This is a genomic window from Streptomyces sp. NPDC002490 (assembly GCF_040296045.1).
Taxonomy (GTDB): Bacteria; Actinomycetota; Actinomycetes; order Streptomycetales; family Streptomycetaceae; genus Streptomyces.
This window is the reverse complement of record NZ_JBEOWM010000032.1, coordinates 1-84,907: the sequence shown is the minus strand read 5'-3', so window position 1 is coordinate 84,907 and position 84,907 is coordinate 1. Positions and strand designations below refer to the sequence as shown.

79 protein-coding genes and 1 riboswitch are annotated in these 84,907 nt (G+C 74.3%); of the genes, 38 read left to right on the top strand and 41 right to left on the bottom strand.

The genetic code is table 11. From position 1 onward, the window contains the following. Nucleotides 1-120: 120 nt before the first annotated feature. The gene (locus ABT092_RS20875) at nt 121-1,101 is read right to left on the bottom strand and encodes a hydroxyacid dehydrogenase (protein ID WP_351245972.1); all 981 of its coding nucleotides are present in this window, start codon (nt 1,099-1,101) and stop codon (nt 121-123) included. Nucleotides 1,102-1,456: 355 nt separating this feature from the next. Between ABT092_RS20875 and ABT092_RS20870 the strand changes: the two genes are divergently transcribed. Together ABT092_RS20870 and ABT092_RS20865 are read left to right on the top strand one after the other, a co-directional pair. Next, nucleotides 1,457-2,272, top strand: a complete 816-nt coding sequence (locus ABT092_RS20870) for a class I SAM-dependent methyltransferase (RefSeq protein WP_351245970.1) — start codon at nt 1,457-1,459, stop codon at nt 2,270-2,272. 263 nt (nt 2,273-2,535) lie between these two features. Further along, nucleotides 2,536-2,976 carry an SPW repeat protein gene (locus ABT092_RS20865; RefSeq protein ID WP_351245955.1) on the top strand — a complete coding sequence of 147 codons (441 nt, stop codon included), beginning with the start codon at nt 2,536-2,538 and terminating at the stop codon, nt 2,974-2,976. Nucleotides 2,977-3,122: 146 nt separating this feature from the next. Here ABT092_RS20865 and ABT092_RS20860 read toward each other — a convergent pair whose 3' ends face one another. Continuing rightward, on the bottom strand, nt 3,123-3,887 hold the full coding sequence (locus tag ABT092_RS20860) for a response regulator (RefSeq protein ID WP_351245953.1): 765 nt from the start codon (nt 3,885-3,887) through the stop codon (nt 3,123-3,125). Then, nucleotides 3,884-4,849: a HAMP domain-containing sensor histidine kinase gene (locus ABT092_RS20855; RefSeq protein WP_351245951.1), complete on the bottom strand. Its 966-nt coding sequence runs from the start codon at nt 4,847-4,849 to the stop codon at nt 3,884-3,886. The genes ABT092_RS20860 and ABT092_RS20855 overlap by 4 nt, the downstream gene beginning before the upstream one ends. Before the next feature lie 291 nt (nt 4,850-5,140). On the opposite strand from ABT092_RS20855, the gene ABT092_RS20850 reads away from it, so the two are divergent. Both ABT092_RS20850 and ABT092_RS20845 read left to right on the top strand, forming a co-directional pair. Further along, nucleotides 5,141-5,626, top strand: coding sequence for a cation:proton antiporter regulatory subunit (locus ABT092_RS20850; protein ID WP_351245949.1), 486 nt, complete (start codon nt 5,141-5,143; stop codon nt 5,624-5,626). A 4-nt stretch (nt 5,627-5,630) separates the two neighbouring features. Beyond that, nucleotides 5,631-6,905 carry a cation:proton antiporter gene (locus ABT092_RS20845; RefSeq protein WP_351245947.1) on the top strand — a complete coding sequence of 425 codons (1,275 nt, stop codon included), beginning with the start codon at nt 5,631-5,633 and terminating at the stop codon, nt 6,903-6,905. A 46-nt stretch (nt 6,906-6,951) separates the two neighbouring features. On the opposite strand, the gene ABT092_RS20840 is transcribed toward ABT092_RS20845, so the two are convergent. After that, on the bottom strand, nt 6,952-7,317 hold the full coding sequence (locus ABT092_RS20840; RefSeq protein WP_351245946.1) for a hypothetical protein: 366 nt from the start codon (nt 7,315-7,317) through the stop codon (nt 6,952-6,954). Between the two features lie 183 nt (nt 7,318-7,500). Here ABT092_RS20840 and ABT092_RS20835 point away from each other — a divergent pair, with 183 nt between their 5' ends. Beyond that, complete coding sequence (locus tag ABT092_RS20835; RefSeq protein ID WP_351245944.1) at nt 7,501-8,739, top strand: DUF4032 domain-containing protein; 1,239 nt, start codon at nt 7,501-7,503, stop codon at nt 8,737-8,739. 19 nt (nt 8,740-8,758) lie between these two features. On the opposite strand, the gene ABT092_RS20830 is transcribed toward ABT092_RS20835, so the two are convergent. Beyond that, on the bottom strand, nt 8,759-9,283 hold the full coding sequence (locus ABT092_RS20830; RefSeq protein WP_351245942.1) for a DinB family protein: 525 nt from the start codon (nt 9,281-9,283) through the stop codon (nt 8,759-8,761). 61 nt (nt 9,284-9,344) lie between these two features. Continuing rightward, a complete protein-coding gene (locus ABT092_RS20825; protein WP_351245940.1) occupies nt 9,345-9,836 on the bottom strand; it encodes a DUF5709 domain-containing protein in 492 nt (163 codons plus the stop codon). Nucleotides 9,837-9,937: 101 nt separating this feature from the next. Between ABT092_RS20825 and ABT092_RS20820 the strand changes: the two genes are divergently transcribed. Continuing rightward, a complete protein-coding gene (locus tag ABT092_RS20820) occupies nt 9,938-10,756 on the top strand; it encodes a slipin family protein (protein ID WP_351245938.1) in 819 nt (272 codons plus the stop codon). On the opposite strand, the gene ABT092_RS20815 is transcribed toward ABT092_RS20820, so the two are convergent. Next, entirely contained in the window at nt 10,746-12,026 is a 1,281-nt protein-coding gene (locus tag ABT092_RS20815; RefSeq protein WP_351245936.1) for a cytochrome P450, read from the bottom strand. The two genes, ABT092_RS20820 and ABT092_RS20815, sit on opposite strands and share 11 nt — an antisense overlap. Nucleotides 12,027-12,504: 478 nt before the next feature. Between ABT092_RS20815 and ABT092_RS20810 the strand changes: the two genes are divergently transcribed. After that, nucleotides 12,505-13,926: a PP2C family protein-serine/threonine phosphatase gene (locus ABT092_RS20810; protein ID WP_351245934.1), complete on the top strand. Its 1,422-nt coding sequence runs from the start codon at nt 12,505-12,507 to the stop codon at nt 13,924-13,926. A 35-nt stretch (nt 13,927-13,961) separates the two neighbouring features. Here ABT092_RS20810 and ABT092_RS20805 read toward each other — a convergent pair whose 3' ends face one another. Continuing rightward, nucleotides 13,962-15,449 carry a DNA-binding protein NsdB gene (locus tag ABT092_RS20805; protein ID WP_351245932.1) on the bottom strand — a complete coding sequence of 496 codons (1,488 nt, stop codon included), beginning with the start codon at nt 15,447-15,449 and terminating at the stop codon, nt 13,962-13,964. 246 nt (nt 15,450-15,695) lie between these two features. On the opposite strand from ABT092_RS20805, the gene ABT092_RS20800 reads away from it, so the two are divergent. Then, nucleotides 15,696-16,880: an aminoglycoside phosphotransferase family protein gene (locus ABT092_RS20800; protein ID WP_351245930.1), complete on the top strand. Its 1,185-nt coding sequence runs from the start codon at nt 15,696-15,698 to the stop codon at nt 16,878-16,880. Between the two features lie 143 nt (nt 16,881-17,023). Here the strand turns inward: ABT092_RS20800 and ABT092_RS20795 are convergent, their stop codons facing one another. Both ABT092_RS20795 and ABT092_RS20790 read right to left on the bottom strand, forming a co-directional pair. Beyond that, entirely contained in the window at nt 17,024-17,524 is a 501-nt protein-coding gene (locus ABT092_RS20795; RefSeq protein WP_351245928.1) for a hypothetical protein, read from the bottom strand. Nucleotides 17,525-17,589: 65 nt separating this feature from the next. Further along, nucleotides 17,590-18,219, bottom strand: a complete 630-nt coding sequence (locus tag ABT092_RS20790; protein ID WP_351245926.1) for a CGNR zinc finger domain-containing protein — start codon at nt 18,217-18,219, stop codon at nt 17,590-17,592. A gap of 137 nt (nt 18,220-18,356) precedes the next feature. Here ABT092_RS20790 and ABT092_RS20785 point away from each other — a divergent pair, with 137 nt between their 5' ends. Then, nucleotides 18,357-19,001 (top strand): pyridoxine/pyridoxamine 5'-phosphate oxidase, encoded by a 645-nt coding sequence (locus ABT092_RS20785; RefSeq protein WP_351245924.1) that lies wholly within the window; start codon nt 18,357-18,359, stop codon nt 18,999-19,001. After that, entirely contained in the window at nt 18,998-19,744 is a 747-nt protein-coding gene (locus ABT092_RS20780) for a leucine-rich repeat domain-containing protein (protein ID WP_502968473.1), read from the top strand. Before ABT092_RS20785 ends, ABT092_RS20780 begins: the two co-directional genes overlap by 4 nt. Nucleotides 19,745-19,802: 58 nt before the next feature. On the opposite strand, the gene ABT092_RS20775 is transcribed toward ABT092_RS20780, so the two are convergent. After that, nucleotides 19,803-20,708: a universal stress protein gene (locus ABT092_RS20775; protein WP_351245922.1), complete on the bottom strand. Its 906-nt coding sequence runs from the start codon at nt 20,706-20,708 to the stop codon at nt 19,803-19,805. 356 nt (nt 20,709-21,064) lie between these two features. Here ABT092_RS20775 and ABT092_RS20770 point away from each other — a divergent pair, with 356 nt between their 5' ends. Next, nucleotides 21,065-22,894 (top strand): serine hydrolase domain-containing protein, encoded by a 1,830-nt coding sequence (locus ABT092_RS20770; RefSeq protein WP_351245920.1) that lies wholly within the window; start codon nt 21,065-21,067, stop codon nt 22,892-22,894. A 10-nt stretch (nt 22,895-22,904) separates the two neighbouring features. Here ABT092_RS20770 and ABT092_RS20765 read toward each other — a convergent pair whose 3' ends face one another. The 6 genes from ABT092_RS20765 to ABT092_RS20740 form a co-directional block, all read right to left on the bottom strand. Then, nucleotides 22,905-24,482 (bottom strand): phytoene desaturase family protein, encoded by a 1,578-nt coding sequence (locus ABT092_RS20765; protein WP_351245918.1) that lies wholly within the window; start codon nt 24,480-24,482, stop codon nt 22,905-22,907. A 65-nt stretch (nt 24,483-24,547) separates the two neighbouring features. After that, nucleotides 24,548-26,785 (bottom strand): serine/threonine-protein kinase, encoded by a 2,238-nt coding sequence (locus tag ABT092_RS20760; RefSeq protein WP_351245916.1) that lies wholly within the window; start codon nt 26,783-26,785, stop codon nt 24,548-24,550. 133 nt (nt 26,786-26,918) lie between these two features. After that, a complete protein-coding gene (locus tag ABT092_RS20755; RefSeq protein WP_351245914.1) occupies nt 26,919-27,686 on the bottom strand; it encodes a glucose 1-dehydrogenase in 768 nt (255 codons plus the stop codon). 82 nt (nt 27,687-27,768) lie between these two features. After that, a complete protein-coding gene (locus ABT092_RS20750; RefSeq protein ID WP_351245912.1) occupies nt 27,769-28,617 on the bottom strand; it encodes a helix-turn-helix transcriptional regulator in 849 nt (282 codons plus the stop codon). Nucleotides 28,618-28,696: 79 nt separating this feature from the next. Continuing rightward, nucleotides 28,697-29,422 (bottom strand): response regulator transcription factor, encoded by a 726-nt coding sequence (locus ABT092_RS20745; protein ID WP_351245910.1) that lies wholly within the window; start codon nt 29,420-29,422, stop codon nt 28,697-28,699. Nucleotides 29,423-29,666: 244 nt separating this feature from the next. After that, the gene (locus ABT092_RS20740; RefSeq protein ID WP_351245908.1) at nt 29,667-30,260 is read right to left on the bottom strand and encodes a rhodanese-like domain-containing protein; all 594 of its coding nucleotides are present in this window, start codon (nt 30,258-30,260) and stop codon (nt 29,667-29,669) included. A gap of 107 nt (nt 30,261-30,367) precedes the next feature. Here ABT092_RS20740 and ABT092_RS20735 point away from each other — a divergent pair, with 107 nt between their 5' ends. After that, nucleotides 30,368-30,649 (top strand): metal-sensitive transcriptional regulator, encoded by a 282-nt coding sequence (locus ABT092_RS20735; protein ID WP_351245907.1) that lies wholly within the window; start codon nt 30,368-30,370, stop codon nt 30,647-30,649. A 54-nt stretch (nt 30,650-30,703) separates the two neighbouring features. On the opposite strand, the gene ABT092_RS20730 is transcribed toward ABT092_RS20735, so the two are convergent. The 3 genes from ABT092_RS20730 to ABT092_RS20720 all read right to left on the bottom strand — a co-directional run bounded on the left by ABT092_RS20730 (nt 30,704) and on the right by ABT092_RS20720 (nt 34,220). After that, entirely contained in the window at nt 30,704-31,447 is a 744-nt protein-coding gene (locus ABT092_RS20730) for a sulfite exporter TauE/SafE family protein (protein ID WP_351245905.1), read from the bottom strand. Nucleotides 31,448-31,571: 124 nt separating this feature from the next. Continuing rightward, on the bottom strand, nt 31,572-32,942 hold the full coding sequence (locus tag ABT092_RS20725; RefSeq protein WP_351245903.1) for a rhodanese-like domain-containing protein: 1,371 nt from the start codon (nt 32,940-32,942) through the stop codon (nt 31,572-31,574). Between the two features lie 264 nt (nt 32,943-33,206). Next, nucleotides 33,207-34,220, bottom strand: a complete 1,014-nt coding sequence (locus tag ABT092_RS20720) for a ferric reductase-like transmembrane domain-containing protein (protein ID WP_502968472.1) — start codon at nt 34,218-34,220, stop codon at nt 33,207-33,209. A gap of 205 nt (nt 34,221-34,425) precedes the next feature. Here ABT092_RS20720 and ABT092_RS20715 point away from each other — a divergent pair, with 205 nt between their 5' ends. The 7 genes from ABT092_RS20715 to ABT092_RS20685 all read left to right on the top strand — a co-directional run bounded on the left by ABT092_RS20715 (nt 34,426) and on the right by ABT092_RS20685 (nt 40,207). Beyond that, nucleotides 34,426-35,091 carry a hypothetical protein gene (locus ABT092_RS20715; protein WP_351245901.1) on the top strand — a complete coding sequence of 222 codons (666 nt, stop codon included), beginning with the start codon at nt 34,426-34,428 and terminating at the stop codon, nt 35,089-35,091. Nucleotides 35,092-35,174: 83 nt separating this feature from the next. Next, complete coding sequence (locus ABT092_RS20710; protein WP_351245899.1) at nt 35,175-35,813, top strand: sigma-70 family RNA polymerase sigma factor; 639 nt, start codon at nt 35,175-35,177, stop codon at nt 35,811-35,813. Nucleotides 35,814-35,929: 116 nt separating this feature from the next. Next, nucleotides 35,930-36,106, top strand: a riboswitch (cobalamin riboswitch). Between the two features lie 44 nt (nt 36,107-36,150). Further along, on the top strand, nt 36,151-36,537 hold the full coding sequence (locus ABT092_RS20705) for a (2Fe-2S) ferredoxin domain-containing protein (protein ID WP_351245897.1): 387 nt from the start codon (nt 36,151-36,153) through the stop codon (nt 36,535-36,537). A 64-nt stretch (nt 36,538-36,601) separates the two neighbouring features. Beyond that, nucleotides 36,602-37,585 carry an ABC transporter substrate-binding protein gene (locus ABT092_RS20700; protein ID WP_351245895.1) on the top strand — a complete coding sequence of 328 codons (984 nt, stop codon included), beginning with the start codon at nt 36,602-36,604 and terminating at the stop codon, nt 37,583-37,585. A 98-nt stretch (nt 37,586-37,683) separates the two neighbouring features. Continuing rightward, on the top strand, nt 37,684-38,682 hold the full coding sequence (locus tag ABT092_RS20695; RefSeq protein ID WP_502968471.1) for a FecCD family ABC transporter permease: 999 nt from the start codon (nt 37,684-37,686) through the stop codon (nt 38,680-38,682). After that, nucleotides 38,679-39,506, top strand: coding sequence for an ABC transporter ATP-binding protein (locus ABT092_RS20690; protein ID WP_351245893.1), 828 nt, complete (start codon nt 38,679-38,681; stop codon nt 39,504-39,506). The genes ABT092_RS20695 and ABT092_RS20690 overlap by 4 nt, the downstream gene beginning before the upstream one ends. Further along, a complete protein-coding gene (locus ABT092_RS20685; protein WP_351245891.1) occupies nt 39,503-40,207 on the top strand; it encodes a (2Fe-2S)-binding protein in 705 nt (234 codons plus the stop codon). The genes ABT092_RS20690 and ABT092_RS20685 overlap by 4 nt, the downstream gene beginning before the upstream one ends. Nucleotides 40,208-40,212: 5 nt before the next feature. On the opposite strand, the gene ABT092_RS20680 is transcribed toward ABT092_RS20685, so the two are convergent. Next, complete coding sequence (locus tag ABT092_RS20680; protein ID WP_351245889.1) at nt 40,213-42,045, bottom strand: ABC transporter ATP-binding protein; 1,833 nt, start codon at nt 42,043-42,045, stop codon at nt 40,213-40,215. Between the two features lie 66 nt (nt 42,046-42,111). Between ABT092_RS20680 and ABT092_RS20675 the strand changes: the two genes are divergently transcribed. From ABT092_RS20675 to ABT092_RS20650, 6 genes are all read left to right on the top strand, one after another. Further along, nucleotides 42,112-42,678, top strand: a complete 567-nt coding sequence (locus tag ABT092_RS20675) for a TetR/AcrR family transcriptional regulator (protein ID WP_351245887.1) — start codon at nt 42,112-42,114, stop codon at nt 42,676-42,678. Between the two features lie 112 nt (nt 42,679-42,790). Beyond that, nucleotides 42,791-43,396, top strand: a complete 606-nt coding sequence (locus ABT092_RS20670; protein ID WP_351245885.1) for an ArsR/SmtB family transcription factor — start codon at nt 42,791-42,793, stop codon at nt 43,394-43,396. Further along, the gene (locus ABT092_RS20665; RefSeq protein ID WP_351245883.1) at nt 43,393-44,712 is read left to right on the top strand and encodes an MFS transporter; all 1,320 of its coding nucleotides are present in this window, start codon (nt 43,393-43,395) and stop codon (nt 44,710-44,712) included. Before ABT092_RS20670 ends, ABT092_RS20665 begins: the two co-directional genes overlap by 4 nt. A gap of 77 nt (nt 44,713-44,789) precedes the next feature. Next, nucleotides 44,790-45,782 carry a dihydroxyacetone kinase subunit DhaK gene (gene dhaK, locus ABT092_RS20660; RefSeq protein ID WP_351245881.1) on the top strand — a complete coding sequence of 331 codons (993 nt, stop codon included), beginning with the start codon at nt 44,790-44,792 and terminating at the stop codon, nt 45,780-45,782. A 38-nt stretch (nt 45,783-45,820) separates the two neighbouring features. After that, nucleotides 45,821-46,447, top strand: a complete 627-nt coding sequence (gene dhaL / locus ABT092_RS20655; RefSeq protein ID WP_351245879.1) for a dihydroxyacetone kinase subunit DhaL — start codon at nt 45,821-45,823, stop codon at nt 46,445-46,447. Continuing rightward, complete coding sequence (locus ABT092_RS20650; protein ID WP_502968470.1) at nt 46,440-46,889, top strand: PTS sugar transporter subunit IIA domain-containing protein; 450 nt, start codon at nt 46,440-46,442, stop codon at nt 46,887-46,889. The genes dhaL and ABT092_RS20650 overlap by 8 nt, the downstream gene beginning before the upstream one ends. 16 nt (nt 46,890-46,905) lie before the next feature. Here ABT092_RS20650 and ABT092_RS20645 read toward each other — a convergent pair whose 3' ends face one another. Next, a complete protein-coding gene (locus ABT092_RS20645) occupies nt 46,906-47,658 on the bottom strand; it encodes a glycoside hydrolase family 75 protein (RefSeq protein WP_351245877.1) in 753 nt (250 codons plus the stop codon). 236 nt (nt 47,659-47,894) lie between these two features. Between ABT092_RS20645 and ABT092_RS20640 the strand changes: the two genes are divergently transcribed. Together ABT092_RS20640 and ABT092_RS20635 are read left to right on the top strand one after the other, a co-directional pair. Then, nucleotides 47,895-48,902, top strand: a complete 1,008-nt coding sequence (locus ABT092_RS20640) for a fibronectin type III domain-containing protein (protein ID WP_351245875.1) — start codon at nt 47,895-47,897, stop codon at nt 48,900-48,902. 190 nt (nt 48,903-49,092) lie between these two features. After that, nucleotides 49,093-49,614 carry a hypothetical protein gene (locus tag ABT092_RS20635; protein WP_351245873.1) on the top strand — a complete coding sequence of 174 codons (522 nt, stop codon included), beginning with the start codon at nt 49,093-49,095 and terminating at the stop codon, nt 49,612-49,614. A gap of 160 nt (nt 49,615-49,774) precedes the next feature. On the opposite strand, the gene ABT092_RS20630 is transcribed toward ABT092_RS20635, so the two are convergent. The 7 genes from ABT092_RS20630 to ABT092_RS20600 all read right to left on the bottom strand — a co-directional run bounded on the left by ABT092_RS20630 (nt 49,775) and on the right by ABT092_RS20600 (nt 57,467). Next, complete coding sequence (locus ABT092_RS20630) at nt 49,775-50,683, bottom strand: glycoside hydrolase family 19 protein (RefSeq protein ID WP_351245871.1); 909 nt, start codon at nt 50,681-50,683, stop codon at nt 49,775-49,777. 315 nt (nt 50,684-50,998) lie between these two features. After that, nucleotides 50,999-52,648, bottom strand: coding sequence for a potassium-transporting ATPase subunit KdpA (gene kdpA / locus ABT092_RS20625; RefSeq protein WP_351245869.1), 1,650 nt, complete (start codon nt 52,646-52,648; stop codon nt 50,999-51,001). A 1-nt stretch (nt 52,649) separates the two neighbouring features. Continuing rightward, nucleotides 52,650-53,546 carry a potassium-transporting ATPase subunit C gene (locus ABT092_RS20620; protein ID WP_351245867.1) on the bottom strand — a complete coding sequence of 299 codons (897 nt, stop codon included), beginning with the start codon at nt 53,544-53,546 and terminating at the stop codon, nt 52,650-52,652. A gap of 272 nt (nt 53,547-53,818) precedes the next feature. Continuing rightward, nucleotides 53,819-54,292, bottom strand: coding sequence for an NUDIX hydrolase (locus ABT092_RS20615; RefSeq protein ID WP_351245865.1), 474 nt, complete (start codon nt 54,290-54,292; stop codon nt 53,819-53,821). A gap of 50 nt (nt 54,293-54,342) precedes the next feature. After that, on the bottom strand, nt 54,343-55,944 hold the full coding sequence (gene lnt, locus ABT092_RS20610) for an apolipoprotein N-acyltransferase (protein WP_502968469.1): 1,602 nt from the start codon (nt 55,942-55,944) through the stop codon (nt 54,343-54,345). 67 nt (nt 55,945-56,011) lie between these two features. After that, the gene (locus tag ABT092_RS20605; RefSeq protein WP_351245863.1) at nt 56,012-56,566 is read right to left on the bottom strand and encodes a hypothetical protein; all 555 of its coding nucleotides are present in this window, start codon (nt 56,564-56,566) and stop codon (nt 56,012-56,014) included. Nucleotides 56,567-56,639: 73 nt separating this feature from the next. Continuing rightward, nucleotides 56,640-57,467: a glutamate racemase gene (locus ABT092_RS20600; protein WP_351245861.1), complete on the bottom strand. Its 828-nt coding sequence runs from the start codon at nt 57,465-57,467 to the stop codon at nt 56,640-56,642. A gap of 67 nt (nt 57,468-57,534) precedes the next feature. Between ABT092_RS20600 and ABT092_RS20595 the strand changes: the two genes are divergently transcribed. From ABT092_RS20595 to ABT092_RS20580, 4 genes are all read left to right on the top strand, one after another. Next, entirely contained in the window at nt 57,535-58,722 is a 1,188-nt protein-coding gene (locus tag ABT092_RS20595) for a glycosyltransferase (RefSeq protein WP_351245958.1), read from the top strand. 347 nt (nt 58,723-59,069) lie between these two features. After that, nucleotides 59,070-59,501 carry a DUF6643 family protein gene (locus ABT092_RS20590; RefSeq protein ID WP_351245859.1) on the top strand — a complete coding sequence of 144 codons (432 nt, stop codon included), beginning with the start codon at nt 59,070-59,072 and terminating at the stop codon, nt 59,499-59,501. Between the two features lie 77 nt (nt 59,502-59,578). Beyond that, nucleotides 59,579-60,403 carry an MOSC domain-containing protein gene (locus ABT092_RS20585; RefSeq protein ID WP_351245857.1) on the top strand — a complete coding sequence of 275 codons (825 nt, stop codon included), beginning with the start codon at nt 59,579-59,581 and terminating at the stop codon, nt 60,401-60,403. A 181-nt stretch (nt 60,404-60,584) separates the two neighbouring features. Beyond that, nucleotides 60,585-63,032 (top strand): right-handed parallel beta-helix repeat-containing protein, encoded by a 2,448-nt coding sequence (locus tag ABT092_RS20580; protein ID WP_351245855.1) that lies wholly within the window; start codon nt 60,585-60,587, stop codon nt 63,030-63,032. Between the two features lie 25 nt (nt 63,033-63,057). Here ABT092_RS20580 and ABT092_RS20575 read toward each other — a convergent pair whose 3' ends face one another. Continuing rightward, a complete protein-coding gene (locus ABT092_RS20575) occupies nt 63,058-65,490 on the bottom strand; it encodes a hypothetical protein (RefSeq protein ID WP_351245853.1) in 2,433 nt (810 codons plus the stop codon). 472 nt (nt 65,491-65,962) lie between these two features. Between ABT092_RS20575 and ABT092_RS20570 the strand changes: the two genes are divergently transcribed. After that, on the top strand, nt 65,963-66,817 hold the full coding sequence (locus tag ABT092_RS20570; RefSeq protein WP_351245851.1) for a DeoR/GlpR family DNA-binding transcription regulator: 855 nt from the start codon (nt 65,963-65,965) through the stop codon (nt 66,815-66,817). A 65-nt stretch (nt 66,818-66,882) separates the two neighbouring features. Here the strand turns inward: ABT092_RS20570 and cds1 are convergent, their stop codons facing one another. Then, nucleotides 66,883-68,061: an L-cysteine desulfhydrase Cds1 gene (gene cds1 / locus ABT092_RS20565; protein ID WP_351245849.1), complete on the bottom strand. Its 1,179-nt coding sequence runs from the start codon at nt 68,059-68,061 to the stop codon at nt 66,883-66,885. A 232-nt stretch (nt 68,062-68,293) separates the two neighbouring features. Here cds1 and ABT092_RS20560 point away from each other — a divergent pair, with 232 nt between their 5' ends. The 3 genes from ABT092_RS20560 (at nt 68,294) to ABT092_RS20550 (ending at nt 70,867) form a co-directional block, all read left to right on the top strand. After that, nucleotides 68,294-68,695, top strand: coding sequence for a hypothetical protein (locus tag ABT092_RS20560; protein WP_351245847.1), 402 nt, complete (start codon nt 68,294-68,296; stop codon nt 68,693-68,695). Nucleotides 68,696-68,969: 274 nt separating this feature from the next. After that, a complete protein-coding gene (locus tag ABT092_RS20555) occupies nt 68,970-69,530 on the top strand; it encodes an ATP-binding protein (protein ID WP_351245845.1) in 561 nt (186 codons plus the stop codon). Nucleotides 69,531-69,712: 182 nt separating this feature from the next. Beyond that, entirely contained in the window at nt 69,713-70,867 is a 1,155-nt protein-coding gene (locus ABT092_RS20550; RefSeq protein ID WP_351245957.1) for an NAD(P)/FAD-dependent oxidoreductase, read from the top strand. A 9-nt stretch (nt 70,868-70,876) separates the two neighbouring features. Here ABT092_RS20550 and ABT092_RS20545 read toward each other — a convergent pair whose 3' ends face one another. The 4 genes from ABT092_RS20545 to ABT092_RS20530 form a co-directional block, all read right to left on the bottom strand. Continuing rightward, the gene (locus tag ABT092_RS20545; protein WP_351245843.1) at nt 70,877-72,112 is read right to left on the bottom strand and encodes an ROK family protein; all 1,236 of its coding nucleotides are present in this window, start codon (nt 72,110-72,112) and stop codon (nt 70,877-70,879) included. 133 nt (nt 72,113-72,245) lie between these two features. Further along, nucleotides 72,246-72,791: a response regulator gene (locus ABT092_RS20540; RefSeq protein ID WP_351245841.1), complete on the bottom strand. Its 546-nt coding sequence runs from the start codon at nt 72,789-72,791 to the stop codon at nt 72,246-72,248. A 115-nt stretch (nt 72,792-72,906) separates the two neighbouring features. Further along, complete coding sequence (locus ABT092_RS20535; RefSeq protein ID WP_351245839.1) at nt 72,907-73,779, bottom strand: class II fructose-bisphosphate aldolase; 873 nt, start codon at nt 73,777-73,779, stop codon at nt 72,907-72,909. 96 nt (nt 73,780-73,875) lie between these two features. Next, nucleotides 73,876-74,763, bottom strand: coding sequence for an SIS domain-containing protein (locus ABT092_RS20530; protein WP_351245837.1), 888 nt, complete (start codon nt 74,761-74,763; stop codon nt 73,876-73,878). Between the two features lie 167 nt (nt 74,764-74,930). Between ABT092_RS20530 and ABT092_RS20525 the strand changes: the two genes are divergently transcribed. Next, nucleotides 74,931-75,710 (top strand): DeoR/GlpR family DNA-binding transcription regulator, encoded by a 780-nt coding sequence (locus ABT092_RS20525; RefSeq protein ID WP_351245835.1) that lies wholly within the window; start codon nt 74,931-74,933, stop codon nt 75,708-75,710. Between the two features lie 133 nt (nt 75,711-75,843). Here ABT092_RS20525 and ABT092_RS20520 read toward each other — a convergent pair whose 3' ends face one another. The 3 genes from ABT092_RS20520 to ABT092_RS20505 form a co-directional block, all read right to left on the bottom strand. Further along, nucleotides 75,844-76,239 (bottom strand): MarR family winged helix-turn-helix transcriptional regulator, encoded by a 396-nt coding sequence (locus ABT092_RS20520; RefSeq protein ID WP_351245833.1) that lies wholly within the window; start codon nt 76,237-76,239, stop codon nt 75,844-75,846. Nucleotides 76,240-76,484: 245 nt separating this feature from the next. Continuing rightward, complete coding sequence (locus ABT092_RS20515; protein ID WP_351245831.1) at nt 76,485-77,150, bottom strand: response regulator; 666 nt, start codon at nt 77,148-77,150, stop codon at nt 76,485-76,487. A gap of 321 nt (nt 77,151-77,471) precedes the next feature. Then, the gene (locus tag ABT092_RS20505) at nt 77,472-78,674 is read right to left on the bottom strand and encodes a geranylgeranyl reductase family protein (RefSeq protein ID WP_351245829.1); all 1,203 of its coding nucleotides are present in this window, start codon (nt 78,672-78,674) and stop codon (nt 77,472-77,474) included. A gap of 199 nt (nt 78,675-78,873) precedes the next feature. Between ABT092_RS20505 and ABT092_RS20500 the strand changes: the two genes are divergently transcribed. Next, the gene (locus tag ABT092_RS20500) at nt 78,874-80,232 is read left to right on the top strand and encodes a dipeptidase (RefSeq protein WP_351245827.1); all 1,359 of its coding nucleotides are present in this window, start codon (nt 78,874-78,876) and stop codon (nt 80,230-80,232) included. A 60-nt stretch (nt 80,233-80,292) separates the two neighbouring features. Here the strand turns inward: ABT092_RS20500 and ABT092_RS20495 are convergent, their stop codons facing one another. Next, the gene (locus tag ABT092_RS20495) at nt 80,293-81,330 is read right to left on the bottom strand and encodes an NUDIX hydrolase (protein ID WP_351245825.1); all 1,038 of its coding nucleotides are present in this window, start codon (nt 81,328-81,330) and stop codon (nt 80,293-80,295) included. 177 nt (nt 81,331-81,507) lie between these two features. Beyond that, complete coding sequence (locus ABT092_RS20490; RefSeq protein ID WP_351245823.1) at nt 81,508-82,491, bottom strand: ROK family protein; 984 nt, start codon at nt 82,489-82,491, stop codon at nt 81,508-81,510. Between the two features lie 78 nt (nt 82,492-82,569). Between ABT092_RS20490 and ABT092_RS20485 the strand changes: the two genes are divergently transcribed. After that, on the top strand, nt 82,570-83,670 hold the full coding sequence (locus tag ABT092_RS20485) for a LacI family DNA-binding transcriptional regulator (protein WP_351245821.1): 1,101 nt from the start codon (nt 82,570-82,572) through the stop codon (nt 83,668-83,670). 92 nt (nt 83,671-83,762) lie between these two features. On the opposite strand, the gene ABT092_RS20480 is transcribed toward ABT092_RS20485, so the two are convergent. Continuing rightward, nucleotides 83,763-84,332 (bottom strand): DinB family protein, encoded by a 570-nt coding sequence (locus tag ABT092_RS20480; protein ID WP_351245819.1) that lies wholly within the window; start codon nt 84,330-84,332, stop codon nt 83,763-83,765. Nucleotides 84,333-84,907 lie beyond the last annotated feature (575 nt).

Here is an 84,907-nt window from a genome sequence, read left to right as displayed (position 1 = left end):
CCTCGCTCGACTCCGCCGCCGGGCTGGCCGCCGACGACCTGGGGCCCGGGCAGGCCCCGGTGCACCGGGGGTCGGTGCCCGCGGCGGCCCGGGAGGCCGCCGCGGCCGCGGGTTGAGCCCTCAGGCCAGGAAGGGGAGCCGGGCGCGCAGGACGGGGTGGGCGAAGCCCTTCCCCGCGGCCCAACGGGTCACCTCGGCGACGGCCAGTTCGGTCAGCCGTCGCCACTCGTTGCCCTGGGAGCCCGCCAGGTGCGGGGTGAGGAGGACGTTGTCGCACTCCCACAGCGGATGGTCGACGGGCAGGACCTCGGGGTCCGTGACGTCCAGGACCGCACGGATCCGATCGGTGAGGAGCAGTTCGGTCAGGGCGCTCTGGTCGACCACCCCGCCACGGGCGGTGTTCACCAGGACCGCGTCCTGCCGCATGGAGGTGAGCAGCGCCCGGTTGACGAGCCCCTCCGTCGCGGGCAGGAGCGGGGTGTGGACGCTCACCACGTCACTGTCGGCGAAGAGTTCCCGGATGCCGACCGGCCGGGCACCGAGCGCACGGGCCTGCGCATCGGTGACGTACGGATCGTGCAGCAGCAGTTCGAGGTCGTGGGGGCGCAGCAGTTCGAGGACCCGCCGCCCGACCGCGGAGGCGGACAGGACGCCCGCGGTGCGCCGGTAGTTGCCGTCGGTGCGCGCGGTCCCGAACCCCTCGTCGCGGGCCCGACGGCCCCGGTAGGCACGGGCCCGTTCCAGGACCCGCTTGCCGGACAGCAGGACCATCGCGACGGTGTACTCGGCGACGGGCAGCGCATGGGCGGCGGCGGCCGAGGAGACCTCGATGCCGCGCTCCCAGCAGGCGTCGGTGATGTGGTGGCGCACGGAGCCGGCGGTGTGCACCACCGCCCGCAGTGCGGGCGCCGCGTCGAGGGCAGCCCGGTCGAGGGGCGGGCAGCCCCAGCCGGTCACCAGGAGGTCGACGTCGGCGAGGGCGGCCAGCGCGTGACGGGGGGCGAAGTCGTCCAGGACCGGCAGGGCCTGGAGGTCGCAGACGGCGGCGAGGGCGGTCAGGGCCTCCGGTTCGAGGAGGGCGTTCGCGGCCCGCCGGGACATGGCGAGGGCGGCGCGGGGACGGGTGGTCGGGGTCACGGTCTCTTCGCCTCTCGTGGGGACCGGAGTGCGCTCTGTCCGGCGAACGGCCGGCCCGTACCCGCCGATCCGGGCACGGGTAGGGGCATCCTGGACGTCCTGCGGGAAGCGGTCAAGCGGTTGCCCCTCCGAACTCACGGACACCACAAGCCCGTTCGCGGCGCTCCGGGCATCCGGCCGCGTCGTGCCCCCGTCGCCACGGCGGGGGCGGGTGCGGTTCCATGGGGGCATGACCGACGACGCGATCGAGAAGAACGGCGGACCGGCGCGGGAACCGGGCGACGGGGGGACGGGCGGGTTCGGCGAGGAAGCGCGGCGCATGATGAGCGCCAACCGGGCGAACTGGGACGCGCGCACCCCCGTCCACCTGGCCAGCCGGTTCTACGGGCTGGACGAGGAACTCGACCCGGCCCGGTGGTTCGCCCCCTTCGAGTGGGCGGACCTCGGACCGGTCCGGGACCGGGACCTGGTCCACCTCCAGTGCCACCTCGGCACCGAGACCCTGGCGTTCGCCGAACGCGGGGCCCGGGCGGTCGGGCTCGACCTCTCGGGGGCCTCGGTGGCCGCCGCACGCGACATCGCCGCGCTGGCCGGCGCCGACGTCCACTACGTGCAGGCGAACGTGTACGACGCCGTGCGGGCCCTCGACGGCCGGCGGTTCGACATCGTGTACACGGGCAAGGGCTCGCTGTGCTACCTGCCGGACCTGGACCGGTGGGCCCGCACGGTGGCCGACCTCCTCCGGCCGGGCGGGGCGTTCTACCTGGTGGAGTTCCATCCCCTGCTCAACGCCCTCGGCCCCGTACCGGGCCAGGACGAGGGCCCCGACCTGCTGCTGAGGCACGACTACCTGGCGGGGCGGGGGGCGATCCACCGGGACGCCCGGTACACGTACACGGACGGGCCCGCGGTGGCGGGCGCCACGGACAGCTTCGAGTGGCGGCACGGGGTGGGCGAGGTGGTGACGGCGGTGCTCGACGCGGGGCTGCGGGTCGAGGTGCTGCGCGAGCACGACGAGTTGCCCTGGCCGCGCTGGCCCGGCATGGTCCGCACCCCGTCCGGCTGGTGGCGCCTCCCGGAGGGGGCGCCGCGCGTTCCGCACCTGTTCGCGCTGCGGGCCTCCGCGCCCGTCTGACCGGCGCCCGCCCGGCGCCCGCCCGGTGCGGGGTCGGCGCGGGGTCGGCGCGGGGTCGGCGCGGGGTCGGCGCGGGGTCGGTGCGGGGTCGGTGCGGGGTCGGTGCGGGGTCGGTGCGGGGTCGGTGCGGGGTCGTCGGAAGATGACCCCGCGGCGCCCTACACATAAAGAAAAAATGAGAGCACTATGGACATATCGACATGAGCGGCACGCGTGGTCGCGACGGCGTGGTCGGGCGTGCGGCAGCGAAGGAGTCGAGTCTCATGGCCGACGTCTCACATCACAGGGCGGACATCACCTCCCACCCTGACGCTTCCGAAATGCGGGCACGGTACGAGCGCGTGCTGGGCGACCGCGACGTGGCGTTCGTGGACGGACCGGTGTTCCTGCTCGGTCTGTACTGCGCCATCTCCCCGTGGACCGTCCACTTCGCGAGCGGCCAGCCCACCCTGGCCACCCACAACCTGATCGTGGGCATCGCGATCGCGGCCCTGGCCCTCGGGTTCACCGCGATGCCGACCAGGATGTACGGCCTGAGCTGGGCCATGTGCGCCATGGGCGCCTGGCTGGTCATCGCCCCCTGGGTGGTGGGCACCAGCCCCGACACCGGCGTCATCCTCAACAACGTCATCGTCGGCGCCCTGACCTTCCTGCTGGGCTTGGCCTGCGTGGGCACGGCCATGCGCAGCGGACGCCAAGGGTGACCGACGAGACCCGCGGCAGGAGGTGACCACCGGTCGCCGCGGGTGAACGAAACGCCCACCCACCGGCCCGGCCACCGCGCCGACCGGTCGGTGGCGCACCCACCCGCACGAGGATCCGAGCCGGCCCCGGGACGCCCGGGGCCGGCTCAGGGGTCGATGAGGCCGGCCCTGATGGCGTACCGGGTGAGTTCCAAGCGGTCCTTGAGACCCAGCTTCTGGAGCAGGTTGGCCCGGTGGCGCTCCACCGTCTTCACGCTGATGACCAGCAGGTCCGCGATCTCCTTGGAGGTGTGGCCCTCCGCGACCAGCTTGAGGATCTCCTCCTCGCGCTCGGTGATGGTGCGGGCGGGCAGGCGCTCCCCCCGCTCGACCCGCTCCAGGTAGCCGCGCACCAGCGCGGGCACCGCCCCCGGATGCACGAAGGGCTCGTCCCGCATGGCGGCGCGACAGGCTTCCACCAGGTCCCGGTCGGCGACCGACTTGAGGACGTACCCGCTGGCCCCGACCTTCAGCGCCTCGAAGAAGTACTGCTCGTTGTCGTACATCGTCAGGAAGAGGATGCGCAGGTGCGGCAGGCGCCGGGTGAGCTCGCGGGCCGCCTGGAGTCCGGTCATCCGGGGCATGCCGATGTCGAGGATGGCCAGGTCCACCGGGGTCGAGCGGGCCGCGACGACCGCCTCGGCCCCGTCCCCTGCCTCGGCGACCACCAGGAGGTCGGGTTCGCCGTCGAGGATGAGCCGCACCCCCCGGCGGACCAGGGCGTGGTCGTCGGCCAGCAGGATGCGGACCGGGCCGGCGCGCCCGGCGGCCGGGCGCCCGGGGCGCGGCGGCTGGACGGGGCCCCGGCCCGGGCTCCGTGGAGCGCGCCCCGGGGGCTTGCCCGCACCGGACGGCGGTTCGGATGGGGTCATGGGTCGGTTTCCTCCACCGGTTCGCGGACGTGCAGCCGTACTTCCGTGCCCGGCGCCCCCGTGCGGGGCCCCACGGTCAGCTCCGCCCCGATCAACAGGGCGCGTTCCCGCATGCCGCGGATGCCCGCCCCCTCGGCGGCGTCGCCGATGCCGCGGCCGTCGTCGGTGACCACCAGTTCGGTGCGGCCCCCGGCGCGGCGCAGTTCCAGGGTGACCTCGCGGGCCCGGGCGTGGCGGGCGGCGTTGGTGAGCGCCTCCTGCGCCACCCGGTAGACCACGAGTTCGGTGTCGTGGTCGAGGGCGGGTGCGGTGCGGGGGGCGCCCGCGACCCGGGTGCGCACGGCCACTCCGTGGTCGGGGAACTCGGCGCCGAGGGCGCGCAGGGCACTGGCGAGGCCGAGTTCGTCCAGCACTCCGGGGCGCAGCCGGCGGGCGATCCGACGGATCTCGTCCAGGGTGCCGCGGGTGGCCTCCTGGGCGAGGGCGACCTCCTCGCGCAGGTCCGCGGGGGCCCGGTCGGCGACGCGCTTGAGTTGCAGGAGCACGACGGTGAGGGTCTGGCCGACCTCGTCGTGGAGTTCCTGCGCGATGCGGTGCCGCTCGTCCTCCTGGGCGGAGAGCACCCGGGCGGTGCTGCTGGCCCGGTCGTGTTCGAGTCGGTCCAGCATGGTGTGGTAGGTGCCGATCAGGGCGGCCATCTCGGCGGGGCCGGTCACCGGCGGCCTGTTCCCGGGGCGCAGCAGGTCGGCGGTGGCCATGGCCCGGCTGAGACGGCCCAGCGGGGCGAGGCCGATCCTCAGGACCGCCGCACTGACGACGAGCATCACCACGAGGCCGATCACCACGGCGAGCGCCTCCCCCGGGCGGACCGGGGTGGAGACCGTCACGGGGCCCAGCAGCAGCACGGCGGCCACCATCAGCACGGCGGCGTTGAGCAGGAAGATCCGCCAGAACAGCGACACGCTCCCCCTATCCTTCCTCGTGCGTGCGCGTGACGGTCCACCCGCCACGGCCCCGGACCCGCGGCGCGGACCTCTCCCCGACCAGTGTCACCCGCTGATCGGGGGGCCGTCCATCCGTGGTGACACCCATGTCGGTGGTGGGGCGCTGATGGCAGCATGGGGCGGCTTCGCCGGGGCCGGTGGAGGGGGGACGGCCGGACGCGTGATCGACTGTCCCCCGCCGATCGGCGATCGGCGGCACCCACGCGGTACACGAGAACAGAGCGACACGACAAGAGGGGGGACCAGGCTGTGCCTGCTCCACGGATGCGGACGACGCCCTTGCCGGGGATCGGCGTCCAGTACGACCTGACCACACGGGAACACCAACACCTGTCGGTGGTGGCCCATCGGGACGGCACCCGCACGGTGAACATGTACCGGTCGGACGATCCGGACGCCTGCGCGCACTCCATGCACCTCACCACCGGTGAGACGGCGTCCCTGATCGACGCGCTCACCCCCGAGCACCACAGCTCCAGCCTGCTGCACACCACCGACCTGGGTCTGGTGGCCGAGCGGATCGAGGTCACCAGCATCTCCCTGTGGAACGGCAAGGTGCTGGGCGACACCCGGATCAGGACCGAGACCGGGGCGTCGGTCGTCGCGGTGCTCCGGCGGTCGGGGGCGATCCCGTCCCCCGCCCCGGACTTCCGTTTGGCGGGCGGCGACACGCTCATCGTCATCGGCACCCGCGAGGGCGTCGAGGCGGCGGCCACGATCATCGGGCAGGAGTGAGCGCGTGCATTCTGCGGTCCTGTTGATCGAATTCGGTGCGATCATCCTCGCTCTGGGGCTGCTCGGACGCATCGCGGGCAGACTCCGGTTCTCGCCGATCCCCCTGTACCTCCTGGCCGGCCTGGCCTTCGGGGAAGGCGGACTGCTACCGCTCGGAGCGAGCGAGGAGTTCGTGGCGATCGGGGCCGAGATCGGTGTGATTCTGCTCCTGTTGATGCTCGGCCTGGAGTACACGGCGAGCGATCTGGTCTCCAACCTCAAGACGCAGTACCCGGCGGGCGCCGTGGACTTCGCGCTCAACGCGTTGCCCGGCGCCGCCGCCGCACTGCTGATGGGCTGGGGCCCGGTGGCGGCCGTGGTGCTCGGCGGCGTGACCTGGATCTCATCGTCCGGGGTGATCGCCAAGGTCCTCGGCGACCTGGGCCGGGTCGGCAACCGCGAGACGCCGGTGGTCCTCAGCGTGCTGGTCCTGGAGGACCTGGCGATGGCGGTCTACCTGCCGATCATCACCGCGCTGCTGGCCGGGGTCTCGCTCGCGGCGGGCAGCGCCACGCTGGCGATCGCGCTGGGCGTGGCGGGTCTGGTGCTGTTCGTGGCGGTGCGCTACGGCCGGGTGATCTCCCGGTTCGTCTCCAGCGACGACCCGGAGAAGCTGCTGCTGGTGGTGCTGGGCCTGACGATCCTGGTCGCCGGCATCGCGCAGGAACTCCAGGTGTCGGCCGCGGTCGGCGCGTTCCTGGTGGGCATCGCGCTCTCCGGTGAGGTGGCCGAGGGTGCCCACACGCTGCTGAGCCCGCTGCGGGACCTGTTCGCGGCCGTGTTCTTCGTGTTCTTCGGGCTGCACACGGACCCGGCCAGCATCGTGCCGGTCCTGGTGCCCGCACTCGCGCTCGCCGTGGTCACGGCCGGCACGAAGATCGCCACCGGCTACTGGGCGGCGAAACGCGCCGGGGTCGGCGTCAAGGGCCGCTGGCGGGCCGGCGGCACGCTGGTGGCGCGCGGCGAGTTCTCCATCGTCATCGCCGGCCTGGCGGTGACCGCCGGGGTGGAACCCTCGCTCGGCCCGCTGGCCACCGCCTACGTGCTGATCCTCGTGGTGATCGGGCCGCTGACCGCCCGCTTCACCGAACCGATCGCGGCACGTGTCACCGCCCACCTGCGGGAACGGCGCGGCCAGCCTCCCCTCGTCGAGGGCGGGATCGTGCTGCCCGAGCAGTCGACCTCCTCGCCCGGGGCGGCGGAGTCCGCGGAGGCGAAGCACTCCTCGACCCGCGAGTGACCGGGTGCCCCGCCCGGGTGCCCGACCCCGGGCGGGGCCGACGTCCTCACGGTGCGGGCGGCGGTATCCGTCGGTAGGCGGTCCGCGCACTGGCCACCCGGGCCACCAGGGTGCCGGTGAGCGCCGCGCCCAGCAGCAGGAACATCCGCTGGAGGTCCACCGGGGCGCTCCAGGTCAGCACCCCGGCGGGCGGGATGCCGAAGGCGTTGAAGAACAGCCAGCACAGACAGGCGATGCCGGGGACGGCGCCCAGTCGGGCTCGGGCGCCGAGCGCCGCGGCCAGGACGGAGAGCGCGGCCAGGTGCACCAGGGGCTCGCCGGGGCCCAGCGCCTGGTTCACCCCGCCGACCAGCAGTCCCGAGCCGAGGAAGGCGCCCGCCCACACCCGCGGGGTGGCCACGGGTTCGGGCACCGCTCTCGCTCCGGCACTCAGCAAACGCCACTGCACGTGTCCGCCCTCCTCGCCGTTCCCGTGGTCCGGTGCGCCGGTCGCACCCACCGGGTGGGGAGCCGCCGCTGCGGCGGGCCGTCGCCGGGCCCGTGACGGCGCGACCGGCCCGCCGTGGTGGGACCCCGGCCGGGTAGCTTACGGTCCATGGTTCTCCAGATCAGCGCCACCAACCCCGAGCACCCGGCCCTCCTGCTCGACCTGCCCTGGGACACTCCCCTGGAACACTGGCCCGAACACCATCTGGTGGCCCTCCCGCGCGGTATCTCCCGCCATGTGGTGCGCTACGCGCGCGCCGGGGACGAGGTGGTCGCCGTCAAGGAGTTGGCCGCCCGGCCGGCGCTGCGCGAGTACGAGCTGCTGCGCGTCCTGGACCGGATGGGAATACCGGGCGTCGACCCGCTCGCCGTGGTCACCGGGCGCACCGACACCGAGGGCGAGCCCCTGGAGCCGGTGTTGATCACCCGCCACCTGAAGGGCTCGCTCCCCTACCGGTCGATGTTCGAGACCACGATGCGGCCCTCCACCATGGGCCGGTTGATGGACGCCCTGGCCGTCCTGCTGGTGCGGCTGCACCTGGCCGGTTTCGCCTGGGGCGACTGCTCCTTGTCGAACACGCTGTTCCGGCGGGACGCGGGGGCCTTCGCCGCCTACCTGGTGGACGCGGAGACCGGGGAACTGCACGAGCGGCTGAGTCACGGGCAGCGCGACTACGACGTGGACCTGGCACGGGTCAACATCGCCGGTGAGCTGATGGACCTGGAGGCGGCGGGGGCGCTGCACCCCTCGGTGGACCCGGTGGAGTTCGGCACCACGATCTGCGGGCGCTACCGGGAGCTGTGGACGGAGCTGACCCGGGAGTCGGTGTATCCGGTGGGCAAGCGCCACTACATCGACCGACGGATACGACGGCTCAACGACCTCGGGTTCGACGTGGCGGAGATGCAGATCAGCCAAGGGGACGAGGGGGACCGGGGGGACACGGTGACCTTCGTGCCGAAGGTGGTGGACGCCGGGCACCACCAGCGTCAACTGCTGCGACTGACCGGGATGGACACCGAGGAGAACCAGGCCCGCCGGCTACTCAACGACCTGGAGGGCTGGATGGCGACCCAGGACGACTACGCGCCGGGCGACCCGCTCGGGGCCCGCCCCGAGGTGTTGGCCCACCGCTGGGTGCGCGAGGTGTTCCGTCCCACGGTGCGCTTGGTTCCGCTGGAGATCCGCAAGCAGGTGGACCCGGCGCAGATCTTCCACGAACTCCTGGAACGGCGACTGGAGTTGTCGGAACGGGCGGAGCACGACGTGACGCTGGAGGCGGCGGCCGAGCAGTACGCGGCCGGATGGCGCCCCCCGCTGTTGGTCCAGGGGGACGCCGTGGAGTGAGCCGGGCGGCGCGGAACGCTCAGGCGGCCGCGCGGACCAACCGGGCCCGACCGATCTCGGCGACGTTCTTCATCAGCTCGGCGTTCGCCCAGGCCAGCAACTGGGCCCGGGGGCACGGGGGGCTGTCGGGGCCCAGGCCCGGTACCTCGGCGTCCAGGTCGGCGTCGGTGAGCGCGTCCAGTGCGGCGTTCCACTCGGTGTGCAGCCCGCGCAGCCATGCCACCGTCGAGGCGCCGTCGCCGGGCCAGGTGATCTCGGTCCGCTCGCGCGGAACCCGGCCCCGGAGCTGGTCGAGCGCGGTCGACCACCACCAGCCGAGGTGCCAGCTGAGCCAGCCGATGGTGGGCACCGGCACCGGGTCCGGTTCGACGTCGGCCCAGTCCGGCACCCAGGTGCCGTCCGGGGCGGGGCGCACCGTCCAGACGTGGGAGGCGGCCGGCTCGGCGAGGAAGTCGGCTTCCTCCAGCCGGTCGAGGTGGTACTCGAAGAGCGACCAGGTGAGGTCGGACTGCCAGCGCAGCAAGGCGATTCGGGTCGAGGTCACCGCCCGACCCAAGCACGGGACGATCGGGGACGCCAATCGTTTTCCGGGCGCCCCCGGGCCGTCACCAGACGTCGCGCGCGGTGCGCTCGTCCTCCGGGTCGACCAGGTGGACGGCCGCCTCCTCCGCCGAGGCCGCCGCACCGTCGATACCGACGTCGGAGGCGATCAGGTCGCCGACCGGGTTCTCGTGGGCGCCCTCGTCGGGGGCCACCAAGCGGCCCGCCCGGACCCGGCCCACCTCCGCGTCCCGCGGTTCCCCGTCCGTGTCGGTCGTGTCGCCGACCCCGTCGCCCTCGGGCACCCGGACGTCCGGCAGTTCCTCGGCCAACCGCTGCTCCAGCGTCTCGCCGCGCAGTTGGTCGGTGAAGGTCAGGTCGTCCCGGTCCACGGCGTGCGGACGGTCCGGCGGGGAGTACCCGCGGTCGAGCGGATCGTCGACCCCGTCCCTGACGAGGGTGTCGGCCGCGTCGAGCAGCCCCTCGTCGTCCTGCACCTCGGAGCCGTCGGGCTGATAGACGTCATCGCCCCGGCCGGTGTCGTGCTGGCGCTCCATGCATTCCATCGTCCACCCGCGTCACCGTTCCGCAAACCCGCGGCGATCGGGGCGGGCATACCCTGGTACGAGGGGACGACGCGGACTCCTTGGGGGTCGTGATGGTCCAGGAACTGGTGGGAGCGGCCGTGGGGCTGGTCGGGGTCGCCGGGGTCTACGCGGCGACCGCGGCCAGGGTCGTCAAGCAGTACGAGCGGGGCGTGGTCCTGCGGCTGGGGCGGCTGTCCGGCGGGGTGCGCGGCCCCGGCTTCACCATGGTCGTCCCGGTGGTGGACCGGCTGCACAAGGTGAACATGCAGATCGTGACCATGCCGGTGCCCGCCCAGGAGGGCATCACCCGGGACAACGTCACCGTGCGGGTGGACGCGGTGGTGTACTTCCGCGTCGTGGACGCCGCCAACGCGATCATCCGGGTGGAGGACTACCGCTTCGCGGTCTCGCAGATGGCGCAGACCTCGCTGCGCTCGATCATCGGCAAGAGCGACCTCGACGACCTGCTGTCGAACCGGGAGAAGCTCAACCAGGGCCTGGAGCTGATGATCGACAGCCCGGCCGTGGGCTGGGGCGTGCAGATCGACCGGGTCGAGATCAAGGACGTGTCGCTGCCCGAGACCATGAAGCGTTCCATGGCGCGCCAGGCGGAGGCCGACCGGGAACGGCGGGCCCGGGTGATCAACGCGGATGCGGAACTCCAGGCGTCCCGCAAGCTCGCCGAGGCGGCGGGGGTCATGTCGCAGCAACCCGCGGCCTTGCAGTTGCGGCTGTTGCAGACGGTGGTCGCGGTCGCCGCCGAGAAGAACTCGACCCTGGTCCTGCCCTTCCCGGTGGAGCTGCTCCGCTTCCTGGAACGGGCCCAGCGCCCCGCCGTCCCGCCGTCGGGTGACGGCGGGACGGACGGGGAGGCTTCCGCTACCAGCTGACGGTCAGGGTGCGCGGCCCCCGGAGGAAGCCCTTGCTCTGGAACGGAACGTCCTCGGGGGCCACCGCCAGCCGCAGGTCCGGATAGCGGGTCAGCAGGGTGGAGAGCATCACCTCGGACTCCATCCGGGCCAGCATCGCGCCCATGCAGTGGTGCGGGCCGTGGCCGAAGGAGAGGTGCGCGGTGCCCAGGCGGTCGAAGTCGATGTCGTCGGGGGCGTCGAAGACCTCGGGGTCGCGGTTGGCGGCGAGGTAGGAGGCGTAGACGGCTTCGCCGGCCCGGATCTGGGCCCCGCCGACCCGGACGTCCTCGGTGGCGATCCGGGGCAGGCCCACTCCGTTGCGGTGCGGGATGTGCCGGATCAGCTCGTCGACGGCCTGCGGCAGGAGCTCCGGACGGGCGCGCAGTCGGGCGGCGAGGGCGGGCTGGGTCAGCAGGACGTAGACCATGTTGGAGGTGTTGTAGCGGACCGCGTGGGCGCCGCTGACCAGGATGGCGGTGGCCATGGAGACCGCTTCGGCCTCGGTGATGTCCCCGGCTTCCATGCCTTCGGCGAGCGCTCCGGCGAGGTCCTCCGCCGGCTGTTCCAGGCGGGAGTGCAGCAGGTCCACGATGAACGCCGTGACCTGTGCCTTGGCCTCGTTGCCGGCCTTCGGGGAGGTCATCGAGAGGATGACGTCCCCCCAGCCGATCAGCCCCTCGCGACCGTCGCGCTCGACGCCCAGCAGGTCGCAGACGACGGTGAGGGGCATCGGCGCGTGCAGATGGGCCACCAGGTCGGCCGGGGAGCCGCCGTCCTCCATCCGGTCGAGCAGGGTGTCGCAGGTCTGCTGGGCGAGGGGGCGCAAGCGTTTGACGGCCCGCCCGGTGAACGCCTTCTGCACGCTCTTGCGCAGCCGGCTGTGGTACGGCGGGTCCGCGTAGTTGAGGCCGGCGGTGGAGGCCACCCGGTGGCCCGACATGCCGGTGACGGTGGTCTCGGCGAGGGCGGCCCGGCTGAACCGGGGGTCGGAGGTGACGAACTTGACGTCCTCGTAGCGGGTGACGAGCCACGCCTCGTGGCGGTCGCCCGCGAAGGGCAGGGTGATCCGGGCGACCCGTTCCCCGTGCAGCACCTCGGTGAGCAGCGGGTCGAAGGTGAGCGCGGGCAGGTCGTCGACGGCCCAGTCGTGCACCGGGTGGTCCGCCGCGTCGATCGGAGGGGCCGGAGGGGCGGCGCTCGCCGACCCGGCGGAGGAGGCGGTCCCTGCGGTGCTGGGCCGGTAGGTCATCGTGCTCGTCTCCCGGTGGGTGGGGGCATCGGACGGGTGCCGGGCGGCCGGTGCGGCCCGGTCGTGTCGATGCCTTCCCGCACGGGAAGGCGGCCGACCACACCGGGGCGGATGCGACGCCTGAACGGAGGACGGCGGGCATTCACACCCGCACATTCCGTGAATGTGATCCTCGCCACACAAGAGGGGAGGATTCATCGCACCCCGCCCAGCCGGGGACAAGGGCCGCGTTCCCCTCGACAGCAGGCGCTCACACGTTCGAACACCGCCTGTCACCAGGGGCGCACGGGGGGTGGGAGGCGGGGGCGACTCCTCGTCCGCCGCGGGAGCGGAGCCCTCCGGATCGCCATCGGCATATGCCAAACGCACCCCCCGCCCGGGTGTCGCCAAAGTCCTTACGGCACCTGCCGCGCTGTGCGACAGTCGTACCCGGTCTTCCGCCCCGCCCCGGCCGTCCCGTTCCCTCACGGAGTACGTCATGCCCCACGTCTTCGCGGATCGCCCCGGTCACGCAACGGACCCGGCGCCGCGCGACCCGGTCGCCTCGCTGATCACCCAGGCCCGCCGACTGCGGGGGGAGGTCGACGCGGCGCGCCGCGGAACCCCCCGCACGGACGGCGACGCACGGGGCCGTTGGCAGCACGCCCTGTACGACCTGGCCCTGCACCACCTGAGCGACCTCGACGAACACCTCGCCCAGCTCAACGAGGAGCCACCGGACCCCGCGGACTTCCCCGAAGCCGCCCCCTTCGCCCCGCCCCCCGCACCGGGCCCGCGGCACGGCAGGACCGGCAGCGCCGAATGGAACCTGCTCACCGACGAGGCGCACTGGTCCGCCGCCTGGTACGAGATCGTGGGGCTCGACCCCTCGACCCCTGCGCTGACCCTGGACGAGCTCCCCTCCCTGGTCCGCCCCGAGGACCATCCGCTGCTCACCACCATGGTCACCGGCTGTCTGATCGACGGCCGCCCCCTCGACGGCGAGTTCCGGATCCGTCGCCCGGACGGAACCGAGCGCACCGTCCACATGACCGGCGAGCCCGTCCTCGACGCCGACGGCAGCACCGCCGCCATGTGGGCGGTGCTGCACGACGTGACCGAACGCCGGCACAGCGAACGGGCGCTCCACGAGAGCCACGCGTCCTTCCGGCACGCCCACCACGTCGAGCGGGCCGCCCACCAGGCGGCCGTCGACCTCCAGGAGGCCGTGCTCCCCCCCTGGGGCGGGCCCCTGCGCCTGCCGCACCGGGGCCCGGGCGCCCTCGACCTGGCCGCGCACTACCTCCCCTCCGCCACCGGCACCCTGGTCGGCGGCGACTGGTACGACGCCCTGGAACTGCCGGACTCCGACGTCCTCCTGAGCATCGGCGACCTCACCGGTCACGGAGTCCCCGTCACCTCGGGCATGGCGCTGCTGCTCGGCGCGCTGCGGGCCACGGCCGTCTCCGGCACCGCGCCCGGGCCCCTGCTGGGCGTGCTCAACCACCTCCTCGACGCCTCGGTCCAACCCGCGCTGGGCAGCACCGCGGTCTGTCGCTACCGTCCCGCGTCCCGGACCCTGACCTGGGCCCAGGCCGGGCATCCCGCGCCCCTGCTGTTCCGGGACGGAACGGGGCGCGTGCTGCCCCCGCCGGACGGCGTGCTCCTCGGGGCCAGCAGCGGAGCCCGCTACGGCCAGAGCGAGGTGCCCCTGCACGCCGGCGACCTGCTGCTGCTGCACACCGACGGGCTGGTGCCCCGGCGCACCGGCCCCGCCGCCCACCGACGCCTGCTCGCCCTCGCCCCGCGGCTCGCGGCGGCCCGCAGCGCCCAGGAGTGCGTCCGCGCGGTGATCGAGGAGTTCGGGGACCGGGAACGCGAGGACGACGCCTGCGTACTGGTCGCACGGGTCGTCGACTGAGCACACCCACCGAACGGACGGGCGGATCCGGGGCCTCAGCGCGCGGCGGACCCGGTCCGCTTCTCCTTCGGGAGCGCCTGCTCGATGTCCTCGCGCAGTTCCCCGATCTGCGTGGAGCCCGTGTACCGGCTGGTCAGCCGGTACATCTCGCGGAGCCGGTCCCAGGTCCGGTGGGAGGAGTTGTCCCCCATGGAGGACAGCGCCAGCCGGGCGTACACGTCGGCCTGCTCCGGGTCCTCCGCGATGAAGCACGCCGAGGCCAGGGAGATGTGGTCGAAGATCTTCGACCGGTCGTGGCCCTCCTTGCGCAGGTGGAGCGCCCGCTGGGCGTGCCGCCGGGCGGTGTGCGCGGCAGCCGGCTCGTGCTCGGCCAGGGTGCGGTAGGCGAGGGCCTGCATCCCGTGCAGGTCCGCCTCGTCGAACATCTGCATCCAGTTCGGCGGGGGGACGTCGCCCCGGTCGGAGACGAACAGGTCCTCCGCGTGCCCCAGGGTGCGGCGCATCGCCTGCCCGCGCCCCATCGACGCCTCCGCCCACGCCTCGATGGTGTAGAGCATGGCCCGGGTGCGGGGCAGGGTCTCGTCGCCGCAGCCCGACTGGGCGAGCTTCATCAGGTCCAGGGCGTCGTCGGGACGGCCCAGGTGGACCATCTGCCGCGCGGCCCGGGACAGGGCCTCGCTCGCCCGGGGGCGGTCGCCGCCCTCGCGGGCCGCGTGCGCGGCGATGACGAAGTACTTCTGGGCCGTGGGCTCCAGGCCCACGTCGTGGGACATCCACCCCGCGAGGACCGCGAGGTTGGCCGCCACGCCCCACAACCGGCTCTGGATGGGCTCGGGGTGACGGTACGACAGCATCCCGCCCACCTCGTTGAGTTGGCCCACCACGGCCTTGCGCTGGAGTCCGCCGCCCCGGGCGGCGTCCCACTTGCGGAACACGTCGACCGAGGTCTCCAGCCCCTCGACCTCCTGGATCCCGATGGGGGTGGCCTCGTAGCGGTCGGCCGCCACCGGGTCGGCGTGCAGCGGATCGAGCAGAACGGGGGCGTCGGCCGCGAGGGCCGTATCGGCGTGCAGCCAGTCGTGCAGGGCACTGCTGAGTGCGGAGCCGGCGGCGAGCGCAGCGCTCGCACCCATCAAGCCGCGTCGGTTGAGCATGAGGTCCATTCCCGTGAATTCGGTGAGGACCGCGGCCGTTCGACCGGGCGCCCACGTCACGCCGTGGAGGTGCGGGGCACCTCCGGAGGCGCGGCGTTTGCCGGAACGCCCGTGCCGCACCAGTCCGAGGTCCTCGATGGTCACGACACGACCGAGTCGCTCGGTGAACAGCGCCGCCAGCACCCTGGGCACCGGATCGCGCGGAATCTCCCCCGTGTCGATCCAACGCCGCACCCGCGAGGTGTCGGTGGCCAGCTGGGGATGCCCCATGGCTGCCGCCTGCCGGTTCACCGACCTCGCGAGCTCCCCCTTGGACCAGCCGGCCAGGCCGAACAGGTCCGCAAGGCGGGTGTTGGGTTGTCCGCTCACGTCAAGCCCCCAGGTTCTCGGCTGGGTTGACAGTATCGTCGGCAATCCGCGCGGCAGTTGCTGAGCGACTATTCGCCAGGGTTCGCCAGGGTCCGCCACATGGTGTGCCACCACGCCCGGGGTGTCAGGTAGGAAGGCGCCACTTCGGCCCGGCGACCGACGAGCACTCCCCAGGGTGCCCGTCCGTCCGTCGCCGGGTCGAGGGCGCAGGCCAACCGTCGGCACACGAAGGGATCTGTTTCGCCCATGTACGCAGCGTCGTCCTCCGTGTCCGCCCTGCCCCGGGTACAGCACACCCCCGTTCCCCGCGCCGTACCCGCCGCGGGCCGGACGCGCGAGGCACCCCCGCAGCCGGGCGGCGGACCCTATCTGGACCCCTCGCGCTCCGCGCTGGGGGGCCGGACACGGCGCGTACCGGGACTCGCGGGGCCGCTGGGCGGGCGGCTCGACCTGTCCGGCCCCCAGGGCACCCAGTTGCGCGCGGCCATCGCGTCGGTGCGCCGGGTCTGCCCCGAGTTCAGCCCGGTGCAGGTGTTGCGCCGCAGTGCGCGCTCCGTCCTCCTCATCGGTACGACCGGCCGGAGCACCGCGGTCGCCAAGTGCCGCCTCGACCGGACGATGGGCGGTGCGGAGCGGAGCAGGCACGAAATAGCTGCGTACCGCTCGTTCGTCCGGCACCGGCCGCCCGTGCGGGTGCCCAGGCTGATCGCAGCGGACCCGGACAACTGCACCCTGGTCATCGAGCGCCTGCCGGGACGGGCCGCCGCCCTGCAACGGCACCCGGTGGAATCACCACCCCGCCCCGACCTCCAGGCGGCCCTGGCCGCCGTGGGCCGACTGAACCGCTGGCAGCCCCCGGAGGGGGTCTTCGGTCGCCCCCTCGACTACGTCCAGCGCATCAACCGGTACCACGAGCTGGGCCTGCTGACGGACCGTGACCTGGGTGACCTCCAGAAGCTGTTGCACGGCATCGCCCAGGCCGCTCCCTCGACGCCGTCGGGCGGACGGTCCGGGATGCTCCAGTTCTGCCACGGGGACGCCCTGCTGTCGAACATGCTGCTCTCGCCGGTCGGCCCGGTCCTGGTGGACTGGGAGCACGCGGGGTGGTACCTGCCCGGCTACGACCTGGCGACCTTGTGGGCGGTGCTCGGTGACGCGCCGGCGGCCCGCCGGCAGATCATCACCCTGGCCCATGCCGAGGGCACCGCGGCCAGGGACGCGTTCCTGGTGAACCTGATGCTCGTGCTGACGCGCGAGATCCGCCGGTACGAGACGGCGGTGCAGCGATCGATGCAGGACGGCCCCCCGCAAGCCCCGGTGCAGCAGGGCGCGTTGGCGCCGGGCGAGGAGCAGCGGCTCTTGCTGCGGCGGCTGCACGACGACTGCCAGTCGGCCCGCCGCGCGGTGCGGGCGGCCGTGGGTACCCGCTGAATCCACGGCCCCGACCACCGGACCGGCCCGAGGTCCGTGGAGCCACCCCGTTCACCGGGAGTGGCTCCACGGGCCCCGGGTCCTCGTGCACTCGGCCGAGTGCCCCGCGGGGCACTCGGCCGCGCGGGGTCGGGGACGGTCGTTCAGCCCTGCTGGAAGAGTTCGGCGGGCAAGGGCTTGAGCAGGGCGTAGAGATCGTCGGTGATGGGGCGGTCCCAGGCCGCGATGGTGACCAGCACGCCGTCGTTCCGGTCGAACTGGACGCAGGAGATGCGGCTCTCGGAGAGCTTGAGACGACGCACGATCAGGAGGTTGTCACCCTGCATCACGGGGACGTCCTCGGTGCCCGTGACGGTGACCTCCTCCTCGTTCTCCAGCGCGATCAGCAGCTGTGCGACCTCGAAGGGCACCTGCCCCGGCGGCACCTCCCGGGCGGCGGAGCCTTCGGGAAGGTTGCCGATGATCATCGCGGGTCCGCGTCCGCCGAACAGGTCGTACCGCAGGAACACGCCCTGACAGCTGCCGTCGGGGGCCGGGAGCAGTCCGGCACCGAGGTTCCCGGGCCAGTCGCCCGGTTCCATGGCCAGAACGTCGAAGTCGGGGCCCGCAGGGGTCGCGGCACTGCGGCGGCGGAGGAAGGACATGAGGACATGGTACGTGTCGCGGGCCGGATTCCGCCGTGGGGTTGGAGAGGTCCACGGACCCGTTCTCACGGCGTCGCACGCTGCCGTTCGTGGTGTCGGGCGACCCTGGCGCGATTGCCGCAGGAGGGTGTGCACCAGCCCTGACGGGGATGCTCCTTGAGGAAGTAGCGCACGCACCGGGGGCCGGGGCAGACGCGCAGGCGCTCCGCGTCCGGGCCCGTCAGGAAGGCGCCGGCGGCACCGGCGAGGGAAGTGATCAGCAGGTCACCCGCGACGGCCCGGGCGGCGGGGGTGGCGTCCAGCGCGGGTGCGGCCCCTTCGGGCCAGGCCAGCACGGGCACCACGGGCACCCGGCGGGCCGCGGCGTTCAGCACCGCGAGGGCCTGGGGAACGGTCGGGAGGCGGTGGGCGTCGGCGCGGCTCGGCGGGGCCGGACGCACCGCCCGGGCGAACAGCGCGCGAACGGCGGACCGCAGCGACCGGACCTCCTGGAGATTGGCTGGATCTGCTGTGTAGCGGACGGCGTCGAGACCGGTCGCGAAGACGGTGGAGCGCTGCCGGACCCATGCGGTGAGGTCCGCGGGAACGGTCAGGTCGTCGGCGACCCCGCCGCGCCCGTCGTGACGCAGGGTGAGCGCCAGGTCCAGGGTGAGCACGGTGTGCCCGCGGGAGGGGGCGGATGCTGCGGCGACCATGGCCCCAGCGTAGCTGCCTAATGGTAGGTTCAGCACCAACCATTAGCAACGGTGAGTGACCGATCAGGGGGCCTGCGGTGGACCGACCAGCACCGGGAACGACCGACCTCCCACCCGTCGGAGGCGGGGCGGAGGGAATGCGCCCGTTCCTGCGGGGACTGGAGGTGTTCGCCGGGGAACTGCCCGACTTCGATCCTTCGACGGCACCGGACACGCCCGCCGAACTGTTCGTGCAGTGGCTGCGGCACGCCGTGCGGGCGGGGGTCCGCGAACCCCACGCCATGACCGTGTCGACGGTGGACGCCCAGGGCGATCCGGCGGCCCGGGTGCTGATCCTCAAGGACGTGGACCAGAACGGGTGGCGGTTCGCCTCGGACGCGCACGGCGAGAAGGGCCGTCACCTCGCGGAGCACCCCTACGCCGCCCTGACCTTCTACTGGTCGGCCCTCGCCCGGCAGGTGCGGGTACGGGGCCCGGTGGTCCGGGAGGACCCGGAGCGGGCCGCCGCCGACTTCCTGGCCCGCAGCCCCGGAGCACGGGCCGAGACGCTCCTGGGCAAGCAGTCCCGGCCCCTGGCCGACCTCGCCGAACGGGACCGCGCCGTGGCGCGGGCCCTGGCCCTGCTCGCACGGGACCCGGAGCGCGTCGCACCCGGCTGGACCCTGCACGCCGTGCGGCCCGAGACCGTGGAGTTCTGGCAGGGCGATGCGACCCGACGGCACACCCGGCTGCGGTACGTGCGCACCCCCGAGGGCTGGCGCACGGAGTTGCTGTGGCCGTGACCGTCGGCGACGGGCCGCGCGAAGACCCCGAGGCCCTCGACTACTGGCGGCAGCAGCGCGGCGGGGTGCCCGAGGAGGTCTGGGCGCACCCGCGGCTGCGGATGCTGGTCCTCGCAGAGAACGCCCTGACCTCCGTGCCCGAGCGGATCGGCACCCTGCGCCACCTCCACACCCTGGACCTGGGGCACAACCGGCTCACCGCGCTCCCCGCCGCCCTCGGCGCCCTGACGGGCCTGGACCGGTGCCTCTACCTGCACGACAACCGGTTGGCCTCGCTCCCCGACGCGCTGGGCCGGCTCCACCGGCTCCGCTACCTGAACGTGGGCGAGAACCGGCTGACCGCGCTGCCCGCCGCCCTCGGGGGCTTGGCCGCGCTGACGGAGTTGCGGGCCCAGCACAACGGGCTCACCGCGCTCCCCGACGCCTTGGGCGCGCTGCGTTCCCTGCGGGAACTGTGGCTCCGGGGGAACCGGCTGGGGGGACTGCCGTCCTCGTTCACCGGTCTGACCCGACTGCGGGAGGTGGAGCTCCGGGAGAACGCCCTGGTCTCCGTGCCGACGGCCCTGCGGGGGCTGCCCGCGCTGCGCCGCCTGGACCTGCGCGGCAACGCGCTGCGGTCGCTGCCCGACTGGTTGGCCGAGCTCCCGGCGCTGGAGAAGCTGGACCTGCGGTGGAACCCGGTCGAGGTGCCGGCGGCCCTGCTGCGCGCCCTGACCGAGCGGGGCTGCGTGGTGCTGCACTGACGGGAGGCGGCCGGTCGGTCCGGGCACTCGGACCGACCGGCCGCCCCGGCTCGGGGCGTCAGCCCTCGGTGCCCTCCTCCGGCGGGACGACCGCGACCGGGCTCGCCGCGTGGAGCAGCACCGCCTGGGTGACCGAGCCGAGCAGCCGGGCCGGCTTCAGCAGCCGTCGCCGGTGGCGGCCCACCACGATCAGCTCCGCGTCCTTGGAGGCACCGACGATGTGGCCGGCCGCGTCACCCGGCGCGGCGATCACGGCCACCCGCACGTCCGGGAACTCCTCCCGATGGGGGGCGACGATGTCGCGGACCAGGGCGACGGTCTCGTCCTGCGCGGCCTGCTGGTCGGACTGCGAGGGGACGAAGCCGCCGGCCGCCGTCCACACGTACTCGGGCCAGGGGAAGGCGGACACCACGTCCAGCCGGGCGCCCATCCGGTCGGCGGCGGCGAAGGCGAAGGCGAGGGTGTGCGCGTCGGGCACCTCGGCGGACGCACCGACGACCACCCGCGGGCCGGGCTCGACCTCGGCGGCGTTCTGTACCTCGCGGCCCTCCACCGGGACGACCACCACCGGGCAGGAGGCGTCACGGGCCGCGGCCATGCCGTTGGAACCCAGCAGCAGACTGGCGAAGCCGCCCCGGCCCCGCGAACCGAGCACGATCAGCTGGGCGGAGTCACCGAGCCCGGGGATGACGGAAGCCGGGGCGCCCTCGTAGTCCACGTACTCGACGGCCGGCGTCCCCGACCGGTCGGCCAGCCGGTTGCGGACCTGGGTGAGAACGGGGTCGACCGCGGGCTCGGGCTCCCCGGAGAGCAGGACCTCGGGCTGGTTGGTGGGTGCGTACTGGCGGACGTGGACGACGCGCAGACTGGTGTCGCGCCGCTCGGCCTCCGCCAACGCCCAGTCAAGGGCGCGCAGGCTGCTGTCCGATCCGTCCACCGCGGCGATGACGGGCAGGGTGCTCATGTGTTCCTCGTCTCCGGCGTCTGCGTCGACACGCGGTCACGGGCCGGGGCCGCGTCACCGTCGTGATCGACTGTTCTGCTGCCACCCTGTCGCACCGGGCGAGTGCAGGACAGGGCCGAAGGTCACGTGTCATGAAGAATCACCGGAACCCCCCGGGGGCCGTCGGGCCCGGTGCGAGGACGACCCGTCAGGTCCCTTCGGATCGACGCGGCAGGCGGTCGGCCCGGTGCCGCTCCCCGGGTGACGGATCCGGTCGCCGCACCGCGGGCGGTGTTGACACCGCGCGGGCCCGAGCACACCCTCGGGCTCGTCCGCCGACGTCCGGACGCACCGCGCCCCGCCCTGGAGGTCCGCCCATGCCCCCCACCGCCCCGGCCGACCCGCCCGAGCCCGTGGCCGCACCCGTCACCGCCCCCGGGGTGAGCCGACGTGCCCTCGGCGCGCGCACCCTGGCCCTGGGCGGGGCCCTGACGCTGGTGCCCCTGGCGGCGGGCGTCTGCGGGGCGGCGCCGGGGCGCGGCAGCCGCGACGGCGCCCCGAGGCTGCGCCGGGGCAGCGCCCGGCGGGCCGGACTGCTCGCCCCGCACCTGGAGCGTCTGGTCACCGACGCGGAGCGGTTCCTGCACCCCTCCCCCACCCGTCCCTGGTACGCGGGCGCCGTCCTCCTGGCCGGGCGCGGCGACACCGTGGCGCTGCACCGGCCGATCGGGACGGCGGTGCGCTACGCGGGGTACGACGAGCGCACCGACCGCGGGGTGGAGTTCCCGCCGGCGCAGCAGATCCCGATGGCCGAGGACACCGTCTTCGACCTGGCGTCGGTGTCCAAGCTGTTCACCTCGCTGCTGGCGGTGCAGCAGTGCGAGCGCGGGGCGTTGGCGTTGGAGGAGACGGTCGCCACCCGGCTGCCGGAGTTCGCGGCGGCCGGGAAGCAGGACATCACGGTGCGCCAGTTGCTCACCCACACCTCCGGGCTGCGGTCCTGGCTGCCGCTGTACGCCGAGCCCACCCGGCAGGCGCGGCTCGACCGGCTGTGGCAGGAGGCGCCGCAGCACCCGCCGGGCACCGGGTACCTCTACTCGGACCTCAATCTGATCGCCCTCCAACTCCTGTTGGAACGGCTCACCGGACGGTCCCTGGACGCACTGCTGCACGAGGAGGTCACCGGGCCGCTGGGGATGCGGGGGACCCGCTTCAACCCGCCCACCTCGTGGCGGCCCCGGATCGCCGCCACCGAGGACGCCCGTCCCCCCTGGTCCGGGCTGGAGCGGGGGCTGGTGTGGGGGGAGGTCCACGACGAGAACGCCCACGCCTTCGGCGGGGTCGCCGGCCACGCGGGGGTGTTCTCGCGCGCCTGGGACCTCGCGGTGCTGGCGCGGACGCTGCTGAACGGCGGCGCCTACGGGCGGACCCGCATCCTGCGGCCGGAGTCCGTGGACCTGATGTTCACCGACGCCAACTCCGCCTTCCCGGGGGACGAGCACGGCCTCGGGTTCGAGCTGTACCAGCACTGGTACATGGGGGCGATGGCCACTCCGCGCACCGCGGGCCACACCGGGTTCACCGGTACCTCCCTGGTCCTCGACCCGAGCACCGACACCTTCCTGGTGCTCCTCGCCAACTCCGTGCACCCGGTGCGCAGCTGGCGATCCGGTTCGGCGCCGCGGGTGGCCGCCGCCGACCACCTGGCCCGGGCCGTTGCGGTGCGCCCGCCGCGGGGGCGGCGCACCGCGTGGTTCGGCGGGACGGCGCACGCGACGACGGCGACCCTGGCGCTGCCCGTCCTGGCCCTCACCGGCGAGCGCCCGAGGCTGCGGTGCGCCCTGTGGTGGGACACCGAGCCCGGCGCCGACGGCCTGTGCCTGGAGGCGTCCACCGAGGGGGACGGCGCGTGGCGGCCGGTGCCGCTGCGCACCGCGCGGCCGGACGCGCCCCCCGTGGAGCACCCGGACGGGACGGTGAGCGGCTGGTCCGGTCGGGTCTGGCACCGGGCGGAGGCCGACCTCTCCCCGTGGCGGGGCGAGGCGGTGCGGCTGCGCTGGCGCTACGGCACGGACCGGAGGTACCTGGGGCGGGGGGTGTACGTGGCGGGGCTGCGGGTGGATGACGGGCGGCGGGTCTTCGACGACCGCCGTCCGGCCGACGGGGCGGCCCTCGTCGCGGTGGGGTGGGTCCGTTCGGCCGACTGAGGCCCGCCGGTCAGCGGCCGGCAGCCGACTCCAGCACGGCCATGGCCGCGTTGTGGCCCGGGACCCCGCTGACCCCGCCGCCGCGCACCGCTCCGGCCCCGCACAGCAGGACGTTCGGGTGGGCGGTGGCCACGCCCCACCGGGCGGCGGCGCTCCCCGGGGGCGTTCCGTCGTCGAGGTGGGGGAAGGCGAGGTCCCCGTGGAAGATGTGGCCGCCGGGCAGGCGCAGTTCCCGGTCCAGGTCGAGGGGGGTGCGGGCCTCGATGCAGGGCCGTCCCTCGGCGTCCTCGGCCAGGCAGTCGGCGAGCGGTTCGGCGAGGTGCTCGTCCACGGCGGCCAGGGTGGCGGCGAGGAGCCGCTCGCGGACCGCGGTCGTGCCGTCGAAGAGCCGGGCGGGCGCGTGCAGGCCGAACAGGGTCAGCGTCTGGTAGCCGCGGCGCACCAGTTCGGGCGCGAGGACGGTGGGATCGGTGAGGGAGTGGCAGTACATCTCGGACGGCGGCGTCGTGGGCGGGGTGCCGGCCGCCGCCTCGGTGTACGCGGTGGCCAGCGCGCGGTAGCCCTCGGCGACGTGGAAGGTGCCGGCGAACGCCTCGCGCGGGTCGACCGACCGGTCGCGCAGCGCCGGCAGCCGCCGCAGCAGCATGTTGACCTTGAGCTGGGAGCCTTCGGCGGCGGGCGGGGCGCCCTCGTCGAGGAGGGCGGCCAGTTCCCGGGGGGCGGCGTTGACCAGGACGTGCCGGGCGTCGACCCGGCCCTCGGCCGCGTCGGTGCGGAACGCGACCTCGGCGGTGCGTCCGTCCGTCGCGATCCGGGTGACCTCGTGACCGGTGGCGATCTCGGCGCCGGCCGCGCGGGCGGTGTGCGCCAGCGCGTCGGTGAGGGTGCCCATGCCGCCCACGGGCACGTTCCAGTCGCCGGTGCCGCCGCCGATGACGTGGTAGAGGAAGCAGCGGTTCTGGCGCAGCGAGGGGTCGTGGGCGTCGGTGAAGGTGCCGATCAGGGCGTCCGTGAGCAGCACTCCGCGCACCAGGTCGTCCCGGAACCGTTCTTCGAGGGCGATGCCGAGGGGTTCCTCGAACAGCGACCGCCAGGCGGTGTCGTCGGCGATCCGTGCCCGCAGTCCGTCCCGGGTGGGCAGCGGCTCGGTGAGGGTGGGGAAGACCCGCCGGGCGACGCGTCCGGTCAGGGCGGCGAACTCCTGCCAGGCGGTGTGCTCGCGGTCGTCGCCGGTCAGCCGGGCGAAGGAGGCCCGGGTGCGGGCCGGGTCCCCGCCGACGAGGAGGCCGGTGGGCCGGCCGCCGCGCACGGTCGGGGTGTACGAGGACACCGGCCTCTTCCGCACCGCGAACCGCAGGCCGAGGTCGGCGGCGATCCGCGGCGGGAACAGGCTCACCAGGTAGGCGTAGCGGGACAGCCGCGCGTCCACGCCGGGGAAGGGACGGGTCGACACGGCCGCTCCCCCGGTGCGGGGCAGCCGTTCCAGCACCAGGACGCGCCGGCCCGCCCGGGCCAGGTAGGCGGCGGCGGTGAGGCCGTTGTGCCCACCGCCGACGATCACGGCGTCGTAGTCGGGTTCCGCGGGCATGGGCCCTTGGTAGCACGGCCGCACCGGCGGGGCCAGTGCGCACCGGGTGGAGCCGCGCGTCGCCGTCAGGGCCCGGCGGCGCCCTGGCGCAGGGCGGCGACCTGCCGGTACAGCTCCACCGCCTCGGTGCCCCGCCCCAGTTGCTCCAGGCAGTGCGCCTCGTCGTTGCGGCTGGCGAGGGTGTCGGGGTGGTCGGCGCCCAGCACCCGGGCCCGGGCTTCGGCCACCGTGTGGTACGCGGCCATGGCCTCCTCCCAGTGCCCCAACCAGCCCAGCCCCACGGCCACCTCCCGGCGGCTGGCCAGGGTGTCGGGGTGGTCGCCGCCGAGGGCGTGCTCCCGGATGGTGCACACCTCGCGGGCCTCGCCGAGGGCCTCCTCCCAACGGCCGAGCCGGCCGAGGTTGACTCCGAGCCCGTGCCGGGCCCGCAAGGTCTCGGGGTGGGTGGCGCCCTGCACCCGGGTCCGGTCGGCGATCAGTTCCTTGTACAGCTCCAGGGCCTCGGCGCTGTGGCCGAGACGGCCCAGGCTGATGCCGACCTCGTAGCGGGCGGCGAGGGTGTCGGGGTGGTCGGCGCCCAGGGAACGGGCCCGGGCCCGGGCCACCTCGCGGTAGGTGTCGAGGGCCTCCGTCCACCGACCCAACTGGCCCAGCGCGTAGGCGACTTCGTAGCGGGTGACCAGGGTGTCCGGGTGGTCGGCCCCCAGCACCCGGGTGCGGGCCTCGGCCACCTGGCCGGCCATCCGGTGGGAGTCCTCCAGGCGTCCGAGTCGGCTGAGGTTGAAGGCGAGGTTGTGTCGGCAGCGCAGGGTGTCGGGATGGTCGGCGCCCATGGTGCGCTCGCGCGCGTCGAGGACGGCCGTGTACACCTGGTGGGCGTCGAAGTGGCGGCCGAGTTGCCCGAGGACGTAGGCCGTCTCCTGGCGGGCGGCGAGGGTGTCGGGGTGGTCGGCGCCCAGGACCCGTTCCCGTCCCCGGGTGACCCGCTCGTACTCGCGCAGGGCGTCCGGGGCGCGGCCGGTGCGGCTGAGGGTGAACGCGACCTCGTACCGGCTGGCCAGGGTGTCCGGGTGGTCGGGGCCCAGGGCGTGTTCCCGTTCGGCGGCCACCGAGCGGTGCACCTCCCCCGCCTCGGCCCAGCGTCCGAGCCGGCCGAGGCTCAGCCCCGCGTTGTGCCGGGACACCAGGACGGCCACGGTCTCCGGGGCGGGCGCGGGACGTTCCGGAACGGGGACGGCCCGGGTGCGGCCGGTCGGCGGGCGGGCGATCCACTCGGCGGTCAGTCCGGCGGGCGGGGTCGGGGGGGGGGGGGGGGCAACGCCGGCGGCGGCCATCCGGCCGAAGGTCATGCCGCTGGTCCACGAGGGCAGCGGGCCGGAGCGGTCGGGCTGCGGAGGGTGCCCCTCGGAAGCCGGGGCGGGGCACGAGGTCACCGGGTGGCGGACGGGGCCGCGGCCGTCGCTGAGCCGGTGCGCCAGTTCCCGGGCGTCGCGGGGGCGGGCACCGGGCTCCTTGGCCAGCAGGTCGAGGACGATCGACTCGAAGTGGGCGGGCAGTTCGGCGCGGTGACTGCGGGGCGGCTCGGGCTGGGTGTCGCGGTGCCCGATGAGCACCGCCCAGGCGTCGTCGTGGTCGAACGGCGGGGCGCCGGTGGCGATCTCGTAGAGGACGCAGCCGAGGGAGTACAGGTCGCTGCGCCGGTCGACCTCGGAGCCGACGATCTGCTCCGGCGACATGTAGTGGGGCGTGCCCATGGCGATGCCGGTGTGGGTCAGGCGCGAGGTGCGTCCGGTCCCGTGGCCCTGGCCGAACCGGGCGATGCCGAAGTCGCAGATCTTCACCGTGCCGTCGGCCGTGCGCATGATGTTCGCGGGCTTCAGGTCCCGGTGCACGATGCCCTGTTCGTGGGTGTAGGCGAGGGCCGAGGCCACCTGTTCGGCGATGTCGAGGACCTCGTCGACGGGCAGCGGGTGCGGTCCGTGGTCCGCCAGGAGTTGACTGAGGTTGCGGCCCTCCAGGAGTTCCATCACCAGGAACAGCGAACCGTCCCACTCGCCGAAGTCGTGGACGACGGTCACGCCCCGGTGCTGGAGTCCCGCCGCCACCCGGGCCTCGCGCCGGAACCTCTCCCTGAGCACCCGTGCGTGGGCCGGGTCGTGGTGCGGGCCGAGCGTCTTGAGGCACTTCACGGCCACGGCCCGGCCCAGGGACTCGTCCCTGGCCCGCCACACCTCGCCCATGCCGCCCCGTCCGATCACGTCGACCAGTCGGTAGCGGCCCTGGATCACCCTGGTGTCGGTCATCTCCCGTCGTCGCCCCCGTCGTCTCACCGTCAGCGCCTGTTGGCCCGTCCAGTATGGCGACCCCGACTGGTGCCTGGGTACGGGGCGGGCCGTCGGGCGGCGACGGAACGGGAGGTGAGGAGCGGTCGCGGGGTCAGAGCGCGGCGGGGACGGCGGCCACCAGACCGCCGTCGACGAGCAGGTCCTGACCGTTGACGTAGGCGGCGCGGTCGGAGGCGAGGAAGGCGACGACCTCGGCCACGTCCTCGGCGGTGCCGATGCGGCGGGCGGCGATCTGCGCGGTCACGGCGGCCTCCGTGGCGGGGTCGACCTCCTGACGGTACATCGGCGTGTCGATGTAGCCGGGGCTCACCGTGTTCACCCGGATGCCGCGCGGGCCCAGTTCGGCGGCGAGGGTGCGGGCCAGGCTCTGCACCGCGGCCTTGGTCGCCGAGTACAGCGAGCCGTTGGGCAGCCCGCGGTGGGCGGTCCAGGAGGCGTTGATCACCACCGAGGATCCCGCGCCGAGCAGGGGGAGGGCCCGTTGGACGGTGAAGAAGACGCCCTTCAGGTTGGTTCCGACGACCCGGTCGAACTCGTCCTCGGTGACCTCGGCGGCGGGCTGGAAGGAGGCGACCCCGGCATTGGCGAACAGGACGTCGAGGCTGCCGTGGTGGTCGCGTATCCGGTCGGCGAGGGTCTGGGTGCCGGGGATGTCGGAGGCGTCCTGGCGAACGGTCAGGACCCGGTCGCCGGCGGCCAACCGGTCGGCGGCGGCGTCCAGTCGGGCCTGGTCGCGTCCGGTCAGGACGACCCGGGCCCCCTCGTCCAGCAGGCGGCGGGCGACGGCGAAGCCCATGCCGCTGGCGCCTCCGGTGATGAGCGCGGTCTTGTTCGCGAAACGAGCGGTGTCGGTGGTCATGCGCCCAGCCTCGGGCCGGCCGGGCGGGGCCGGCAGTGCGGGACGAACCTGGTACCGGCACCACCACCCTGGGGCGGAGTCGTCAGTGCGCCCGCGCGGACCGGGCGGCGGCCAGGGCGTCGAGCTTGGCGGCGGTGCCGCTGCCGGGCTGCGGGTTCTGCAGCTCCAGGCGGTGGCCGGGCCACTCGGCGAGGGCGAGGACGGTGGTGTCGAAGACCATGCGGCCCAGTTCCGGGTGGTGTATCGCCTTGACCGCCTGGGTCACCTCGGCCACGTCGTGCCGCGCCCACAGGGCAGCGAACTCGGCGCTCGACGCGCTGAGTTCGTCGACGATCCGACCGAACTCCGGGTCGCCGGGGTGACGTGCGTAGTCGGCGCGGAAGGCCGCGACGACCTCAGGGGCGATCCGTTCCCAGTCGGTGTGCGCGGACCGGTAGCGGCGATTGGTGAAGAAGGTGAACAGACAGTTGTGGTCGGTCGTTTCGTACCCGAAGACCTCCCGGGCCGAGTCGTTGACCACCACCAGGTTCCAGTGCCGGTCCCGCAGGATCGCCGGGCGGGGCGCCCAGGCGTCGATCAGCCCCTGCAACTGGGGGGTGACCTCGGTGCGCACCGGCCCGGCGGCCGGCGGGTTGAGCCCGGCCAGCAGGTACAGGTGGACGCGTTCCGGTCCGCTGAGCCGCAGGGTGCGGGCGACGGCGTCCAGCACCTCGGCGGAGGCGTTGATGTCGCGGCCCTGTTCCAACCAGGTGTACCAGGACACCCCGACGCCGGCCAGGATCGCCACCTCCTCCCGGCGCAGGCCCGGGGTGCGCCGGCGCTCCCCGGGCGGCAGGCCCACGTCCTCGGGGGTCAGCCGCGCCCGACGGGTGCGGAGGAAGTCCCGGAGTTGGGCCCGGCGGCCGTGGGGGGATCGCGTCTCGCTCACCATGCGCCCACGGTAGCAACGCCGGGCGGCCGTCCCCGCTGGTCGGAGGGGGTGCGCCGGGCGGTCGGCGGGGGCCGGCAGCTCAGGCGCGCCCCTGGGCCGCAGGGTGCACGGTGAGGGTGTCCGCTCCCCAGCGCACCTGGCGGTGGCACACCAGTCCGTGGCGGGCCAGGTGGGGGGCGAGGCGTGCCACCCGGGCACGCAGGGCGCGCAGGCTCATCGGGCGGGCCGCGTCCCCGAGCAGCCAGCGCATGTCGTGGCAGCAGAGCGGGGAGCGCACGGCCAGCAGGATGCCCAGCAACAGGGACTGGCTGCGGTAGGGCCGGAGGGGTTCGCGTCGCCCGGGGCCGGGGGCGGGCCCGCGCCGCAGCCAGCGCAGATCGGCTTCGATCCGGGCGGCGAGCGCGCTCTCGGCGCTGTTGCGCCGAAGGACGTTCACGGCACCGGCCGAGAGCAGTGCGGCGTGGTCGACCCGGTGTGCGGTGGCCACGGCGACCGGGGCGAGCAGCCGCAAGGACCTGATCCGTTGGACGAGTTCGGCGCCGGACTCGGGGTGCGGCACGTCCAGCAGGGCGAGCACCCCGGGGGCGCGTCGCAGGTGCTCGTAGCCGCGGTGGTCGCCCCAGCGGCGGACGAGGTACCGGGGCGGGCCCGCCCGGTGCAGCCGGCCGGCCCAGGCGAGGCTGGCGTCGACGTCCGGGGAGACGATGACCACGCCGGGGCCGGCGGTGGGGCGGCGGGGCCGGGGCGGCGGACCGAGCCGGGGCGGCGGGGTGGCGGGGCGACGGGGCGGGTCGATGGTCAGCAAGGCGTCCTCCGTGGGGCTCCGCGCGGGACCGGGTGCCCGGGCCGCCGGGGACGCCCGCCGCCCGGGAGCGCCTCCCTCGTGTCAGCTACCCACCCCCGGGCCCGTCATGCCCGGCGGGCACCGGTCGACGCGCGTCCGGGAGGGCGAACGCACCGGGACCGGGGACCGCGGGGCGCCACCGCGCCCCCGGGCCGGCGCCGGGGATCCGGCGGGCCCGGGGGCGCGTGCGGCGGGAGGGCGGGCGCTACTCGACCGGCGCGCCGGGGGCGCGCAGTGCGTCGCGCGCGGTGTTCAGGTCGCAGGCGCGGGCGCGGTTGTGCGGCAGTCGGGAGAGCACCTGCGCCATTCCGCAGGTGTTGGTGACCGCCGAGAACACCAGTCCGCCGGCTATGCCCGCGGAGACCCAGCGGGCGCCGCCCCAACGGCGGCCGGCGAGCAGCCCGGCGAGGACCATCGAGCCCGCGGCGAGGCGGACCTGGCGCTCCATCGCCCAGACCGCCCGGCCGCCCTCGGGGCGGTCGAGCGCGTATCCGAGGCGCGCCCACTCGGTGGTGCCCCCGGTGAGGGTCGCGGCGCCGAGGCCCTCGGCGGCCAGGGTGGCGCACGCCTGCGCGGAGCGGTTGCCGGAGGCGCACACGATCAGCAGGTCGCCGCGGTCGGCGGCGGCCTGGAGGTCCGGCAGCGCAGCGCGGAGGTCGTCCAGCGGGATGTTCAGGGCCTGCGGGAGGTGGCCGGAAGCGTACTCCCCCGGGGTCCGGACGTCGATCACGGTGAGCGTGTCGATCCGTCGGGCGGCCTGGTCGGGGGTGAGTGCGGAGGTGATGGGGGTTGCCGTCACGGTGTCGTGCCTTCTTCCTGTGCTGGGTGGTGCGGTGAACGGGTGTTTCCGGTGCGCCGCGCCCCTCCGATAGAATACCCGTAGGGGTATAGAGAACGGAGAGTGCCGTGGAGCTGGCTTTGGCGGCCGAGGAACTGAAGACCGTGGTCAACCGACTGCGCAGGGCGCAGGGTCAGATCACGGGAGTGATCAAGATGATCGAGGAGGGCCGGGACTGCGCCGATGTGGTCACCCAGCTCGCCGCGGCCTCCCGGGCCCTGGACCGGGCCGGTTTCGCGATCATCGCGACGGGCCTGGAGCGCTGTCTGACCGACGAGGACATGTCCGAGCCGGAGGACCGGGACCGGATGCGGGCCCGTCTGGAGAAGCTCTTCCTCTCCCTGGCCTGACCGCCGGACCGCCCGGCCCCGCCGCGGGCCGGGCGCGGTGCTCCGTCCGCGCCCTCATCGGAGTGCGTCCACGAGCATCACCAGGGCCACCGTCAGCAGGACGCCGGCGAACACCCGGCGGACCACCGCGTCCGGGAGCTTCGCCCCCAGGCGCTTGCCGTCCCAGGCACCCAGGATCGCCGCGGCGGCGAAGGGCCCGACCACCGCCCAGTCGACCGCGCCCGCGGCGCCCCCGCGGGCGCTCAGGGCGACCAGCGAGTTCGTCGAGACGACCAACAGGCTGGTGGCCACCGCCGCCCGGAGCTCGAAGGCCAGCACTGCCACCAGCGCCGGTACGGCGAGGAACCCGCCGCCCACACCGAGCAGCCCGGTCAGCGCCCCCAGTCCGGCGCCCGCCGCCGCGGCCCGGCCCGGCCGCACGGCGTCCGTCCCGGTCGGGGTTGCGGGGCGCAGCATCCGTACCGCGGCCACGGCCGCGACCAGCGCGAAGGCAGCGGTCAGCAGGGCCGCGGGCAGCCGCGTCGCCAGGATGCCGGCGACCGCTGCGGGGAGCAGTCCGGCCGCGGCGAAGAGGAGTCCCGCGCGCCAGCGGACGGCTCCGGTCCGGGCGTGGGCGTACAGGGCCGTCAGCGAGGTGAGGGAGACCACCAGCAGGCTCGCGGTGGTCGCCTCGGCGGGGGTGAACCCGAGGAGGTAGATCAGTGCGGGGACGGCGATGATCGCGCCCCCGGCGCCCAGGGCGCCGAGCGTGAGCCCCACGGCGCCGCCGGCGGCCAGGGCGAGGAGCAGTTCGTTCATGACGGCCCGCCCCCGTGGACGGCGGCGGCCGCCGCGGCGCGGGGCCCTTGGGGTCGACAGGGGGGACACATGGTGCGCTCCGGATGGTGCTGGTGGTACGGGCAGTGCGGTGGTGCCGGGTCCGTCAGGTGAGTCCGGCCCGGACCGCGGCGTCGAAGCCGTCGTCGACGGCCACCACGGTGCGGCCGGCCGCGTCCAGCAGCGAGGCCGCGATGGCGGCGCGCATGCCGCCCGCGCAGTGCACCCACACCACGCCCGGAGGTATCTCGGCCAGTCGGCCCCGCAACTGGTGCAGGGGGACGTGGACCGCTCCGGTGACGGCGCCCGCGGCGTGCTCGGAGTCCCGGCGGACGTCCAGGACGACCACCGGTTCCGCCGGCGCGGCGGGGTCGGTGGCGGCGCGCAACGCGGCCAGCTCGGCGAAGGTGGCGCGGGGGAAGGTCGCGAGGTCCTCCCCCTGGCGCACCCAGCTGAGGGGGTCGCCGCTGGCCGCGGCGGCGGGCCGGTCGATGCCCACCCGGGCGAGCTCGCGCTGGGCGGCACCGATCTGTTCGGGCGTCTCGGCGAGCAGGGTGACCGGCTTGCCCCAGGGGATCAGCCAGGCGAGGTAGGTGGCGAGCTTGCCGTCGCCCTCGAAGTTCAGCGCCCCGGTGACGTGCCCGCGGGCGAAGGCGACCCGGCTGCGCAGGTCGACCACCCATTCCCCGGCGGCGAGCCGGGCGGCGATCTCGTCCGCGTCGGCGGTGCGCGGCGGGGTGAGGTCGATCGGTGCGGGCCCCGCGGCGTTGGCGGGTCCCATGTGGGCGTAGTACGCGGGGACGTCCTCCAGGTCGGCCAGCAGGGCGGCGACGAAGGTGGCGGCGTCGTGGGTCAGTGCGGCGTTGCCCCGGCGTTCGGCGCCGATGGTGGAGGCGTTGCCGCCGCCCGCGCCCGAGGAGCAGAAGCTGCCGAACCCGTGGGTGGGCAGGACCGGGACGTCGTCGGCGAGGGCGTCGGCCAGTCGGTGCGCGGAGGCGTGCTGGGCACGGGCCAGTTCCTCGGTGAGCCGGGGCTCGACCAGGTCGGGGCGGCCGACTCCGCCGATGAGCAGGGAGCCGCCGGTGAAGGCGGCGACGTCACGGCCGTCCTCGGTCAGCACGTACGAGGTGTGGTGCGGGGTGTGTCCCGGGGTGGCCAGCGCCCGCAGGGTCAGCCCGGTGTCGATCTGCACCGTGTCGCCGTCGTGGACGGGGGTGCGGGCGAAGGAGACCGAGGCGGCGGCGGGCACCAGGTAGTGGGCGCCGCTGACCCGGGCCAGTTCGAGGCCGCCGGTCACGTAGTCGTTGTGCAGGTGGGTCTCGACGACGTGGGTGATCCGCACGTTGCGGCGGGCCGCCACGGCGAGGAGCCGGTCGATGTCGCGCGGCGGGTCGACGGCCACCGCGGTCCGCGGGCCGCCGGCCAGGTAGCTGCGGTTGCCCAGGCCCTCGAAGTCCAGGGTGTCGACGAAGAACACGACTGCACACTCCTCTGCTGTACCCCCCGGGGTATCCATCCCCCTCACCATAACAAATACCCAGGGGGGTATTGAGAGGGGTGAGCGGGCCCGGCCCCGCACCGCTCGGGAACCTGCCGGACGGCGCCCTCCGGACATGCGAAAACCGCTGGTGAGCGCGGTGGAGGAGAGATCCGCGGCCTCGGCGGGGCCGGGCCCGGCCGAAGGGGATCACCCTCCGTCGTCCGCGTTCACCAGCGGTCGGTCGACCGTCGTGAGGGCGGTTCAGTCGTGGTCGGTGTGGCTGGAGGTGGTGTCGGCGGGCGGCCGGACGCGTCCCCCGTCCCGCCCGGTGGCCAGCACGGCCACCAGGGCGACGAGCACCGCGACGACGGTCAGCCGGCCGGTGAACCGCGCCGCCCAGGCCAGCCGCGTCGGCGCCCCCGCACCGGGCCGGCCGAGTCGCTGGGAGCGACGCGCGGGACGCAGCAGTCGCGCCAGGAACAGTGCGGCGACGGGGAGTTGGAGCAGCCAGACGGCGGTGCGGAACCAGCCGTCGTACCAGACGTTCGTTCCGTAGAGCAGGGTGTGCCAGACGCTGAGGACGTAGACCACGAGGACGAAGCGGTGCAGGACCCGCCAGGTCTTGGGTCCGATGCGGTGGCGGACGTAGAAGAGCAGGCCGAGCGGGATGGCGAGGTAGAGGGCCGCCTGCCCGATGGGGATGGCGATCCGGCCGGTGCCCGAGTCGTAGCCGCCGGGGACGAAGGTCTCGACGAAGGCGGTGGCGGTGGCGGCGTACCAGGCGTCGGAGTCGTACCGGATCAGCTCCGCGGCGAACAGCAGGGCGTGCGCCGCGATCAGGGCGATGGTGTTGAGGCTGGTGGTGCGGTGGAGGCGCTCCAGCCGGGCGACGGACCACGGCAGCCGTGCGGGGCGGGGCCCGGACAGCAGCAGCCCGAGGATCACCGTGCCCCAGGCCCAGAGCAGCGCGGACCAGCCGAACGCCTGGCTGAGGAAGTAGAGCCAGAAGGCTCCGGCGTCGGCCATGAACGGCATCACGGTGAGGGTGGAGGAGGTCCCGGCCTTGATGCGGACGTAGATCAGGACGAACACGGCGGCGGTGACCAGCAGGGCCACCGATCCGTCGAGGAAACCGGCCCGCAGGTCGGAACGGAGCGTGACGCGGGGGGCCGATCGGGGCGATCGGGGCGGGACGACTCCGGGAGGGGGGCCGGGCACGTCGGTCGCGGGCGTGGACTCGGCGCCGGGGGCGGCGCGGTCGTGGGGGAGGTTCACGGCAGGAGCTCCGCATCTGTCACGTGCGAGGGGGGAACGTACGGGCGAGCGCACGGCGGTCGCCCAGTGGTCGGACCTGCGGTACGGAAAGTTCCCCACCCGCTCCGGTGACATGGGTCACAGCGCCCGGGTGTCCGGAAACGGACCCGATCGCGCCAACTGTTCCGTCAACTCCCTTGCCCCGGTAGGGCATCCCACTGGCACCATGACCACCATGGGAGCCGGAACCCCACTCCGCTTCGTCCACACGGCGATCCTCGTCGCCGTGTGCGTCGCGGTGTCCGGATTCGGTCACGACCTCGCGTCGGGGGCCTCGCCCGCCCCGGGCGGGTACCTGCTCGCCGTGCCCCCCGTGGCCCTGGTCGGCTGGTGGTTGAGCCGCCGGCCGCGCTCCGCGGGCACGGTGATCGTGGTGAGCTCGGCCGTCCAGCTCGCCCTGCACGCCCTGTTCGGACTGGCCCACGACCCCCCGGACCCGACGCCCGGGCACGGGCCGCACGCGGGCCACGTCATGCCGCCGGGCACCCACGGGATGCCGGCCGGGGAGGGCGCCGCCGCCCTGCACGCGCTGGGGGGCCTGCTCGACGCCCTCGCACCGACCTCCGCCATGACTGGCGCCCACGCACTGGCGGGCGCGGTGTGCGGCTGGTGGCTGTGGCGCGGCGAGCGCTCCCTCGCCCAACTGGGGCAGGCCCTGGACCTGTTCCTCAGCGGGCTGCTGCGGTTCGCGGTGGCGGTCCTGGGCGGCGCCCGCCCGCTCCCGGCGCCTCCGTCGGGCACCACGGAGCGCGCCACCCGCGACCGGCTCCCGTCCCCGCTGGACCTGCTGCGCGCGGTGCCGCGCCGCGGCCCGCCGTCCTTCGCGCGCTGACGCTTCCGTCAGCTTTTGCCTTTCCGACTTTTCGCTTTTCTCACCTTTGCCGGAAATATTCCGGATGCGAAGGATGATTTGTCATGCCCTATTCACAACAGAACGGCTCGGGGCGCACCGCGCGCCGCGGCACCGCGGCCGACCGCTACGCCCACCGGGACGCGGAGATCACCACCTGGGCCCTGGCCGCCGGGCTCGGCGACCAGCGCGCCGCCGAACTCTTCGTGCACGCCACCTACGACGACGTGCGGCGGTTCGTCGCCCACCTCACCACGGACGTGCCCGGGGCCGAGGACCTGGCACAGGAGACCTTCCTGCGCGCGCTCACCAGCCTCGGCGGCTTCGCCGGCCGGTCCTGCGCCCGCACCTGGCTGCTCTCGATCGCCCGCCGGGTCGTGGTGGACCGGCTGCGCCGGGCCTCCGCCCGACCCCGGATCGCCGACACCGCCGACTGGCTGGCGGCGGCGGAACGCGCCCAACCCCGTCAACTGCCCGGCTTCGAGGAGTCGGTGGCCTTCATGGACGCCCTCGAAGCGCTGGAGCCCGGACGGCGGCAGGCGTTCGTCCTGACCCGGTTGCTGGGCTGGTCGTACGCGGACGCCGCCGAGGCCCTCGGCTGCCCGATCGGAACCATCCGGTCCAGGGTGGCCCGGGCCCGCCGGGACCTCGCCGACAGTTGGTCGGAGCGGCCCGCCGCAGAGGCGGCGCTCGTCGCGGCCTGACCCCCGCTCGTCGGTGCGGACGGTGGCCCCGTCCGCACCGACGGACCCGACTCCCCGTCGGACGCCCGTGTGACCTGCACGGCAACCGCGCCCTGGGCATACGCACCACGGCCCGGGTCTGTCATGATGGCGCGGAAAGGCGACGGCGGAACGAGGAAACCGGTGCGAATCCGGTGCGGTCCCGCCACTGTGATCGGCGAGCGGACCCCGAACGGCCCACTGCCCCTGTGCGGGTGGGAAGGGCGGGGCGAGCGGTGACCCGAGAGCCAGGAGACTCACGCGGTCGCCTCCTCGACAGAACTGGGGCGGATCTCCCCAGAGGGGAGGATGAGTCGGGATGCCCGAAGGGCAACGGTCCGACGATCCGGTGCCGTGCCGGGTCGTGGTGTGCCGGGACTGCTGCTGCGGCAGCGCCAAGGTGCCCGCAGACCACGCCGCGCAACTCGCGCGGTTCCAGGCGCGGACATCGGTGACGGTCTCCGCCTGCCTGGACGTGTGCGACCAGGCCAATGTGGTCGTGGTCCGCCCGTCCGCCGCCGGCCGCGCGGCCGGCGGACGTCCCGTCTGGCTGGGTCTGGTCAACGACCCCGCGGCCACCGAGGACATCGTCTCCTGGGTGCGGGCCGGCGGGCCGGGGATCGTTCCCCTGCCGGAGATCCTCGACCTGTACGTCTTCGCTCCGCCGCGTCGAGTGAGCACCACGCCCTCCGTCGACGTGCGCTGAACCAACGAACCGATCGCGGGCACGGCGCATCCTGCCGTGACGCGGTGAGAGGACCGACTCCACCATGGCCAAACGCTCCCTGTCCCTGCTGGCCGCAGCCGTCTTCCTGATATCCGGCTGCGGCAGCGGCGGCGGTGACGACGGGAAGGACCGCGCGGCGGGCGACGCCCCCGAGGGCTTCCCCGTCACCCTCACCAACTGCGGGGTGAAGACGACCTACGAGCGTCCGCCGAAGCGCGCGGTCACCCTCAACCAGCACGTCACCGAGATCCTGCTGGCGCTCGGGCTGGAGAAGTCCATGGTCGGCACCGCCTACCTGGACGACGAGATCCTGCCCGAGTACGCCGAGGCGTACCGCGGCATCGAGGTCATCTCGGACGAGTACCCCTCCTTCGAGAACATCCTCGCCGCCGAACCCGACTTCGCCTACGCCGGCTTCTCCAGCGCCTTCGACGAGAAGGAGGGGCGCGGGCGCGAGGCGCTGGCCAAGGCCGGCGTCAACTCCTACGTGAACGTGGAGGAGTGTCCGCCCGGGCCGATGAGCATGGAACTGATCGAGACCGAACTGCGCACCCTCGGCAAGGTGTTCGGGGTACCGGACCGTGCCGACCGGGAGATCGAGAAGGTCCGCACGGCCCTCAAGGACGTCGAGGAGAAGCTGGGCGACACCGAGCCGGTCGAGGTCTTCGTCTACGACAGCGGCGACAAGACCGCCTTCACCGCCGGCGGCGCGGGCATCGGCAACGAGATGATCGAACAGGCCGGCGGGCAGAACGTCTTCGCCGACCTGGACAAGCAGTTCGGTGACGTCTCGTTCGAGCAGGTCGCCGAGCGGGCCCCGGAAGCGATCGTCATCTACGACTACGGGGACACGAGCGTCGCCCAGAAGAAGAAGTTCCTGCTGGCCAACCCCGCGCTGAAGGACGTCCCGGCCATCAAGAACGAGCGGTTCGCGGTCCTGCCGCTCTCCTCCACGGTCCTCGGCGTCCGGGTGCCGGCGGGCGTGGACGGACTCGCCCGGCAACTGCACCCGGCCCGCTTCCGGTGACGGGCGCCCCCCGCGCGGACACCGACCCGGTGAACCGGGGGGCCGGGCCCGCCCCGGCCCCCGCCCGGGCGCGCCGCGCCCGACTTCCCTTTCCGGTGGTGCTCCTGCTGTTGGCCGCCGCGGTGGTGGTGACCGCCACCGCGGGCATCGCCATCGGCTCGGTGTCGGTGCCCGCAGGCCAGGTCTGGGGCATCCTGGCGCACCAGGTGCACCCGGGCCTCGCCGAGGCCACCTGGTCCCCGGTGCGGGAGACCATCGTCCTGGACGTGCGGCTGCCGCGGGTGCTGCTCTGCGCGGTGGTCGGCGCCGGCCTCGCAGTGGCCGGCATGGCCCTCCAGGCCCTGGTGCGCAATCCGCTCGCCGACCCGATGCTGTTGGGCGTCTCCTCGGGCGCCTCGGTCGGCGCGGTGCTGGTCCTGGTGCTGAACATCACCGTGTTCGGGCTGGTGACCCTGCCCGTGGCGGCCTTCGCCGGGGCGCTCGCCGCGCTGGTCGCGGTGTACTTCCTGGCCCGCTCCGGCGGGCGGATGACCACCCTGCGCCTGGTACTGGCCGGGGTCGCCATGGCGGAGGTGCTGTCGGCGCTGGCCAGCTTCCTGATCGTCACCTCGAACGACCCGCACAAGACCCAGTCCGCCCTGCGCTGGATGCTCGGCGGACTCGCCGGCACCACCTGGTCGATGCTGTGGATACCCGCCGTGGTGGTGCTCGCCGGCACGGCGGTGCTGCTGGGGGTGAGCCGTCCGCTGAACCTGCTGCTCAGCGGGGAGGAGGCGGCGACGGCGCTGGGGCTGGACGTGCACCGCTTCCGGGCGTCGATGTTCACCGTGGTGGCGCTGATGATCGGCACCATGGTGGCGGTGAGCGGTCAGATCGGCTTCGTCGGCCTGATCATGCCGCACGTGGTGCGGCTGCTGGTGGGCGCCGACCACCGCCGGGCGCTGCCCGCCGCCGCGCTGTTGGGCGCCGCGTTCCTGATCGCGGCGGACCTCGCGGCGCGGACCCTGATGAGTCCCGAGGAGGTCCCGGTGGGGATCCTCACCGCCCTGGTGGGCGGGCCGTTCTTCCTGTGGCTGATGAGAAGGAGGACAACGTGACGCGGACGCCCGAGGGCACGACGGCGCCGGGAGCCCTGGACATCGAGGACGTGACGGTCACCGTGGGCGGCCGGGACCTGGTCCACGGGGTGTCCCTCCGGGTGGCTCCGGGCGAGGTGCTCGGGCTCGCCGGCCCCAACGGCGCCGGGAAGTCGACGCTGCTGCGCACCGTCTACCGGACCCAACGCCCCACCACGGGAAGGGTGTTGCTGGACGGCGAGGACGTCTGGCGACTGCCCGGCAAGCAGGTGGCACGGCGGCTGGCCGCGGTGCTCCAGGAGAGCGCCGGTGACTTCGACCTGACCGTGTACGACGTGGTGGCGATGGGCCGCACCCCCCACAAACGGGCGTTCGCGGGCGACGACGCCCACGACCGGGCCGTGATCACCCACGCCCTGACCCGGCTCGACGTGGTCGAACTCGCCGACGCCCCGTTCCAGCACCTGTCCGGCGGCGAGAAGCAACGCGTGTTGATCGCCCGGGCGTTGGCCCAGCAGTGCGGGACCATGGTGTGGGACGAGCCGACCAACCACCTCGATCTGCGCCACCAGTTGGACGTGCTGACCCTGGTCCGGCGGTTCGGCGCCACCGCGGTCGTCGCCCTGCACGACCTCAACCTGGCCGCCGCCTTCTGCGACCGGCTGTGCGTCCTGGCCGCGGGGCGGGTGGTCGCGCTCGGCCCCCCGGCCGAGGTCCTCACCCCCGAACTGCTCTCCTCGGTGTACCGGGTGGACGCCGAGGTGGGCGCCCACCCGCGTACCGGCACGCCCTACGTCACCCTGCTCACCGGGGACGACGGGCCGGCGAAGCTCCCCCGTCGATGACCGGGGGGCGACCGGGCTCCCCCGCCCCCGAGGCGGAGGTGGCCGCCGCGCTGCACGACGTGGCGGGGATCAACGGGTTCTTCGCGGTCCGGATCGGTGGACCTGACACGGGCTGGCAGCCGATCGACCGGGCGTACGCCCGGGGCCTGTCCCACCTGGTGGCAGCGGTGGCGGCCCGGCACCGCAGCGAGGAGCTGCGGGTGGCCGTGTCGATCGCCCACCTCGGGCACGCCGCCCGGCTGTGGTCGCCGGTCCTGGCCTGCGCGGTGCTGCACGGCATCGTGCCCGAACTCTCCGCCCTCCAGCACTCCGACCGCGATGCGACGCTCCGGCTCCCCCGGGCCGCGGGACGGTACGCGGCCCCGCTCCCCCGGCTCGCCGACCAACTCCACGACGCGGTGGTGACGGGGCGGTTGGAGGTGCTGCGGGCCGGGCTCCCGGCGAAGGTGGCCCCCCGGCTGCTGGACGGCAACTCCGCCTCGGCGCTGGTCGAGGCGGGTCGGGCGGTCCTGGTGGCCCGCCCGGAGGCGCGCGGGCGGCTGGTGCCGTTGGTGGAGCGGTTGCTGAGCACCGGGCGGCTGGCCGGAACGGGCACGATCACCGGAGACGACCTCGCCTTCCGGCGCCGCAGTTGCTGTCTGTACTACCGGGCGCCGGCCGGCGCCAAGTGCGGGGACTGCGGACTGGCCGACCGTCCCTGACCCCGTCAGCGCACCGCCTCGGGCGGGGCGCCCGGGGCGTTCATGTGCAGGGCCTCGACCAGGTCGCGGTAGAGCCGGTCGGTGCGCAGGAGTTCCCGGTGGGTGCCGGCGGCCCGGACCGCGCCGTCCTCCATGACGACGATCCGGTCGGCGCCCACCACCGTGGAGAGGCGGTGGGCGATGGAGACGACGGCGGCCCGGTCGGCCTGGGCCCGGACCCGCTCGGTGACGGCGGCCTCCGTGAGCGCGTCGATCTGGGCGGTGGCCTCGTCCAGCAGCAGGACGTCCGGCGCGCCCAGCAGGGCCCGGGCGAGGGCGATGCGCTGGCGCTGACCGCCGGAGAGGGTGCCGGGCATCAGCACCGTGTCCAGCCCCTCGGGCAGGGCGCGGACGTGATCGCCGAGCCGGACGTCGTCCAGCGCCCGGTACAGCTCCGCCTCGGTCGCCTCGGGGTGGGCGAGCAGCATGTTGTCGCGGACCGAGCCGGGGACGAGCGGGGTGTCCTGCTCGACGTAGGCGAAGTGCCGACGGACGCGGTCCGGCGGGAGGTCGGCGTAGTCGGTGCCGTGCAGGTGCAGGGTGCCCGTCTCGGGGTGGACGAACCGCAGCAGCAGGGAGAAGAGGGTGGTCTTGCCCGCCCCGGACGGGCCGACGATCGCCGTGTGGCCCCGGGCCGGGAGGTCCAGGTCCAGTGCGCGTATCGCCGGCTCGGCGCCGGGGACGTAGCGGACGAAGACGTTCCGCACCTCGATCAGGGGGGCGGTGTCCGGGCGGGCGCGGGGCGCGGGCACGACGGTGGCGGCGGCCGGGGCAGCGGCTTCGAGGGGGAGGTCCTCCACCTCTCGGATGCGGGCCGCGGCGGCGATGCCCGACTGCACCGCGGTGACGTGGGTGGAGAGTTCGGTGACCGGGCCCATCAGACCGAAGGTGTAGAGGAGGAAGGCGATCAGGCTGGAGACCTCCAGGGCTCCGGTGGAGACCCGCCAGGCGCCGAGGCCGAGGATGCCGATGACGGCGAGTTGGATGCCTCCGTAGGCGACGGACCAGGCCACCGCCTCGCGCCGGACGGCGTTGACCCCGTGGTCGGCGGCGGTGCGGGCGTCCCCGAGGATGTGCTCGGCGATGCGCTCCTCAGCACGGGCCGCCTTGACGGTCCGCAGGGCGCGCAGGGCGCCTTCGAGGGCGCCGCCCATGCGACCGAGGGCGGCCTGGGCCTTCTCCTGCTCGGTGGCGATGCGCGGCATCAGCAGCAGGAAGACCACGGCGATCGCGAGGACGGAGCCCACGGTGACGCCGAGCAGCACCAGGTCGAGGACGCCCATCAGCGCCAGGGTGCCGACCAGGAGCACCGCGCCGTTGATCAGGCCGACGACGCTGGAGGAGGCGGCCTCGCGGAGCAGGACGGTGTCGGAGGTGACCCGGGTGGCGAGTTCTCCGGTGGGCCGGGCGGCGAGCGGGAGCAGGGCGGCCCGGAAGTAGCGGCGGACGACGGTCTCGCGCGCGTCCAGCACGATCCGTTCGGCGACGGTGCCGAGCAGGACGCCCTGCCACAGGCCGACGGCCGCGCCCACCACGAGCAGGACGAGCAGGGCGGTGATCGGCCAGGCGAGCCGGACGTCCCCGGTGAGCGAGTCCAGCACCAGCTTGGTGGTCAGGGGGGTGGCCAGTTCCATCGCGGAACCGAGCAGGGCGAGCGCCAGCCCGAGGCCGAGCCGGCCGCGGTGCGGGCGGGCGAAGCCCCACAGGACGCGCAGCCGGGCGAACCGGGCGCCCGGCGGACCGGGTGGGGGGCCTTCGGGCACCGTGGTGGCACCCTCTCCAGAAAATCGGTCACTCATGACCCGAATAAGAGCATGCATCAACCAGAAAGGGCAATCAAATACCCGCACCACTACACTGACGAGGTGCTGAAGCAGATGCCGCCGGAGGAGTCCCGCACCCGGTCACGGACCCGCCGGGCGATCCTCGACGCCGCCGTTCGGGTCCTCAGCGAGGACCGTTCCGCACCGATGGGCCGGGTGGCCGACGCCGCCGGGGTGGCACGGAGCACCCTCCAGCGCTACTTCGCCGACCGCACCGCCCTGCTGGAGGCGCTGTCCGCGTACGCGTCCGACCGGATCGACGAGGCCACCCAGCGGGCCCGGACCGAAGAAGGACCGCCGCTGGAGGCCCTGGGGCGCCTGGTCCAGGAGTTGTTCGACCTCGGGGACGTCGTGATGCTGGTCAGCGCCGACTGGGAGGACGAGCAGGGGGAGCCGGATTCGGCGACCGACCGGGCCCTGCACGACCTGCTGGGCCGCGCACGGGCCGCCGGGGACCTGGACCCCCGCCTCACCGACGCCTGGATCGAGCAGCTCCTGTGGGCCACCCTCTACACCGCGTGGACGCACGTCCGCGACCACGACGCCCCCAAGCACGACTCGTTGGCCGCCTGCCTCCTCTCGCTGACCAAGATGGTCCGCGCGGCGTAGCCCCCGGCACCGCTCCCCCGCGCGACCAACGGGGCGAGCCCCTTCCCATTTTGCCAAAAATATTCTGCAAAAATAATTTGGCAAAGCCCTGAGGGCGTCCTACGCTCGCCGCATGACCCCCGACGAGCACCGCCGCGTCCTCGACCCCGCCACCGATGCCGCCGCGCTCAAGGCCCTCACCCACCCGCTGCGCGTCCGGCTGCTCGGCCTGCTGCGGCAACACGGGCCCGCCACCGCCAGCGAACTCGCCGCCCGCACCGGGGAGACCTCCGCCTCCACCAGCTACCACCTGCGGGTCCTCGCCCAGTACGCCTTCGTCACCGAGGCCGAACACCGGGACGGGCGGGAGCGCCGCTGGCGCTCGGTGCACGCCCTCACCAGTTGGAACAACGCCGCCATGGCCGCCTCCCCGGCCGGACGGGCAGCGGTCGGCGCCCTGCGCCGCCGACAGGTGGAACACCTGGGCACCGCACTGGCACAGCACGAGGAGGACGTGGCCGCCGGACGCCTGGGCGAGGAGTGGCACGAGCCCTCCGGCATCAGCGACCTCCTGCACCGGCTCACCCCGGAGTCGGTGACCGAACTCCAACAGGTGTACGAGCAGCGGCTCGCGGAGCTCGCTGCGCGGGACGCCGGAGACCCCCGCGCCCGACAGGTCGTCCTGGTCACCGCGGCGCTCCCGCTCGCCCCGGAACCCGTGAGCGGTGAGGGGGCGTGAGCCCCCCACCGGACGCCGGCACACCGGGGGTCGGCCCCCGTACCGCCCGCCGCCGCTACGCCACGGCCTGTGCGCTCTTCTGGCTGCCGGTCGGCCTGACCATCGCCCCGCTCCTGCTGCTGTTCACCGAACGCGGTGCGACGCTGCCGACCGTCGCCGCCCTGTTCGCCGTGCACTCCCTCACCACCGTGGCGCTCGAACTGCCCACCGGAGGGCTGTCCGACGTCATCGGGCGCCGCGGGGTGCTCACCGCGGCGGGCGTCCTCAACGCCGCCGCCTTCACCCTCCTGGCCCTGGGCGCCCACACCTGGGTGCTCGCCACCGGCATGGCGCTGATGGGGGCCGGGCGGGCGCTCTCCAGCGGCCCCGCCGAAGCCTGGTACGTGGACGCGGTGCAGGCACGGCAGGGGCCGGGCGCCGAACTGCGCACCGGACTGGCCCGCGGCAGTGCCGCGGGCTCCGCGGCGCTCGCCGTGGGGACCCTGCTCGGCGGATTGCTGCCCTGGCTGCTGGCCGGCCCCGCCGCGGCGTTCTCCCCGGTGCTTCCGTTGTCCGCGCCGCCGCTGCTGGGGGCCCTCGCCGCCCTGCTGTACGCGGGGTACGCGCTGCTGGCGCTCCGCGAGGCGCCACGGGCAGCGGTGTCGCCCTCCGCGGTGCTGCGGGGCGTGCCCGCGACCGTGGTCGACGGCCTGCGGCTGGGGGTCTCCGGCAGCCTGGTCCGACGGGTGCTGCTGACCTCGGCGGCCATCGGGGGCGCCCTGGCGGCGGTGGAGTTGCTCACCCCGGGTCGGGTGGCGGTGCTGACGGGAACCGTCGAATCGGGCGCGGCGCTGTTCGCCGGACTCGCCTGTGCGGGATACGCGTGTTCCGCCCTGGGCAACCAGCTCGCACCGCGCGTCGCCCGACTGACCGGGGGGAGCGCCCGGGCGGTGCGCGCCGCCCTGGCGGTCGGCGGCGGCGGGCTCTTCCTGCTGGGGGCGACCGCCGGGTCCTCGGGTCCGCCGGGGTGGGCGCTGGGCGCCGTGGGCTACGGACTGCTGTACCTGGGGCTGGGGGCGGCCGGCCCCAACCAGAACGACCTGCTGCACCGGGTGGTGCCCTCCTCGCGGCGGGCGACGGCCCTCTCCGTGCAGTCGTTGGCCCTGCAACTGGCGGGCGCGCTCGTCGGACTCGTGGTGGCTCCGCTGGCCTGGGCGCCGTTGCCCTGGTGGGTCGCCGCGGCACCCCTGCTGGTGGTCGCCCTGCTGTGGCGGGCCGGTGCAGCCACCCGAACGGGTTACGACATTCGGCCGCGGGTACGTACCCCTTCTCCCTGACGCCTTCGATACTGGAACCGACCCGCACGATCGGGGCAGCCGCTCGCACGGCCGCCGGAGCACCCCCGGGAGGAACCTTGCGCATGCTCATCAACGTCGCCGAGACCGTGGTGGCCGATGCCCTCCGCGGGCTGGCCGCCGCCCATCCGGACCTCGCCGTCGACGTGCAGAACCGGGTCATCGTCCGCCGGGACGCCCCGGTCGCGGGGAAGGTCGGCCTGGTGTCGGGCGGGGGCTCGGGGCACGAGCCGCTGCACGGCGGCTTCGTCGGGCCGGGCATGCTGTCGGCGGCCTGCCCCGGCGAAGTCTTCACCTCCCCGGTGCCGGACCAGATGCTGCGGGCCGCCGCCGCGGTGGACAGCGGTGCGGGGGTGCTCTTCGTCGTCAAGAACTACACCGGCGACGTGCTCAACTTCGACATGGCGGCCGAACTCGCCGAGGACGAGGGCATCCGGGTGGCGAAGGTACTGGTGAACGATGACGTGGCGGTCACCGACAGCCTCTACACCGCGGGCCGGCGCGGAACCGGCGCCACCCTGTTCGTGGAGAAGATCGCCGGTGCGGCGGCGGACGAGGGCCGGTCCCTGGAGCAGGTCCAGGCGGTGGCCCGGCAGGTGAACGAGAACTCCCGCAGCTTCGGGGTGGCGCTCGGTTCCGTCACCACCCCGGCCAAGGGCAGCCCGACCTTCGACCTGCCCTCCGGCGAACTGGAGTTGGGCATCGGCATCCACGGGGAGCCGGGGCGGGAACGTCGACCGATGATGACCTCGCGGGAGATCGCGGACTTCTCCGTGCACACCGTCCTGGACGACCTGGAGCCGCGCGACCCCGTCCTGGTCCTGGTCAACGGCATGGGTGCCACTCCCCTGTTGGAGCTGTACGGGTTCAACGCCGAGGTGCAGCGGGTGCTCGGGGAACGGGGGGTGCCCGTCGCCCGCACCCTGGTGGGCAACTACGTCACCTCCCTGGACATGGCGGGCGCCTCGGTGACGATCTGCCAGGTGGACGGGGAGCTGTTGCGTCTGTGGGACGCCCCGGTCAGCACCCCCGCCCTGCGGTGGGGACGCTGACCCTTCCGCCCGTACCGTCCCGTCTTCGAGGAGTGACCTTGCTGGACACCGAGTTCTTCCGCCGCTGGCTCCGGGCGACCGACGCCGCCGTGACCCGTGAGGCGGACCGGCTGACCGCGCTCGACTCCCCGATCGGGGACGCCGACCACGGCAGCAACCTGCGCCGGGGCTTCCACGCCGTGCTGGAGGCCCTGGACTCCCCGGAGGGGGCGGCCGCCACCACTCCCGGCGCGGTCCTGGTGCTCGCGGGGCGCCGGCTGATCTCCTCCGTCGGCGGCGCCTCGGGGCCCCTGTACGGCACGCTGCTGCGTCGTACCGGCAAGGCGCTGGGGGACGCGCCGGAGGTCTCCCGGGACGCGTTCGCGAGCGCGCTGCACACCGGCGTGGAGGCGGTGGCGGCCCTGGGCGGCGCCGCCCGGGGCGACAAGACGATGCTGGACGCCCTGGTACCCGCCGTCGAGGCGCTCACCGGCGGCGGGACGTTCGCGGCGGCCCGGGCCGCCGCCGACACGGGGGCCGAGGCCACCATCCCGTTGCTGGCCCGCAAGGGCCGGGCGAGTTACCTCGGTGAGCGCAGCATCGGCCACCAGGACCCGGGCGCGACCTCGTCCGCCCTGCTCGTCGCGGCGCTCGGCACGGCCCAGGGAGGCGGTCCGGGTGAGTGACGGAGGGCGGGAGGCGGGCCTGGCGGACGCGCGGCCCGGCGAACGGGTCGTGGGCATCGTGCTGGTCTCGCACAGCGCGGCGGTCGCCGCGTCGGTGGCCGCCCTCGCGGTGGCGCTCGCGGGCGGCGGTGCGCCCGCGCCGGTGGCGGCGGCCGGCGGCACCGAGGGCGGCGGGTTCGGCACCAGTGCGGAGTTGATCGCGGCAGCGGCGGCCCGGGTGGACCGGGGCGCCGGGGTGGCGGTGCTCGCCGACCTCGGCAGTGCGGTCCTCACGGTGAAGGCGCTGGTGGCGGAGGGCGACGAACTCCCGGACGGCACCCGACTGGTGGACGCGCCGTTCGTGGAGGGCGCGGTGGCGGCGGTGGTGACCGCGGCCACCGGTGCGGACCTCGCCTCGGGGGCCGCGGCGGCCACCGAGGCGTACGCCTACCGCAAGGAGTGAGGGCGGCGCGGACCGCTCAGCGGGGTGCGGCCGCTGCGGCCCGCCGGGCGACCAGGGCCCCGGCCCGCCGCTCGCCCTCGACGACGGCGGCCCGGTGGCTCTCGATCGGCTGCACCCGGGTGCCGGTGAAGACGATGTAGGTGACCTGGGACGGGGCCCCTCCGGTGCGGGGGTCGGAGGGGATGCCGAGGGCCTCGGCCGCCGCGTAGGACGCCTCGCCGATCACCTCGGCGGGTCCGACGTCCCCGACCACTGCGTACAGCACCCGGTCCCGGTAGACCACGGCTGCCGCGCTGCCGCCCCGGACCCCGTGGTCGGCGTACCGCCACCGGGGACCGGGGGCGGGCACCACGACGAACGGCAGCTCCTCGGCGCTGAGGTACCGGCCGTCCGACTGGGAGAAGGCCGTCTGGGCCAGGAAGTGGGGGTCGGTGCGCCGGTTGCAGTGCGGGCCGGGACGCCCGTCGCAGTCGATGTCCATGTCGGCCTCCCAGTGCACCTCCCCGGGCCCGGCGCACACCGGCACGGTGGCCCGGGGCGCCGAGGCGTCCGTGCGGTACCGGCCGCGCGAGACCTGGGTGGTGCAGCCCCGGACGGCCGCGAGGAGTTGGGCGGCGGTCACCGCCCCGTCCGGGGCGCTCCCGGGGGCGCTGCGGGCCTTCGCGTCCCCGTGCCGGCCGGGCGCGGTGGCGGCCTCGGGCGACAGGGCGCCGGGAACCAGCAGGACGGTGCCGAGCGCGGTGGCCAGGGCCACCGTTCGGGTGCGCACGATGAACAGACCCTCCGTAGACGAACCATGACGAACTGCCACACCACGGTTCCCGTTCGTCGCCCGCGCGCCACCGGGAGGGGGCCGTACGGGCGGACGGGCAGCCGATCACGCGGCGTGTCGTGACCCGTACGGCCCCGCACTGCCCATCGAGGAACGTGCGTCAACCCCTTGATGTGCGGTCACCTTCCATGCCATATAGGTCTGTACCATTGCGTCGACCGGAAGGCACCACCGTGCGCTCCATCCCCCCACGCCGCACGTCCCCCACCCGCCTGCCCCTGGCCCTGACCGCCACCGCCGTCCTCCTCACCTCCTGCGGCCTGACCGACGAGGGCCCCTCGGTGGCCCCGCCCGCCGCGCCGATCGGGGTGACCGTCCAGGCCGGCAGTTCCAGCAGCGTCCACCTCATGTGGAACCGGCCGGGGCCGGGCGCCAAGGTCGAGGGCTACGTGGTCTACCAGGGCGACAAGAAGGTGAAGGACCTGCCCGGCGAGCGGTACATGGTCGACATCGAGGGCCTGAAGCCGTCGGTCGCCTACTCCTTCACCGTCCGCGCCCGGGACGACCGCGGGACCCTCAGCCCGAAGAGCCGGCCCGTCAGCGTGACCACCCCCAAGGCCACCGTCGCCGACAAGAAGCCCCCGACCGTGCCCGGCGGGCTCACCGGCCGCGCCCAGGGCGGCCGGAGCGCACTGCTGACCTGGCAGGGGTCCACCGACGACCAGGGCGTGGTCTCCTACGACGTCTACCAGTCGGGCACGAAGATCCACAGCGCCGGCCCGAAGGACACCCGCACCGTGGTGACCGGGCTGCGCCCCGGCACCGCCTACGTGTTCACCGTCAAGGCCCGGGACGCGGCGGACAACTCGTCCGCGGCGGGCCGTGAGGTGCGCCTGACCACCGCCGAGGGCCCGGACGACATGCGCGGCACCGCCCCGACCGACTTCCGGGCGACCTCCCGGGACGAGTCCGGGGCGTACTACCTCGACCTGTCCTGGGACCCGCCGAAGACGGACGCGGTCGTCATGCAGTACCGCATCCAGCTCAACCGCAAGCAGACCACCTCCCTGGTCTGGGGCGGGGAGCCGCCGAAGGGACGCGCCGAGCACCGGTTCTACCTGGACCGGAAGAAGGGCGTCAGCTACCGGGTGCGCATCCAGGCGATGCTGCCGGACGGCACCTACGGCGAGTACTCCGAGGAGCGGACCGTGGTGACCGGGGAGACCGCCCCCGGCCGCTGACCCGGCCCGATCCGCGTCCGGGGGAACCCGCCGTTCCCCCGGACGCAGGAGCGCGTCACCTGCCCGGGCCGTGCCCGCATGCGGGCCGCCCCGGGTGGCCGTTGGCTCGGTTCAGGGCAGCACGGGCGATTCCCCACCCTCGGCGGCGCACGGGACGTTCCGCCGACCGTGCCGTCCGGAGGGCAGACACATGCGCACCACCCAGATATCCGTCCGCGCCGCACTGGTCGTGGCCGTCGCGGCGCTCCCCCTGGCACCCGCCGCCCCGGCGGTCGCCGGGGGCACCGGCGTCTCGGGCATCAGCGCCACGGTCAACGGGTCGACAGTGCAGGTCAGCACCGCGGCCTGCCCGCAGGGCGGCACCGCCTCGCTGCTGACCGGCACCCAGGCGGCCTTCGCCCAGGGGCGCCAGATCGACCTCGGTGCGGGTGCCACCCAGTCCGGGAGTTGGACCGACGTCGGCTCCGGCACGTACACCGTGGCGGTGGTGTGCGGCAACGGCACCACGGCGGGGACGCAGTCGGTCACCGTCAACGCGGTTCCCGCGCTCTCCGCGACGGCCGCCCCGGCCGCCGCGGTGCGGGGCGGACTCGGCGGCGGTTCCACCGACCACCGGAGCCTCACCCTGGTGGGCGGCGGGGCGCTGGTCGCCGCCTCCGCCGCCGGCACCGTGCTGTACCTGCGGCGCCGGGCACGCCCCGGACGGCGCTGAACCGTCCGCCCGCCCGCGGCCGTCGCCCCGCCCTCCGGGACCGGGCGGCGGCCGCGGTGCGCGCCGCCGGGCCGGGGCGGGCCGGACGGGGAACAGCAGAAGCGCCCGGGGGACGGTTCACCCCGGGCGCCCGCTGGTCAGTGGCCGCCGAACGATCGCGTCAGCAGGACAGGTTGCCCCCGGTGCCCACGCCGAGGATCGCGGCGAAGCGCTGGTAGTTGGAGATCCGGCTCTGCACCTGGGCCGGGTTGCCGCCGTTGCACTCCAGGGTGCCGTTGATGCTGCGGATGGTCTGGCCGAAACCGGCTCCGGTGACCATGGCCTGGTGACCGGTCATGGTGCCCGGGCCCTTCTGGGTGTTCCAGTACCACAGGGCGGTCTTCCAGGCGACCGCCGGGTCGTTCTGCACCAGCCAGGGGTTGCGCAGCAGGTCGATGCCGAGCGCGTCGCCGGCCGCCTTGTAGTTGAAGTTCCAGCTGAGCTGGATGGGGCCGCGACCGTAGTAGGCGGCCTGGCCCGCGGGGCAGCCGTAGGGCTGGGTCGAGTCGCAGTAGTGCGGGTAGTTGGCGGTGTTCTGCTCGACCACGTGCACCAGGCCGCCGGTCTCGTGGCCGATGTTGGCGAGGAAGGCCGCCGCCTCCTGCTTCTTGACGGTGTCGCCGCCGGTCATCGCGAACTCCGGGTAGGCGCTGAGCGCTTCCTTCAGCCCGGCGTAGGTGTAGAAGGAGTTGCGCCCCGGGAACATCCGCTGGAACTGCGACTCGGTCACCACGAAGTCCCCGGCGGGGGTCTCGGGACCGCCGGGGCCGCTCTCGCAGGGGTGCGGGTTCCAGAACCAGGTCGAGACGGTGGGGTCGTAGCCCGGGTTGGCGTGCTCCGCGACGTACGCGTTGCCGTCGCGGTAGCGGACGATGTCACCGGCCGCGTAGGAGGCGCCCTGGGTCCAGGACGGGTAGCTCGAACAGAGGGCCGCCGGTGCCGCCGCGGCCTGGGTCGCCGGGAGCCCGACGGTGAGGCCGGTGGCGACGGCCAGGGAGGCGAGCGCGGCGCTGAGACGTCGCTGGGGCATGCGGTTCTCCTCGTGCGGTGCGGCCTGGCCCGGAGCCGTGACGGCTCTGCTGCGCATCGACCGGTGGGGCGGCTGGTGCACGACGGGCGGACCGCGGTGGGGGGTGGGCTGCCACTCCATCGCATGTGGTCTGTACCAGTCAAGGGTTCAGACCATTCTGCCTGTCGGATTCGCCCGCGGGGCGGGGACGAACCGCCCCCCTTCGCCACAACCGCCCCCCGATCCGGACCGGCTGAGTCACTCTCACCGAGGTTTTCCTTCAACTCTCTTATGTCTCACTTAATCTGATGAACCGTCATGTTGTGCCGGATCCGTTCAGCCGAGCCCCTCGGCCACCGGCCCCAGGGAGAGCGCCGGCAGGTAGTTCAACAGCGCCAGCAACAGGGCCACCGCCGTGGTCAGGGAGACGAAGGCGGCTCCGCCCGTCCGGAGCGTCCCGGCCGACGGGGCGACCGTCCTCCCCCGCGCCAACCGGCCCGCGAGGAAGAGCACCAACGCCATCGGCAGGTAGCGCCCGACGAGCATCGCCCCGCTCATCAGCACCTGGTGGAAGTCGGTGGTCCCGTCGAAGCCCGCCATCGCGCTCCCGTTGCCGGCCGCCGAGGAGGTGTACGCGTAGATGAGTTCGGTCAACCCGTGCGGTCCCGCGTTCCCCATCGAGGACGCCCCGTGCCCCAGCACCAGGGACAGTGCGCAGCACAGCAGGACCGTGCCGGGCGCGACCAGCAGGTACAGGGCGACGGAGCGGATCTCGTGATGGCCCAGACGCTTGCCCAGGTACTCGGGGGTGCGGCCGACCATGAGCCCGCCGATGAACACGGCGACCAGCACGGCCATCAGCAGCCCGTACAACCCGCTGCCGGTGCCCCCGGGCGCGATCTCCCCCAGCAGCATCGCGCTGAGCAGGGTGCCGCCCCCGAACGCCGTGAAGCTGTCGTACGAGGCGGCGCCCGCCCCGTCCGCACTGGCCGCGGCAGCGACGGCGAACAAGGTCGAACCGGACACCCCGATGCGGGCCTCCGTGCCCTCGTGGGCGCCCCCCACGGCCTGCGGGACGGTTCCGCCGGCGGCGCCCTGGGCGGCGGAGGCGGCCCCCAGCAGGAGCAGGAACAGCACGCCGACCACGGCCAGCAGGGTCCACCCCTGCCGGGTGGACCCGACCAACCGTCCGTAGGTGCGCAGGAACGCGGTCGGGACCAGCAGCATCAACACGACGGAGAGCGCGTGCGACCACGCCGAAGGGTTCTCGAAGGGATGGGCGCTGCTGGCGTTGAAGAACCCGCCGCCGTCGCCCGACAGCAGCTTGATCGGTTCCCAGGAGCCCACGGGCCCGCCGGGCAGGACCTGTTGGCCCCCCGCGACGGTGGTCACCGACTCCGGCGCGCCCAGGTGCTGGGGGACGCCCAGCGCGATGAACGCCAACCCGGCGAGGACGGAGAGCGGCAGCAGCACCCGCAGCAGGGTCCGGGTGAGGTCGACCCAGAAGTTGCCGAGCGCATCGGTGTCCCGCCGCACCAGCCCCCGGACCAGGGCGAGCGCCACGCAGATCCCGACTGCGGAGGAGGCGAATGCCTGGGTGCCGAGGCCCGCCATCACCGCCAGGTGACCGGTGGCGGACTCGGCGGCGTAGTTCTGCCAACTGGTGTTGGTGGTGAAGCTGACGGCGGTGTGCAGCGCCGTCCGCCACGGCATCCCCGCGTGCCCCGTGGACCAGGGCAGCGACCCCTGGAGCGTCAGCAGGGCGAACAGGGCGGCGATGCCGACCGCCGAGAAGGCCGCCACCGCGGTCAGGTAGTGCCGTGCGTGCTGCTCGCGGTCGGGGTCGACGCCGAAGAGCCGGTACAGGGCCCGCTCGACGCCCAGGTGCCGGTCCCCGTCGAGGGCGCGGGCCAGGTAGTCGCCGAGGGGGACGTGCAGGGCGACGACCACGGCGAGCACGAGGCCGCTCTGGAGCCAGCCGTGCACCTCACGCCCCCCGGACGGGGGCGAGGCGGTCGAGGGCCGCGTTCAACGAGACGACGTTCACCACCGGTTCGCCGAGCACCCCGAGGGCCCGCCCCGTGGTGTGCGCGGCGACGAGCTCCCGCACGGTGGCCCCGTCGAGCCCCCGCCGAGCGGCCACCCTGGCCGTCTGGAGCCGGGCGTAGGCGGGGCTGATGTGCGGGTCCAGCCCGCTTCCGCTTGCGGTGACGGCGTCCCCGGGGACCGCGGGACGGGCCGGGGCGCCACCGCGCACGGCGGTGACCGCCGCCCGCGGATGGGCCTCGCCGGGACGGGCGCACTCGACGGGCGCACCGGCGTGCCGGAGGCGGAACGGTCGTACCGGGCAAGGCTCGTTGAGGCTCACGACCCGGGTGACCCGGCCGGTGGCGCCGTGCTCGCGGTACACGCCGAGGACGGCGCCGACGCCGCCCTCGGTGCAGTACGGCCGACCGCCGTCGACGCCCTCCCGTTCGCCGATGGCCCTGCTGCGGGAACAGACCTGGGTCAACAGGCTCGGCGCACCGGGTCCCCGGTCGGTGGGCGGGGCGTCGACGACGGATTGCGGACCGAGGTTGCCGGCGGCGGAGGCCGACGCGTCGTGCCCCGCCCCGGCGGACGAGGGGCGGGGCTGGAAGAAGGCCGGGAGCGGCTCCCCGTCCTCGTCGGCGAAGGACTGGCCGAGCAGCGTGCTGCCGCGGACCCGGCCGTCCGGGTCGGTGAGGAGCCCGCCCGGGGCGCCGTCGCGCAGGCCGGGCAGTCGGGCGGCGGCGGTCATCGCCAACGGGTGGGCCAGGCCCAGCAGGAGGGTCAGGGCCAGCACCACGCGGAGCGCGGTGAGCGACGGCCGTGCCCAGGCGGGGGGCCGGAGGTGACGGTTCATGGCGCGTGCCTCGGGATCGACGGCCCGGACACGGAGGGACTCGGACGCCGGGCGGGGCGGAATCGTGCGGGCCCGACGCTAGGCGCGCCCCGCCCGGTGCCCCAGCGCCCATGACGCGACGCATACGGCGAACCGACGGGTCCTGACGGGACGCTGACGTGGTGGCCGGAATCCCCTCACCTTGCCGGGCGGACGCGGTCCGCCCGGCAAGGTGAGGGGCACCGCAGGACCGCGGCCGTCCGAAGGGACGCGTGCGTGCGCTGCCCGTCAGTTCACGGACCGGGCTCGAACCAGGTGGGGGCGTCGGCCAGGGCGTGCTTGATCCGGGACAGGCTGAACTCGTCGAGGTCCGGCAGGGCGTCGAGGGAGAACCAGCCGACCTCCAAGGACTCGTCGTCGTTCACCCGGGCCCGTCCTCCCACCGCCCGGCAGCGGAAGGTGATGTCCATGTACTGGCAGACGTCGCCGTTGGGATAGGCCACCGGCTCCAGCGCCTCGACGAGCACCACGCGCTCCGCAACGCAGCGCACCGCCGTCTCCTCGTACACCTCGCGCACCGCGCAGGCCGCGGGCTGCTCGCCCGGGTCCGGGATGCCGCCCACCAGCGACCACCGGAGGTTGTCGCTGCGGCGACCGACGAGCACCCGGTCCGCGTCGTCGAAGACGACGGCCGTCACGCCCGGGAGCCAGAGGAGTTGCTGTCCCGCGGTGGCACGGAGGGTGGAGATGAATTCAGGAGTAGCCATGGAGCCGACGATAGGGCCTGCCGCGGTGCCCGGACGCCCGCCGGTCGGGTTCACCCGGCGGCGGTCCCCCGCGCACGCACCCGGGCGAGGAGCGCCAGGCCGAGCCCTCCGGCGGCGACCACCACCAGGAGCAGTTCGGGCAGGGCCCCCAGCCGGGTGGCGGGGGTGGTGTCGGAGCGCAGGGGCACCTCGGCCACGAGCGAGTCGGCGGTGAACAGCTCGGTGCGGTCGACCACCCGCCCGTCCGGCATGATCACGGCGCTCACGCCGCTGGTCACCGGCACCACCACGGTGCGACTGTGCTCGACGGCCCGGACCCGGGACATCGCCAGCTGCTGGTGGGTCATCTCGCTGCGCCCGAAGGTGGCGTTGTTGCTCGGCACCGACAGCAGTTGGGCGCCCTCGTTCACGGTGTCCCGCACCGCCCAGTCGAACGCGGCCTCGTAACACGTGGCGAGGCCCACCCGGGCGCCCGCCATGGTGAAGACGCCCGGCTCGGAGCCCCGGCTGAAGTCCTGTCGGACCATGCTCGCGTCGCTGCTCACCGCGGTCACGATCGAGCGCAGCGGAAGGTACTCGCCGAACGGCTGGATCTGCCGCTTGTCGTAGGTGTCGACCGGGCCCTTCTCGGGATCCCACAGGACCTGCTGGTTCCACAGCCTGCCGTCGTCGGAGGTGACCACCGCGCCGACCGAGATCGGTGCGCCGATCGCGGCGACGGCCCGCTCCACGGCCCGGCGCGCGTCGGCGTTGCGGAACGGGTCGATGTCGGAGGAGTTCTCCGGCCACAGCACCAGGTCCGGCCGGGGGACCCGGCCGCGCGCCACCTCCGAGGCCAGCCGCTCGGTCTCCTTCACGTGGTTGTCCAGGACGGCCCGGCGCTGGTCGTTGAAGCCGAGTCCCAACCGGGGCACGTTGCCCTGGACCGCGGCGACGGTCACGCTGCCGTCCTCGGCCGCGTCGCTGACCAGGGGCCGGGCGGCGAGGGCGGCACCGACGGGCAGCGCCACCGCGGCCGCGGCGACCGCGGCGGTCCCCCGCCGTACGGCGGGGCCGCTCCGGGCGACGGCACCCAGCCGCAGTGCCTCGTACAGTCCGAAGCCGCACAGCACGACGGCGAAGCCGAGCACGGGGGTCCCGCCCAGCGCGGCCAGCGGCAGGAAGACCCCGTCCGCCTGGCCGAAGGCGACCTTGCCCCAGGGGAAGCCGTCGAAGGGGACGCGCGCCCGGGCCGCCTCGCCGGCGATCCACAGCGTCGCGGCCCACAGCGGCCAGCCGGGCAGCCGGGAGACCGCCGCCGCTCCCGCGCCGACCAGCGCCGTGAAGACCGCTTCGATGGCCACCAGCGCGAGCCAGGGCCCCGGGCCCACCTCGACGCCCGTCCACACGAGCAGCGGCAGCAGGAAGCCCAGCCCGAAGACGTAGCCGAGGCCGAGCCCGGCCTTCCAGGACCGTCCGCGCACCGCCCAGGCGAAGCCGGCGAACGCGGGCGGCGCCAGCCACCACAGGGTGCGCGGGGGGAAGCTGGTGTAGAGGAGCAGTCCGGAGAGCGCGGCGACGACGACGGGCGCCAGTCGCCGTGCCCAACGGCGTTCCCGGGCGGCGGTGGCGGGCGGCCCGGGCTCTTCGGTCACGGTGGCGGTGGCGGTCACGTCAGGAGTCTACGACCAGGCACGACCGGGCCGCGGGGGCGTCCGGGGGCCGTCGTGGGCGGAGGGCTCAGACCGCGGCGGGGGCGGTGGGCGGGCGCAGCCGGTCGCGGATGACCCGCACGGCCGCTTCGGCGTCGTCGACGGTGACGGTGAACTTGCGGCCGTCCCCGAGGCTGAGCACCACGCCCTCGCCCCGACGGACGATCACGGCGGTGCCGATCTCGGGTCGCCAGCGGTAGCCCCAGCCGCCCCACTGGCGGGGGGTGACCGCGGGGGCGAAGTCGGCGCCGACGACGTGGGCGAGCGGGATGCGGCGGCGCGGCAGCCCCATGTGGCCGCAGCGGACCTCCAGGGCCTCCTGGTCGACCCGGACCGCCACGTGGACGAAGGCGAGCGTGCCGAAGAGCACGAGCAGGCCGGCCGCGATGCAGCCGACGACCGACATCACCAGGGCGAGGACGCCGTTGTCCCACTCGGACACCACGGCCAGTTCGATGCCGAGGGCGAGACAGGCGGCGCCTGCGAGGGCGAGCAACCACTGCATGCGGTTGCTCGCGCGTCCGGTCCAGATTTCGACGGGGGCTCCGGTGGGGCCGCCGTCGCCGTGCGGGTGGTCCCTCATGGTGTCGAGGGTACCGACGAACATGGCGCCCGGCCCGGGCTCACGGAGGGTGACCACCGGGGTGCGGAACCGGCTATCGCGCCTGGTAGGCGGCGGCCAGCAGCCGCCCTTCGGGGTAGCTGAGGGCTCGTTCGGTGAGCCGGCCCGGGCGTCCGCCGTGCAGCACTGTGACCGATCCGACAGGGGCGGCGGTCGGGTCGGGGGCCGCGCCGATGCGACGCAGTGCCTGGGCCGCGACGGCGCCCGCCGAGCCGTGCAGGAGCAGGGCCGGGCGGCCCGGGGAGGCGGGGGCGGTGACGGGGCCCGCGGTCACCGCGGCGCGGCGTGCGAGGGCGGTGCGGACCTGTTCGGCGACCAGTTCGTAGTGGGTGCAACCGAGGACGACGGCGCCTACGCCGTCCGGGGTACGGTCCGCCGCGGCGGCGACCGCCCGGGCGACGGCGTCCGCGTCGGCCGATTCGATGGCGTCGGCGAGACCGGGGCAGGGCACCGCGGTGACCTCGGCGCCCGCGGCGAACTCGGTGATCAGTGCCCGCTGGTAGGCGCTGCCGGTGGTGGCGGGGGTCGCCCAGATGGCGAAGGGGGCGCCGGCCGCGGCGGCCGGCTTGATCGCGGGCACCGTGCCGATGACGGGGAGCGAGGGTTCGAGGCGGGCCCGCAGCGCGGGCAGGGCGTGCACGGAGGCGGTGTTGCAGGCGACGACCAGGGCGTCGGCGCCGTGCGCGGCGGCGGCTTCGGCAACGGCCAGGGCGCGCCGGGTGAGGTCCTCGGGGGTACGGGGTCCCCAGGGCATTCCGTCGGGATCCGAGGAGAGGACGAGATCGGCGTCGGGGCGCAGTCTGCGTACCGCCGCGGCTGCGGCGAGCAGTCCGATGCCGGAGTCCATGAGCGCGATCTTCACCCGGTCACCATAGACGATGGGCACCGCGCGGCCCGGGGCCTGGGGCAGACTGCGCGGGGTGAGCGCGATGGTGTGGTGTGCCGCGGTGTCCGCCGCCGCCTGGGCCTGGCTGCTGCTCGGGCGGAGCTTCTTCTGGCGCACCGACGTGCGGCTGCCGCCGGGGCGGGAACCGCGGGCGTGGCCCGCGGTCACCGTGGTGGTGCCGGCCCGGGACGAGGCGGCCGTCCTGCCGTCGAGCCTGCCCACGCTGCTGGCGCAGGACTATCCGGGACCGCTGCGGGTCGTCCTGGTCGACGACGGCAGCACGGACGGCACGGGGGCGCTGGCCCGGGAGCTGGGTGCGCGCCGCGGGGGTCCCCCGCTGACCGTGTCCTCGCCGGGCGATCCGCCGCCGGGGTGGACCGGCAAGTTGTGGGCGGTGCGCCACGGCATGGCGCTGGCCCGCGCGGACGGGCCGCGCTACCTGTTGCTCACCGACGCCGACATCGCCCACGACCCGGGCAGCCTGCGGGACCTGGTGGCGGCGGCCGAGCGGGGCGGCTACGACCTGGTGTCGCTGATGGCGCGGTTGCGGGTGACCAGCCGCTGGGAGCGGCTGGTGGTGCCGGCGTTCGTGTACTTCTTCGCCCAGCTGTACCCGTTCCGCCGGGTGTCCCGCCGGGGTGGTCGTACGGCCGCGGCGGCCGGGGGGTGCGTCCTGCTGCGGACCGCGGCGGCCGAGCGGGCGGGCGTGCCGGAGGCGATCCGGCACGCGGTGATCGACGACGTGTCCCTGGCGCGGGCGGTGAAGTCCTCGGGCGGCCGGATCTGGCTCGGGCTGGCCGACCGGGTGCACAGCGTGCGGCCCTACCCGCGGCTGGCGGACCTGTGGTTGATGGTGGCGCGCAGCGCGTACTGCCAGCTCCGCTACCACCCCCTGCTCCTCGCGGGGGCGGTGGTCGCACTGGTGTGGGCGTACCTGGTGCCGCCGGCGGCCCTGGTCGTCGGGTGGGCGGCGGGGGGTGCGGCGGGGGTGGTCTCGGCCGTGCTCGGGGGGTTCGGGTGGCTCGTGATGACGGTGACGTACGTGCCCGTGCTGCGGTACTACCGCCAACCGTTGCTGCTGGCCCCGACCCTCCCCTTCACCGCGTTGCTCTACACGGCGATGACGGTGGACTCGGCGGTGCGGCACCACCGGGGGCGGGGGGCGGCGTGGAAGGGGCGCACCTACCCGCGCCCCGGGCGGTTGTCGGGTCCGCGTCCCGAGGAGGGGTGAGGCGGCCCGTCGTGTTCGGCGCGCCGCGATTGCGGGTAGGGAGAGGAGCGCCGCGGAGTCGGGCGGGGGATTTCCGCGGAGCGTCGTCGAGGGGGCCGCAGCGGGGCCGGAGGAACTCCCGGATAAACGGAGGCGAACTCCGACCCCGGTGGGTGATCGCCTGGTCAACCGCGGGTAACCCTTTTGGCGTCGCTTTCTTTACGTGATCCCTACGTCACCGGACGAGCGATTTTCCCGGGTTTTAACGATTTCGCGGGAATTGAGGGATGATCAGACACCTCCGGCGCGGAAAACAACCCTCTTATCGGTCTCCCCAACCAGCACATCGTGGGCTTAACTTAGGTGCCATGACCTCCCCCCGCTCCACCTATGGCGGCGGTTACTACTCCGCGCCGTCCTTCCAGGACACTCCGATCTACGACTCCCTGGTCGCAGAGCGGGGCACGCCCCAGATCGCCCCGATCCGGGTGCCCGCCGCGTACGACACCGGCAGCAGTCATCTGCCCGCGCTCCCGTCCGCGCTCCCCGCGCTGCCCGCGGCCCCCTCGCCCCAGCAGTACCCCCCGCAGTACGGGTACGCACCGGCCGGCCAGCCCGCACCGCTCCAGCAGGCCGCCCCGTACCTTCCGCAGCAGGCGGTCGGGGCCCCCCGCGGCTACCCGGGCGCCCAGCCCCAGCCGCCGCGGCCGGCCCCGCCCACCGGCTACGAGGCGATGCGCCCGGCGGCCGCCCCGCGCCCCTACGACGATCCGCAGGCACGCCCCTACCGCGGCTACTGACCGGCGAGCGCGGGCCGTCCCCGCCGCGCCCCGGTCCTGCCCTCGGTCCGCGCCGAACGCCCTGGCAGGATGGGTGCATGGCGAATCCGGTGCTCTCCTCCCTCCACGTCTACCCGGTGAAGGCCGTCCAGGGCCACGCCCCCGACGAGGCGTCCGTGGAGCCGTGGGGACTCGCGGGCGACCGACGTTGGATGCTCGTCGACCACACGGCCAAGATGATCACCCAACGGCAGCAGGCACGGTTGGCGCTGGTCCACGCCGCGCTGCTGCCGGACGGCGCGGTCCGGCTGTCCGCCCCCGGGCAACACCCCCTGACCGTCCCCGTCCCCGCCGCTTCCGCGCGGACGCCGGTGCAGGTCTGGCGCGACGAGGTGAAGGCGGTCGCCGCCGACGAGGGGGCCGCCGCGTGGTTCGGGGCCTTCCTCGGCATCGACGTCCGATTGGTGCACATGCCGGACCCCGAGGTCAGCCGTCCCGTCGATGCCCGGTACGCCCGGGAGGGGGAGACGGTCTCGTTCGCCGACGGGTACCCCCTGCTGCTCACCAGCCTCAGCTCGCTGGACGCCCTCAACGCCCTAATCTCCCGGGGCGACCACCCCGAGGAGGGCCCGCTGCCGATGAACCGCTTCCGCCCCAACCTGGTCGTGGCCGACACCCCCGCGTGGGCCGAGGACGGCTGGACCCGCATAGCGATCGGCGAGGTCGCCTTCCGGGTCGCCAAGCCCTGCGGACGCTGCGCGGTGACCACCACCGACCAGTCAACCGCCGTCCGCGGCAAGGAACCCCTGCGCACCCTGGCCCGGCACCGCCGGATCGACGGGCAACTCGTCTTCGGGCAGAACCTCGTCCCCGAAGCCACCGGCACGCTCCGGATCGGCGACCCGCTGACCGTCCTGGGCTGACCCGCCGAACGGATCGCCCGAGGAGCCCCGTCGGGCCGTGCCCCGGACACCGCGCCACGGGTGGCCGACGGGCTCCCGCTCCGGTCAACTCGCCTGCTCCGCACACGCTACGGTGGACCGGTCGAGGTCTTCGGCACTCGCGACACCCGCGCATTCGACGAGGTGGGGACAGAACAACACCATGGCACAGGGCACGGTCCAGGTGACGCACACGGGCACATCGCGGTGGCGGCGCCGCACGGGCGAGTACGGCTCCTTGGCCGCCGCCCTGGAAGCCGCGGGGGACGGCGACGTGCTCACCGTCGCCCCCGGAACCTACCGGGAGAACCTGGTGATCCAGCGGGCGGTGACGCTCCGCGGGCCCGAGGGGGCACCGGGCTCGGTGCGCATCGCCCCCGTCGACGGGGTCCCGTTGACGCTGCGGGCACCCGCGGCCGTGCACGGACTGGTGCTGGAGGGTCAGGACTCCGCGGCCCCCGCGCTGCTGGTGGAGGAGTCGGTGCCGGAGGTCACCGACGTGCGGATCGTGACCCGTTCGGCGGTCGGCATCGAGGTGCGCGGCAACGCCCGCCCCACCGTGCGCCGTTGCTCCGTCGACAACCCCGCGGGCATCGGGATCACCGTCCTGGACGGCGGCGGCGGGGTCTTCGAGGACTGCGAGGTCGTCGCCGCCGGCCAGTCCGGCGTGGCCGTCCGCAGCGGCGGGCACCCCCGGTTGGAGCGGTGCCGGGTGCACCACTCCTCCGGCGCCGGACTGTCGGTGACCGGCGAGGGCTCGGCGCTGGAGGCCGTCGGCTGCGAGGTGTACGAGGTCAAGGGCTCCGGGGTGCAGGTGACCGGCCGGGCCACGGCCCACCTCACCGACTGCGATGTGCACCGCACCACCGCGGACGGCGTCACCCTGGACACCGACGCGGTGCTCACCCTCGCCGACTGCCGCATCCACGACGTGCCCGAGAACGCGGTGGACCTCCGCTCCCGGTCCGTCCTCACCCTGACCCGCTCCACCGTGAGCCGTTTCGGCCGCAACGGACTGTCCATATGGGACCCGGGCACCCGGGTGGACGCCAACCAGTGCGAGATCCACGACAGCACCGGCGACTACCCGGCGGTGTGGGTCAGCGACGGCGCCGCCGTCGTCCTCGACTCCTGCCGGGTGCGCGAGGTGCCCGACGCCCTGTTCGTGCTCGACCGCGGTTCCCGCGCGGACGTCGTCGACAGCGACCTCAGCCAGGTCCGCAACACCGCCGTCTCGGTGAGCGACGGCGCCACCGCCCAACTCGACGACTGCCGCATCCGGGAGGCGGCGACCGGCGCCTGGTTCCGCGACCACGGCAGCGGCGGCACGCTCTCCAACTGCACCATCGACGCCGTGCAGACCGGAGTGATCATCACCAAGGGCGCCGATCCCGCGCTGGAGCGCTGCACCGTCACCGCACCCGCCGAGGCCGGCTTCTACGTCTCGGCCGGCGGCCGGGGCACCCTCAGCGGCTGCCGGGTCAGCGACAGCGGCGGCTACGGCTTCCACGTGATAGACGGCTGCCGCACCACCCTGCGCAGGTGCCGCACCGAGCGCTGCGCCCGCGGCGGTTTCGAGTTCGCGGAGGACGGCCCGGTCGTGGAGGAGTGCGCCAGCGACGAGAGCGCGGGCCTGCGCGCCGTTGCCCCCTCCTCCGCCCCGTCGACGACGGTGCCCGCCGTCCGGGCGGTCGCTCCGCCGGCGCCCCCGGTGCGCCAACCGGTCGGTCTGCTCACCGGGGTGCCCGCCCCGCGGGCCGGCGCCCCGACCGGCGATCCCGCCCCGGCCGCGACACCGGTCCGGCCCGCGGAGGCCGTCCTCGGCGAACTCGACGCCCTCGTCGGCCTGGACGGGGTCAAGCGCGAGGTCCGGGCCCTCACCGACATGATCGAGGTCGGCCGGCGCCGCCAACGGGCCGGCCTGAAGGCCGCCTCCGCCCGACGGCACCTGGTCTTCACCGGCTCCCCCGGCACCGGCAAGACCACGGTGGCCCGGCTGTACGGCGAGATCCTGGCCGCACTCGGGGTGCTCGACCAGGGGCACCTGGTGGAGGTGTCCCGGGTCGACCTCGTCGGCGAGCACATCGGCTCGACGGCGATCCGCACCCAGGAGGCGTTCGAACGGGCCCGCGGCGGAGTGCTGTTCATCGACGAGGCGTACGCCCTGTCCCCGGAGGACTCGGGACGGGACTTCGGCCGGGAGGCCATCGACACCCTGGTCAAGCTGATGGAGGACCACCGGGAGGCGGTGGTGGTGATCGTCGCGGGCTACACCGTCGAGATGGAGCGATTCCTGACCGTCAACCCGGGCGTCGCCTCCCGCTTCTCGCGGACCATCTCCTTCGGCGACTACGTGCCCGAGGAACTGCTGCGGATCGTGGAGCAACAGGCCGAGGAGCACGAGTACCGGCTCGCCGAGGGCACCGGGCACGCCCTCCTCGACTACTTCACCGCCCTGCCGAAGGGCCCGGCCTTCGGCAACGGGCGGACCGCCCGGCAGACCTTCGAGGCCATGGTCGAACGGCACGCGGGGCGGGTGGCGCAGATCGTCGAGCCGTCCACCGACGACCTCACCCTGCTCTACCCGGACGACCTGCCCGCCCTGCCCTGAGCACCCGGGCGGGCCGGCCGTCGGGTCAGTCCGCCCGCTCCTGCGGCACCGGCCGGTGGTGACCCCGGTCCGTGCGGTGCCGGGGAGCGGGCACGACCGGCGCCTGCAAGCGGTCCAGCAACCGGGCGCGCGCCTCGGCGAACGCCGGATCGGCCTGGTACTGGAAGTGTCCGAGGATCGGCGCGGGCAGCGGGTGGCCGGGGGTGCGGCCGTAGGCGAGGGGGTCCTGCAACGGGGTGCCGTCCACCGCGCGGCCGTGTTCGCCGGCCAGCAGGACGGGACCCCCGATCGGGTCGGTACGCCGGTGGAGGTTGCGCCAGCAGTGCACGTCGCGGTGGAGTTCGGCGAGGGACTCGGGGCCGAAACAGGACGGGAACCAGCGTCCGTACAGGCGTTCCAGCGGCGAGCCGTAGGTGAGCAGGGCCACCCGCCCCCGGATGTCGGGGGCGAGTTGCCAGGCCGCCGCCGCGGCCAGCACGCTGCCCTGGGAGTGGCCGGAGAGGACGAGCCGACCCCGGGTCCGGCGGGTCCAGGTCTGCACCCGCCAGATGAGGTCCGGCACGGCGCGCTCCGCGTAGCAGGGCGGCGCGAACGGGTGGGCGGCGCGCGGCCAGAAGGTCCCCACGTCCCACAGGATGCCGATGGTGCGCCGGGCCTTCGGGTCCCGGTACGCGCGCCGGGCGCTCAACGCGAGCAGCAGGAACCCCGCGCCCGCCAGCCACGAACCCGCCTCCTGGGCCAACTCCACGGCTCGGGCGAGCGGTTCGGGCGCCGTCGACAGGGCGCGCCCCGGCGGCTCCCGGGTGACCCAGGCCCCGAGGAGGGCGCCCGCCCCGCACACCAGGGTTCCCGCCGCGAGCGTCCCGATGACGGCCGGTGCCCGGTCGGTGAGTTCCGCCCAGGACCGGGCGCGGGCGATGGCACGGGCCCGGTCGGTGTCCTCCGGTCCGGCCCGCGACGGATCGGCGGACGGCCGGTGTTCCTGTTCGTCCGGGTAGTCGGTGCGCACCCCGTCGACCTCCGTCCCGGTCCGGCGCACCGCCCCGACACCGAATCCCAACAGGACTGCCAGCACCACCAGCAACAACGGCACCAGCACCGCGGCGTGCCAGCCCAGCAGGACCGGCGGACCGCCGACGGCGGGGCCGGTGCCGACGTCCAGCCAGCTCGCGGCGCGCTGTGCGCCGCCACCGGCCAACACGCCGGCCAGGGCGCAGGCCACCACGGTCACCGCCGGGCCGGCGAGACCGCCCAGGACGGTGCGCGGTGCGGGCGCCGTGCGGTACAGGATGCGGGCGATGACCGCGAGCGCCAGGACCAGGGCCCACTGGACCACCATCAGCGCGCCGAACGCCTGGTCTCCCAGGAGGCGGCCCTCGGAGCTCCACCCCGGACGGGACCAGCTCGCGTATCCGGCCGACAGGACGAGCGCCCCGGCCGCCGCCACCGGCAGGAACCGCACCCGCGGCCCGTCGAGTTCACGGTCCAGCCGCCGTTCGCTGCGACCGCGGCGGCAGACCACGGCGCAGGTCAGCAGCGCCACGACCGCGATGATCGCGCCGACGGCGGCGCCGAGGAGGTCCAGCGCCGCGGGCCCGTCGTGGCGACGGTCGAAGCGGAGCGCCGGCGCGGTGATCGCGGCGGCCACCGTGAGCAGGGCGGCCGCGGTGTGCGCGGCCCTCAACCGGGCCACCAGCCGGCGCCCGTACCAGAATCCGGGTCGGGTCAGCGGACCCCGCTCGGCACCGGGGTCGGAACGCGGCTCCGGCTCCCGGGCGTCGGGCGGCCCGGCAGCGGGGTCCTCGTCCGGTTCCGGCGGTTCCTGGGATTCGTACGCCCGCCAGGTACGGCGGGAGAGGTACCAGAGCAGGACGGTGAGGGCGGTCGGGAGGAGCGCGCCGACCACCAGCCGCCGGCCCGGCGGGGTCCACCAACCGCCGGGCGAGAGCTCGGGCGAGAAGAACGCGAGCCAGGCCCGCTCCGCCGCGCAGTCGCGGACGCCCGCGCACTGCCAGGCCGCCAGGTCGAGGGCGACCTCGCAGACGGCGGCCACCAACAGCACGGTGAGGGTCAGTGCGGCCAGCCGGACGCACAGTGCGTAGGCGCGCACGGCCCGGGGGCGTCCCACGGCGGCGGGACGCATCCAGTGCGCCAGGTTCACGACCATGAACGGCAGCAGGAGCAACCACAGCGCTCGGGCACCGCTGCCGGAGGTGAGGTTCGACCAGACGTACGCCTCCGGCACCGGGCCCTCGCCCCGGTCGCGGCGGATCTCGGCGTCCAGGTCGTCCGCCCGGCGGTGGACGGCGGCGGTGTCGTCGCCGGTGACCCGGACGGTCCGGGGATCGTTCAGGAGCTCCGGGGCGCTGGCGCCCCCCACTCCGTGCACCAGGAGTTCCAGTGCGGTGCCGGCCGCACGGGATGACGGGTCCGACGGTTCTCTGCGAGCACGCTTCATACGCTTCCCCCGAGGCGTGTGTGTCCGTGTGTCGTCCTGTCAAGGATCGCGCGCGCCGGGGCTCCGTACACCTCTCCTCACGGAATCTCCCTCGTTGGTGGCGACGAACGGGCCGGAGGCGGCGGACGGGCGGCACCGGGTGCACCCGCGCCACGGCACCCGGTGCCCCGTGGGAGGATGGGCTCCGGGGCGCTCCGCGCTTCCCGGGAAGACGTCATGGCGTGAGCACCGAGCGGAGCCACATCGTCCGCTCCCGCCCCGCCGCCGCACCACCACCGGCCGGTCGGCACATCCGCGTTCCGCACCTGTCGATGACCGGCCCCCGGCCGCCCGCACGGTACGGTGCTCGCCACTCGTGGTGCACCGGGGCGGCCCGGTGCGCGGGCGTGGTGCGGCGCGACGACGAGTCAGGCGAGCAGAGCGAACCGGCACACAGTGAGGACGGACGAATGCCGAATGGGGCGGAGCGAGCGTGAGTGAGAACCAGAACCTCCTCGCGGAGCAGCGTCGGGCCCTGATCGTGGACGAGGTGCGACGCCGGGGCGGGGTCCGCGTCAACGAGCTCACGCGCAAGCTCGGCGTCTCGGACATGACGGTCCGCCGCGACCTGGACGCACTGGCCCGGCAGGGGGTGTTGGAGAAGGTGCACGGTGGGGCCGTGCCGGTGGTGGAGGCGAGCACCCACGAGCCGGGCTTCGAGGCGAAGTCGGCGTTGGAGCTCTCCGCCAAGGAGGACATCGCCCGCGCCGCCGCCGAGCTGGTGGCCCCGGGCACCGCCATCGCCCTCTCCGGCGGCACCACCACCTTCGCCCTGGCCCACCACCTCTTGGACGTACCGGAGTTGACGGTCGTCACCAACTCGGTGCGGGTCGCCGACGTCTTCCACGCGGCGCACCGCAACTCGGGCCAGCGGCAGGGGCTGGCGACGGTGGTCCTCACCGGCGGGGTGCGCACTCCGTCGGACTCGCTGGTGGGCCCGGTCGCCGACCAGGCCATCGCCGCGCTCCACTTCGACGTCCTGTTCCTCGGGGTGCACGGCATATCGGTGGGGGCGGGCCTGTCGACGCCGAACCTCGCCGAGGCCGAGACGAACCGGCGGCTGGTGCGCTCCGCCCGGCGCGTGGTCGTGGTGGCGGACCACACCAAGTGGGGCACCGTGGGCCTGAGTTCGTTCGCGTCACTCGACCAGGTCGACACCCTGGTGACGGACGCCGGGCTGTCCGCCGACGCCCGGTCGGAAATCGCCGAGGTGCTCCCGGAGTTGATCGTCGCCGGCGGCTCGGACGATCCGGTGGACGAGGCGGACGGACCGGGGAACGAGGGCTAGCACCGCAGGCGGCCCCCTGCGGGCGGACGTTCCGCAGAGGGGAGCGGCCGGGGCTCCCGGGCCGGCTAGGTCCACCGTCCGGTGGTGAGCAGGGCGTCGATCGCCTTCCGGTACGGGGCCACGTCCAGGCCCTGCTCGGCCAGCCAGTCGTCGGAGTAGTACTTGTCGAGGTAGCGGTCACCGGGGTCGCACAACATGGTCACGACACTGCCGGTACGGCCCTCGGCGACCAGTTCGGAGACGATCTTCAGGGCGCTCCACAGGCCGGTGCCGGTGGAGCCGCCCGCCTTGCGGCCGAGGGCGTCCTCCAGGGCCCGGACCGCAGCGACGGAGGCCGCGTCGGGGACCTTCATCATCCGGTCGACGGCCCCCGGGACGAAGCTGGGTTCCATCCGGGGGCGGCCGATCCCCTCGATCCGCGAACTCCGGTCGGTGGTGAGGTCCGGGTCGTCCGTCCGCCAGCCGTCGTAGAAGCAGGAGTTCTCCGGGTCGGCGACGCAGATCCGGGTGTCGTACTGCATGTAGTGGACGTAGCGGGCGATCGTCGCGGAGGTGCCGCCGGTGCCCGCCGTGGCCACGATCCAGGCGGGTTCCGGGTAGCGTTCCCGTTCCAGCTGACGGTAGATCGACTCGGCGATGTTGTTGTTGCCGCGCCAGTCGGTGGCCCGTTCGGCGTAGGTGAACTGGTCCATGTAGTGGCCGCCGGTCTTCCGGGCGAGGGCGGCGGACTCCTCGTACATGGTGCGGGGGTCGTCGACGAAGTGGCAACGGCCGCCGTGGAACTCGATCAGGCGGCACTTCTCGGCGCTGGTGGTCCGGGGCATCACGGCGATGAAGGGGACGCCGATCAGCTTGGCGAAGTACGCCTCGGAGACGGCCGTCGAGCCGCTCGACGCCTCGATGACCGGGGCTTTGGGCCTGATCCAACCGTTGCAGAGCCCGTACAGGAACAGCGAACGGGCCAGCCGGTGCTTGAGGCTTCCGGTGGGGTGGGTCGACTCGTCCTTCAGGTACAGGTCGATGCCCCAGGACTCGGGGAGCGGGAAGCGCAACAGATGGGTGTCGGCGGACCGGTTGGCGTCCGCCTGCACCCGGCGCACGGCTTCTTTCAGCCAGTCCCGGTACCCCGGATCGGAGCGGTCCGTGTCGAGCGTGGGGAGGGGGCCGACGACGAGTTCGGCAGCCGTCGGGGCATCGGGTGGGGACGACGGGTGGTGACGTTCTGTTGCTCGGGGGGTGCTCATCGTGTCTCGCGTCTCCTCCGTGTCCCCTCGCTCGGGGCACCGGTTGGACCGGCCTGTCCGGCAGGCTCTATGCCTCGATCATATGCGCCGTTTCATCCCGTCTCACCTGCATAAACACTGCTTGGGGCGACTCAAGGCCAAGCTTGGACGCGCTCTGGCGCAACTCGGTCGAAGGGGAGCACACTGCTGGTGCGGGGCGTTGTCCGTGCGGTGCGGAACGAGGGGCGGGATCATGGCGGCGGAGGCGGAGTTCACGGCACGGGGCGTGCGCATCGACAAGCGACGGCGCTCCCTCACCCGGGCCGGCCAGGTCCGGATCACGGACGGCCGGCTGGAGTTGCTCACCAGCTACGGCAGCGAGATCGACAGCGCGCCGGTGGCCACGGTGCGCGCGGGCACCTCCTGGTTCGCCTCCGGGGAGCGCGCCCACGCCGAGGTCAACGGCACCCGGTACGTGCTCACCATGGAGGGCGGGGAGCCGTCCCCGCACCCGGCGGAATCGGCCGTACCGGCTCCCGAGGACACCGCACCGGCGGCCGGGTCCACCGCCCGCCGGTTCGTGGAGGCGGTGCGTCGCGCGGGCAGCCGGCACGAGGGCTCCGCGAAGGGCCGCGACCTCCCCCCGTCGTGGTGAGGGCGGTCGGCGCTCCGGGACCGTCTGCGGATGCGCGGGCGTGCGCCCGTGCCGACCCGATGCCGTCACGCTCCCGGTGGTCGAGGCCACGGTGAGTTGCGCCGCCTGGCCCCATGCGTCACGCTGGTTTCACCTCAGGTAAGTCACTCAGGGTTTACCGGCGATGACGCTGCGAACCAGCCCGCCGGGTACGCAGCAGGCGGTGGTGGGTGAACCGCCCTGCTGGCATCGGTACTCCGTCCTCTTCCGGACCTCAATTCGGGGAGTCGTTGCCGTGATCAGCGAGCCAAGCAGGCACTGCACGGTGGAGCTACAGGCCCTGCCGTCCCGGATCGGCCAGATCCGTAGAATCGTCTCCGCCCAGCTGCGCTACTGGCATCTGGACGGACTGATCGACCACGCGTCGCTCGGCGTCACCGAGCTGCTGACGAACGTTCACCGCCACGCCCGCCCCGACAAGACCTGCACCGTCGAGGTGGCGTGGCTCCTCGACCGGCTGAAGGTGTCGGTGCGGGACCGGGATCCGCGGCTGCCGGAAGTCCGTCCGGCGGACCCCCTCGACACCTGCGGACGGGGGCTGGCGCTGATCGCCGCGATGAGCACCGACTGGGGCGCCCGGCCGCTGGGCACCACTGGCAAGGTCGTGTGGTTCACCCTCCCGGCCGCCGCGCCCTCCCCGGCCGCGGCATGGGAGCGGGCCGGCTGCGAAGCGGTGCCGCCCGGGGTGCCCGACGACTGGGCGGACCTCACCGTGGTGTCCGACCGCCCCGGGTGGGAGCGGGTCGGCGAGGTGCCCCGCGACCGGCCCGCGCCCGTCCACCCCGTACCGGGCTGACGGGCCGACAGCTCACCCTCGGACCACGCCCGGTGGGCGTGGCCCGGTGGACGGCGGTCCGCCCCGGGGCGACCATGGGGACGACCTCCCTCGCTCCGCCCGGGAAGGACCCGCCCTTGCCCACCGCCCCGCACCCGCACCCGTCCGCCCCGGCACCCACGGCGGTCGCCTCCGCGGCCCCGCTGCCGCGCCGGGCGTCCGTCGTCGTGATCGGCGGCGGGGTGATCGGCACCAGCATCGCCTTCCACCTGGTGGAGGCCGGGGTGCCGGACGTGGTGCTGGTGGAGCGCGGCGCCCTGGGCTCCGGCTCGACCTGCAAGGCGGCGGGCGGACTGCGGCTCTGCCTCTCCGACGAACCGGGCGTGCTGCTCGGGGCCCGCGGCATGGCTGCCTACGCGCGCTTCCCGCAGCGGCCCGGCCGGGAGGTCGGCTTGCGCCGGGCCGGTTCCCTGCTCCTGTTGTCCGAGCCGGACGACGTGCGCGCGTGCACCCGCGACGTCGCCCTGCGCCGAGCCCTCGGTGTGGACAGCCGGATGATCGACCCGGCGGAGGCGTCCCGGCTCTGTCCGCTGATCAGTACCGAAGGGCTGCTGGCCGCGGTCCATTCCCCCGACGACGGACAGTGCGCCCCCGAATCGGTGGTGCGGGGCTACGCGGACGCGGCACGCCGACGGGGAGCCCGGCTGTGCACGGGGGTGACGGTGCGGGACTTCGTGCACCGGGGCGACGAGATCCGTACGGTCGTCACCGATCGGGGCCGGATCGCGACGCGGGCGGTGATCTGCGCCGCGGGGGCCTGGGCCCGGGAGCTGGGCGCCCTGGTGGGGGTGGCGCTGCCGGTCGCCCCGGTGCGCGGACAGGTGCTGTGCACCGGCCCGATGCCCCGGCTGGGGAAGCTGCCGCGGCCGGTGCCGTTCACCGTGGACCGCAGCACCTCGCTCTCCTTCCACCAGGAGGGGCGGGGCCTGCTGCTCGGCATGTCCGAACCGGCCCGGGAGACGGGTTTCGACACCCGCTACTCCCCCGCCTGGCTGCCCGGGCTGGCCACGGCGCTGGCCCGCCGCGCGCCCGCGCTCCGCGGGCTGGGACTCGGCGGCGGATGGGCCGGGCTGTACGACATGAGCCCCGACGGCCGTGCGCTGGTGGGTCGGGCGACCGCGCCCGTCAACTTCCTGTACGCGACCGGGTTCTCCGGGCACGGAGTGCTCCAGGCGCCGGCCGTGGGGGAGGTCGTCCGGGACCTGTTCCTGGAGCGTGCGCCCGCCCTCGACGCGGGCCCGCTGCACGCCGACCGCTTCGCGCGCGGTGCGGCGGGGCGGTCGGCGTCCCGGGTCTGACCGGCGGGGTCAGGCGAGGGCGGCCAGCGGGTCGTCCAGGACGGGCTGCCAGGCCAGTTCGGCGGCGCCGACCAGGCTGTTGTGGTCCAGGACGCACGGCAGGATGGGGACCCCTCCGCTGCGTCCCCACAGGCTGCGGTCGGCGACGACCGCCCGCAGTCGTTCGGGATCCGCCGCGAGCAGCGACCTGTGCAGTCCGCCGAGGATGATCCGGTCCGGGTTGAGGATGTTCACCAGTCCGGCGAGACCGAGGCCGAGACGGTCGATCAACCGCTCGGCTGCGGTGCGGACCGCGACCTCGGCGTACCCGTCGCGGAGGAGTTCCTCCGCCTGCCGGAGGAGGGAGACCTCCGGCCCCGGGGTGCGGCCCGCCGCGGCGAGGAAGGCCAGCGGATTGGTCTCCACGTCCAGACAGCCGCGCCCCCCGCAGTGGCAGGGCCGTCCGTCCGGGTCCACCCTCAGGTGGCCGACCTCCAGGGCGAGGCCGGCGGAGCCGGTGTGCAGCTTGCCGTCGAGGACCAGGGCGCCGCCGACCCCGGTGTGTCCGGTGGCCACGCAGAGCAGGTCCCGGGCGCCCCGCCCGGCGCCGTGCCGGTGTTCGGCGAGCGCGGCGAGGTTGACGTCGTTGCCCGCGAGCGCGGGCCCGGTGATGCCCGCCGCGCGCACCCGCTCGGCGAACGCCTCCCGGACCGGGGCCCCCGGGGGCCAGGGCAGGTGCAGCGGGTTGAGGGCGGTGCCCTCGGGTTCGGCGACCGCGGACGGCACGGAGAGGCCGGCGCCGACGCAGCGCCGCCCGGCGGCGGCGAGCAGTTCCGCCCCGGCCGTGACGACCTGGTCGAGGACGTCGACGAAGCCCGCACCGACCGTTCCGCAGCCGGGCGCGGTGGCCACGAGGTGACCGCCGAGCCCGACGAGCGCGGCCCGGAAGCCGTCGGAGTGGACCTGCGCGGCGAGCACCACGGGCCCGTCGTCCGCGAGGTGGAGGCGGTGCGAGGGGCGGCCCTGGGAACCGCTGGCCGCACTGGGGTGGGAGTCCACCCTGATCAGTCCGAGGGATTCGAGTTCCGCGGCCACCGCGCCGGCGGTGGCCCGGGTGACGCCCAGTTCCGCGGTGAGGACGGCCCGGGTGGGTGCCCGGCCGGTGTGGACGAGTTCCAGCGCGGGGCCGAGTGCACCCCGCCCCCGTTCGAGCCGGGTGCGTGCGACCGCGTCGCCCGCTGACCTCGGTGCCGTCTTGCCGCTCATGGGGGCGAGTCTGTCATGATCGGCGCGCCTCGGGCCTCCGGCCCGGGGTGACCGGCTCCTGGTGCACGGGTGTCCGTGCCGGCGCGCTCCGTGGTCCGGGTCCGGGTCGCGGGCCCGGACCGCGGAGGCGGGTTCAGCCGCTCTGCGGGGCCGAGTCCGGTCGGAGCGGTAACTCCCGCGGGGCCGGCAGGATCGGGTCGGCGAGGTGCGGTCCGCGGGTCCGGGGCGGCACGGACACGGTCCGCGCCGGGGCCCGTGAGCGCAGGTCGCGCAGTTCGCCCTCCAGGGTGCGCAGTCGTTGGTGGGTACGGAAGAGGAAGCTCACCTTGGTGCGCAGGGCCCAAGGATCGACGGGTTTGGGGACGAGGTCCGCCACGCCGAGCCGGAACGCGGCGGAGGACAGGACCGCATCGGGTCCGAACCCGGTGACCAACACGATGGGTATGTACTGGGTCTGTTCGACCCGCCGCATGTAGCGGACGACCTCCAGGCCGCTGACGTCGGGGACCCGGAGGTCGAGCAGCAGCAGGCCGGTGTTTCCTCTCAGGACTTCCTTCAGTGCCGCGTCACCGCTCATGGCGCAGACGACGTCGTGAGTGAGCGGGGACAGCGCGCTCTCCAGCGCGTAGAGCGTGTCCTCATGGTCGGCGACGATGAGGATCTTGGCGTCTGACGGCATGCCGCATTCCCCTCGCTAGGGCCACTCAGCATATGCCCACCGCGACTGCGGGGATACTGAGCGTGCGACATCGGTCACGATCCCGTCCGGAACCCGGTCGTGCCCGTGCCCGGGCTCAGACGGCGGCGGGCGCGGGCGCCGAACGCAGTACGGTGATCAGCTCCCGTACGGTGGCCGCCATCGCCTCCCGGCCCACGCTCAGGTAGGTGCGGGTGTCGACGGCCTCGGGGTGCGCGGCGAGGAAGTCCCGGATGGCCAGGGTCATCGCCGCGTTCAGCGCGGTGCCCACGTTGACCTTGGCGATCCCCCCGGTGACGGCCCGGCGCAGTTCCTCGTCGGGCACTCCGGACGAACCGTGCAGGACGAGCGGGACCGCCAAGGCGCCGGCCAGGTCGGCCAGCAGGGCGTGGTCGAGGACGGCGGTGCGGCTGGTCATCGCGTGCGAGCTGCCGACGGCGACGGCGAGCCCGTCGACGCCGGAGTCGGCGACGAACCGCACGGCCTCGGCGGGGTCGGTGCGGGCACCGGGGGCGTGGGCGTCCAGCGGGGGTTCGCCGCCCTTCCCACCGACCTGCCCGAGTTCGGCTTCGACCCACAGCCCGCGCCGGTGGCCCCACTCCGCCGCGGCCCGGGTCGCGGCGAGGTTCTCGGCGTAGGGCAGGCGCGCCGCGTCGTACATGACGGAACTGAAACCGGCGTCATGGGCCCGGCGCAGCAGTTCGTCGCTCTGGACGTGGTCCAGGTGGAGTGCGACGGGGACGGCGGCGGCCTCGGCGGCGGCGACGGCGGCACGGGCCAGCGGGAGCAGCCGTCCGTAGCGGAACTTGACGGCGTTCTCGCTGATCTGGAGTACGACGGGGGCGTTCGCCGCCTCCGCTCCGGTGACGACCGCCTCCACGTGTTCCAAGGTGATGACGTTGAACGCGGCGACTGCGGAGCGGGCGGCGGCGGCCTGGGCGACGAGGTGGCCGGTTGCTGCGAGGGGCACGGGCCCCTCCTTTCCTGTTCGTTCGCTTGCTTCGGTCCGGCGGCGCCGGAGGACGCGCCGCCCCCGGGCGCGGATTCACGGGGGCGGCGCGCCCGGTCAGGGGGTGGTGGCGAGGATCACCGAGCGGCTGAGGTGACGGGGGCTGTCGGGGTCGAGTCCGCGGACCCCGGCGAGGGCGACCGCCAGGCGCTGTGCCCGCACGAGTTCGGCCAGCGGGTCGAGCGTGCCGGCCACCCACTGGCCGCCGGTGGCCCGGACCTGCTCGGCCAGGCCGTCCGGTGCCTCGCCGATCATCCAGGTGGCGGTGGACGCGGTGGTGATGCTGATCGGGCCGTGCCGGTACTCCATCGCCGGGTAGGCCTCGGTCCAGGCCAGGGCCGCCTCGCGCATCTTCAGTCCGGCCTCGTTGGCGAGGCCGACGGTCCAGTCGCGCCCCAGGAAGGTGAACTGGGTGCGGTCGACGAGCCCTTCCGGCAGCGGTTCGGCCAGGGCGGTGCGGGCGTCGGCGACCACGGCGTCCGTGTGCCGTCCGACGTGGGCGCGCAGCAGCGTCAGCGCGGTGGTGGCGAAGCGGGTCTGCACGACGGACTTCTCGTCGGCGAAGTCGAGGACCACGACCTCGTCGGCGGCGGCCATCACCGGGGTCTCGGGGTCGGCGGTGATCGCCGTGGTGCGGGGACCGCCGCGCAGTGCCGCGAGCAGTTCCAGTACCTCGCTGGTGGTGCCGGAGCGGGTGAGCGCCACGACGCGGTCGTAGCTGCGGTGGCGGGGGAACTCGGAGGCGGCGAAGGCGTCGGTCTCGCCCTGGCCTGCGCCCTCGCGCAGGGCGGCGGCGGCCTGGGCCATGAACAGCGAGGTGCCGCAGCCGACGAGGGCGACGCGCTCGCCGGGTGCCGGCAGCGCGGAGCCGTGCTCGGGGGCCAGTGCCGCGGCACGGGTCCAGCACTCGGGCTGGCTGTTCAGTTCGTTCTCGACATGGCTCATGCCGGCTATCCCTCTCCCTGGATGCTTGTTTTTGCAAGATACAGCCGAGTTTCAAGCATCTTCAAGCAATTCGGGCGGGTGAATCTGCGCTAGGGTCACCCCGACGAGTACGTCCGGCGTACCGGGCCGCACCGGGCGCCCCGGGGGAGACCGAACGGAGCATGCCGATGTCCCGCGACGCCCGCTGGAAGGCCCTGCTGGATCTCCTGGTGGAGCACGGGCGCCTCGACGTGGAAGAGGCCGCCACCGCGCTGTCGGTTTCGGCCGCGACGATCCGACGTGACTTCGACCAGCTGGCCGAGCAGCAGATGCTGGTGCGCACCCGGGGCGGAGCCGTGCTGCACGGCGTTTCGTACGAACTCCCCCTGCGCTACAAGTCGGCGCGCCGGGCGCCGGAGAAGCAGCGGATCGCGGAGGCCGCGGCGGGGCTGATCGCCCCCGGGGAGGCGGTCGGCCTCACCGGCGGCACCACCACCACCGAGGTGGCCCGGGCCCTCGCGGTCCGCCCCGACCTCGCCAGCGGCTCCCCCGCCCTGACGATCGTCACCAATGCGCTGAACATCGCCAACGAGCTGGCGGTCCGACCGCAGTTCAAGATCGTGCTGACCGGAGGTGTGGCCCGCCCCCAGTCCTACGAGTTGACCGGCCCGCTGGCCGACACGGTGTTGCGGCAACTCAGCGTGGACGTGGCGGTGCTGGGGGTCGTCGCCTTCGACGCGCTGCACGGCGCGGCGGCGCACCACGAGGGCGAGGCCGCCACCAACCGGCTGCTGTGCGAGCGGGCCGAGCGGGTGGTCGTGGTCGCCGACTCCAGCAAGCTCGGCACCCGGGCGTTCGCCCACATCCGGCCTGCACGCGGGGTGGACGCACTGATCACCGACCGGGCCGCCGACCCGGAGCAGGTGGCCCGTTTCGAGGAGGCGGGCATCACGGTCCTGGCGGTCTGACCTGCGGCCCCGCCCCGGTCACCTCCCTCAGGCTCCGCTCCGGGGCCCTCCGTCGCCGTGCCGGGGCCACGCCTCGCCGCCCGGGCTGCCCGCACCGGGGGGAGGCGGCGGACACAAGGGGACGGGCTCGCGCTCACGCCCCCCGCAGCGTCCGCCCGAGCACCGCGCGCTGCACCGGCAGTGCCCCCGCGTGCGTCTCCCGCCCCTTGGCCGTCAACCGCACCTGGACACCACGGCGGTCCCGCGCGCACATGCCGCGCTCCACCAGACCGTCTCTTTCCAGTCTGACGATCAGTCGGGACAGCGCGCTCTGGCTCAGGTGGACGCGCACCGCGATCTCCTGGATGCGGTGCGCGCCGACTCTGCCCGCTTCCTCGTACTCCGCGAGGACGTCGAGCACTTCGAAGTCGCTGACGCCCAGGCCATGTCGGTGGAGCTCCCGGTCCAACTCGCACATGGTGCGGGCGTGCAGCGTCAGGATCTCCCGCCAGCGGTCCACGAGGGGGTGTTCGGAGGACTTCACGGTCATGGCGGGCAACCGTAGCAGGGGGTGGGTGAGGGAGGAGCCCGCTTGCGAGGTCGGTTCGAGAGCTGGCCGATTCATGACCGCCGGGGCGCTTCTCCTGCACGACGCCACCGACCGACATCGTCCCCGTTGGGACGGGGGGAGCCCCCGGTGACCGGCGCCCGAGGGGCGCGATTGCGGATGAGAACTTCCTCATGCCGGAAACCGTCCCCGAAGCGGTTCCCCCCGCCGCGCCGGCCCGGCAGCCGCTACCCCGGCCAGCCGGGCCCCACGACCCCCGACTCGTAGGCGAGGAGGACGAGTTGGGCACGTTCCCGGACCCCCAGCTTCACCATCGTCCGACTGACATGGGTCCGGGCCGCGAGCGGACTGACGACCAGTCGACGGGCGATGTCCTCGTTCGACAGTCCCCTGCCCACCAAGGCCATCACCTCGCGTTCCCGATCGGTGAGCGAGGCCGACGAGACGGTCGCGGCCGATTCCCGGGAACGCGCGGCGAACTCCGCGATCAGCCGCCGGGTCACCGCGGGCGACAGCAGGGCGTTGCCCGCGGCCACCGTCCGCACCGAGCACACCAGTTCCTCCGCCCCGGCGTCCTTCACCAGGAAGCCGGAGGCCCCTGCGCGAATCGCCTCGAAGACGTACTCGTCCAGTGCGAAGGTGGTCAGCATGACGACCCGGGCGGCCCGTGCACGCGGGTCCCGCACCAGGCTCCGGGTGGCCGCGAGGCCGTCGAGCCGGGGCATCCGGACGTCCATGAGCACCACGTCGGGCCTCAGTTCCCGCACCCCGCGCACCGCCGCCTCCCCGTCGACGGCCTCGCCCACCACGGCGATGTCCGACGGTGCGTCCAACACCGCCCGGAGCCCCGCCCGCACCCGGGCCTGGTCATCGGCGAGCAGTACGCGGATCACTTGGCCCTCCCGGGGCGGCTCGACGGGCAGGGATCTGGCAGCACCAGCGGCAGGCTCGCGCCCACCCGGAACCCGTCGTCCGGCCGGGGTCCCGCTCCGATGGTCCCACCCCGTGCGGTCGCCCGCTCCCGCATTCCGGCCACTGGGCCACCGGCCCCGCACCCCCTCCGCGACCTCGCCGAACGCCGCCCCGCACCACCGGGAAACCGAGGCGCCCCGGCGTCCGCCGGCCGGGACGGGCGCCCCACCGTGCGCGGCCGGCTCAGCCGCTCCGGGGACGCCCGCGGCCGGCCCGGACGCAGAGCGCCCCCGCCCGTCCGCTCAGCGGTCCAGCGAGGACAGCACCCGACCCGCCACCGGATGGGTCCGGACGATCTCGCCGAGGGTGGTGGTGCCCCGGGTGATCCGGGTGAACGCCTTCCAGGCGGGGCGGAAACCGGTCAGCGCGGCGTGCAGCATCCCCGGGCGACGCTCGAACAGCCCCATCATCCGTTTGCCCACGCTCATCTCGACGCCGAGGCCCGCCTTCACGGCGAACGCGTAGTTGAGGGCCTGTCGCCGGGCGTCGACCGCGTCGTGCGCCTCGGCGATGCGCACCGCCCACTCCCCCGCGAGCCGTCCCGAGCGCAGGGCGAAGGAGATGCCCTCCCGGGTCCACGGCTCCAGCAGCCCGGCCGCGTCGCCGCAGACCAGCACCCGTCCCCGGGACAGCGGCGAGTCATCGCTGCGGCACCGGGTGAGGTGCCCCGAGGAGACGCTGGGCTCGAACCCGGCGAGCCCCAGTCGGGCGACGAAGTCCTCCAGGTAGCGCTTGGTCGCGGCGCCGTCGCCGCGGGCGGAGATGACCCCCACGGTCAGGGTGTCCCCCTTGGGGAACACCCAGCCGTAACTCCCGGGCAGGGGGCCCCAGTCGATCAGGACCCGACCCTTCCAGTCCTCGGCGACGGTCGGAGGAACCGGGATCTCGGCCTCCAGACCCAGATCGACCTGGTCGAGCTTCACCCCGACGTGCGCACCTATGCGGCTGGCACTGCCGTCCGCGCCGACGACCGCGCGGGCCAGGAGCGTCTCACCGCCCTGGAGGACGACCGCGACCGTCCGCCGGTCGGGCACCGCCGTGCCGTGCTGCTCGACCCGGGTGACCGTGGCCCCGGTGCGCAGCTCCGCGCCCGCCTTCTGCGCGTGCTCCACCAGTTGCTGGTCGAACTCGGGGCGGTTGATCAGACCGAACAGGGTGTGCCGGGACTTCCTGGTCCGGGCGAACCGCCCGTCGAGGGTGAAGGTGACCGCGTTCACCCGGTCCTGGAAGGGCAGGTCGAAGCCGGGGGGCAGCGCGTCGCGCGAGGGGCCGATGATGCCGCCGCCGCACGTCTTGTAGCGGGGCAGTTCGGCCTTCTCCAGCACCAGGACGCTGCGTCCCGCCACGGCCGCCGCATAGGCGGCGGAGGCCCCCGCGGGTCCCGCCCCGACCACGACCACGTCCCAGACGTGACGGGCCTCGTCCGAAGTGTTCTCGCTGCTCACGTTGGTCTACCGCTCCGATCCCACAGCTTGCCGCGCTTCCACCGGGCATCCTACGGCGGTCGTGGGCACTCGCTCCTGTGGGAGGATCGTCGGCGCCCGATACGTGCACACGATCGACACGGCACGGGCCGTCCCCGCAGCACCGCGGCACCCGCCCGTACCCCAGGCACCCGTACTCGCACCCACCAGGAGCGCGCCCATGTCCCCAGATCCGCTCGCCGCCACCGTCGCCTCGCTCATGCCGGGGGCCCGTGCGGACCTCGCCGAGTTGGTGGCCTTCCGCTCGGTCGCGGACTTCGCCCACTTCCCGAGGGAGGAGAGCGAGGCCGCCGCCCGCTGGATCACCGAGGCGCTGCGCGCCGAGGGCTTCCAGGACGTGGCCGTCCTCGACACGCCGGACGGCACCCAGTCGGTGTACGGCCATCTGCCCGGACCCGAGGGCGCGCCCACGGTCCTGCTGTACGCGCACTACGACGTGCAGCCGCCGCTCGACGCATCGGCGTGGCTGACCCCGCCCTTCGAACTGACCGAGCGGGACGGCCGCTGGTACGGGCGGGGCGCCGCGGACTGCAAGGGCGGCCTGGTCATGCACCTGGTGGCGCTCCGGGCGCTGAGGGCGAACGGGGGCGTCCCGGTGGGGGTGAAGATCATCGTCGAGGGCTCGGAGGAGCAGGGCACCGGCGGCCTCGAACGGTACGCCGAGCAGCACCCCGAACTGCTGCGCGCCGACAGCATCGTCATCGGTGACGCCGGCAACTTCCGGACGGGCCTGCCGACCGCGACGACCATCCTGCGCGGGATGACGCTGGTCCGGGTCGACATGGAGACGCTGGAGGGCAACCTGCACTCGGGCCAGTTCGGCGGTGCGGCCCCGGACGCCCTGGCCGCGTTGATCCGCGTGCTGGACTCGCTGCGCGCACCGGACGGGTCGACCACCGTGGACGGGCTCCCGGGCACGGGCGGTTGGGAGGGCATCGACTACCCCGAGGAGTCCTTCCGTGCGGACGCCCACGTCCTGGACGGGGTGGAGCTGATCGGCTCGGGCACGGTCGCCGACCGCCTCTGGGCCCGGCCCGCGGTGACGGTGCTGGGCATCGACTGCCCCTCGGTGGCGGAGGCGACGCCGTCGGTGCAGGCCCGGGCCCGGGCCCTGGTGAGCCTGCGGGTGCCGCCGGGCACCGACGCCGCCGAGGCGACCCGACTGCTGGCCGCCCACATCGAGGCCCGCACCCCGTGGGGTGCGCGGGTGCGGGTGGAGCAGGCCGGCGAGGGACAGCCGTTCCGCGCGGACACGTCCAGCCCGGCGTACGGGGCCATGGCCACGGCGATGGCCACGGCCTATCCGGGCCAGCAGATGCAGTTCGCCGGGCAGGGGGGCTCGATCCCGCTGTGCAACACCCTCGCCGCCCTCTACCCGCAGGCGGAGATCCTGCTGATCGGGCTGAGCGAACCGGAGGCCCGCATCCACGCGGCCAACGAGAGCGTCGCTCCACAGGAGTTGGAGCGGCTGGCCCTGGCAGAGGCGCTGTTCCTGACGGAGTACGCGCAGCAGGGCTGACCGCGGGCGCGGCGGGTGCGGTGTTCCTCTCCCGCACCCCCGCGCACCGCTTGCCGCCCGCTACACGGGGACGCCCGCCTCCAGGTACACGGCCGCCCCGCGCTCACGGGCGCGCAGCGCCCACAGGAGACGGGCGTACCGTTCGGGGGGCAACAGACCTTCCGCCTCGGCCTCGGTGACGAAGCGACAGTCCCGCAGTTCGGTGTCGGGCAGCACGAGGCGCTCCGTTCTCCCCCGGTCCAGACGGCCTCCGTCGAACAGCAGGCGCAGCCCGCCGTAGCGGGGCGGGGCGGGGGGTTCCCAGTCGACGAGGAGGAGCCGGGGCACGGCGTCGAGCCGGAGGCCGGTCTCCTCCTCCACCTCGCGCAGCCCGGCCCGGGCCGGCGCTTCGCCCGGCTCCACCACGCCGCCGGGGAACTCCCAGCCCGCCTTGTACGTGGGATCGACCAGGAGGACCCGGTCCCGGTCGTCGAAGAGGAGCACCCCGGCGGCCACGGTCTCGGCGGTGGGTTGCGGGGTCTGGACGATGTCGACGACGGGTGCGGCGTCCGTGCGGACCGCTTCCGCGATCCGCACGGCGGTCTCGTGCGGGCTCAGCCTGCCGTTGTCGACGAGGTGGGCGTCGGTGGCGAGCCAGTCGCCGAGGGCGGTCAGATAGGGCTCGACGTGGTCCCGGCTCCACTGACGGACGCGGGTCTCCCCGTCCTCCTCACCGGGCGGAACCTCCCGCTGGTCGATCCGTGCCCGCAGGATCGTTTCGGCCGGGGCGAGCACCACATGGCGCACCGGGATCCGCCGGGAGGCGAGCCCCCCGAAGACCTCGTCCCGGTAGTCCTGCCGGAGCAGGGTCATCGGCACCACCAGCACACCCCCGACCTCCGCGAGCAGGGCCGCAGCGGTGTCCACCACCAACCGGCGCCAGATCGCCAGGTCCTGGTAGTCGGTGACCTCGGCGAGGTGCTTGGGCGGCAGCAGCCGGGGCAGTGCGCCGCCGATCAACTCGGGGTCGAAGAGCATGCTGTTGGGGATCAACTCGATCAGTTCCCGTGCAGTGGTCGTCTTCCCCGCGCCGAATGCACCGTTGATCCAAACGATCACGGTTCCCCCTCTGATGTGTGGCCCCTGTGGCGTGCCCGCAACACCCTGCCACGGAAACCAGGATGCGCCGAGGGTGACCTACCCGCAGTTCAGACACCTATGACTGGCTCGGGGCGGAAGGCCCCGCTCCGCGCACCCCGGGTGCCCGCGGTGCCGATGCGGCCCGCAACAGGGCGGTCAGGGGGAGCCCGGACGGGGCCCGCCCCGGGGTGCCGGACCGAACTCCGCCGCGCCACCGGCGGCCAGGGCCGCTGCCGCCGCCCCGACCAGGCCGGCGTCCGTACCGAGCCGGGCCGGCACTACCGCGAGCCGCCGGACGAACGACAGCGCGGCGTACTCCGGCAGTGCACGACGCAGCGGTGCGAACAGCACCTCCCCCGCCCGGGCCACCCCGCCGCCGATGACGGCGACCTCGATCTCCACCAGCGTCGCGGTCGCCGCGATCGCGGCCGCCAACGCCCTGGCGGCCTGCCCGAACGCCGCGCGGGCCACCGGATCGCCGGCCCGGGCGGCGGCGGCGACCGCGGCGGCGGTCGCCCCGGTGCCCGGTGCCGGCCGCCAACCGTCGGTCAGAGCACGGTGGACGATGCCCGGTCCGCTCGCGAGCCGCTCCACGCAGCCGCGTCCCCCGCATGCGCACCGCTCGCCGTCCACGTCCACGCAGATGTGCCCGATGTGGCCCGCGTTGCCGGTGGGACCGGGGTGCAGTCGCCCGCCGAGCACCAGTCCGCCGCCGACGCCGGTGGACACCACCATGCAGAGCACATGGTCACGGCCACTGGCGGCACCCAGCCAGTGTTCGGCCGCCGTCATGGCCACTCCGTCGCCGACCAGGGTGACGGGCAGCTCCCCGGTCAGCGCCCCGAGCCGTTCCACCAGGGGGTACTCCCGCCACCCGGGGATGTTGACGGGGCTGACGGTGCCCGCCGCGGCGTCGACGGGGCCGGCGCTTCCGATGCCGACCGCTCGCACGGTCGGCCACGCCGGGGACCGGGTCAACTCCCCCAACGCCTCCGCCACCGCCTCCAGCACGGTCGCGCCGTCCGCCCCCTGCGGGGTGGGGCGCCGGGCCCGCGCCCTGATCCGGCCCCGGCCGTCCACCAGGGCAGCGGCGATCTTCGTTCCGCCGATGTCGAGCGCGGCGACGAGGTCGGTGTGCATCCGTGTCGGTCCTCCCGGGGCAGCCGTCCGAAGGGCGTGGGTCAGTTTCACCGGGACTGACAACGTTGTCCAGGCCCTATGCTCAACGCCACCCACCCGCCACGGCGACGTGACGACAGGACAGGACACCGCATAGTGACGGATATCGCCCGCAGCGCCGACACCCGATACGGCAATCGTCCGACCATGAAGGACGTGGCCACCCGTGCAGGGGTCGGTCTCAAGACGGTTTCCCGCGTGGTCAACGGCGAGCCGGGGGTGACCCCGGACACCGGGCGCCGGGTCCAGGAGGCCATCGACGCCCTGGGCTTCCGCCGGAACGACAGCGCACGGGTGCTGCGCAAGGGGCGCACTTCCACCGTCGGACTCGTACTGGAGGACCTCGCCGACCCCTTCTACGGTCCGCTGTCCCGCGCCGTGGAGGAGGTGGCCCGCGAACACGACGCACTGCTCATCAACGGCTCCAGCGCCCAGGACCCCGCACGCGAACGGGACCTGGCGCTCTCGTTGTGCGCTCGACGGGTGGACGGGCTGTTGATGATCCCGGCCGGTCAGGACCACCGGTACCTGGAACCCGAACTCAAGGCGGGCGTCGCCACGGTGTTCGTGGACCGTCCGGCGGGCGGGATCGAGGCCGACACCGTGCTGTCGGACAACTACGGCGGGGCCCGCGCGGGCGTGGCCCATCTGATCGCGCACGGGCACCGGCGGATCGGTTTCATCGGCGACCAACCGAGCGTCCACACGACGGAGGAGCGGTTGCGCGGCTACCTCGCCGCCATGGCGGACGCGGGGATACCCGTAGCGGAACCGTGGACCTCGCTCGGGCCGACCGCGCCCGAACGGGTCCGCGTCGCCGCCGAGGCCATGCTCACCGGGACCGAACCGGTCACGGCCCTCTTCACCGGCAACAACCGCGTGACCGTGACCGTCATCCGGGTCCTGGCCGGCTGGCGGCGTCCCGTGGCCCTGGTCGGGTTCGACGACGTGGAGCTGGCCGAACTGCTCACCCCCGGACTCACCGCGGTCGCCCAGGACGCCGCACGCCTGGGACGCATCGCCGCGGAACGGCTGTTCACCAGGTTGGCGGCGGGCTCGGCCCTGCCGCCCGAGCGGGTCGTGCTGCCGACCCGGCTCGTGGCCCGGGGCTCCGGGGAGATCCCCCCGGAGCCGGTCTAGGTTCCGTCTTCACAGGTCAGATCCAGAGCGTGATCGTCCACCCCGGCGAACCTCTGCGGTCACAGCACCGGGAACTCCCGCTTCCCGGTCCTTCATTGGCCCACCCGTCCGTCGACGCACTCGCGCAACAGGTCCGCGTGCCCACAGTGACGGGCGTACTCCTCGATCCTGTGCACCAACAGCTCCCGTATCGACACGGCGTCCTTGCCCACCCGTTCGCCGAGGTCCGGATACCGGGCCAGCAGGGCGTCGGTAGCGGCCTGTTCCCGCTCCAGGTCGCCGTACGCCGCGTCGACCACGGCCTGTTCGGCGACGGCTCCGTCGAAGTCGGCGTCCCGCTCGCCGTACAGCTTCGGCAGTGGGTCCCCCTCCACGATCCAGTTGCGCCAGTCGCGCTCCACCTCCGCGAGGTGCCGCACCAGGCCGAGCAACGACATGGTCGACGGCGGCACCGATCGGCGGGCCAGCTGCTCCGCGTCCAGGCCCTCGCACTTCATGCGCAGGGTGAGGCGGTAGTCCTTGAGGTAGTCCCGCAACGTCGCGAGCTCGCCGTCCGGGCCGGGGCCCGCGCTGTTGCGCGGATCGTCGTTCGGGTCCGCCCACATGTCGGGGTAGACGGTCGCTCGGGTCCATCGGGTGGGTCGATCACTCATGTAGCGCATGGTCACCCCCACCGGGGTGGACGCGCCACCGAGTTACCCCGTCCGCGCGGGGCGGACGGCCCGACGCCCCGCCGGGTCCCGCCGAACCGGTCGGCGGGGCCCGGCATGACGTCTCAGCGGAACAGGTTCCCGAAGAACGACTCCTGCACGGCGCGGCGGTAGCACGTGGGATTGCAGTGCCGCTTCCGGTACCAGCGCCGGAGTTGAACGATCCGCCGCCCGCAGAACGCACAAGGCGCGGTTCTGGCGCCCGTGTTCGTGTCGTCGTCCCCCATGCCGCAGAACGGTAGCGCCCGGACTTGCGTGGATGTCGACGAGGGCGTGTCGGAACGGCTACGGATCCGTCCCCGACGGGGCGGGGTCCGCGTGACCGTGGTGGTCGCGTGGGCCTCGCCCCTCGGGGTGTCCGCTTCCCGGCGCTGTGCCGTGCCGTGCTGTGCTGTGCTGTGCCTGCCGCCCCCGTGTGGGGTCGGGGGTGGCTCAGTCCTTGCGTCGGGTGATCTCTTCGGTGAGTTGGGGCAGGACGGTGAAGAGGTCGCCGACGACTCCGTAGTCGACGAGGTCGAAGATGGGCG

Bases quoted from the DNA above. Each gene is read 5' to 3' on its own strand.
- ABT092_RS20875 (WP_351245972.1), bottom strand. From the start codon at position 1,101: ATGTCCCGGCGGGCCGCGAACGCCCTCCTCGAACCGGAGGCCCTGACC.
- ABT092_RS20870 (WP_351245970.1), top strand. From the start codon at position 1,457: ATGATGAGCGCCAACCGGGCGAACTGGGACGCGCGCACCCCCGTCCAC.
- ABT092_RS20865 (WP_351245955.1), top strand. From the start codon at position 2,536: ATGGCCGACGTCTCACATCACAGGGCGGACATCACCTCCCACCCTGAC.
- ABT092_RS20860 (WP_351245953.1), bottom strand. From the start codon at position 3,887: ATGACCCCATCCGAACCGCCGTCCGGTGCGGGCAAGCCCCCGGGGCGC.
- ABT092_RS20835 (WP_351245944.1), top strand. From the start codon at position 7,501: ATGGTTCTCCAGATCAGCGCCACCAACCCCGAGCACCCGGCCCTCCTG.
- ABT092_RS20825 (WP_351245940.1), bottom strand. From the start codon at position 9,836: ATGGAGCGCCAGCACGACACCGGCCGGGGCGATGACGTCTATCAGCCC.
- ABT092_RS20820 (WP_351245938.1), top strand. From the start codon at position 9,938: ATGGTCCAGGAACTGGTGGGAGCGGCCGTGGGGCTGGTCGGGGTCGCC.
- ABT092_RS20815 (WP_351245936.1), bottom strand. From the start codon at position 12,026: ATGACCTACCGGCCCAGCACCGCAGGGACCGCCTCCTCCGCCGGGTCG.
- ABT092_RS20810 (WP_351245934.1), top strand. From the start codon at position 12,505: ATGCCCCACGTCTTCGCGGATCGCCCCGGTCACGCAACGGACCCGGCG.
- ABT092_RS20800 (WP_351245930.1), top strand. From the start codon at position 15,696: ATGTACGCAGCGTCGTCCTCCGTGTCCGCCCTGCCCCGGGTACAGCAC.
- ABT092_RS20795 (WP_351245928.1), bottom strand. From the start codon at position 17,524: ATGTCCTTCCTCCGCCGCCGCAGTGCCGCGACCCCTGCGGGCCCCGAC.
- ABT092_RS20790 (WP_351245926.1), bottom strand. From the start codon at position 18,219: ATGGTCGCCGCAGCATCCGCCCCCTCCCGCGGGCACACCGTGCTCACC.
- ABT092_RS20785 (WP_351245924.1), top strand. From the start codon at position 18,357: ATGCGCCCGTTCCTGCGGGGACTGGAGGTGTTCGCCGGGGAACTGCCC.
- ABT092_RS20775 (WP_351245922.1), bottom strand. From the start codon at position 20,708: ATGAGCACCCTGCCCGTCATCGCCGCGGTGGACGGATCGGACAGCAGC.
- ABT092_RS20770 (WP_351245920.1), top strand. From the start codon at position 21,065: ATGCCCCCCACCGCCCCGGCCGACCCGCCCGAGCCCGTGGCCGCACCC.
- ABT092_RS20765 (WP_351245918.1), bottom strand. From the start codon at position 24,482: ATGCCCGCGGAACCCGACTACGACGCCGTGATCGTCGGCGGTGGGCAC.
- ABT092_RS20760 (WP_351245916.1), bottom strand. From the start codon at position 26,785: ATGACCGACACCAGGGTGATCCAGGGCCGCTACCGACTGGTCGACGTG.
- ABT092_RS20755 (WP_351245914.1), bottom strand. From the start codon at position 27,686: ATGACCACCGACACCGCTCGTTTCGCGAACAAGACCGCGCTCATCACC.
- ABT092_RS20750 (WP_351245912.1), bottom strand. From the start codon at position 28,617: ATGGTGAGCGAGACGCGATCCCCCCACGGCCGCCGGGCCCAACTCCGG.
- ABT092_RS20730 (WP_351245905.1), bottom strand. From the start codon at position 31,447: ATGAACGAACTGCTCCTCGCCCTGGCCGCCGGCGGCGCCGTGGGGCTC.
- ABT092_RS20715 (WP_351245901.1), top strand. From the start codon at position 34,426: ATGACCACCATGGGAGCCGGAACCCCACTCCGCTTCGTCCACACGGCG.
- ABT092_RS20710 (WP_351245899.1), top strand. From the start codon at position 35,175: ATGCCCTATTCACAACAGAACGGCTCGGGGCGCACCGCGCGCCGCGGC.
- ABT092_RS20705 (WP_351245897.1), top strand. From the start codon at position 36,151: ATGCCCGAAGGGCAACGGTCCGACGATCCGGTGCCGTGCCGGGTCGTG.
- ABT092_RS20700 (WP_351245895.1), top strand. From the start codon at position 36,602: ATGGCCAAACGCTCCCTGTCCCTGCTGGCCGCAGCCGTCTTCCTGATA.
- ABT092_RS20685 (WP_351245891.1), top strand. From the start codon at position 39,503: ATGACCGGGGGGCGACCGGGCTCCCCCGCCCCCGAGGCGGAGGTGGCC.
- ABT092_RS20680 (WP_351245889.1), bottom strand. From the start codon at position 42,045: ATGAGTGACCGATTTTCTGGAGAGGGTGCCACCACGGTGCCCGAAGGC.
- ABT092_RS20670 (WP_351245885.1), top strand. From the start codon at position 42,791: ATGACCCCCGACGAGCACCGCCGCGTCCTCGACCCCGCCACCGATGCC.
- ABT092_RS20635 (WP_351245873.1), top strand. From the start codon at position 49,093: ATGCGCACCACCCAGATATCCGTCCGCGCCGCACTGGTCGTGGCCGTC.
- ABT092_RS20630 (WP_351245871.1), bottom strand. From the start codon at position 50,683: ATGCCCCAGCGACGTCTCAGCGCCGCGCTCGCCTCCCTGGCCGTCGCC.
- ABT092_RS20620 (WP_351245867.1), bottom strand. From the start codon at position 53,546: ATGAACCGTCACCTCCGGCCCCCCGCCTGGGCACGGCCGTCGCTCACC.
- ABT092_RS20615 (WP_351245865.1), bottom strand. From the start codon at position 54,292: ATGGCTACTCCTGAATTCATCTCCACCCTCCGTGCCACCGCGGGACAG.
- ABT092_RS20605 (WP_351245863.1), bottom strand. From the start codon at position 56,566: ATGAGGGACCACCCGCACGGCGACGGCGGCCCCACCGGAGCCCCCGTC.
- ABT092_RS20595 (WP_351245958.1), top strand. From the start codon at position 57,535: ATGGTGTGGTGTGCCGCGGTGTCCGCCGCCGCCTGGGCCTGGCTGCTG.
- ABT092_RS20590 (WP_351245859.1), top strand. From the start codon at position 59,070: ATGACCTCCCCCCGCTCCACCTATGGCGGCGGTTACTACTCCGCGCCG.
- ABT092_RS20585 (WP_351245857.1), top strand. From the start codon at position 59,579: ATGGCGAATCCGGTGCTCTCCTCCCTCCACGTCTACCCGGTGAAGGCC.
- ABT092_RS20580 (WP_351245855.1), top strand. From the start codon at position 60,585: ATGGCACAGGGCACGGTCCAGGTGACGCACACGGGCACATCGCGGTGG.
- ABT092_RS20575 (WP_351245853.1), bottom strand. From the start codon at position 65,490: ATGAAGCGTGCTCGCAGAGAACCGTCGGACCCGTCATCCCGTGCGGCC.
- cds1 (WP_351245849.1), bottom strand. From the start codon at position 68,061: ATGAGCACCCCCCGAGCAACAGAACGTCACCACCCGTCGTCCCCACCC.
- ABT092_RS20560 (WP_351245847.1), top strand. From the start codon at position 68,294: ATGGCGGCGGAGGCGGAGTTCACGGCACGGGGCGTGCGCATCGACAAG.
- ABT092_RS20545 (WP_351245843.1), bottom strand. From the start codon at position 72,112: ATGAGCGGCAAGACGGCACCGAGGTCAGCGGGCGACGCGGTCGCACGC.
- ABT092_RS20540 (WP_351245841.1), bottom strand. From the start codon at position 72,791: ATGCCGTCAGACGCCAAGATCCTCATCGTCGCCGACCATGAGGACACG.
- ABT092_RS20530 (WP_351245837.1), bottom strand. From the start codon at position 74,763: ATGAGCCATGTCGAGAACGAACTGAACAGCCAGCCCGAGTGCTGGACC.
- ABT092_RS20525 (WP_351245835.1), top strand. From the start codon at position 74,931: ATGTCCCGCGACGCCCGCTGGAAGGCCCTGCTGGATCTCCTGGTGGAG.
- ABT092_RS20520 (WP_351245833.1), bottom strand. From the start codon at position 76,239: ATGACCGTGAAGTCCTCCGAACACCCCCTCGTGGACCGCTGGCGGGAG.
- ABT092_RS20500 (WP_351245827.1), top strand. From the start codon at position 78,874: ATGTCCCCAGATCCGCTCGCCGCCACCGTCGCCTCGCTCATGCCGGGG.
- ABT092_RS20490 (WP_351245823.1), bottom strand. From the start codon at position 82,491: ATGCACACCGACCTCGTCGCCGCGCTCGACATCGGCGGAACGAAGATC.
- ABT092_RS20485 (WP_351245821.1), top strand. From the start codon at position 82,570: ATGCTCAACGCCACCCACCCGCCACGGCGACGTGACGACAGGACAGGA.
- ABT092_RS20480 (WP_351245819.1), bottom strand. From the start codon at position 84,332: ATGCGCTACATGAGTGATCGACCCACCCGATGGACCCGAGCGACCGTC.